The sequence below is a fragment of the Citrobacter sp. wls710 genome (genome assembly GCF_005281115.1).
Lineage (GTDB): Bacteria > Pseudomonadota > Gammaproteobacteria > Enterobacterales > Enterobacteriaceae > Citrobacter > Citrobacter werkmanii.
This window is the reverse complement of the sequence record NZ_SZXD01000040.1, coordinates 1-114,903: the sequence shown is the minus strand read 5'-3', so window position 1 is coordinate 114,903 and position 114,903 is coordinate 1. Positions and strand designations below refer to the sequence as shown.

Genomic DNA, 114,903 nt, shown 5'->3' with positions numbered 1-114,903 from the left:
AAGCGCAGGGCGTTGTCATTCAACTGGCTAATCGCCAGTTCCTGGATGAGAAAAGCGAGGGTGCGGTACATCAGGGGATTATTGCGCGCGTGAAGCCGGGTCGTCAGTATCAGGAGAACGATCTGCCGGATCTGATTGCCGCGCTCGATCAGCCGTTCTTTTTGATCCTTGATGGCGTCACCGATCCACATAACCTGGGGGCGTGCCTGCGTAGCGCAGATGCTGCCGGCGTACATGCTGTTATCGTACCGAAGGATCGCTCCGCACAGTTGAATGCGACGGCGAAAAAAGTGGCCTGTGGCGCGGCTGAAAGCGTACCGCTGATCCGCGTAACTAACCTGGCGCGCACGATGCGTATGCTGCAGGAAGAGAATATCTGGATTGTGGGCACCGCTGGTGAAGCCGACCATACTCTCTATCAGAGCAAAATGACCGGACGTATGGCGCTGGTCATGGGGGCTGAAGGCGAAGGTATGCGTCGTCTGACTCGTGAGCATTGTGACGAACTGATCAGTATCCCGATGGCAGGGAGCGTTTCGTCGCTAAACGTTTCAGTCGCGACCGGCATTTGCCTGTTTGAGGCCGTTCGCCAGCGCGGCTAATTCATTCTCTATATCTCTTAAGCCATCCCTCGGGATGGCTTTTTTGTGACCTGAATCCCAGGCACTCTCTTGTCTGGCTGGCCATACTTAATGGCGCAGCCGTTGAAGGAGGGAGACACAATGTACTGGCAAACGCATACCGTTTTTAACCAACCTGTACCGCTCAATAACAGTAACTTATACCTGTCTGATGGCGCCCTGTGTGAAGCGGTTATCCGCGAAGGGGCGGGCTGGGATAGCGATCTGTTGGCGAGTATTGGCCAGCAGTTAGGCACCGCGGAATCGCTTGAACTGGGTCGCCTGGCGAATGCTTTTCCACCCGAACTTTTGCGTTACGACCCGCAGGGGCAGCGACTGGACGATGTGCGTTTCCATCCTGCCTGGCATTTGCTGATGCAGGGACTGTGCGCTAACCGTGTACATAACCTTGCCTGGGAAGACGAAGCGCGGCAGGGAACATTTGTTGCCCGTGCGGCGCGTTTCATGCTGCATGCGCAGGTGGAAGCAGGCACTTTGTGTCCGGTGACCATGACCTTTGCCGCCACGCCGCTGTTACTGCAGATGCTACCTTCACAATTTCACGACTGGTTTACGCCGCTGCTAAGCGACCGCTATGACTCGCATTTACTGCCGGGTGGGCAAAAGCGTGGGCTGCTGATTGGCATGGGAATGACCGAGAAACAGGGTGGCTCAGATGTGCTGAGCAATACTACTCAGGCGGAACGCCTCGCAGACGGCTCGTATCGGTTGGTGGGACATAAGTGGTTTTTCTCCGTGCCGCAAAGTGATGCTCATTTGGTGCTGGCGCAGGCAAAGGGAGGATTATCCTGCTTTTTTGTACCGCGATTTTTACCCGATGGGCGGCGTAATGCCATCCGTCTTGAACGGCTTAAAGATAAGTTAGGCAATCGCTCCAATGCCAGCTGTGAGGTTGAGTTCCAGGATGCCATTGGCTGGCTGCTGGGTGATGAAGGGGAAGGTATACGCCATATCCTGAAAATGGGCGGGATGACGCGTTTTGACTGTGCGCTCGGCAGCCATAGCATGATGCGACGTGCCTTTTCCGTGGCGATTTATCATGCGCACCAACGACAGGTATTTGGCAAGCCATTGATTGAACAGCCGATGATGCGTCAGGTCTTAAGCCGAATGGCGCTCCAACTGGAAGGTCAGACCGCGCTACTGTTTCGGTTGGCACGGGCCTGGGACCGCCGCGCTGAGGCCAAAGAAGCGCTGTGGGCTCGGTTGTTCACGCCAGCGGCGAAATATTCTGTCTGCAAAAGTGGGATGCCGTTTGTCGCTGAGGCGATGGAAGTATTGGGTGGGATTGGCTACTGCGAGGAGAGTGAGTTGCCACGTCTGTACCGTGAGATGCCGGTAAACAGTATTTGGGAAGGCTCCGGCAACATTATGTGCCTTGATGTATTGCGGGTGCTGACAAAACAACCCGGTATCTACGATATGCTCAGCGAAGCCTTTGCAGAGGTCAAAGGGCAGGATCGTCATTACGATCGGATGGTTCGTCAATTGCAGCAACACCTGCGTAAACCCAGTGAAGAATTGGGCCGGGAGATTACGCAGCAGCTTTTCCTGCTCGGTTGCGGGGCGCAAATGTTGCGCTATGCCTCTCCGCCAGTGGCGCAGGCCTGGTGTCAGATGATGTTGGATACGCGTGGTGGACGACGATTGTCTGAACAGGTACAGAATGATCTGCTGCTACGGGCAACGGGAGGATTACGGTAATAATATGCCTGATGGCGACGCTGGCGCGTCTTATCATAATGCCTGGGTTAAAACAGGCCGGATAAGTTTACCCCATCCGGCAATCTGTTACGCATAGAGTATGGCCTGGACGCGCCAGTTATCGGGGTGCTGATCTTCATACATTTGAATGATCCGATACCATGAGGCGCCTTGTTCATCCGCTTTTAACGCAACGACGCGTTCTACATCCTGCGGATTTCCTGCAATGTTACTGACGGATATCAGCCCTATTTCGTTCAGGCCGGTAACACAGTCAGCACTGGCGAACTCGGCAGACTGCGCCGTAGTACCTACCAGTCCGGTAGAAAGCAGCAGTGAGGATAAGGCTAGTGATTGTTTCATCGTCAGCTCCATTATTCGTACCCCTACACACGGCAGGGCATTCCATCGCGATAATAAACCTCAAGCTTCCTGCTGTTGGTTTATTGTGCACAGGTAAACGCATAGGGGCGCAAAGCAATGTAAAGCTGACTAAATTTCAAGCCAATATTATTTACGATACAAAATCGCTTGTGAATACCATTGGCCTGTCACAATGGTCTCATCGACTAATAAGACCACATAATAATCAGCTTTTGCCGCGACGGCTTTGTCGCGGATTTCAGCCAGCGCATCATCCGGTGAGCCTCTTACCAGCGCGCTGACCGTCCCTATTCGCTGTAACCCATTACTCTGGTTACGGCGAATCTCCTGCGGGTGGTCGGCAACGGGCGGTGCGGGTTGCGGCGTTCCCTGTAGCACGCTACAGGCGCTTAAAAATAAAACCAGCAACAAAGAGGCAAACCGACGCATAACTCTATCTCGTTTCCTGATAGCCATAGTGTAGTGCCTTATTAATTTCCCTTTAGGGGAATGTTCCCGAATTGTTATCTCTCACGCGATTTTCGAATGAAAATGTTGCGAAAGCGTAACCCAGTTCTCAACATTATGAATCATTGTCGAACACATTCGCTTGCGTTAAGTATTGCTGCATGGCATACCAGAAAGAAAGAGGCGACAAATGATCGAAATTGAAACACGACAGTTGGCGGGTATCCCTGTTCTGCACGCCGTTCCGGCTGGCAAACGCGACTGTTCACTCCCCTGTATTATTTTTTATCACGGATTTACATCTTCCAGCCTGGTCTACAGCTATTTTGCCGTTGCTCTGGTTCAGGCCGGATTCCGGGTAGTGATGCCAGATGCGCCAGACCATGGTGCCCGCTTCAAGGGTGACGCACAGGGGCGGATATACCGCTTTTGGCACATATTGCAGCAAAACATGCAGGAGTTTTCGACGTTACGTGCGGCGCTGGTAGCAGAAAATTGGTTGTCAGATGAACGGCTTGCCGTAGGCGGGGCGTCAATGGGGGGAATGACGGCCCTGGGCATTATGGCCCGCTATCCCGAGGTTAAATGTGTAGCCAGCCTGATGGGTTCGGGCTACTTTACCCGGCTTGCGCAGACGCTTTTTCCGCCTTTATTGGTCCAGACGCCAGAACAGCAGGCTGAGTTTGATGCCCTCATCGCGCCGCTGGCCGAATGGGAAGTGACGCACCAGTTGCCACGCCTGGCCGACAGGCCGTTGCTGCTATGGCACGGGCAGGAAGATGATGTGGTACCGGCTGTTGAAACCTTCCGCTTACAGCAGGCGCTGATTCAGGCCGGTCTGGACAATAATTTGACCTGCCTGTGGGAAGCAGGCGTACGCCACCGCATTACGCCAGAAGCGCTGGCTGCGACGGTGACGTTTTTCCGCCAGCACCTTTAAACGCGCATAATGCTCACGCCCTGAGCTTCGAGCTGTTGCAGGATCTCAGGGTTCGCATTTTTGCCGGTAATCAGCATATCTATTTGATCGGCGCGGCTGAACAGCATCCCCGCGCGTTCACCGACCTTACTGCTATCGACCAATACCACCAGTTTGCCCACCACGTTAAGCATCTTCTGCTCCGCCATCGCGGTCAGCATATCGGTTTTATACAGTCCATCTGCGGTCAACCCTTTGCCGCTGGTGAACATCCAGTGCCCGGCATACAGGCTATTTTCACTACCTTGCGGGCTAAGCGTGATGGATTGGCTTTTGTTGTATTGCCCTCCCATGATGATCACGCTCTCATGCTCCTGGTCGATCAAATAGTTCGCCAGCGGCAGATAATTAGTGATGATCTGCACTGGCTTGCCGCACATTTCACGTCCGAGCAGGAAGGCGGTCGAGCCGCAGTTGATCACCACGCTTTCACCCGCATTCACCAGTTGGGATGCGGCCTTGGCAATACGAACTTTTTCATCGTGGTTCTGTGCCTGGTGCAGATTCATTGGCGTCCAGCGCGGGCGCTGCTGAGTGATGGCTTCTGCGCCGTTGCGAACTTTCTTGAGTTTGCCGCTTTCGTCGAGTTTGTTGATATCCCGGCGGGCTGTGGCGGGTGAAATACCCAGGCGCTCAATTACGTTCTCAACGGTAACAAAGCCCAACTGCGCCAGCATATCCAGCAATATTTGATGTCTTTGTGCTTCAGTCATGAGCTATTCCGATACAAATTGATTTGAAAAGATGATATTTGAAATAGCCTGGAAATACTAAAGTAAATGGGAAAAAATGCCGGGTTAGGCCCGGCATTTGGTGTGGATCACAAGAAGGATTTAAACGGTAGATCCGGTTCAATCGTGAAACAATCATCAAAGCCGCGTGGATAGTGGTATTCAAAGTTATCTTTATCCAGCGGCCAGGTGAATTTGCCACCGACCTGCCAGATAAATGGCTTAAAGCCATATTTCAGACGATCTTTTTTCATCTCCCACAATACGCGAATCTCCTGAGGGTCGGCCTGGAAATTTGACCAGATGTCATGATGGAAGGGGATGACGACTTTTGTATTCAACGCTTCCGCCATACGCAGCATGTCGGAGCTGGTCATCTTGTCGGTAATGCCACGCGGGTTTTCGCCATAGGATCCGAGCGCGACGTCGATCTGATGCTCGTTGCCGTGTTTTGCATAATAGTTGGAGTAGTGGGAGTCGCCGCTGTGATACAGCGTGCCGCCTGGCGTTTTGAACAGATAGTTAACGGCGCGCGCGTCCATGCCGTCCGGCAGCACGCCCGCCGCTTTCTGATCGGCGGGGAGAGTGATCAACGCGGTACGATCAAACGCATCAAGCGCGTGAATTTCAATATCTTTCACTTTAACCACATCGCCAGGTTTTACCACGATGCAGCGATCTTTCGGCACACCCCAGCCGACCCACAGATCCACACAGGTTTGTGGTCCAATAAACGGCACGTCGTCCGCGCAGTTCTGCATGACCGCAGCCGCGACATTTACGTCGATGTGATCGTTATGATCGTGCGTAGCCAGCACCGCATCGATCTGACGAATGGCAAACGGATCAAGCACAAACGGCGTGGTACGCAGGTTTGGCTGCAGTTTCTTCACGCCCGCCATGCGTTGCATCTGGTGACCGGTTTTCATCAGCGGATTACCGTGACTTTGTTTACCTGTTCCGCACCAGAAATCGACGCAGACGTTAGTCCCGCCTTCCGACTTTAGCCAAATTCCGGTACAGCCAAGCCACCACATAGCAAAGGTGCCAGGTGCGACCTGTTCCTGTTCGATCTCTTCATTCAGCCAGCTTCCCCACTCCGGGAATGTGCTCAGAATCCATGATTCGCGCGTGATGCTTTTTACTTTACTCATCGCATTTACCTTCATGTTGGTTCAAGTTGAATCAAATTATGATTTGTTTTGATTGATACTGACATCAATTTATCAAGAAGGCAATGCGTGGATTTTTCTGATTCCGTCGTAAAGCGTCTATAACTCACAACGTAACGGGATGCTTTGCAGGAATCTATTTCTGTATTTTATTGTTTTTATGAGTTTTATTTTTTGCTCTATGAATGCTCAATAAAACCCTGTCTCGGGTAAGAGATTTATTTGCGTACTCCATCACATTTAATCAAATTCAATCTTGTTGTGATTACTTTTGAAAATTAGAGTGGAGGCACAACATCCTGAGCATCTGTAATGAATGTTCAGCAACTTCGTCTACTGGAGATCGTTATGGAGATCCTCTACAACATCTTTACCGTCTTTTTTAATCAGGTCATGACCAACGCGCCGTTGCTGTTGGGTATTGTGACCTGCCTCGGCTACATCCTGTTGCGCAAAAGCGTCAGCGTTATTATCAAAGGCACGATCAAAACGATTATCGGTTTTATGCTGCTGCAGGCGGGATCGGGCATTCTGACCAGCACGTTTAAACCGGTAGTGGCGAAGATGTCCGAGGTTTACGGTATCAATGGTGCGATTTCCGATACCTATGCCTCCATGATGGCAACCATCGAACGAATGGGGGATGCCTACAGTTGGGTAGGGTATGCCGTATTGTTGGCGCTGGCGCTGAACATTTGTTACGTACTGCTACGGCGTATTACCGGCATTCGCACCATCATGCTCACCGGGCACATCATGTTCCAGCAGGCGGGCTTGATTGCGGTCTCTTTCTATATCTTCGGCTATTCCATGTGGACAACCATTATTTGCACGGCGGTGCTGGTGTCGCTCTACTGGGGGATTACCTCCAATATGATGTACAAGCCGACGCAGGAAGTGACCGACGGCTGCGGTTTTTCCATCGGCCACCAGCAGCAGTTCGCTTCATGGATTGCCTACAAGGTCGCGCCTTATCTGGGTAAAAAAGAGGAGAGCGTAGAAGATCTCAAACTGCCTGGCTGGCTGAATATCTTCCATGACAACATCGTTTCGACCGCGATTGTCATGACCATTTTCTTCGGTGCGATCCTGCTCTCTTTCGGCATTGATGTGGTTCAGGCGATGGCAGGGAAAACGCACTGGACGGTGTACATCCTGCAGACCGGTTTTTCGTTTGCCGTCGCGATCTTCATCATCACCCAGGGCGTACGTATGTTCGTCGCCGAACTTTCAGAAGCGTTCAACGGTATCTCGCAGCGTCTGATTCCCGGTGCGGTATTGGCGATTGACTGTGCGGCGATATACAGCTTTGCTCCCAACGCGGTGGTGTGGGGCTTCATGTGGGGCACCATCGGCCAACTGATTGCGGTCGGCATCCTCGTGGGCTGCGGTTCTTCCATCCTGATAATTCCCGGCTTTATCCCGATGTTTTTCTCTAATGCCACTATCGGCGTGTTTGCTAATCACTTTGGCGGCTGGCGCGCGGCGCTCAAGATTTGTCTGGTGATGGGGATGATTGAAATCTTTGGCTGCGTCTGGGCGGTAAAGCTCACCGGTATGAGCGCCTGGATGGGGATGGCGGACTGGTCAATTCTGGCGCCGCCGATGATGCAGGGCTTTGCCTCCATCGGCATCGTGTTTATGGCCGTCATTATTCTGATTGCACTGGCTTATATGTTTTTCGCAGGACGCACGTTGCGCGCTGAGGAAGACGCAGAAAAACAACTGGCAGAACACTCTGCTTAATAAGGAGTTCCGATTATGACCGTACGTATTCTGGCTGTGTGTGGCAATGGGCAGGGCAGTTCCATGATCATGAAGATGAAAGTGGACCAGTTTTTAACCCAGTCAAATATTGACCATACCGTGAACAGCTGCGCAGTGGGTGAGTACAAAAGTGAACTGAACGGCGCGGATATCATCATCGCCTCTACCCATATTGCCGGTGAAATTACCGTAACCGGCAATAAATATGTTGTTGGCGTACGCAACATGCTGTCGCCCGCCGATTTTGGCCCAAAACTGCTGGAAGTGATCAAAGCGCATTTCCCTCAGGACGTGAAGTAAGGACACGGCATATGAAATTACGTGATTCGCTGGCAGACAATAACGCCATCCTTCTACAGGCTGAGGCCAACACCTGGCAGGAAGCGGTAAAGCTGGGCGTCGATTTGCTGGTTAAGGCAGACGTGGTTGAACCGCGCTACTACCAGGCCATTCTTGATGGGGTAGAACAGTTCGGTCCGTACTTTGTGATTGCCCCAGGACTGGCGATGCCGCACGGTCGCCCGGAAGAAGGCGTGAAGAAGACCGGCTTTGCGCTGGTGACGCTGAAAACCCCGCTGGTGTTTAACCACGAAGATAACGACCCGGTGGACATTCTGATCACGATGGCGGCGGTCGACGCCAACACGCATCAGGAAGTTGGCATCATGCAGATCGTGAATCTGTTTGACGATGAAGCCAATTTCGACCGTTTACGTGCCTGCCGCACCGCGCAGGAAGTGCTGGATTTAATTGATAACGCCACTGCGGCGGCTGTTTAAAAGGATACCGAAATGTCATTACCTATGTTGCAGGTTGCGCTGGATAACCAATCAATGTCTTCTGCGTACGAAACGACGCGTCTGATCGCTGAAGAGGTCGATATTATTGAGGTGGGCACTATTCTTTGTGTTGCCGAGGGCGTACGTGCCGTACGTGACCTGAAGGCGCTCTACCCGCATAAAATTGTGCTGGCGGACGCCAAAATCGCCGATGCGGGTAAAATCCTCTCCCGCATGTGTTTCGAAGCTAACGCTGATTGGGTCACTGTCATCTGCTGTGCGGATATCAATACCACCAAAGGTGCGCTCGAGGTGGCGAAAGAATTTAACGGCGACGTACAGATTGAACTGACCGGTTACTGGACCTGGGAACAGGCTCAGGAGTGGCGTGATGCGGGTATCGGGCAGGTTGTATATCATCGTAGTCGTGATGCGCAGGCCGCAGGTGTGGCGTGGGGAGAAGCGGATATCAGTGCCATCAAACGCCTGTCTGATATGGGCTTTAAAGTCACCGTAACCGGCGGCCTGGCGTTGGAGGATCTGCCGCTGTTCCAGGGGATCCCGATTCACGTGTTTATAGCTGGTCGCAGTATTCGTGATGCCGCTTCTCCGGTTGAGGCTGCGCGTCAGTTCAAACGTTCCATCGCCCAGTTGTGGGGCTAAGGAGCGACTATGTTGTCGAAACAGGTCCCGCTCGGTATTTATGAAAAAGCGCTCCCCGGAGGGGAGTGCTGGCTGGATCGCTTGCGGCTGGCGAAAGAGTTAGGTTTTGACTTTGTCGAAATGTCGGTTGATGAAACCGACGCCCGCCTTGCGCGCCTTGACTGGAACCGCGAGCAGCGTCTGGCGCTGGTGACCGCCATCGCCGAAACGGGAGTACGCGTCCCTTCTATGTGCCTGAGCGCTCACCGCCGTTTCCCGCTGGGGAGCGAAGATGATGCGGTGCGCGATCAGGGACTGGCGATCATGCGGAAAGCCATTCAGTTTGCGCAGGATATTGGTATTCGCGTGATTCAACTGGCGGGTTATGACGTCTATTACCAGCAGGCCAATAACGAAACGCGTCGTCGATTTCGCGATGGGCTAAAAGAGAGCGTTGAGATGGCGAGTCGCGCGCAGGTGACGCTGGCGATGGAAATCATGGATTATCCGTTGATGAATTCGATCAGTAAGGCGCTGGGTTATGCCCACTATCTCAATAATCCGTGGTTCCAGCTGTATCCCGATATTGGCAATTTGTCAGCGTGGGATAACGATGTACAGATGGAGTTACAGGCTGGAATAGGCCATATCGTGGCTGTCCACGTGAAGGACACCAAACCCGGCGTGTTCAAAAATGTGCCGTTTGGTGAAGGCGTTGTCGATTTTGAACGTTGTTTTACGACTCTCAAACAGAGTGGGTATTGCGGGCCATACCTGATTGAGATGTGGAGTGAAACGACGGACGATCCGGCGCATGAGGTGGCGAAGGCGCGCGATTGGGTGAAAGCGCGGATGGCCAGCGCAGGTCTGGTGGAGGCGGTGTAATGCAAAAACTTAAACAGCAGGTTTTTGAAGCCAACATGGATCTGCCGCGTTATGGGCTGGTGACGTTTACCTGGGGTAACGTCAGCGCCATCGACCGCGAACGGGGGCTGGTGGTGATTAAGCCCAGCGGCGTCGACTATCAAACGATGCAGGTTGACGACATGGTGATCGTGGATTTGGATGGCAATGTGGTGGAAGGACGCTATCGTCCTTCTTCCGACACCGCCACTCATCTGGCGCTGTATCATCGCTATTCCTCTCTCGGCGGCGTGGTGCACACCCACTCAACCCACGCGACGGCGTGGGCGCAGGCAGGGCGGGCAATTCCGGCACTCGGCACGACGCATGCGGATTACTTCTTTGGTGATATCCCCTGCACGAGGGCATTAACTGAAGCAGAGGTTCAGGGCGAGTATGAGCTGAATACCGGCAAGGTGATTATCGAAACGCTGGGGAACGTGGAGCCTCTCCATACGCCCGGCGTGGTGGTGTATCAGCATGGCCCGTTTGCCTGGGGTAAAGATGCTCACGACGCGGTACACAACGCTGTGGTGATGGAAGAGGTCGCGAAAATGGCATGGATTGCGCGTGGCATTAATCCGGCCCTCAGCCCCATCGACAGTTATCTGATGAATAAACACTTCATGCGTAAGCACGGCCCAAACGCCTACTACGGGCAGAAGTAACGTCTTTGCCCCGGACAACGTGCATCTACGGATGTGCGTCACCGATCTGTTCGGGGCAATCTTCAGCGTTGCTGGTAAGCCGCTGGTGTAAATCGCATTCCTGCTAAAACTATCGCACAAATGACAGCACCAGCGTAAAACGTCGAGGCTGCGCCCATCGTTTCCCACAGAATGCCCGCGCCGGTACTGGCTAACAGTAGGGCGATGCCACTGATCAGATTAAACATACCGAAGGCTGTACCGCGTAGCTCTGCTGGCGCGGTATGCGCAATCATGGCAGCCAGCAACCCTTGCGTCATGCCCATATGAATCCCCCACAGTCCCACGCCTATCAGTAACGTGCTCCAGTGGTGACTCAGCGCCAGAGTGATATCCGCCGCGATCAGGACCAGCAGGCCCGCCTGTAACATGCGGGTGTGGTTCATGCTGTCAGACATTTTACCAAAAGGATAAGCCGACAGACTGTAGACCAGATTCATGGCGACCATCACCAGCGGAATGGCAAACAGCGGGATATCCATTTGATATGCGCGCAACACGAGAAACGCTTCGCTAAAGCGGGCGAGCGTAAAGAGCGCGCCCAGTCCCACGACCCACCAGTAGGCTGCACTCAACTTTTTCAGGTTTTCCCGTCGTAACGGATTGGTGCGTTTATCAGTGACGGGGGTTTTCGGTTCACTCAGGCCAAACCATAGCAGGGCGATAGATAGTACTCCAGGGATGACGGCAACCCAGAAGATAGTGCGAAAATCGTTGTTCCAGAGCAGCATTAGCCCGACGGCGAGCAGCGGTCCCAGAAATGCGCCAATGGTATCCAAAGACTGGCGCAGACCATAGGCGGCACCGCGGATCTCGGACGGGGTGACATCTGCGACTAACGCATCCCTGGGGGCGCCGCGAACACCTTTACCCACACGATCAATCATGCGAGCGCTGAATACCATGCCTGATGAGCCAGCCATCGCGAACAGGGGCTTACTCAGTGCCCCCAAACCATAACCGAGCATCGCCAGACCTTTGCGCTTTCCCAGATAATCACTGAGGACGCCGGAAAAAACCTTAATGATCAGCGCAGTGGCTTCAGCTAATCCTTCAATCAGGCCAATGATAATGACGCTGGCTCCCAGCGTGGTTGCCATAAACAACGGCAGTAGGCTATGGATCATTTCGGAGGAGACATCCATGAGCAGACTCACACCGCCCAGCACCCAAACGCCTTTTGGTATGCGATTCAGCGTCGCATAGCGTGCAAACATGGTTTCGCTCCAGAGAATCAGTTCGGTAATGCTTTATTTAATCAGTAAATGATGACCAGGATAAGATACAAAGAAAAATAATTCTCATTTACCTGATGCGCCAAAAAAAGCCCCCGGTGAAGGGGGCAAGTCAATCTGTGGCAATGTTCTCGTTGGTTATTTGCGGGTAGCTAGCGATAAATGTCTGCACTGGCGTGCATATTTCCGTTACTACCGGGCTCCCTGGTGAGGATCACGTGGTAGTATGTTGCGCCTTGCGCATCGGTCTCTTCATTCAGGGCCTGAGTGGCTTCACTTTCAGTGGCGAAGTTATGATTTATGTAAATAACGCCTAAGCTCTGCACATCATCCATATTCCTGGCCTGATGATTGTCAATTTTGATGGCTGCCGTTGCATTTGCACTGAGCAAAAGCACAGCCAGAAGGGTCAAAACACGGGCTCGCATATGTACCTCCTCGACTGCGGTCTCTGGTTGCCTCTCTCCTGTGAGTGATGAGCTTCTGATGTAATTTTAACCGCTACCGGCGCAGGCGTTAGCGACCATTTCTGATGCAGTTGTTCAAAAAATTACCGCATGCCCACCTTTTCTTTTATTTACAGGTAACTGATAGATACCGCTGCGTTAAAAAATACCTGTCTTTCGCGCACAAGCTCTTACCAAATAGTCAATTTAAACGGATGGATACCCTGTTTATAGTGAGCCGTATAATTAATATAACTTTATGATAATAAGGCAAAAACTTATGGATACTTCATTCATGGATTTCAGCTACTTCGTGATTATGTTTATGGTCGCGCTGGTGGCTGGCTTTATTAACGTGGTGTCGGGCGGCGGCGGGTTTCTCTCTATTGGCGCACTGTTAATTTCTGGTTTACCCCCGGCGAACGCGCTGGCAACCAATAAAATTCAGGCGCTGGGCAGTTCGCTGACCTCCGGTATTTACTTTTTACGCCGGGGACATATCAATGTGCAGGAGCACAAGTACGTCTTCCTGTCTGCTTTTATCGGCTCAGCGTTAGGCACGACGCTCATTCAGTTCATTGAACCGGAAGTGTTGAAAAAACTGCTTCCGGTACTGATTATCGCCGTCGCCATCTACTTTATTTCTGCTCCCAACCTCAGCGAACCAAAGAGAAAGCAGCAGGTATCCCTGTTTTTCTTTTCCCTGATCTGCGGCGGCTGCATAGGCTTTTATGATGGATTTCTTGGCGCTGGTGCTGGCTCCTTTTATACGCTCTGCTATATCCTGTTGTGGGGATACAGCATCGATAAGGCGCAAATTCACTCGAATTTTATTAACCTTGCATCGAACATCGCCTCGATTTTGTTCTTCATTTTCGGCGGCAAAATGATCTGGTCGCTGGGACTGGTGATGTTTGCCGGGCAGTCCCTCGGCGCGCGCCTTGGCGCAACGGTGGTACTGACGCGCGGGAAGAAAGTTATCCGGCCGATGATTGTCATTGTCTCTATTTGCATCAGCGTCAAGATGCTGCTGGATATGTATTAATCGCGGCATGGTAAATAATCGTACAAGCACCTTGAGTTTACCGGCTGACCCCAGTATTATGACGCGTCATTTTTCAGCCGACCTTTAACACGTTCCTTGCCTCCATGGGCCTCGGCTGACCCAGACAGGAGGCTGAATAATCCGTAAGGAGCAATTCGATGCGTCATTACGAAATCGTTTTTATGGTCCATCCTGACCAGAGCGAACAGGTTCCGGGTATGATCGAACGCTACACTGCTGCCATCACTGGTGCAGAAGGCACGATCCACCGTCTGGAAGACTGGGGCCGCCGTCAGCTGGCTTACCCGATCAACAAACTGCACAAAGCTCACTACGTTCTGATGAACGTTGAAGCGCCGCAGGAAGTGATCGATGAGCTGGAAACTACCTTCCGCTTCAACGATGCCGTTATCCGCAGCATGGTTATGCGTACTAAACACGCTGTTACCGAAGCATCTCCGATGGTTAAAGCGAAAGACGAGCGCCGTGAGCGTCGCGATGATTTCGCAAACGAAACCGCAGATGATGCTGAAGCTGGGGATTCTGAAGAGTAATTTCTGATGACCAACCGTCTGGCGTTGTCCGGCACTGTGTGCAGGGCCCCCCTTCGAAAGGTCAGTCCATCAGGAATTCCTCATTGCCAGTTCGTGCTTGAGCATCGTTCTGTGCAGGAGGAAGCCGGGTTTCACCGGCAGGCGTGGTGCCAAATGCCCGTTATTGTTAGCGGACACGAAAACCAGGCCATTACTCACAGTATAACGGTCGGTAGCGCAGTAACCGTTCAGGGGTTCATCTCTTGCCATAAGGCAAAGAACGGCCTGAGCAAAATGGTTCTGCATGCCGAGCAGATTGAATTGATAGATTCTGGAGACTAGCCATATGGCACGTTATTTCCGTCGTCGCAAGTTCTGCCGTTTCACCGCGGAAGGCGTTCAAGAGATCGACTATAAAGATATCGCTACGCTGAAAAACTACATCACCGAAAGCGGTAAGATTGTCCCAAGCCGTATCACCGGTACCCGTGCAAAATACCAGCGTCAGCTGGCTCGCGCTATCAAACGCGCTCGCTACCTGTCCCTGCTGCCGTACACTGATCGTCATCAGTAATCGGTCACGGTCCATTAATACGACTTTGAGAGGATAAGGTAATGCAAGTTATTCTGCTTGATAAAGTAGCAAACCTGGGTAGCCTGGGTGATCAGGTTAACGTTAAAGCGGGCTATGCTCGTAACTTCCTGGTACCACAGGGTAAAGCTGTTCCTGCTACCAAGAAAAACGTTGAATTTTTCGAAGCGCGTCGCGCTGAGCTGGAAGCTAAACTGGCTGACGTACTGTCCGCTGCTGAAGCTCGTGCTGAGAAAATCAACGCACTGGAAACCGTAACCATCGCGTCTAAAGCAGGCGACGAAGGTAAACTGTTCGGTTCCATCGGTACTCGCGACATCGCTGACGCTGTAACTGCAGCTGGCGTTGAAGTAGCTAAGAGCGAAGTTCGTCTGCCGAACGGCGTTCTGCGTACCACTGGCGAGCACGAAGTGAGCTTCCAGGTTCACAGCGAAGTGTTTGCTAAGCTGACTGTAAACGTAGTTGCAGAATAAGTTTTTATTCTGATAACCGCGTAAAAGCGCCGGCCCTGTGCCGGCGTTTTGCTTTTCTGTTCCCCGCTTTTCTCTCTGGCTATTCTTTGTCCTTTTCGGGATAATTACAAAAATAAAACATTATTTCAAAGTGGTGATGGAATGGAACCAACGCACCAACCTCTGTTTGCGCGTAAAAATGTTGTCTATCTGAGCGCGGCGTTCTGCTGCTTGCTGTGGGGAAGCGCCTATCCGGCGATCAAAAGCGGATATGAAATCTTCCAGATTGCCACGGATGACATCCCCTCGAAAATTGTCTTTGCCGGCTATCGCTTTCTGTTTGCGGGATTATTGCTGCTCCTGCTGGCGATGGCGCAACGTAAACCGATTGGCCGGTTAAGCCCGCGTCAATATGGTCAGCTCACGCTGTTGGGGCTGACGCAGACTTCGCTGCAATATATTTTCTTTTATATTGGCCTGGCGTTCACCACGGGGGTGAAAGGGTCCATCATGAACGCGACAGGCACGTTCTTCAGCGTGCTGCTGGCGCATTTTATCTATCAGAACGATAAACTCAGTTACAACAAGGCGCTGGGTTGTATCCTGGGCTTTCTCGGCGTGATGGTGGTGAACTTTAACAGCGGGCTGGATTTTAGCTTCAGCCTGTTAGGAGACGGCTCGGTGGTGATGGCAGCCTTTATTCTCTCCGCCGCTACGTTATACGGCAAACGCATTTCTCAAACGGTGGACCCGACGGTAATGACGGGGTATCAGCTGGGCGGTGGCGGTCTGGCGCTGGTGATCGGCGGTTACGCTTTTGGTGGCACCCTGACCGTACACGGCGCGTCTTCGTTGGCGATTCTGGGCTACCTGACGTTGCTCTCTTCGGTGGCATTTGCCTTGTGGAGTATCTTGCTCAAGCACAACCGCGTGGGGATGATTGCGCCGTTTAACTTCCTGATCCCGGTTTCAGGCGCGGTACTGTCGGCGGTTTTCCTCGGCGAAAATATTCTCGAATGGAAATATGCAGTAGCGTTGGTGCTGGTCTGTTCGGGGATCTGGTGGGTGAACAAGGTGAAACGCTAACGCTTCACCTTGCTGCCTGATGGCACTGCGCTTATCAGGTGTGCTGGCTATCGGGCGCGAATAAAACTGCCGTTAGGCTGGCGGGTAAACAGGACCTGCTGGCCATTACCCGTATCGATGGTTAACCCTGTCACTACGCCACTGGCATTCTGCCTGATCTGCACCATCTGTCCGTCTTTCAAATTGCTCAGCGGTTTTCCGGCACCTTCTACCTGCGCCATGGCGTACACATCGGTTGGCGGGAGATTATGGTCACGGAATACCTGGGCCAGCGTTTTACCCGAATCTACGCGGTAGGAACGCCACTGCTGGTCAATCCCGCTATCCGGCTGGAAAGGTTGTGTCTGGGATTGCTGGGCCTGCGGCTGTGCGTCTGGTTCCCCCTCCTGGATGGGTTCCGGCGCAACCGGCGCGACCTGGCCAGGATCGTTTTGCGGGGCGACCAGTTGTGCCTGAAGTTGAGCCTCTGTCGGCGGCTGTGACTGCGACTGCAAATCCAACTGGGCAGTACGCGTGACCACTGGCGCATCGCTGGTGTCGCTGGAAGGGAGCAGGAAACCGATCACCAGCACGATAGCAGCAGCAATAATGCCGCGGCGGTGCATCGGCGGCAGCGGGTCCATAATGCGAAAATTGTCCGGTGCATGCCAGATTTTCGCCAGGGTTGGTTTTAATTCAAAGCGCCCGGGCATGGCTTTCCTCCTGCTCCGCGTCTCGTTCCTCAGTCATAGAGTATAGATCGCTAACTCTATGATACTTGTTCGGGTACCCGCTTTCGTGACATTCATGCGGACAATAGTCATTGTTTCTTTTTCCTCGCGATTTGTCATCAGTTCCCGAGACAAAGTTTTACCGGATGCGGCATGGCTGATATGCTGCCCGCTACTTTACATCCGATGAAAGGAAATATGATGGCTACCCCGACTTTTGACACTATCGAAGCGCAAGCAAGCTACGGCATTGGTTTGCAGGTAGGACAGCAGCTGAGCGAATCCGGACTGGAAGGGCTGTTGCCTGAAGCGCTGGTAGCGGGTATCGCTGACGCGCTGGAAGGCAAGCATCCGGCAGTGCCTGTTGATGTTGTGCATCGCGCACTGCGTGAAATCCATGAACGTGCAGATGCAGTTCGTCGCGAGCGTTTCCAGGCTATGGCCGCTGATGGCGTTAAATATCTGGAAGAAAACCGTGAGAAAGAGGGTGTGAACAGCACTGAATCCGGTTTGCAGTTCCGTGTTCTGACCCAGGGCGAAGGTGCTATCCCGGCACGCACTGACCGTGTTCGCGTGCACTATACCGGTAAACTGATCGACGGTACCGTGTTTGACAGCTCTGTCGCACGTGGCGAACCGGCTGAATTCCCGGTTAACGGCGTAATTCCAGGCTGGATTGAAGCGCTGACTCTGATGCCGGTGGGTTCCAAATGGGAACTGACTATTCCTCAGGAACTGGCTTACGGCGAGCGTGGCGCTGGCGCGTCCATTCCTCCGTTCAGCACGCTGGTATTCGACGTTGAACTGCTTGAGATTCTGTAAGCAGTGACTTCTGTTCCCCCCGAGGCCGGGGGGAGCAAAGAAATAGCGTGAAAAGCTATAGTTACGCTGTTGTCGATATTTTATATTGCAAATGCTTCACCAGCGTGTATTTTTGTGAGCTGATTCGCGCTATCAGAGTGATATGACACTCACTTTAAACATTAAATTAACATTATATCTAAATCTTAGTATTCATCCCGCCAATTCTTACCTAATATCGATGAGTCCTGATAACAGGATCGTCGTATCATAGACACATTAAAGGCCGTAGAGCCTGAACAACACAGACAGGTACAGGAAGAAAAAACATGGTAGATCAGGTAAAAGTCGAAGCCGCAGAAGAGGCTTCGTCTGAACAGTCGCTACGGCGCAATCTCACAAACCGTCATATTCAACTTATTGCCATTGGCGGCGCTATCGGTACCGGCCTGTTTATGGGTTCCGGTAAAACCATTAGTCTCGCCGGACCGTCGATCATCTTTGTGTATATGATCATCGGTTTTATGCTGTTTTTCGTGATGCGCGCAATGGGAGAGTTGTTGCTCTCGAATCTGGAGTACAAATCCTTTAGTGATTTTGCCTCCGACCTGCTCGGGCCATGGGCCGGGTATTTTACCGGTTGGACTTACTGGTTCTGTTGGGTTGTTACCGGGATGGCAGACGTTGTCGCCATTACCGCGTATGCGCAATTCTGGTTCCCCGAACTCTCAGACTGGGTCGCCTCGCTGGCGGTGATCGTGCTACTGCTGAGCCTTAACCTCGCCACGGTAAAAATGTTCGGTGAGATGGAGTTCTGGTTCGCGATGATCAAAATTGTTGCCATTATCGGTCTGATTGTCGTTGGCCTGGTGATGGTACTGACGCACTTTCAGTCGCCAACCGGCGTTCAGGCATCGTTCACGCATCTGTGGAATGACGGTGGCTGGTTCCCGAAAGGGCTGAGCGGCTTCTTTGCCGGCTTCCAGATTGCGGTGTTCGCGTTTGTGGGCATTGAACTGGTGGGGACAACCGCTGCGGAAACCAAAGATCCGGAGAAATCTCTGCCGCGCGCCATTAACTCGATCCCGATCCGTATCATCATGTTCTACGTTTTCGCGCTGATTGTGATTATGTCCGTCACGCCGTGGAGCTCGGTGGTGCCATCCAAGAGCCCATTCGTTGAACTGTTTGTCCTGGTCGGTCTGCCCGCGGCGGCGAGCCTGATCAACTTTGTGGTGCTAACTTCTGCGGCCTCTTCTGCAAACAGCGGCGTGTTCTCTACCAGCCGTATGCTGTTTGGTCTGGCGCAGGAAGGCGTGGCGCCTAAAGCGTTTGCCAAGCTGTCTAAACGCGCGGCTTCTCCTGTATCTGCCTGTTGGGCGGTGTGGTGATGCTGTATGTGAATCCGAGCGTGATTGGCGCGTTCACCATGATCACCACCGTGTCGGCGATTCTGTTCATGTTCGTATGGACCATCATTCTTTGCTCGTACCTGGTGTACCGTAAGCAGCGTCCGCACCTGCATGAAAAATCAATCTACAAGATGCCGCTCGGTAAGCTGATGTGCTGGGTATGTATGGCGTTCTTTGTTTTCGTACTGGTACTGCTGACGCTGGAAGAAGATACCCGCCAGGCGCTGATCGTGACGCCGCTGTGGTTCATCGCGCTGGGTCTGGGCTGGTTGTTTATCGGTAAGAAACGTATGGCAGGCGTGCGTTAAGCGTAGCCATATCGGACACAAAAAAGGCCACATAAGCAGTGGCCGAATTCGGACTTCAGGAAGGCGCTCTCGGGCGCCTTTTTTTATTCACCAGCGAGGGCACGCGGGAACAACACATTATTTTCCAGACTGATGTGTTCCATCAGGTCGTCGATCATCTCGTTAATGCCGTTATACATGGCTTTCCAGGTGGTGCAGGCTTCTGGCGGCGGCGTCACGTTGTGGGTGATGTGTTTGATCACTTCGACCAGTTCACCGGCATCGTCATGCTCGCTTTCCATGACGCTGATTGGTCCCATCGCCTGGCTACCCATGCCCTGTTTAATCATCGGGAACAGGATCTGCTCTTCCTTCATCATGTGGCTGGACAGCTCTTCATGCAGCATGCTCAGGTTCTTCGCCAGACCGCGCGGTACGTTCGGTTTGTCTGCGTGAACGCGTTCAACTTTCGTGGCCTGCAGGATCAGTTCCGGCAGCTGTTCGCGATGTCTATCGTGATAACGCACGATGATATGGTCGATGATTTCAGCCAGCGCCACGGTACGCCAGTCTTTCTCCAGCGGCTGTTCAGCCAGCTGCGCGAGCTGCGCCTCAATAACGTCTAAATCCAGCTCTTTACGCGCGGCAGCGCGTGCCAGTGTTTGCTTACCGCCGCAGCAGTAATCCATATCGTATTTACGAAACAGGGCCGAAGCGCGAGGAATAGAGAGCGCCAGTTCACCTAAAGGTTGATCGCGATAAGACATTGCCGTTACCTCATTCTCAATAATATAAGATGTATTTTAAATGCATCTTATAAGGAAGGCTATAACCCTTTCGGGGTGGGGTGTTTTGTGATGAGCATCACAAAAATTTCTTATTTCGTTAAGGTGCTGAATCTTATTGGAAAGGAGAGATACGGCGAAAAAAGCTGCGCCAGAGAATTAAATAAGCGCACGCCGCTGCCGATAGTTAGACCTCAGACAATACCTGCATAATAAAAGGCAACAGATGTTCAAACGAATTAAAGTGATAACCTTACTTATCACCGTGCTACTCGCGCTGGGCGCGATGCAGCTCATCTCCGCAGGCGTCTTTATTGGCGCACTCAATAACGATAAACAGAACTTTAATGTCTCTCAGCTTTCCAGTCAGAACGTGGCTGAATTTACCGATGCGTGGATTAGCCTGAACCAGGCTCGCGTCACGCTCAACCGGGGTATGCTGCGTTTACAGGGAACGATGGCCAGCGAGATCAACGGCGGTCAGTTGAAAGAGCTGGTGAACACGGCGAATGGTCTGCTGGCCGAGTCGAAAGAGCATTACGATAAATACTACGCCCTGCCAGAAACGCCGGGGCTGGATGAGCGTCTGGCCGATCGACTGGAAGAACAGTACGGCATCTATTCTGCGACGCTGGCTAAAATGAACGCGTTGCTGGCTGAAGGTAAGCTGGAAGAGATGTTCAAGCAGAATGCTGAGCAAAAGCAGACGGCCATGCAGGAAGTGTATCGGGAATGGCGTGCCGCGCAAACGGCGCTGGCCACGGCCGGCGTGCAGGACAATGAGAGTGATTACCGCAAGATAATCTGGCTGTTGTCTGCCGTGATGTTGACTGTCGTCACTGTGATTGTCGCCAGTTGGCTGGCGATGCAGCGCGTGTTGCTCAAGCCGCTCCACGAAGTAATGGGACATATTCGCCACATCGCTGCGGGTGACCTGACGCATAGCATCAACGCCGATGGCAGCAATGAAATGGCGTTGCTGGCAAGTAATGTGCGTGACATGCAGCAGGCGCTGGCGAATACGGTCAGCGTGGTGCGTGACGGGGCTGACACTATCTACACCGGCGCGGGTGAAATTGCCGCAGGCAGTAACGATCTCTCTTCACGTACCGAGCAGCAGGCTGCCTCTCTGGAAGAGACCGCTGCCAGCATGGAACAACTCACCGCCACCGTGAAGCAGAACGCAGATAACGCGCGTCAGGCGACCAGTCTGGCAAAAAATGCCTCACAGACGGCGTTGAAAGGTGGAACCGTGGTTGATGGCGTGGTGCGTACAATGGACGAAATCGCCACCAGTTCCAGCAAAATCGCGCAAATTACCACTGTTATCGACGGTATTGCCTTCCAGACCAATATTCTGGCGCTGAACGCGGCGGTAGAAGCGGCGCGTGCGGGCGAACAGGGACGTGGTTTTGCCGTGGTCGCTGGCGAAGTTCGTACCCTGGCACAGCGTAGTGCTCAGGCGGCAAAAGAGATTAAGGCGCTGATTGATGACTCGGGTAATCGGGTCAACGCCGGTACGGCGCTGGTGCATGAAGCAGGCGAAACGATGGCGGAGATTGTCAGCGCCGTGACCCGCGTGACCGACATTATGGGCGAAATTGCCTCTGCTTCTGATGAACAGAGCCGGGGTATCGATCAGGTAGGCCAGGCCGTTGCCGAGATGGATCGCGTGACGCAGCAAAATGCTTCGCTGGTGGAGGAGTCCGCTTCCGCTGCCGCCGCGCTTGAAGAGCAGGCAGCACGACTGAACCAGACCGTGGCGGTGTTTAAAGTGTCGCGCCGGATGGCGGCGTAAACGCCTTATTCGGCCAGCATGAGAGCGTACAGTCCTTGTAGGCCTGATAAGCGCAGCGCCATCAGGCATCCCCCGAAACCGGCACTACCGCCGGTTTCTGCGGTTTTGACCGCACCGCTATCACCACGCCTATTACCAGCAGCGCAATACCGCTTAGCGTCAGCAGCGGCGGAAAAGCCTGGCGCAGCATAAAGGTATACAGCAGGCCAGCCAGCGTTTCGAAGACAATCAGCGGGCCGAGGATCACCGTCGGCAGCTTCTGGCTGGCGACGTTCCAGCACAGCGCGCCCACCCACGAACACAATACCGCAATGGCTATCATCAGGCCGATAAACACATCCGGACGCGGGCCGAAGGGCAGGGCGAAACCTGGCGTTTGCCCATGCAGCCACAGACATGCTGCAATGTACCCCAGCAGAGAAACGGGCAGCGTCACCAGCGCCTGAGCCGTCGCCCACATCATCGGATGCTTATCTGGATTCTCGCGCAGCCAGCGGGCATTACGCAGTGCATACCACGCCCAGCACACCACTGAGACAAGCGCCAACACGATACCAGAGCCATAACGCCAGCCGCTAAAATCGGGTAATCCCTGGTTCAGCTCCGAGATATTCACGCACAGCAGGCCAATAGCAATCAATATCAGCGCAGGTGACAGACGCCACCAGGATAATTTACCGTCACGCTTGCTATAGAGCAGGTTGGCGAAGACCGGGATCACCACCGGTAATGTACCAATAATCATCGTTGATACCGGCGCGCCGGTACGCTGGATGGCGCTGGCCAGGCAAACGTAATAAATCAGGTTACCCATCATTGTTAGCGCCAGCGCCGTTATCCAGTCTTTACGCGCCAACTGGCGCAGGCGCACACGCCCCAGCCAGGCAATCGGCAACGCTATCAGCCCCAGCGCCAGATATCGCCCCATCGACTGCAATACCGCCGGGTATTCCGGTACGATCAGCGGCCCGACAAAAATTAATCCCCACATCAGCCCGGCCAGCAGGGCATACAGCACGCCGCTAATCATTGTTAACATCCACATCATTAAACATTGCGTTGAGTGTAGGCAGGGAGAGTGCAGCCGTATTGTATGAGATTGCGCATTAGCGCGAATAAACCTGCTTCTGATAACGTACCGGCGTAATGCCGTAACGATGAGTAAATGCGCGGGTGAGATGCGACTGGTCGGTCAAACCGGTTGCGGCAGCGACCTCTGCGGCGGGCATTCCGTGAGTGAGAAAACCTTTGGCTCGCCACAGGCGAATGGCCATCAGCATTTGGTGCGGCGTAACGTGGAAATGAGATTTAAACTGGCGTTGAAAATGCCAGGGACTCAGTGAGGCAACCCGCGCCAGTTCGTCGAGCGTTATCGGGTGCATGTAATTATCATGCAGATACTCGCGTACCCGTTCAAAGCGATGCGCCCCTTCTGCAGATGTTGGCGCATGGCGGGCCAGCGGCTGGAAGGTGTCGATCAGATCGAGCAATAACCCTTTTTGCGTCAGCGCATCCTCTGTGTTCCACAGGCCGTGGATCAGCGAGCAGATCTGCCGCGAGCGCAGCGGATCGTGACGCGTTACGTCATGAAACCACCAGTGGCGGATCCCGGTGACCTCTTCCAGAAGATCGGGCTCAAGATAGATCATCCGATAGCGCCAGCCGTCGGCGGTTTCGGCTTCGCCGGTATGCAACTCATCGGGATTCATGGTGACGACAGAATGGGCGGGCGCGACGTACTGCGTACCGCGATAGCGAAAACGTTCGGCTCCGGCTTCTATCGCGCCAATGCCAAACGCTTCATGGGTATGTGGTTCAAAGGCGTAACGTGAGATGTGCGCATGATACAACTCAACGCCCGGCACCTGCGCCAGATGGCGAAAGCGGGCGCTGTCTTTTTCATCAATAAACTGCTCAGGTACACCTTGCACGTTTTCTCTCCCCACGCATCATCCTGTCATTATCAGAGAGGATGCGCGGGGATGCCACCATAATTAACTAATTTTTAACACTTACACGATGCCTTTGACGCTGTCAGTCAACGATGTGGTTGGGCGACCAATCAGTTTGCTCAACGTATGGCTGTCATCGAACAGACCGCCTTTAGAGGCGCCGACATCAGAATCAGCCAGCATATCCGCCAATTCGGCGGGCAGACCAAAGCCTTTCAGCGCCGCGGCAAAATCAGCTTCGCTCAGGTTCTGATACACCACTTTTTTACCGCTCTGTGTTGCCAGCTCGGCAGCCAACTGACTTAGGGTCCAGCCTGCATCGCCCGCCAGTTCGTAGGTTTTACCGGCGTGCCCCTCTTCACTGATGACGCGCGCGGCGGCAGCGGCATAGTCGGCACGGGTTGCCGAGGCGATTTTGCCTTCTCCCGCCGCCCCAATAAAGACGCCGTGTTCCAGTGCAGCTGGCGCGCTGGCGAGATAGTTTTCGGTGTACCAGCCGTTGCGCAGTAGCGCATAAGCGATACCGGATTCAGCCAGCATCTTCTCGGTGGCGACGTGTTCATCGGCCAGCCCCAGCGGGGAGGTGTCGGCGTGCAGCAGGCTGGTGTAGGCGATAAATTTCACGTGGGCAGCCTTTGCTGCGTTAATCACGTTGCGATGCTGTGGGGCACGTTGTCCCACTTCGCTGGAAGAGATCAGCAGCAGCTTGTCGATACCCTGTAAAGCAGTCGTAAAGGCGGCTTCATCGCTGTAATCCGCCTGGCGAACGGTAATGCCCTGCTGGCTAAGCGCCGTCGCTTTAGCGGGATTACGCACGATAGCCACAATCTGGCTGGCAGGAACGGTTTTCAGTAGCGATTCAATAACGTGTTGGCCCAGTTGGCCGGTGGCGCCGGTAATTGCGATCATGGGGTAACTCCTTGGTATTGGTCTTGTGTTTAATCACGCTAACACTTAAACTTACTTTTAGTAAGTACGTACAAAAAGGTTAGTATAAAAATGACAGCGTCGACCCTCTCCCAACAGTTACGCGACGGCAATTTGTTTGCCGAACAGTGTCCCTCCCGCGAGGTGTTAAAACACGTCACCAGCCGCTGGGGCGTATTAATTCTGGTGGCGCTGCGCGATGGTACGCACCGATTTAGCGATTTGCGCCGGAAGATGGGCGGCGTCAGCGAAAAGATGCTGGCGCAATCGCTTCAGGCGCTTGAGCAGGACGGGTTTATCAATCGAGTCTCTTATCCGGTGGTGCCGCCGCATGTGGAATATAGCCTGACGCCGTTGGGCGAGCAGGTGAGCGATAAAGTCGCCGCGCTGGCGGACTGGATAGAACTGAATTTGCCGCAGGTTTTGGCGCAGCGAGACGAGCGGGCTGCGTAGTTTTGTAGGCCGGATAAGACGCTGTTGCGTCGCATCCGGCACGAAAGTTACTTACTTAAATCCAGCTGATAAATCGCAAAGCCGATATCATCGGTAGCGACTTTTTTCAGCGGGTATTGCCCTTTCTCTTTGATAAACGCTGCGGCTTTCTCTGACGGTGACGTTTCAAAACGAATATCCAGTGGCGTATCACTGTGAATCGGCGCCAGACGCCAGTTGTTATCTGCCGCCGGGTGAATTTCACCGGCACGCTTCGTCTCAGCACCAATCCACGCGGCCAGCACCGAGCGGTTTTCATCCGGAGAAGCAAACGCGATGTGGCTGTCGCCGGTTCCGGCAAACTTACCGCCGTAGGCGCGGTAGTTGTTGGTCGCGACGAGGAAGGTGGCATTCGGATCGATTGGTTTGCCGTTAAAGGTCAGATTCTTAATACGTTCCGCTTTCGGGTTAATGGTCTGACATTCACCGTCGTAGCGGGCGGGTTGTGAAACATCAATCTGATAATTCACGCCGTCGATCACGTCAAAGTTATAAGTACGGAACCCATCCCAGTTGATCAGCGACTGCGGCTTGCTGCTGTGGATGTCAATTTGATTAAACTGCCCGGCGGAACATTCCAGCCACTCTTTCACCTCTTTTCCGCTGGCTTTCACGACCACCAGGGTGTTGGGGTAAAGATACAAATCAGCGGCGTTACGGAAGGTTAACTGGCCTTTTTCGACTTCGACAAAGCTGGCCGGATCGTTCTTGCGTCCACCGACCTTAAACGGCGCGGCCGCGGAAAGTACCGGCAATTTTGCCAGGTCCGGATCGCCCTGGATAAAGTGCTCCACATACGCTTTCTGGGCGTTATTCACCACCTGCACGGTCGGGTCATCCTGAACCAGAGCCAGATAGCTGTACATGTTGTCGGCGGATTTACCGATCGGTTTGCTGACAAACTCACGCGTGGCGTCGTGATCGGCTTTCAGGATCTCAACGATTTTTTTGTCTTCTGCTGCCAGTGATTTTTTCGCCGCGGCGTCATAAATGGGGCGTGCCTCTGCTTTCGCCTGGCTGACCTGCCATTTACCGCTATCGTTATTCAGTACCAAATCCACGACGCCCAGATGATCGCCCCACATGCCAGGCATCACCGCCGGCACGCCATTGAGCGTACCTTTTGTGATATCTGCACCTTTAATGTTGGCAAAATCTTTCCCCGGGAAGACGGCGTGAGCATGACCAAACATAATGGCATCCACGCCCGGTACTTCACTGAGATAATAAACGGAGTTTTCCGCCATCGTCTGATACGGGTCGGCAGAAAGCCCGGAGTGAGCAACCACCACCACGACATCAGCGCCTTTTTTCCGCATTTCCGGCACATACTTACGTGCGGTTTCGGTGATGTCATTTACCGTCACTTTGCCGCTGAGGTTGGCTTTATCCCAGGTCATAATCTGCGGTGGCACAAAGCCGATATAGCCAATCTTCAGCGTCTGCTTGTTACCTTCCTGGTCAATTACCTCAGTGTCTTTGATCATGTAAGGCGTAAACAGCGGCTTTTTGGTCTTCACGTCGATGATATTGGCGTTAACGTAAGGGAACTTCGCTCCGGCCAGCGCGTTGTGCAGATACTCCAGACCGTAGTTGAATTCATGATTGCCGAGGTTGCCCACCGCGTAATCCAGCGTGTTGAGCGCCTTATATACCGGGTGAGTTTCGCCCGCTTTCAGCCCTTTGGCCGCCATATAATCCCCGAGCGGGCTGCCCTGAATCAGATCGCCGTTATCAACCAGCACGCTGTTTTTGACTTCACCACGCGCGGCGTTGATCAGACTTGCCGTACGCACCAGGCCAAATTTTTCAGTCGGCGTATCTTTGTAATAATCGAAATCCATCATATTGCTATGTAAATCAGTGGTTTCCATTATACGCAGATCGACGGTCGCGGCATTCACGCTGGCTGCAATCAGCGTTGCCAGAAGCGTTGCACTAAACTTAATCATCAGGGGCATCCTTTTAAGATCTAAGCCACAAAAGAAAATGTATATAAATCTTCTTGCTTACAGAACTGTGAATCATGACATGAATATAGCGTTTAAAACCGCAGACGCTATCACAGTTGGCGGATCCCCTGACGATCGGGTATAAGTAAAACAACGAGTTAACACCACTGACAGAAACGAGGTGGAGAATGCTAGAACATGTATGCCAGCTTGCACGGAACGCGGGCGATGCCATTATGCAGGTCTACGATGGAATCAAACCGATGGAGATTACCAGCAAGCAGGATGATTCTCCGGTCACGGCGGCGGATATCGCTGCGCATACGGTGATCCTCGAAGGATTACAGACGCTGACGCCGGATATTCCGGTTCTGTCTGAAGAAGCCCCTCCTGGCTGGGATGTTCGCCAGCACTGGCAGCGCTACTGGCTGGTCGATCCGTTGGACGGCACCAAAGAGTTCATTAAACGTAACGGTGAATTTACCGTTAATATTGCGCTGATTGAGCAGGGAAAGCCGGTACTTGGCGTGGTTTACGCGCCAGTGATGAAGGTGATGTACAGCGCGGCAGAAGGCAAAGCGTGGAAAGAAGAGTGCGGTGTGCGCAAACAAATTCAGGTACGTGACGCGCGTCCACCGCTGGTGGTGATTAGCCGTTCGCATGCCGACAATGAGTTAAAAGAGTATCTGCAACAACTGGGCGAGCACCAGACTACGTCGATTGGCTCGTCGCTAAAATTCTGCCTGGTGGCGGAAGGACACGCGCAGCTGTATCCACGTTTTGGGCCAACTAACGTCTGGGATACCGCCGCTGGCCACGCCGTTGCCGCCGCAGCCGGAGCGCACGTTCACGACTGGCAGGGGAAACCTCTGGACTACACCCCACGTGAATCGTTCCTCAACCCCGGCTTCCGCGTCTCTATTTACTGAGCAATTTATGCAGCAGGGCAATCACCTGCTGCACCTCTTCCTGCGTTAATGCGCCATCTTTTGCCCACTGTACGCGTCCGTCCTTATCGAGTACCGCAATAGCTGAGCTTTCTTCATCCAGTTGCCAGGCTTTACGCGCAATGCCGTTGCTGTCGACGATAAATTGTGACCATGGGTAGAGCTTCTTATTGCTCTCCAGACTGCTGCGCACAAACATACCGGAGCCAGGAATGGCGTCATCCGTGTTGACGATAGTGGTGGTCTGGTATTTGTCGTGCGGCAGGTTCGCCGCTTTGATGGCTTCAATCAGGTTCGCGTTTTTCTCTTTGGCGGAGGTGCGTCCGGCAATGTGTTGCACAATGCGTACTTTGCCGGGCAGTTGCGCGCTATTCCAGCTTTTGTAGCTAAACTTATCGTTATCGAGAATCAGTTCGCCGCGATCGGCGATCCCCACCGGCGGTACGCGCTGGTCAGTCTCAAACTTATGGGCGGAGGCAATCATCGGCAGCAGCAGGCACGACAGCGCCAGCAGTTTTCGTAAGGTCATAGGTTTTCCTTCTTTCTTTATTTTGCAGGTGATCCGACCACTTGGGTCTGGAATTTAATCATATGTGCGATTGATGCTTTTTCCCGCAAGCGCGATGCCAGTTTGCGGACGGGCGCACAAATCCTGCGAAAATCGAAGGCTTATACTGAAGACAGCGAAGCGTTGAAAAGATAATTCTGAATAATTGTAACTGGAAGGTAAATAAACTTATACACGCTGGAAACATCAACGAGATAGTCTATAGTCATAGGGCATTAAAATTTGCGCCTGAGGATTGTCGGACCGATTGTGGTACCGCAAAGGCGTAATGCTCAGCAGGAGACAACAATGAAAATTTTCCAACGATACAACCCGCTGCAGGTGGCGAAGTACGTGAAGATCCTGTTTCGTGGACGGTTATATATCAAGGATGTAGGCGCTTTTGAATTTGATAAGGGTAAGATTCTTATCCCAAAAGTGAAGGACAAGCTGCATTTTTCCGTGATGTCCGAAGTTAACCGTCAGGTCTTGCGTCTGCAAACTGAGATGGCTTGATCAAAGTGCTATGCGGTAGTTAAAAAAACGGCTCCAGGACAGGAGCCGTTGATGTTTCTGCAAGGCGCTATGACGCCTTCGCCTCTTCCTTCGCATCCGGCAGTTTCGGTACCAGAACGGTAGGTTTACTGTCCAGACGCGTCACCAGCAGCTGATCGATCTTGTAGTTATCGATATCCACTACTTCAAATTTGTAGCCTGAATACTTCACCGAGTCGGTGCGTTTCGGGATTTTACGCAACATGAACATCATAAAGCCGCCGATGGTCTCATAGTTGCCGGACTGCGGGAATTCGTCGATATCCAGGACGCGCATGACGTCATCAATCGGCGTACCGCCGTCGACTAACCATGAGTTTTCATCACGCGCCACGATCTGCTCTTCCAGGCCCTGACCGACTAAATCGCCCATCAGCGTGGTCATCACATCGTTGAGCGTGATAATCCCCACCACCAATGCATACTCGTTCATGATGACGGCAAAATCTTCGCCTGCGGTTTTGAAGCTTTCCAGCGCTTCAGAGAGCGTCAGCGTATCCGGGACAATCAGCGTATTGCGGATCTGCACGCCGCTGTTCAGCGCCATACTCTGGTTGGCCAGCACGCGGTTGAGGAGATCCTTTGAATCGACATAGCCAATGATGTGATCGATATCTTCGTTACACACCAGAAATTTGGAGTGCGGATGTTCCGCCACTTTGTTCTTCAGGCTCTGCTCGTCTTCGTGAAGATCGAACCAGATAATATTCTCGCGCGAGGTCATAGAAGACGGTACGGTGCGGGATTCCAGTTCGAACACATTTTCAATCAGCTCATGTTCCTGCTTGCGCAGAACACCCGCCAGCGCACCGGCTTCGACCACGGCGTAAATGTCGTCTGACGTGATGTCATCTTTACGCACCATCGGAATTTTAAACAGGCGGAAAATGTTATTTGCCAGGCCGTTAAAGAACCACACCAATGGGCGGAAGACCAGCAGACAGAAGCGCATCGGGTTGATGATACGCAAAGCCACGGCTTCTGGCGCAATCATACCGATGCGTTTCGGGGTTAAATCCGCGAACAGGATGAACAGGCCCGTAACCAGTGAGAAGGACAGAATAAAACTTAACTGTTCGGACAGCTCTGGAGCGAAGTACTTTGAGAACAGGCTGTAAAACGCCGGGGAAAAGGCCGCATCACCAACGATACCGCCGAGAATGGCGACCGCGTTTAGGCCAATCTGCACCACGGTAAAAAACATGCCGGGGTTTTCCTGCATCTTCAAAACACGCTGTGCGTTCACATTGCCTTCATCGGCAAGCAGCTTAAGTTTGATTTTGCGTGATGCGGCAAGCGAGATCTCGGATATCGAGAAAAACGCACTCACGGCGATCAGGCAGAGAATGACTAAAATACTGTTTAACATATCTTATCCGACCGTTCGGGTCAGATCCTCGGAAGGGAGAAGTTGATAAATCCGTGTGAAATACACATTGAAAACCGGCTCGTGGAAGTGAGCCGGTAAATTCAGGAGCTAGTATAGCGTAAGGTACTGTAACGTCGCCAGAGGGGGAAATTTATCCTTGTGGTGGCAAACACACCCCAATCCCGCCAATTCCGCAGTAGCCGTAAGGATTTTTGTGCAGATATTGTTGGTGATCGTCTTCGGCATAATAGAACGGGGTTGCCGTACTGATTTCCGTTGTAATGGTGCGCTCGTCGCCAGCGGCGGTCATCGCCGCCTGAAAACGCTCAAGGCTGGCCTGTGCCGCGGCGGTTTGCTCTGGCGTTAAGGGATAAATAGCGGAACGATACTGCGTACCGTGGTCGTTCCCCTGACGCATACCTTGCGCCGGATCGTGATTTTCCCAGAACACCTGCAGCAGTTGCTCGTAGCTGATAACATGCGGGTCATAGACGACGCGCACCGCTTCGGCATGCCCGGTATCGCCAGAACAGACTTCCCGATAGGTCGGGTTAGGGGTATAGCCGCCGGTGTATCCGGCTGCGGTGCTGTACACGCCGGGTAATGACCAGAATAAACGCTCCACGCCCCAGAAACATCCCATGGCGAAAAGGGCGATTTCCATACCGTCGGGCACGTTGGTCATCGAATGTTGGTTAACCGCATGCAGCGTTGCCACTGGCATCGGGGTGTTGCGTCCAGGTAGCGCATCTGCTTGAGTAACGAGATGCTTTCTATCAAATAAACTCATGGCCGTTCTCCCGAAATCAGTCATTTGGGTTAAGGTTGTAACGAGACGCGTCTTTGCCCACAATAAACGGCATGAATACGTCTAGGGTTAAACATAAGAAATATTTGGGTTGTCGTCTGTTTTTCAACTCTTATTGTTGATTTTTTGTTAAGCCGAGGAACGGCATAGTATTTTTTTCCAGGGGTGGGAAAAAGGATATTCAGGAGAAAATGTGCCACATATCCGTCAGTTATGTTGGGTGGGATTACTGTGCTTAAGTGGCTCCGCCGCCGCCGCGAATGTTCGCTTACAGGTCGAAGGATTATCAGGACCGCTGGAGAAAAACGTCCGTGCGCAGTTGTCCACGATTCAAAGTGATGAAGTCACTCCAGACCGACGCTTTCGTGCGCGCGTTGATGATGCCATCCGCGAAGGGCTAAAAGCGCTGGGCTACTTTGAGCCGACCATCGATTTTGAGCTGCGCCCGCCACCGGCAAAAGGACGCCAGGTGCTGATTGCCAAAGTAACCCCCGGCGAGCCGGTGCTGATTGGCGGCACCGAAGTGATTTTGCGCGGTGGCGCGCGTACGGATAAAGATTATCTGGATCTGCTGAAAACGCGCCCGGCAATCGGCACCGTGTTGAATCAGGGTGATTATGACAACTTCAAAAAATCCCTCACCAGCGTGGCGCTGCGCAAAGGCTATTTCGACAGTGAATTTAATAAAAGCCAGCTTGGAATAGCGCTTGAGCGCCGTCAGGCGTTCTGGGATATCGATTACAACAGCGGTGAACGCTATCGCTTTGGGCATGTCACCTTTGAAGGCTCGCAAATTCGCGATGAGTACCTGCAAAACCTGGTGCCATTTAAAGAAGGTGAAGAGTACGAGTCGAAAGATCTGGGGGAACTTAACCGTCGTCTGTCGGCGACCGGATGGTTTAATTCTGTGGTTGTCGCGCCAGAATTTGATAAAGCCCGCAAAACCAAAGTGCTGCCGCTTAAAGGCGTGGTCTCGCCGCGAACCGAAAACACCATCGAAACCGGGGTTGGTTATTCAACTGACGTCGGGCCACGGGTAAAGACCTCGTGGAAAAAGCCGTGGATGAACTCCTATGGCCACAGCCTGACCACTAGCGCCAGTATCTCTGCGCCAGAGCAGGTCCTTGATTTTAGTTATAAAATGCCGCTGTTAAAGAACCCACTGGAGCAGTATTACCTGGTGCAGGGGGGCTTTAAGCGTACTGATTTAAACGACACCGAGCAGGACTCCACGACGCTTGCGGTTTCCCGTTACTGGGACCTTTCCAGCGGCTGGCAGCGCGCGATTAACCTGCGCTGGAGCCTCGACCACTTTACGCAGGGTAACGTCACCAATACCACCATGCTGCTCTATCCGGGCGTGATGATTAGCCGGACGCGTTCGCGCGGCGGTCTGATGCCCGTCTGGGGCGATTCTCAACGCTATTCCATTGATTATTCCAATACGGCCTGGGGTTCAGACGTTGATTTCTCCGTCTTCCAGGCGCAAAACGTCTGGATCCGTACGCTGTACGACAGGCATCGCTTTGTGATGCGCGGTAACCTCGGCTGGATTGAAACCGGGGACTTCGACAAAGTGCCACCGGATCTGCGTTTCTTCGCCGGGGGCGATCGCAGTATTCGCGGTTACAAATACAAATCTATTTCGCCCGAAGGCAGCGACGGTAAGCTGAAAGGGGCCTCGAAGCTGGCAACCGGCTCGCTGGAATACCAGTACAACGTGACCGGGAAATGGTGGGGCGCAATGTTTGTCGATAGCGGCGAAGCGGTCAGCGATATCCGCAAAAGCGATTTCAAAACCGGCGCCGGGGTCGGCGTACGCTGGCAATCGCCGGTCGGTCCCATCAAGCTCGACTTTGCCGTTCCTGTCGGCGACAAAGATGAACATGGTTTACAGTTTTACATCGGTCTGGGGCCTGAATTATGAGTTTATGGAAGAAAATAAGCCTCGGCGTGCTGATTTTTATCCTGCTGTTGTTAGGCACGGTGGCGTTTCTTGTCGGCACCACCTCGGGCCTGCACCTGATCTTCAAAGCAGCTAATCGCTGGGTTCCGGGGCTGGAAATTGGTCAGGTCACCGGCGGCTGGCGGGATTTATCGCTCAAAAATATTCGTTATGACCAGCCTGGCGTGGCGGTGAATGCTGGTGAAGTGCATCTGGCTGTCGGGCTGGAGTGTCTTTGGGATAGTAGCCTGTGCGTCAACGATCTGTCGCTGAAAAATATCAACGTGGCGATCGACAGCAAAAAGATGCCGCCTTCAGCACCGGTTGAGGAGGAGGATAGCGGCCCGCTTAACCTTTCCACACCTTATCCGATCACGCTTTCACGCGTGGCGCTGAATAACATCAATATCAAAATTGACGACACCACAGTTTCAGTGCTCGATTTTACCTCCGGCCTGAACTGGCAGGAAAAAACGCTGACCCTGAAGCCAACGTCATTACAGGGCCTGCTGATTGCCCTGCCTAAAGTGGCGGAAGTGGCGCAGGAAGAGGTCGTTGAACCGAAGATTCAAAACCCGCAGCCGGATGAAAAACCGCTCGGTGAAACGCTAAAAGATCTGTTCTCAAAGCCGGTGCTACCGGAAATGACCGATGTCCATCTGCCGCTCAACCTCAATATTGAGGAGTTTCGCGGCGAGCAACTGCGCGTGACCGGGGATACGGATTTAACGGTGCATAACATGCTGCTCAAAGTGAGCAGCATTGACGGCAACATGAAGCTCGACGCGCTGGATATCGACTCTAATCAGGGTACGGTAAACGCCAGCGGTACGGCGCAGCTCACCAACACATGGCCGGTGGATATTACCCTCAACAGCACGCTGAACGTCGATCCATTAAAAGGCGAAAAGGTGAAGCTGAAGGTCGGTGGCGCGCTGCGTGAACAGCTGGAAGTCGGCGTCAATCTGTCTGGCCCGGTTGATATGGACCTGCGCGCGCAAACGCGTCTGGCAGAAGCCGGATTACCGCTCAATCTGGAAGTGGTGAGTAAGCAGGTTTACTGGCCGTTTACCGGCGACAAGCAGTTCCAGGCCGATGACATTAAGCTCAAGCTGACCGGCAAAATGACCGACTATACGTTGTCGATGCGTACCGCGGTGAAAGGGCAGGATATTCCTCCGGCTACCATCACACTGGATGCCAAAGGCAACGAACAGCAGATCAATCTCGATAAACTGAGCATTGCGGCGCTGGAAGGGAAAACCGAGCTGAAAGCGCTGGTGGACTGGCAGCAGGCGATCAGTTGGCGCGGGGAGTTAACGCTGGACGGCATCGACACTGCGAAAACAATCCCGGACTGGCCGTCAAAGCTGAATGGTCTGGTGAAAACGCGCGGGAGTCTGTACGGCGGAAGCTGGCAGATGGAGATTCCTGAGCTGAAGCTGACCGGTAACGTGAAGCAGAACAAGGTTAATGTGAATGGCTCGCTGAAGGGGAACAGCTACCTGCAGTGGACGATCCCTGGCCTGCATCTGGAACTGGGACGCAACAGTGCGGACGTGAAAGGGGAACTGGGGGTCAAAGACCTTAATCTCGACGCGACGATTGATGCCCCAAGCCTGGATAACGCGCTGCCGGGATTAGGCGGTACGGCGAAAGGGTTGGTAAAAGTTCGCGGGACGGTAGAAGCGCCACAGCTGTTGGCGGACATCACCGCTCGCGGCCTGCGCTGGCAGGAGCTTTCCGTTGCTCAGGTTCGCGTCGAAGGCGACGTGAAATCGGCGGAGCAAATCGCCGGTAATCTCAACGTTCGCGTAGAACGGATTGTACAACCTGACGTGAATATCGGCCTGGTGACGCTTAACGCCAAAGGCAGTGAGAAGCAGCATGAGCTACAGTTGCGCATTCAGGGGGAGCCGGTCTCCGGACAGCTCTCCCTGGCAGGCAGCTTTGATCGCAAAGAGCAGCGCTGGAAAGGGGAATTAAGCAATACCCGTTTCCAGACACCGGTTGGTCCGTGGGCGCTCAATCGTGCTATCGCGTTGGATTACCGCAATCAGGAGCAAAAAATCAGCATTGGGCCGCACTGCTGGAACAACCCGAATGCGGAGCTATGCGTACCGCAAACCATTGATGCCGGTGCAGAAGGACGCGCGGTGGTGAATCTCAACCGTTTCGACCTGGCGATGCTGAAACCGTTTATGCCGGATACGACTCAGGCCAGCGGGGTGTTCACCGGCAAAGCCGATGTCAGTTGGGACACGACCAAAGAGGGGCTGCCGCAGGGGCAGGTCATGCTTTCCGGACGCAACGTGAAGGTCACGCAAAGCGTGAACGATGCGCCGCTGCCAGTGGCATTTGAAACGTTGAATCTGACCGCCGACCTGCACGACAACCGTGCCGAACTGGGCTGGCTGATTCGCCTGACCAATAACGGACAGTTTGACGGAAAGGTGCAGGTAACCGATCCACAAGGGCGCCGTAACCTGGGCGGCAACGTCAATATCCGCAACTTCAATCTGGCGATGGTGAACCCTATCTTCTCACGTGGTGAAAAGGCCGCGGGGACGATCAACGCCAACCTGCGTCTGGGCGGCGATGTGCAAAGCCCACAGCTGCTTGGACAATTGCAACTGAGCGGACTGGATATAGACGGTAACTTTATGCCGTTTGACATGCAGCCAAGCCAGTTAGCCGTTAACTTCACCGGAACACGCTCAACGTTGGCGGGTGTGGTGCGTACGCAGCAGGGGGAAATCAACCTGAGCGGCGACGCTGACTGGAGTCAGATCGACAACTGGCGGGCGCGCGTTGCGGCGAAAGGCAGTCGGGTGCGGATCACCGTGCCGCCGATGGTGCGTCTGGATGTCTCGCCGGATGTGGAATTTGAAGCGACACCGAGCCTGTTTACCCTGAACGGCAATGTCGATGTGCCGTGGGCGCGTATCGTGGTCCACGATCTGCCGGAAAGCGCGGTAGGGGTGTCCAGCGATATGGTGATGCTTAATAACGATCTCCAGCCTGAGAAACCGCAGACCGCCGGGATCCCGATCAACAGCAACCTGAACATCCACGTCGGTAATAACGTGCGTCTTGATGCCTTTGGTCTGAAAGCGCGGCTGACGGGCGATCTGAAGGTGGTGCAGGATAAACAGGGACTCGGGCTTAACGGACAGATTAATATCCCGAGCGGTCGCTTCCATGCCTATGGTCAGGATCTGATTGTGCGTAAGGGCGAGCTGTTATTCTCCGGTCCGCCGGATCAGCCGTTGCTCAATATTGAAGCGATTCGTAACCCGGATGCTACCGAAGATGACGTGATCGCCGGCGTTCGCGTCACGGGCACGGCTGATGAACCGAAAGCGGAGATCTTCTCCGACCCGGCGATGTCGCAGCAAATGGCGCTGTCCTACCTGCTTCGTGGGCAAGGACTGGATAGTGAACAGAGCGACAGCGCGGCGATGACTTCAATGCTTATTGGCCTGGGGGTTGCACAAAGTGGTCAGGTTGTGGGTAAAATCGGGGAGACATTTGGCGTAAGCAATCTGGCACTGGACACGCAAGGGGTGGGTGACTCATCTCAGGTCGTTGTCAGCGGATACGTACTGCCAGGTCTGCAGGTGAAATATGGTGTGGGTATATTTGACTCCTTAGCGACACTCACGCTACGTTATCGTCTGATGCCTAAGCTATATCTGGAAGCAGTGTCTGGCGTAGATCAGGCACTTGATTTGCTCTATCAGTTCGAGTTTTAGCAATGCGAATATTTGTCTACGGCAGTTTACGAACCAAACAAGGCAACAGCCACTGGATGACCAATGCCCTGTTGCTGGGAAATTTCAGTATCGACAACTACCAGTTGTACAGCCTGGGCCACTATCCAGGCGCCGTTCCGGGAAATGGAACAGTACACGGGGAAGTTTATCGTATTGATAACGCCACGCTGGCAGAGCTTGACGCTCTGCGTACCCGTGGTGGTGAATACGCACGCCAGCTAATTCAAACGCCGTACGGAAGTGCATGGATGTACGTGTACCAACGTCCGGTTGATGGCTTAACGCTGATTGAAAGCGGTAACTGGTTAGACAGAGACCAGTACTGATATGAACACGCCACCCTCGGGTGGCGTTGTTTTATGTGCCCGTTGCACTCGCATTTGGGCACAAAAAAGCCCCGACATGCGGGGCTAAGCATCATAAGTAAGAATTACTTCTTCGCGCGCTCGAAGGAAGCAACGATTTCAGCTTTAGCCGCTTCGGCGTTGTCCCAACCGTCAACTTTTACCCATTTGCCTGCTTCGAGATCCTTGTAATGCTCGAAGAAGTGGGTGATCTGCGCTTTCAGCAGTTCCGGCAGGTCGGACACATCTTTGATGTGATCGTATTCTTTGCTCAGCTTGGTGTGCGGTACCGCAACCAGTTTCGCATCTTCACCGGATTCGTCGGTCATTTTCAGAACGCCTACCGGACGGCAGCGGATCACTGAACCTGGCTCCAGCGGGTACGGAGTCGGGACCAGAACGTCAACCGGATCGCCATCCAGAGACAGGGTGTGGTTGATGTAACCGTAGTTGCACGGATAGAACATCGCGGTGGACATGAAGCGGTCAACGAACAGGGCGCCGCTCTCTTTGTCAACTTCGTATTTGATCGGATCTGCGTTGGCAGGGATCTCGATAACAACGTAGATATCTTCCGGCAGGTCTTTACCGGCAGGGACGTTGAGTAAGCTCATGTCTGTTTCCTTTAAATAAGCTATGGCAAACAAGTGGCGGGTATTATAGCCAACTCGCGCGGAATGTCTCCGCTTGTTTTCGCTTTATCTACTCCCATTTTCTTCTTTTTGCTCCTCTCTGGTGACAGAAAAATCCATATCTTCAGCCGCATTTTTCATAGTGATATGAAAGCGATTACAAACTTGTGATTAACGTTTTATTTACTTTTTTGAAGTGTGATGTAACGCAATCCGTTACATGCTCAATTGTCTATAGTTTTTTCGCGACGGTTTATTAACCAACAATAATCACCCTACGAGGACGCACTTATGTGGAAGCGCTTACTTATAGTCACAGCAGTTTCGGCAGCCATGTCGTCTATGGCAATAGCAGCCCCTTTAACCGTAGGATTTTCGCAGGTTGGCTCTGAATCCGGCTGGCGCGCCGCAGAAACCAACGTGGCGAAAAGCGAGGCCGAAAAACGCGGAATTACGCTGAAAATCGCTGACGGCCAGCAAAAGCAGGAAAACCAGATTAAAGCAGTCCGTTCATTTGTTGCCCAGGGCGTCGATGCCATCTTTATTGCGCCGGTCGTGGCAACAGGTTGGGAGCCGGTGTTAAAAGAGGCCAAAGATGCCGATATTCCGGTCTTTTTGCTTGATCGTTCCATCGATGTAAAAGACAAATCTCTCTATATGACTACCGTCACCGCCGATAACGTGCTGGAAGGCAAATTGATCGGCGACTGGCTAATTAAAGAGGTGAACGGCAAGCCGTGTAACGTCGTTGAGTTACAAGGGACCGTTGGTGCCAGCGTGGCGATCGATCGTAAGAAAGGGTTCGCTGAAGCCATCGCTAACGCGCCAAACATCAAAATTATCCGCTCTCAGTCCGGCGATTTCACCCGCAGTAAAGGGAAAGAAGTGATGGAGAGCTTTATCAAAGCGGAAAACAACGGCAAGAACATCTGCATGGTTTACGCCCACAACGATGACATGGCGATCGGCGCTATTCAGGCGATCAAAGAGGCTGGCCTGAAACCAGGCAAAGACATTCTGACGGGTTCTATTGACGGCGTACCGGATATCTACAAAGCGATGATTGATGGTGAAGCCAATGCCAGCGTCGAGCTGACGCCGAATATGGCAGGCCCGGCATTTGACGCGCTGGAGAAATTCAAAAAAGACGGCACGATGCCTGAGAAGCTGACCATTACCAAATCGATCCTCTATCTGCCGGATACCGCGAAAGAAGAGCTAGAGAAGAAGAAAAACATGGGCTACTAAGCCTTCATTAAACTGCCGAAGGCGCTGCGTTTGCCCGGCCTACATTAAGCTCTTTTGTAGGCCGGATAAGCGTAGCGCCATCCGGCGTGATGCAGGGGGAACCATGACCACCGACCACTATCAGGAAATCCTCCGCACAGAGGGCTTAAGCAAATTCTTTCCCGGCGTCAAAGCGCTGGATAACGTGGATTTCAGCCTGCGACGCGGCGAGATCATGGCATTGCTCGGCGAAAACGGGGCGGGGAAATCGACGCTGATCAAAGCGTTGACCGGTGTTTATCATGCCGATCGCGGCACGATTTGGCTCGAAGGCCAACCAGTCTCCCCCAAAAATACTGCCCATGCCCAGCAACTGGGGATTGGCACCGTGTACCAGGAAGTGAACCTGCTGCCCAATATGTCGGTAGCGGATAATTTGTTTATTGGCCGCGAACCGCGACGCTTTGGCCTGTTGCAGCGTAAACAGATGGAAAAGCGCGCGACGGAGCTGATGGCGTCGTACGGTTTTTCTCTTGATGTGCGCGAGCCTCTGAACCGCTTTTCCGTGGCAATGCAGCAGATCGTCGCCATTTGCCGGGCGATCGATCTCTCTGCGAAGGTGCTGATCCTCGATGAACCTACCGCCAGCCTCGATACCCAGGAAGTTGAAATGCTGTTCGGCCTGATGCGGCATCTGCGCGATCGCGGCGTCAGTCTGATCTTCGTCACCCATTTCCTCGATCAGGTTTATCAGGTCAGCGATCGCATCACCGTCCTGCGTAACGGTGGCTTTGTGGGCTGTCGTAAAACTCGCGAGCTGCCACAGATCGAACTGGTCAAAATGATGCTGGGTCGCGAACTGGATACCCATGCGCTACAACGTGCGGGCCGCACGTTGCTGAGCGATAAACCGGTGGCGGCGTTTAGCGGCTTTGGCAAGAAAGGCACTATCGCCCCGTTCGATCTGCAGGTGCGTCCAGGTGAGATCGTCGGTCTCGCCGGGCTGCTGGGATCCGGGCGGACGGAAACCGCGGAAGTGATCTTTGGCATTAAACCCGCCGACAGCGGCAGCGCACTGATCAAAGGTAAACCGCAGACCTTGCGATCGCCGCATCAGGCTTCGTGCCTGGGGATCGGTTTTTGCCCGGAGGATCGCAAAACGGATGGCATAATCGCCGCCGCCTCGGTACGCGAAAACATCATTCTGGCGTTGCAGGCGCAGCGCGGCTGGTTGCGCCCAATTCCCCGTAAAGAACAAAACGAGATTGCCGAGCGCTTTATTCGCCAGCTTGGTATTCGCACCCCTAACGCTGAACAGCCGATCGAATTTCTCTCCGGCGGCAATCAGCAAAAAGTCTTGTTGTCGCGCTGGTTACTGACCAAACCGCAGTTTCTGATCCTCGATGAACCCACGCGCGGGATCGATGTCGGCGCGCATGCCGAGATCATCCGCCTGATCGAAACGTTGTGCGCCGATGGTTTGGCCCTGCTGGTTATCTCATCGGAACTGGAAGAACTGGTGGGCTATGCCGATCGGGTCATTATTATGCGCGATCGCAAACAGGTGGCCGAGATCCCACTGGCTGAATTGTCCGTCCCGGCGATCATGAACGCCATTGCGGCCTAAGGAGACTATGGTGATGCCTCAATCTCTCCCTCAATCCAATCCGCCTAAACGACGGTTTCATTGGCCCAAGGGGATGCCACAGCTGGTAGCGTTGTTGCTGGTACTGCTGGTGGACAGTCTGGTTGCGCCGCACTTCTATCAGGTGATTTTGCAGGATGGTCGGCTGTTCGGTAGCCCGATTGATATTCTCAACCGCGCTGCACCCGTGGCGCTGTTGGCGATTGGTATGACGCTGGTGATTGCCACTGGTGGCATTGATCTTTCCGTTGGCGCCGTGATGGCCATTGCCGGGGCGACGACCGCTGCGATGACGGTGGCCGGGCACAGCCTGCCGGTGGTGCTGCTTGCCGCCTTAGGCTCTGGCATTCTGGCGGGATTGTGGAACGGAATTCTGGTGGCCATCCTCAAGATCCAACCCTTCGTCGCCACGTTGATCCTGATGGTCGCCGGGCGCGGAGTGGCGCAGTTGATCACCTCCGGGCAGATCGTCACCTTCAACTCACCTGAGCTTTCCTGGCTTGGCAGCGGCTCGCTGTTACTGTTCCCCACGCCGGTGATTATTGCGCTACTGACGCTGGTGGTGTTCTGGCTGCTGACACGTAAAACGGCGCTGGGCATGTTTATTGAAGCGGTGGGTATCAACATTCGTGCGGCGAAAAACGCCGGGGTCAACACCCGCATTATTGTGATGCTCACCTATGTGCTGAGCGGCCTGTGTGCCGCTATCGCCGGGATCATTGTTACCGCGGATATTCGCGGCGCGGATGCGAATAACGCCGGATTATGGCTGGAGCTGGACGCTATTCTCGCGGTTGTTATCGGCGGCGGCTCGCTGATGGGCGGGCGTTTTAACCTGCTGCTGTCGGTGATCGGCGCGTTAATTATTCAGGGGATGAACACCGGGATTTTACTGTCGGGCTTCCAGCCGGAACTGAATCAGGTGGTCAAAGCCGTCGTGGTGTTGTGTGTGCTGGTTGTACAGTCACAACGCTTTATCAGCCTGATAAAAGGAGTGCGTGGTCATGATAAAACGTAATTTACCGCTGATGATCACCCTCGGCGTGTTTGTGCTGGGCTACCTCTACTGTCTGACGCAATTTCCGGCTTTTGCTTCCACCCGGGTGATTTGCAATATCCTGACCGATAACGCTTTTTTAGGAATTATTGCCGTCGGCATGACCTTCGTGATCCTCTCTGGCGGGATCGACCTTTCCGTTGGCTCGGTAATCGCCTTTACCGGCGTATTTCTGGCCAAGGCGATTGGCTACTGGGGGATTTCTCCGTTACTGGCGTTCCCGCTGATTTTGCTGATGGGCTGCGCGTTTGGCGCGTTTATGGGATTGCTGATTGATGCGCTGAAGATCCCGGCGTTTATCATTACCCTGGCGGGAATGTTCTTTTTGCGCGGCGTTAGCTATCTGGTTTCTGAAGAGTCGATCCCAATTAACCATCCGGTTTATGACATGCTCTCCAGCCTGGCATGGAAAATCCCCGGCGGCGGCCGTCTGAGCGCGATGGGATTGCTGATGCTGGCAGTGGTGGTGATTGGCATCTTTCTGGCGCATCGTACGCGGTTCGGTAATCAGGTTTATGCGATTGGCGGCAACGCCACCTCTGCTAACCTGATGGGGATCTCCACCCGCAGCACCACCATCCGTATTTATATGTTGTCTACCGGTTTGGCTACGCTGGCTGGCATTGTCTTTTCAATTTACACCCAGGCCGGTTATGCGCTGGCGGGCGTCGGTGTCGAGCTGGATGCGATTGCCTCAGTCGTGATTGGCGGTACGCTGTTGAGCGGCGGAGTGGGTACGGTTTTAGGCGCCTTGTTTGGCGTGGCTATTCAGGGGCTGATCCAGACCTATATTAATTTTGACGGCACATTAAGTTCCTGGTGGACCAAGATCGCGATTGGTATTTTATTGTTTATTTTTATTGCCTTACAACGCGGTCTCACGGTGCTTTGGGAAAATCGTCAAAGCTCGCCGGTCACCCGCGTAAGCACGGCGACAACACCAAAGTAACATCATGATTTTTCACAAGACATTTAAATAGCTAAACTTTTTCCGGTTGTAGTCGATAGGTTCTGTACAGGTCTGTTTTAACCCTACAACCGGAAATATAACAATGCCAAAATCCCTTTCAATTCGATCAAGTTTGTTGGTGTTATTGTCTCTGCTGGCGTTTCTTCTTTTGCTGACCGGCGGAATGGGGCTATACGCCTCTACCCGCATTATTACTTCATTGATTTATCACGGTATTATGAGTGCAGCGATGCTGGCGGCCATCGCATTGCTGGCGGTTATTTGGTTTATGCTGCGAAATAAGTTTTTCAAACCGCTGGATAACATTGTTGAACAGCTGGAACGTCTGGCGACAGGCGATTTGTCGCCAGTTAGCGCGCTGTCGGCCAGCGCCGAATTTAACCGCCTCAACGCGGCAATGGATGACATGCGCCATGCGCTGGGCGACTCGGTGCAACGCGTGCGTGACGCCAGCTCGCAAATTGATATCGGTAGCCGTGAACTGACGGCCGGAAATCAGCATCTGGCGCAGCGCACTGAATCGACAGCCACGTCGCTGGAACAAACCGCCGCCAGCATGGAGGAGTTAACGGCAACCGTGAAACAGAATGCGGACAACGCCGAACAGGCGCACCAGTTGGCAAAATCGGTATCGGATACCGCCGATCGCGGCAGCGAGATGGTGTGCTATGTGATCGAGAAAATGCGCGATATTGCCGGCAGTTCCAGCCGCATTGCCGACATTCTTAGCGTGATTGACGGCATTGCATTTCAGACCAATATTCTGGCGCTCAATGCCTCCGTTGAAGCGGCGCGGGCCGGTGAGCAAGGACGGGGTTTTGCGGTTGTCGCAGGTGAAGTACGTAATCTGGCCAGCCGCAGCGCCGAAGCGGCAAAAGAGATCCGCGCGTTAATCAGCGATTCGCACACCCACGTCGGTGAAGGCAGCGAACTGGCGCAGCAGGCGGGTGAAACCATGGATGAAATTGCCACTGAAGTGATGCGCATGACTAAGCTGATGCGTGAAATCGCCAGCGCGTCCCAGGAACAGAGTCGCGGCATAGAGCAGGTGAATATCGCGGTGATGCAGATGGATGAAACGGCGCAGCAAAATGCGGCACTGGTACAGCAGTCTTCAGCGGCTACCCGCTCGTTGGAAGAGCAGTCACATGCGCTGCTGGAGGCGATGGCGGCGTTTAAGCTACAGACAGTGTAACCGAACGTAGGCCTGATAAGGCGAAGCCGCCATCAGTCAATGAATTGCCGGATGGCAACGCTGCGCGTTTTATCCGGCCTACGTCCGTACGATCAAGACAATTACGCGTCCGGGAACTCGCGGATAAAGCGTTCTACATCTTCGACCATATGGTCGTTGCCCACGAAGAAGGAGCGGCGTTGGTGCAGGCTTTCCGGAATGATATCCAGAATACGCTCTTTACCATCGCTGGCTTTGCCGCCCGCCTGCTCAGCCAGGAAGGCCATCGGGTTGCATTCGTACAGCAGACGCAGCTTGCCTTGCGGGTGGCTGGCGGTGCTTGGGTACAGGTAGATCCCGCCCTTCAACAGGTTACGGTGGAAGTCCGCAACCAGAGAGCCAATGTAGCGCGAGGTGTACGGGCGCTGGGTTGACTTATCTTCTTCCTGACAGAATTTAATGTACTTCTTCACGCCATTCGGGAATTTGATGTAGTTGCCTTCGTTAATGGAGTACGTGCTGCCTTTCGCCGGGAAGCGCATACGTTCCTGGCTGAGGCAGAATACGCCCAGAGAAGGATCGTAGGTAAAAGCGTGTACGCCACAGCCGGTGGTATATACCAGCATGGTGGAAGAACCATAAACAACGTAGCCCGCAGCAACCTGCTTGTTGCCCGGCTGCAGGAAATCCTCTTCCGTAACCGGTGTGCCGACTGGGGTTACGCGGCGATAAATAGAGAAAATCGTACCGACAGAGACGTTAACATCGATGTTGGATGAGCCATCCAGCGGATCCATTAGCACAACATATTTTGCGTGTTCGCAGCCTTCGAAGACGACGATTTCATCTTCTTCTTCCGAGGCAATGCCCGCCACAATGTCGCGCGCCTTCAGTGCAGCTTTCAGTTTTTCGTTCGCGAACAGATCGAGTTTCTGCTGAACCTCTCCCTGCACGTTCTCAGCACCGCTGGCACCCAGGATATCGACCAGACCGGCCTTGTTGATATCGCGGTGGATGATCTTGGCGCCCAGCTTTATTGCCGACAACAAAGCAGTGAGTTCACCGGTAGCATGAGAAAACTCGTGCTGCTTTTCGACAATAAATTCACCTAACGTTTTCATAACACTTTCCCTGCAATTTATGTGGAGTAAAGCGACCGCAACAATATTAACAAATATTTCCATTGTTGCGCTTAGGTGAATCGCGCCAGCAAACTACGGAATATCCTGAAATGCGTTTCTCACTTGCCGGACATGTGCGTAAAATGGCCCCCAGATTAAAAAAGGATAGTGACGTATGCGCATTCATATTTTGGGAATTTGTGGCACTTTCATGGGCGGTCTGGCGATGCTCGCGCGCTCGCTTGGTCATGAAGTAACCGGTTCGGACGCCAATGTGTATCCGCCGATGAGTACCTTACTTGAGAAGCAAGGCATTGATTTGATTCAGGGGTACGATGCCAGCCAGCTCGACCCGCAGCCGGACCTGGTGATCATTGGCAACGCCATGACCCGTGGTAATCCCTGCGTGGAAGCGGTGCTTGAGAAGAACATTCCGTACATGTCTGGCCCGCAGTGGCTGCATGACTTTGTCTTGCGCGATCGCTGGGTACTGGCGGTTGCGGGGACGCACGGCAAAACCACCACTGCCGGAATGGCGACCTGGATCCTTGAAGCCTGCGGCTATAAGCCAGGCTTTGTGATCGGTGGCGTTCCGGGCAACTTTGAGGTTTCTGCGCGTCTGGGCGAAAGCGACTTCTTCGTGATTGAGGCGGATGAGTACGACTGCGCCTTCTTCGATAAGCGTTCTAAATTCGTGCATTACTGCCCGCGCACGCTGATCCTCAACAATCTTGAGTTCGATCACGCGGACATCTTTGACGATCTGAAAGCTATTCAGAAACAGTTCCATCACCTGGTGCGTATCGTGCCGGGCCAGGGACGCATCATCTACCCGGAAAACGACATCAATCTGAAACAGACGATGGCGATGGGCTGCTGGAGCGAACAAGAGCTGGTGGGCGAACAAGGCCACTGGCAGGCGAAAAAACTCACTACCGATGCCTCCGAGTGGGAAGTGTGGCTGGACGGTGAAAACGTTGGCGTAGTGAAGTGGGGGCTGGTTGGCGAACATAACATGCACAACGGTCTGATGGCGATTGCGGCTGCCCGTCATGTTGGCGTAGTGCCTGCCGACGCGGCGAATGCGCTGGGCTCATTCATCAACGCCCGTCGTCGTCTTGAACTGCGCGGCGAAGCGAACGGCGTGACGGTGTATGACGATTTTGCTCATCACCCGACGGCGATTCTGGCAACGCTTGCTGCACTGCGCGGTAAAGTGGGCGGCACTGCGCGCATTATCGCGGTCCTGGAACCTCGCTCGAACACCATGAAAATGGGCCTGTGCAAAGATGACCTGGCGCCATCGTTAGGTCGTGCGGACGAAGTGTTCCTGCTGCAACCGCCGCACATTCCGTGGCAGGTAGCAGAAGTCGCTGAAGCCTGCGTACAGCCTGCGCACTGGAGCGGCGATGTGGATGCGCTGGCAGATATGGTGGTGAAAACCGCACAGCCAGGCGATCACATCCTGGTGATGAGCAACGGCGGGTTTGGCGGCATTCATCAGAAACTGCTGGATGGCCTGGCGAAGAAAGCTCAGGCAGAAGAAGAGTAAAAAAATGCCCGGTGGCGCTATGCTTACCGGGCCTACGATGCGTTGTAGGCCGGATAAGGTGTTTGTACCGCCATCCGGCACTTTCGGCAGACGAAGAGGTTACGCCTCGTTTTCCGCCAGTTCACGCAGGTACTGGAAAATCTGACGCGCTGATTTCGGCGGCTTGTTGCCCGCTTTTTCTTTCCTGGCGTTACGCACCAGCGAACGCAGTTGCTGACGATCGGCATCAGGCCACAGGTTCATCACTTCTTCGATGGCTTCATCGCTACCGTCAACCATACGGTCACGCAGTTGCTCCAGCTTATGGAAGACAACGACCTGCTGGTTGTGGCGGTTTTTCAGCTTGTCCAGCGCCTGACGGATAGGATCAACATCGCGCTGGCGCAACATTTTGCCAATCAGCTGCAGCTGGCGGCGGCGACCTTCCATCTTAATGCGCTGGGCCAGCTCAATGGCGGCACGTAAATCCGCGTCGAGCGGGATTTTATCCAGCGCGTTTTTCCCCAGTTCTACCAGTTCCACACCCAGGCGTTTTAACTCCTCGGCGTCACGTTTTATTTCACTTTTACTGACCCAGATAATTTCATCGTCTTCGTCTTCGATGTCATCACCGGGAACGTCGTCGAGCCAGTCTTCGGGCTGCTTAGTCATGTCAGGCTCCTTAAAAAAAGAGGCTAATGTTACCAGTTAAGATGCGCACTGAAAAACGGTTCTCTGTTAGACTTCAGAGAAACTCTCTCTACATTATGGCATTTGCGATGAAAGTAATCTCACAAGTTGAAGCGCAGCGTAAGATTCTGGAAGAAGCGGTCTCGACGGCTCTGGAATTAGCGTCAGGTAAGTCGGATGGCGCGGAAGTCGCTGTTAGCAAGACCACGGGTATTAGCGTCAGCACCCGTTATGGTGAAGTGGAGAACGTAGAATTCAATAGCGATGGCGCGCTGGGGATTACGGTTTATCACCAGAACCGTAAGGGCAGCGCATCCTCCACCGATTTAAGTCCGCAGGCGATTGCCCGTACCGTCCAGGCCGCGCTGGACATTGCACGCTACACTTCGCCGGATCCGTGCGCGGGCGTGGCAGATAAAGAACTGCTGGCCTTTGATGCGCCCGATTTGGACCTGTTCCACCCCGCGGACGTTTCCCCTGATGAAGCCATCGAACTGGCTGCTCGTGCTGAACAAGCGGCGCTGCAGGCTGATAAGCGTATCACCAATACCGAAGGCGGCAGTTTTAACAGCCACTATGGCATCAAAGTGTTTGGCAACAGCCATGGCATGCTGCAGGGCTACTGCTCCACGCGTCATTCCCTTTCCAGCTGTGTGATCGCGGAAGAAAATGGCGATATGGAGCGTGATTACGCTTACACCATTGGCCGGGCGATGGGCGATCTGCAAACGCCGGAATGGGTAGGGGCAGACTGCGCGCGCCGTACCTTATCTCGCCTGTCTCCGCGTAAGCTTTCCACCATGAAAGCGCCGGTCATTTTCGCCAATGAAGTGGCGACCGGACTGTTCGGACACCTGGTCGGCGCGATTGCTGGTGGCTCCGTATATCGCAAATCCACCTTCCTGCTGGACTCGCTGGGCAAACAAATTCTGCCGGAATGGTTGACCATTGAAGAGCATCCACATCTCCTGAAAGGGCTGGCCTCCTCGCCATTTGACAGCGAAGGCGTACGCACAGAGCGCCGTGACATTATTAAAGACGGCATTTTGACCCAGTGGCTGCTGACCAACTACTCTGCCCGTAAGCTGGGGCTGAAGAGCACCGGTCATGCGGGCGGGATTCACAACTGGCGTATTCCTGGACAAGGTCTAAGCTTCGAGCAGATGCTCAAAGAGATGGGCACGGGCCTGGTGGTGACTGAGCTGATGGGGCAGGGCGTAAGCGGCATTACCGGCGATTACTCGCGTGGCGCGGCGGGCTTCTGGGTCGAAAACGGCGAAATTCAGTACCCGGTGAGTGAAATTACCATCGCCGGCAACTTAAAAGAGATGTGGCGTAATATCGTCACCGTCGGCAACGATATTGAAACGCGCAGTAATATTCAGTGTGGTTCAGTCCTGTTGCCGGAGATGAAGATCGCCGGGCAATAATACCCGTCATACTTCAAGCTGTGGCGTGAATTATTGAGGGTATCTGGCGTTTGTTTATTTTTGAATAATAAAAAAGGAAGTGAGCAATGCGTAAACACCTGTTAGCGATCGTCGCAGCTTCAACGCTGGTTCTTGGTTCTTCTGCGTTTGCAGCCGATCTTGAAGACGATATGGGGATCCTCAACGACAACCTGAAAATCGTCGAAAAAACGGATAATGCGACTGAGCTGAAAGACGCTTTAACCAAAATGCGTGCAGCCGCGCTGGACGCGCAAAAGGGAACGCCGCCGAAGCTGGAAAACAAATCCCCGGACAGCCCGGAGATGAAGGATTTCCGCCACGGCTTTGACACGCTGATCGGTCAGATCGACGGCGCGTTGAAGCTGGCGAACGAAGGTAAAGTCAAAGAGGCGAAAGCCGTTGCGGAAGACCTGAAAAAAACACGCAACGAAAACCACAAGAAGTTCCGTTAATCTGCTCTATCCGGCCTGCATAATCGTAGGCCGGATAAGACGCCAAAGGCTATCCCCGTCACATTTTTTCAACTTTAGAGTTAGGGAAATCATTCGCCGAACCGGCTGTTTTCTGCTCATCTCTTGCGATACCCGTCACAATTTCTCGCCACTAAAGCGCAAATATCGCCTTTTCTGCGGCATAGATCACTATCGCTGCGCCTCTTTCCACTTCGAAGTGGAAAACAACTCGCTACAAACTTTTAACCCCCACCGCTAATTTACCCTCAGAGCCATTAGTGGGGTAAGACGAGTGAATAACGGAGCTGTAATGAATGACATGGGGGAATCGGTTGAACTGGCCGACCGCATGCTGGCGCAGGTGTATGCCTTGCTGCGTGAACGCCACATTATTCCCAACGCCGTACAGGAACAGATGCTGACGTCGCATGTTCGCGCCATGGCGCACCGCTCGGTAACGGGTGAACCCTTACCAGAAGTCGATGCCAGCTTGTTCGATGAAATATCTGCCGAATCAATGGCGCTTGCCCGCGACGTGGTCGCTGAGTTTGGCAATCTTCCTGAGGAAGAGGCCTGGCTGCTGTCGGTGCACTTCGAAGTCGCGAAAGACAACCTGTAAGGAGCAAAAGATGGAACAAATTACCGTAGTGATTGGCGATCGTCTGGGTAAAGGCCAGAAAGTGGCGGCAGGCGTTGAGAAAGCGGGTGGCCGAGCGGTCGTGGTGCCGGGTGTGGCGGCAGATATGAAGCTGGGCGATGTGATGAAAGCGGAAAACGCCACCTTTGGCATCTCGTTTTGCGGCAGCGGCGGGGCGGGCGCGATTACCGCGCAAACCAAATATGGCTACAAGGCGAAATATGGTATGCGCTCGGTCGATGAAGGGGTAACCGCCATCAATGAAGGCTGCAACGTGCTGGGGTTCGGTTTTATGGACAAAGAAGAACTCGGTGAGCGCCTGGTACAGGCGTGGCAAAAGAAATACGGCGCTTAAGCATGAAAGAGCAATTCACCACCACGGTGAGAGTCACGGGCAAGGGGGAGGCCAAAGCGCGCGCCTTTGCCGATGCTCTGAACCACGTTCAGGCTGCGGTGATGAAAGCGTCCCCGCATATCTTACTGCGTATTGAGCCACAGGATGTGCAGGTTGTTCAAGCGCGTGAAACGGTGCGCAAAGAGGCGTTTTTGTTCCTCTTCCTGCGCCGGGAAAGACGCACCTTCAGCGTGGAGCTGGACGTGACCGTCAACGTGACTGCCATCAATCTCGACAAGGTGGATTTCGTTACGCAACGCTGATTCTTTATTAAAAGGCATAATTATGTTCCTGATAATATTAATAAAATCGCTCATCATCGGCGGCCTGGTTGGCGTCGGTGTCGGCGCTGGGGCTGCACGCATGTTTCATGCGCCGACCACTCAAGGGATGGGCGCGTTTCGTACTCTGGGAGAACTGAATTCCTGTGAAGGGGATCCGGCTTCTCACTTCTCGTTCGGCCTGGGCTTTTTCTTTAACGCCTGGGCTTCTTCCGTTGCCGCAGGGGCGTTCACGCAGGACGTCGACCATCGCATTATCCCCAACTGGGGGGCCGCCGCGCTGATGATCAAAAATCGCAACGTTGGTGAAACGCTGCACGATCCTAAGCGCATGGCGATCGCCTGCGGTGTTATCGGCATGATTGTCGTGACCTTCCTGAACCTCACCGCGTCATCCGTACCGGAAGCGCTACAGGTTACTGCCGTTAAGGTGCTGGTGCCCGCGGCAAACCTGCTGGTCAACACCGTGATGCCAGTGATCTTCTGGCTGGCGGCGATCGACGCCGGTAAGAAATCCGGCTTCTGGGCTACCGTTTTTGGCGGCGCGGCGCAGTTAATTATGGGCAACGCCGTCCCGGGTCTGGTGCTTGGCATTTTGATCGGCAAAGGTGTTGAAGAGAGCGGCTGGAACCACGTGACGAAAGTGATGATGGTGGCTATCGTCGCGCTGTTCGTCCTGAGCGGCTTCTTCCGCGGCTTCGATATGAAGATGATCGAATCCTTCCATCTGACCGTGCCTGACTGGTTGGAACTTATCCACAACTCGCTCAGCGGTAAATAACGGAGGCCATCATGGAACAGAATAAAGGTTTTTGGTTCGCCGACTGGTCGTTCCCGATCTTCGTTGGTCTGCTCTCATCCGGCGTGTTTGCCGGAACGCACATGTACTACCTGTACGGTATCGGCGCATTCAACGAAGTGGCGTTCGTGGCGATGTTGAAAGCGGGAATGGACACCGGCTCCTACGGGGCGGTAGCGGCATTTGGCGCCAGCTTCCTGTTTGCCCGCATCATTGAAGGTTCGCTGGTGGGGATTCTGGATATCGGCGGGGCGATCCAGACCGGGGTCGGGTTAGGCGTTCCGGCGCTGCTGCTGGGCGCGGGCATTATCTTCCCGGTCGCCAACTTCGCTGCCTCGTTGGTCACCGGCCTGGTGATTGGTCTGGCGATTGGCTACATCATCATTCTGGCGCGTAAGTTCACCATCAATCAGAGCGACTCAACCTACGGAGCGGACGTGATGATGGGGGCCGGTAACGCTTCTGGCCGCTTCCTCGGTCCCTTGATTATCCTCAGTGCGATGACGGCCTCCATTCCGATTGGCGTCGGTTCACTGCTGGGTGCGCTGCTGTTTTATATCTGGCAAAAACCGATCACCGGCGGGGCGATTCTCGGCGCGATGATCCTCGGTTCCATCTTCCCGATTGCCATTAGCTAACGGTTGATTTGTAGGCCGGATAAAGCGGTTACGCCGCCATCCGGCAAAGGAGAGAACGATGTTTGACTTACTCCTGCGCCATGCGCGTCTGGTCGATGACACGCTGACTAATATTGCCCTTCAGGGTGGCAAAATCGCGGCGTTGGGTGACGTTGATGGTCCGGCGCTGAAAACCATTGACCTGCGCGGCGAATGTTACGTTAGCGCGGGTTGGATTGATTCTCACGTTCACTGCTACCCGAAATCGCCGATTTACCATGACGAACCGGACAGTGTGGGTGTTGCCACTGGCGTTACCACCGTGGTGGATGCCGGTAGCACAGGCGCTGATGATATTGACGATTTTTACACGCTGACTCGTGACGCGGCCACCGAGGTTTATGCGCTGCTGAATGTTTCACGCGTTGGGCTTATTGCCCAAAACGAGCTGGCTAACATGGCCAATATTGACGCCGATGCGGTGCGGCAGGCGGTGAAACGTCACCCGGACTTTATCGTCGGCCTGAAGGCGCGCATGAGCAGCAGCGTGGTAGGGGTTAACGGCATCACGCCGCTGGAGCGCGCCAAAGCGATGCAGGCGCAGAACGGTGGCCTGCCGCTGATGGTGCACATCGGCAACAACCCGCCGGATCTGGATGAGATCGCCGAACGCCTCACCGCGGGCGACATTATTACCCACTGCTACAACGGTAAGCCGAACCGCATTCTGACGCCGCAAGGTGAGCTGCGGGCGTCAGTGACGCGGGCGATTTCACGCGGGGTGCGTCTGGATGTTGGGCATGGCACCGCCAGCCTGAGCTTTGCAGTGGCGAAACGCGCCATCAGCCTGGGCATTTTGCCGCACACCATCAGCTCCGATATTTACTGTCGTAACCGTATCAGCGGCCCGGTGTATTCCCTGGCGAATGTGATGTCGAAATTCCTCGCCATTGGCATGTCGCTTCCGCAGGTCATTGAATGCGTTACCGCCCATGCTGCCGATGGTCTGCGCCTGAAACAGAAGGGGCGACTGCAGGTCGGTCTGGATGCCGATTTAACCCTCTTTACGCTGAAACGCCAGCCAACCGTGCTGGTAGATGCAGAAAACGACAGCCTGCAGGCTGAACAACTGCTGGTGCCGCTTGCCGCAATACGTGCGGGCAAGGGCTATATGACCGAACAAGGGAGCGCGGAACATGCCTTCGATTTTTGAGAAATACAAATTAAAACAGGTGATTAACACATCAGGTCGCATGACGGCGCTCGGCGTCTCTACGCCGCGACCAGAAGTGGTTGAGGCCGCAATGGCCGGGATGAATCAATACTTTGAGATGAAAGACCTGGTGAATAAAACCGGTGACTACATCGCGAAATTGTTGGAAGTGGAAGGGGCAACCGTCGTTTCCTGTGCCTCGGCAGGGATCGCCCAGTCGGTCGCGGCTGTGCTGGTTAAAGACAGCGACTGGCTGCTGGAGAACCTGCACGTCACGCCCATCGACAACAACGAAATCGTGTTGCCCAGAGGCCACAACGTCAACTTTGGCGCGCCGGTGGGCACCATGGTAGCGCTTGGCGGCGGCAAGGTCGTAGAAGCCGGTTATGCCAACGAATGTTCCGCAGCGCAGTTAGCGGCAGCCATCACACCGCGCACCGCGGCCATTCTGTATATCAAATCTCATCACTGCGTACAGAAAAGTATGCTCAGCGTGGAGCAGGCTGCGGTGGTGGCGCGCACGCATAATCTACCGCTGATTGTGGACGCGGCGGCGGAAGAAGATTTGCAGTGCTACTACCGCGTGGGCGCAGATCTCGTTATCTATAGCGGTGCGAAGGCAATTGAAGGGCCAACCAGCGGTCTGGTGATCGGTAAAACTCAATACGTTGAGTGGGTAAAACGTCAAACGGCGGGTATTGGCCGGGCAATGAAAGTGGGTAAAGAGGGAATACTTGGCCTGACCTGCGCTATTGAACTGTACCTCAACGCGCAGAAAGAGAGCGGTGCGGAAATGGTCGAGAAAATGACGCCGTTTATTAATAACTTGAATCAGCTTCACGGCGTAAGCGCCCGCGTGGTGTGGGACAGTGCAGGGCGCGACATCGCGCGTACGGAAATTAAGTTTGACGAAGCGGTAACCGGGATCGCCACTGGCGAACTGGTCGACGCGCTGAAGCAAGGGGAGTACGCGATTTACTTCCGTGGTTACAAAGCCAACGAAGGCATTATCGAAGCCGATGTGCGCAGCGTCGATCGCGCGCAGCTGGAGATTGTGGCCCGTCGAATTGGTGAAGTGATTTCGCAGGAGAAAAAAGCATGAAACTGATCCCTAACTTTTATCGCGACCGCGTCTGCCTGAACGTACTGGCAGGCTCCAAAGAAAATGCCCAGGAGATTTACGCGGCGGCGGAAGGGCACGTGCTGGTTGGCGTATTGTCAAAAAATTACCCGGATGTCGCAAGCGCGGTAACGGATATGCGTGAATACGCGGCGCTTATCGACAATGCGCTCTCCGTGGGGCTGGGGGCGGGCGATCCTAACCAGTCGGCGATGGTCAGTGAAATTTCCCGTCAGGTGCAGCCCCAGCATGTCAATCAGGTCTTTACCGGCGTGGCGACCAGTCGTGCGCTGCTGGGCCAGCAGGACACGGTGGTCAACGGTCTGGTTTCGCCAACCGGTACGCCGGGGCTGGTAAAGATTTCCACCGGTCCGCTAAGCAGCAAAGCACCGGACGGCATTGTGCCGGTAGAAACCGCCATTGCGCTGCTCAAAGATATGGGCGGCAGCTCAATTAAATACTTCCCGATGGGCGGCCTGCAATGCCGTGACGAATACATCGCGGTCGCCCAGGCCTGCGCGCGTCATGACTTCTGGCTGGAGCCAACGGGCGGGATCGATCTGGATAATTTCAGTGAAATCCTGCAGATCGCCCTCGATGCCGGAGTGAGCAAAATCATTCCTCACATCTATAGTTCGATTATTGATAAGGTGAGTGGTAACACCCGTCCGGACGACGTACGCCAACTGATGGCGATGACCCGGGCCTGCGTAGGCTAATTGACTGATGAGGAAACTGACGTGCGATTCCCCAACCAACGTTTAGCGCAGCTATTTGGCATGTTGCAAAACGAAGCGCTTCCACAGGACGAGCTGGCGCAGCGGTTGTCGGTTTCCACACGCACCGTACGGGCGGACATCACCGCGCTAAACGCGCTGCTCACCCAGTACGGCGCGCAATTTGTCCTCAGCCGTGGGAACGGTTATCAACTCAAGATTGACGACCCGGCAAGCTATCACACCCTGCAAACGCAGCGGCCCGACACGTTGCTGCGTATCCCACGCACCAGCCAGGAACGGGTTCACTGGCTGATAGCTCGCTTTCTGACGTCGGCCTTTTCGCTGAAGCTGGAAGATTTGGCTGATGAATGGTTTATCAGCCGCGCGACGCTGCAAAACGATATGGCTGAGGTGCGCGAGCATCTGCAACGTTATCACCTGACGCTGGAAACGCGCCCCCGTCATGGCATGAAGCTGTTCGGCAGCGAGATGGCGATCCGCGCCTGTTTGACCGATCTGCTGTGGATGCTGGCACAGCAGGATCCTCAGCACCCATTGGTGACGGAAGAAGCATTGAACGCTGGGATCCCTGAGCAACTGCAACCCGTTTTGCAGGACATTTTTTCCCGTTTCCATATCCGCCTGACCGATGAGGGCGAGCTGTTTTTGCGCTTGTACTGCGCGGTGGCAGTACGGCGGATTAGCGAAGGGTATCCGCTACCGGAATTTGCCGCAGAGGAAGCCGATCAATCTGTATGTCTGGCCACGCGGGAAATCGCGGCGGTATTGCATCGGTTGGCGGATAAACCGCTCTCCATTTCTGAAGAGAACTGGCTGCAGGTGCATATTGCCGCCCGTCAGGTTCAGGAGATCGCCCCCAGTGCTATTAATGCGGATGATGATGAAGCGTTGGTCAATTACATCCTGCGTTTTATCAATAGCCAGTACAACTACAACCTGTTGAATGACAAACAGTTACATGCCGACCTGCTGACGCATATTAAAACGATGATCACCCGGGTGCGCTACCAGATAATGATCCCTAATCCGCTGCTGGAAAATATTAAACAGCACTATCCGATGGCATGGGATATGACGCTGGCCGCCGTCTCGGGATGGGGCAAATATACGCCGTACACCATCAGTGAAAATGAGATTGGTTTCCTCGTCCTGCATATCGGTGTTGGGCTGGAGCGTAGTTACAACATTGGTTATCAAAGGCAACCGAAAGTTCTGCTGGTATGCGATGCCGGAAATGCGATGGCGCGGATGATTGAAGCGGTGCTGGCGCGTAAATATCCGCAGATAGAAATCGTCGATACCGTGACGCTGCGCGACTACGAACAGCGGGAAAGCATCAGCGAAGACTTCGTGATTTCGACCGCGCGAATCGGAGAAAAAGATAAGCCTGTGGTGATGATTGCGCCGTTCCCTACCGATTATCAACTGGAGCAGATTGGCAAACTGGTGCTGGTCGACAGAACCCGTCCGTGGATGCTGAATAAATTTTTCGATGCCACCCATTTCCGCGTTATCGATGGCCCAATGGATCAACAAACGTTGTTCAATACATTATGCCGTCAGTTGCAGGATGAAGGCTTTGTCGATGCGGAGTTTCTTGATTCGGTTGTCGAGCGTGAGGCCATCGTCAGCACTATGCTGGGTGACGGCATCGCCCTGCCGCACTCCCTCGGTCTGTTGGCAAAGAAAACGGTGGTCTACACCATCCTCGCCCCGCAGGGAATTGCCTGGGGCGATGAAACGGCGCACGTGATCTTCCTGCTCGCCATCAGCAAAAGCGAATACGAAGAAGCGATGGCTATCTACGATATTTTCGTCACTTTCCTGCGCGAACGCGCCATGACGCGGCTCTGCGCGTGCCGGAATTTCACCGAGTTCAAAACGGTCGCGATGGAGTGCGTGAGTCGCTTTTAAAGGCGGAAAACAGAATATTAACCGCCTGGAGATCAACGCAAATGATGCACGACCTGGTTGCTGCTACCGCGCCAGATGAGCGCCGGGTCTTTCAGGTCCTGCACAAATTTACCATCGACCAGCACGTTGATGAGATCGACCACCTGCATTTGCGCGGCGTTGAGTTCATCAAGCTTGTAGCCGGTCCACACCCAGATATCTTTCCCGGGACACTCAGCGTGAATACGCTGTACCAGTTGCAGAATATCCGGCACGTTTTGCGGATGCAGCGGATCGCCGCCCGACAGCGAAATTCCCTGACGGTGAATACGCGTGTCGTTCAGATCGGCAATGATCTTATCTTCCATCTCTTTGGTAAACGGTTCGCCGGAATTGAGCCGCCAGGTGCTTTTGTTATAGCAACCGGGGCATTCGTGCACGCACCCGGAGACAAACAGGGTGCAGCGGGTTCCGGGGCCATTGACGATATCGACGGCATAGTATTGATGGTAGCGCATAGCGGGTGTCCAGAAAGCATGTAGGCCGGATAAGGTGCTTGCACCGCATCCGGCAACATTGTGATGCCTGATGACGACGCGATTGCGTCTTATCAGGCCTACGGCCTTTGCAAACGGATATTAACCGATCTGCCCATTGCCTAAATGCTTAACGCGGCGCTTCACTTCTTCCTGTTTGCCGGCGTTAAACGGACGTGCGTCCGGGCTGCCTAAATAACCGCACACGCGACGGGTGACCGACACGCGCGCGGCGTCGTGGTTACCACATTTCGGGCAGGTGAAGCCTTTGCTGGTGCACTCGAACTCACCGGTAAAGCCGCACTCGTAGCACTCATCGATTGGCGTGTTGGTTCCGTAATACGGCACGTGCTGATAGCTGTAATCCCAAACATCTTCCAGCGCTTTCAGGTTGTGCTGAATATTCGGGTATTCGCCGTAGCAAATGAAGCCCCCGCTCGCCAGCGGCGGATATGGCGCTTCGAAATCGATCTTATCGTACGGGTTCACCTTCTTCTCCACGTCGAGGTGGAAGCTGTTGGTATAGTAACCTTTGTCGGTTACGCCCGGCACCACGCCAAACTCGGCGGTATCCAGACGGCAGAAGCGGTCACACAGGTTTTCACTCGGCGTGCTGTACAGGCTAAAGCCGTAGCCAGTCTCATCTTTCCATTGATCGACCGCCTGACGCAGACGTTCCACAATGGCGATACCTTTGGCGCGCAGCTGCTCGCTGTCATACACATGCTTGTCGCCAAACAGCGCGTTGATGGTTTCGTGAATACCGATGTAGCCCAGAGAGATAGATGCGCGACCGTTTTTAAAGATTTCAGACACGTCATCGTCCGCTTTCAGACGCACGCCGCAGGCACCTTCCATATACAGAATGGGTGCAACGCGGGCTTTTACGCCTTCCAGACGCGCGATACGGGTCATCAGTGCTTTACGCGCCAGCACCAGACGGTCGTCGAGCAGTTTCCAGAAGGTGGCTTCATCGCCATGGGCTTCCAGCGCGATACGCGGCAGATTGAGGCTGATAACGCCGAGGTTGTTGCGACCATCGTGAACCTGTTCACCGTTCTCGTTTTCCCACACGCCGAGGAAGCTGCGGCAGCCCATTGGTGTTTTGAACGAACCAGTGACTTTGACCACCTGATCGTAGTTCAGGATGTCCGGATACATACGCTTGCTCGCGCACTCCAGCGCCAGCTGCTTGATATCGTAGTTCGGATCGCCAAACTTGTGGTTCAGACCATCGCGAATCGCGAACACCAGTTTCGGGAACACCGCGGTTTTACGGTTTTTACCCAGGCCAGCAATGCGGTTACGCAGAATAGACTGCTGAATCAAACGCGATTCCCAACTGGTTCCCAGGCCAAAACCAAAGGTGACGAACGGCGTCTGACCGTTGGCGGTATGCAGGGTGTTCACTTCATATTCGAGGGACTGGAATGCGTCGTAGCACTCTTTCTCGGTACGGGAATGGGCATAACCGTCGGCGTCCGGGATCTGCCATTCTTCAGCGGTTTTACGATGTTTATTAAAGCTCTCGGTCACGAACGGCGCGAGAACCTCGTCAATACGGTTAATGGTGGTACCGCCATAAATATGGCTGGCAACCTGCGCGATGATTTGCGCGGTCACGGCGGTCGCGGTAGAGATGGATTTTGGCGGTTCAATCTCCGCGTTACCCATCTTAAAGCCCTGCGTCAGCATACCTTTCAGGTCGATCAGCATGCAGTTAAACATCGGGAAGAACGGCGAGTAGTCGAGATCGTGATAGTGAATATCACCACGCTCGTGCGCCTGAACGACATCACGCGGCAGCAGGTGCTGGCGCGCATAGTGTTTGGCGACGATACCGGCCAGCAGGTCGCGCTGGGTCGGGATCACTTTACTGTCTTTGTTGGCGTTTTCATTCAGCAGAGCAGAGTTGGTTTGCTCAACCAGACCACGAATTTCCTGGTTCAGACGGCCACGTTTTTCACGCTGGATATCACGGTCGTGGCGATATTCGATGTACGCACGGGCGAGTTGTTTGTACGGGCCAGACATCAGCTGGTTTTCTACCGCTGTCTGGATCTCGTTGATATCGACCTGGCTGCGCTCATTCATCAGGCTACTAACGACTTCTGCGACGGTGGCACAGTAATCTGCGTCATCGACTCCCGCTGCTTTAGCTGCACGCAGAATGGCTTCTTTGATGCGCTCTGATTTAAACGGCACTTTACAGCCATCTCGTTTCATCACATGCGGTGTCATGATCACTCCATATTTATAAGAACAGGTTATCCACAGAGGTTGGGGAAGCGGCCATGGCTTTATTCATCTCTATTGCCAATGACTTCCCGCAATCCTGACCCACGTTATCCACAATTCCACCGTGAAGCGGTGCATTGTAGTTGTAGCAATTATAGGCGATTAATACAACATATTGGGTCGGCGTGCATTTTAAGTTCTATATGTAGTGATTTGCATCAAGGATGTTTACGATTTTTTTGATGTAGCGCAAAGTAAAAATCGGAGCGTACAGATGACGGGCGCTACAGCCGATTGTAAATTACCCTTGGAAAATTCTGATTATTTATTCAGCAAAAACAGGAAGGTAAAGCTGGGCAGGTATCACACTGCCCAGTAAGGGTTATGATGATAACGACTGCATCCAATGGATACCCGCGTTAATGAAGGCCGCAAGGGCAACCAGACCCAGAATAAGAGGGACAAGGCGCTGACCTTTCACGCGACGTTCTGGCGCTTCCTGAGCAGGGGCAGTGCTGGGTGAGAGCAGCGTTAACACCTGTTCTACGGACGTGGCATTAAGAATGGCGTTTCGCATCTCATCCTCAACCAGCGACGAGGTAAGCTGGGTCAGCAATTGCATATGCGTGGTGCCGGCTTCATTTGGCGGAATCGCAAGCAGGAACACCAACCGTACAGGTTCAGGCCCTTCAAGACCCGGCCACAATATCGGCTCGGGAAAGAGGGCGACACAAAACGATGCCTTTACGACAGAGTCACATTTTCCATGAGGGACGGCCAGCTCTTCGCCCAGTGCCGTTGGTCCTTCCTTTTCTCGGCGGAGAACGCTGTCAATAAAATCCTCGTTATTAGTAATCAGTCCGCATTCAAACAGTGCCGAAGACATATGCCGAATAACTGCATCGGGAGAAGTGTGCGGTGGATCGATAAAAATTAATTCAGAGCGAGTAAGTGCCGACAGTTCCATATTATTCCTCCGGTTGCGTCGCGGTACGGATCCATACTGTTTGCCAGCCGGTTAGCAGGCAAGCGCCGTTAAAGGGTGTCCCCATCAGAAGATCTGTTCCTTCGGTGGGCAAAGAAAGTGGTTGTGTGATTGCAGTGAGATTGACAACACAGTACAGGGTTTCTCCCCCCATCTGGCGTTTGACACCAAACAGTGCGTCTGGCAGTTCAAGGACTTGCTGAGACGATGATGGTGAGAAAGCGGGATGCTGTTTACGTACCCGAAGTAATCTCGACAGCGCAGCATAGATCTTCGCTTGTCGGGATTCAGGGGTGACTAATGCCTGATGCGTGGCGGCGAAATCCAGCTTTTCACGGTTAATGCGACGATTTAGCCCTGATGTATTAAGCCCGTGCAGATCGTTTTCACTACCAAGAAGACTGTGGTAGTAAATTGCAGGTACGCCCCGCAGCATAAAGAGGATGGCGTGAGCGGCGGCGAACCTGGCGACCTGTCTGTCAGTAGCCTCCCCCGGTTCGCTTAATGCACTCAGGAAGTTTATATTCATTTCATAAGGTGACTGGCTGCCGTCAGGATTGGTACGCCAGGAAATACGCCCTTGCTTGCGTTCTACTTCATTGACCAGAAACGTTTTTTCTTCCGTAGAGAGGATATTTTCAACGGGTCTCAATCCAATGCCGTCGTGGCTGGCGAGAAAATTGAAAAAGGTGGTGTTGTCTGGAAACGTTTCCTGTTCCAGGCTTTGCGCCCACTGACGTAGCCAACGCGCATTGCCGCGCAGGAAAGCGTGTAACGTCAGAGGGGGTAACGGGAACTGATACACCATGTGAGCCTCATCCCCTGAACCCAGATAGCTGATATTTTCCTGATGTGGCACATTGGTTTCGGTAATCAACAGGCAGTCAGGCCAGTTCTCTTCCAGAATCGCTCGCCAGAGTTTTATGATCAGATGGGTCTGCGGCAGGTGAATACAGCTGCTGTTGCTTTCCTTCCACAGGAAGCCTACGGCATCGAGTCGAATCGCCTGGGCGCCGCGTGAGGCATACTCCAGCATAATATCAATGCTTTCCAATAAAACGTCAGATTCACGAAAATTGAGATCGATCTGATCGGCGCTGAATGTCGTCCAGATGTGTGACGTTTCCCCTGTCGATCGCTTGAAGGGGGTAAGCAACGGCAGCGTCCGTGGGCGGGTTACCAGATGATAATCCTCATCCGGATCGGCGTTGATAAAGTAGTTCTGGTAGCGAGGCTCGCCGCGAAGATAGCCCTGAAACCAACGGCTTTGCTGTGAAATATGGTTAATCACAAAATCGAACATCAAATTAAAATCGCCAGCCAGTGCCGCAATATCTGACCATTGCCCAAGATTGGGATCAATCTGCCGGTAATCCACCACGCTGAAACCATCATCGGAGGACCAGGGGAACATAGGTAACAGATGGATATCGCTGATCGTCCCTTTTAACCACAGTTTTGCAAACTGGTGGAGAATCGACAGAGGATTTTCCCCTTGCGCGCAGATGCTATCACCATAGGCGATCATCCAGATGCGGCTCTGATCTAACGGTACTGCCGTTTGTGTTTTGGGTTTCCAGTATTGGATAAGTTGCTCAATTTTTGCCGCGATTGCCTGATGATCAGCTTGCGGATAGAGCTGCGCCAGCGTCTCGCGGATAAATGTTTCACGCGGGGAATTATTCATACTTTTACGTGACGCTCCGGTTGTGGGAGAAGGAAATCGCAGGTGGCGAACGGTGCAATTTCATGGCAGTGTTCAACGGGTTCTTCCAGATAGTTAATCTGTGACATCTCTTGCAGAAATGGCGGAAGCTCAACCGGATGCTCTCCGGCATTGAAAACACGTAGGATCGTGCCTTTTACCGTCTGGGCGTGGGGGAGCGCCGAAAGAATGAGCGGCTCTGGAAGCGACAGCAGGCTGAAGGTTTCTGGAAGTGAACGCGGTGTAAAATTGAGCGTGAAGCGTTCCAGGCGGTTATCCAGTGTGTTCAATTTCTGATTCTGCCAATTGAATGGCTGGCGTAGCACTCGGGTTTCCAGGCGACGTAATGTCAAATGGTCGGCGCGTTCGGCGAGAGACAACGTCAGGCTAAAATGCAGAGGCTTGTGTAACTGAGCTTCTGGCGTGTAAATGACAGTGTTATTGATTCCGGAAGCGCGCCCAGGACGCCAGGCCAGATCGTCACGCCCTAAAACGCCTGTCGATTTGAAGAGCGTCAGCGCAAGCTGCGAGGTCCCGTTTTGCAGGATCTGAAATTCCTTCATGCCCAGGCTGTTAACGATCAGCGCCTTGTTGTTTTCCGCAATGGCAATAATTCCCTCACTGGTTTCAATATCGACGGGCTTCTCGCGATAATGTTGCCGCCAGTCAGCGGGGGCATCGGCCACGGGTCGGTGAATAATGCCGAAAGGCTGTGAGGCTATTGATTCACGGGTGTGAATATCGCTGTTGATCAGCAGACGCAGACGGTGGTCGCAAACCTTGTTTTCCACATGAGCATCAATGAAAAGTTGGGCTTCACCTTGGCGTAGCTCGCATACAATCTGTACCGGACAATCTTGTGTTGCACGTTGGCTTAATGAAGAAGGCAGACTGAGAGTGATTCCTAGCGTTAAACGCTCGACATGCTGACTTTTTTCACAAGCGAGGAACGAAAAATTATTGAACTGGTTGGGGATATCGCCCTCCAGTGGCGAAAAATCATAACTGTCGCCAGCATCTGCACAGTCTTCAAACGCTAGCAGATCAGCAATTACCCTACCGCTGCGTTTATCCTCAAACGTCAGCGTTCCACCACCCAGGGTTAGCCGATAATGCTCATTCTCAATATGGCTTTCAGCACAAGAGCGGAGCGTAGAGACTGCGTGCTCACTCTCGCGAACGGCAATATTGATGTAACCCAGCGCGGGCAACTGTGCTACGTCGATGGCGACTTGCGAGCGGTAATAAGGCGCAAGCTCAACTTCTTTTTCACCCTGCGGCGTAACCTGAATCATGCGTCCGCCGGGGAGTTCCGTTTGTTCTATCATGCTAAATGAGAGAGGCTGCTCATCAATGAAGAGCTTCAGGGAGGGCGTGCGGCTGTACAGTGTGGCGTTGATGATCCCGGACCAGGACGTAGCGCCGGGGTTTACCACAACGAGATCGTTCTCCTGGCTACTGGCCATCGCCAACTCTTTCATCACCAGATTCCACAGGCTATGGCTGAGTTGTTCGGTCTGTTCCAGGCGGTGAAGAATGTCCCGATTAGTCGCATCACTGTTGCATCCGCCTATGGAGTCATGGGCATGATTGCGTAACAGGTTTTTCCAGATTTGATCAACCCACTGGAGGTTGACATCAATGCCATGCTGGCGAGCCAGCGCGATCGTTGGCTCCAGTTTACCCAGTAAAAATTGCTCGACATCGTAATTTTTCTTTTTAATGTCGTAGCGGACGGAGCCGATGGTTTTGTGGATCCGGGTATAGCGCGGTGACTTCAACTCTCCTTGCCAGCAGGTAAATCCTTTGGCTTGCTGACGAAGCGTATCGATATACGTTTCCAGCGATGAGAGCAGGAACCGATCACCTTCTGATGATTTTTTACTGACTGTCTGCAGAATTTTCGGCAAGTTGGGATCGATGTTGACCTGATCGCCGCCGCAGGGCAGGAGCAGGTCATTCAGGCCAGAACGTTGACGGATGAGATTAACCATCGGAAAGATTTTTTCTTGCAGGTGCGCATCGTCTGGCTGAATGTTTTTGGCCGCGCCATAGCCGAACGGCATTACGCAGGCAATCACTTCCGAGCCTGACGGCGCACGCCAGATAAACTGGCTCTGCTCAGCCTGAGTATCATGATTAATGCCCCGCCAGAAAACGATGTTATCCAGGTTGCATCCGCGGAGCAGTGTAGGGAGTTGGCTGTTATGACCAAATGTATCGGGCAGATAGCCCACCATCATAGCATGACCCAGTTTTCGCGCAGAAAGAATGCCGTATTTCAGGTTGCGGATAATCGATTCGCCGTGAACGTTGAAAGTATCCGTTTGGGTATACCAGGGGCCTATAAAAAGCCGTTTGTGTTTGACGAGTTTTTTCAGACGGTTAGCATACTGCGGATTGACGGCCAGAAAATCCTCAACAACAGCGGTTTGTCCATCGAAATGGTAACAGGTGTAATCGGGGTGAATTTCTAAAGTGTCGATAACATCGGCAAAGTTTCGCGATGCCAGAATATTGCTGTCCTGTAGGGTGAAATACCACTCTTGATCCCAGTGCGTGTGCGCGATGACATGGATATGACTCATTTTACTTTCCTGAATTTGTTGCCAGTTTCGGGCTGAAGAAAAGCACGCCTAACGCGCACACCAGAGAGCCTGCGAAAACACTGATTAGATAACCCGTAACGTTGGTGGCAAGCGGCCATCCCCAAACGGCAGGCAGCGGTAAAGATTGTTTGACACCTAACGTTGTGGCAATGAGTGCGCCTGCCATTGCCCCGACCATAAATACCGGGATCAGACGGGGATTCTTCAGAATAAATGGGATCGCGCCTTCAGAAATCCCAATGAAACCCAGTAGCAGTGAAGTGCTACCGATAGTTTTTTCTTCGCTGTTAAATACGTTAGGAAGGCCGAAGCGGTTATTGAGCAATGCAGCAATGCCGACGCCGATTGAAGGGATGACAATGGCCAGCTCTCTGGCGGTTAAATCGAAGGTCTCACTCACGCCGTTAAGTCCCAGAGCCACTGAACCCGCCGCTTTGTTAATCGGCCCGCCGAGGTCAAAAGCAGTACCTGCTGCAATCATCAGCGAGTAAAAATTGCGTCCAGAGTCGCCAGCAGAGGTAAAAAAGGTCACCATCGCCTGGTTTAGTGCGCCAAAAATTGGGTTAATCAGGTACTGCATGACAATCACCAGCGTGATACCGGTGCATATAGGCACAATCAGCATGGTTTTTATAGTGGTAATTTGCGGACGTACTTTTATCGTATCGTTGAGCCACTGCACCAGATGACCGACAAAAAAGCCGATTGCGATAGCGCCAAAAAATCCCGAGGGCATAAAACCTTCGAGATCAAAAAAGCGCTTATAGACTTCGTCAGACATAATACCGCCGATAAGGCCAGGTATTAACGCCGGTTTTCCAGCGATAGAAAAGGCGAGATACATGGCGAATACCGGGTACATAAACTTGATGACCATAAAGCCCAGTTTATCCAGCACCTCAAACGGTGTTCCGTTGATGGGAATGAATTGCCCGGTTATTTTCGCTACCGCCATGAGTAATCCACCGAGCACCACGACAGGCAACATATAGCTAATTGCCGCCATAATATGTCCGATAAAGATCTGCCAGGCGGAACGGCGTTCTTCTGGTTCGTCATTGGCGGTAGTCGTATCTTTATCCAAAGCCAGCGCCCGATGAATAGAGTGGTCGGTATTCTTGATTAGTTCCTGCGTACGTATTTTGAGATGAGGTACGTTCTCAAAACGTTCGGCATCCTGGACAGGGACATCAACCGCCAGGATGATAGCATCAGCACTGGCGATATCTTGACGGGAGAGCTTATTTTTAACTCCGTCGCTTCCTTGTGTTTCGACCTTAACGTTAAAGCCGTTTTCTTTTCCCCAGGCGACAATTTTGTTGGCCGCCATAAATGTATGCGCAATACCTGTAGGGCATGCTGTTACTGCAACTATTTTTTGTGGTGTCATTGTCAAATCTCTGAAAATAGAACTACAGGAATTATAAAGAGAAATAAAAAGTCCAATAAACGTTTGGTGATACTTATTGCGTATGGGGATACCTGAAACATGATAGTGTGATTCACATTGCAGTGTCTGGTATAAGATACGGGTATGATCAATCTATCTTTAGTTAAAGAGTGCTGTTTTATGAATTCTTTTCAAGGTAATGAAAGGTTAATATTTGAATATATACAGTGTCATGCACATGAAATCTCTGGTATTTCCGCCAAAGTGATTGCTACCGAGACGTTCACCACCACCACGTCCGTGAATCGAGTGTGTAAAAAAATGGGGTATCAAAGCTATACCGAATTGCGGTATCAGTTTTCACGAGACAGACGTGTCGCGGAGCCGGTGAAATTTAGCATAGGAAACGAAAAAGAAGAGCTGATAATACAACTATGTAACCAATTGATTAATTCAAGTCATATATTTTTATATTCACGCGGGGCATCGCTGACCAGTTTGAATTATCTTTCTCGTTTTCTTTCGCTGGCGAGTTTGCCCCATTTAATTCTCAATGACATTCACCAGCTCACACGGGTTTCCCAAGGAACGCTGGTGCTCATCAGTAAATCAGGTGAAACTGCCTCGTTAGTTGAAATGGCAAGAAATGCGTTGCGTAAAGGGCTAAAAATAATTGCGATTACCAAGAGAGGATCAACATTAGCGACGCTGGCAACACTGTGCTGGCCTCTGGACATTGATATTGATGCGATTTCTTTATACCAACGGGAAGGCCAGCTTGAACTGCTTACTGTGGTTGACCGCATCGGTTGCTATTTGCTGCAACACGATGCGGCGTGAAACATCAGAGCTGCTTAACAATCCCCAGACGCACGGCGTAATCATTTTCATGATCCCCGTGGTCATTGATGTAGGTTTTATCAAGAGATACTAACTCAACATACGGGGTCCAGCCATCGTCCAGTTTATAATTGAACGCCACGGTATGCTCCCAGTATGTATCATCACCTGTTCCCTGGTCGACACCATCCTGCCAGCGGAAACGAGGATTATAAGACATACCAAAATTACCAATATTATAGGCAAACCAGAGATCGAACTGGTGTGACTCGCGGCGAGTGTAACCGCTACCGTCTAATTTTCTGTCACTGTGGGAGTCGTTTATTGTGTTATAGCGATAGCGCGCTGAGAGATTAAGTCCATTATCAAAAGATTTCCAACCCTGAATAAAAGGTCGATAGTGCGTGTTGCTGGAAGTAAATACAGTAACTAAACCTGGTGCAATTGCATAACCATTACCTAAGTCAAAACGCCAGCGAGTTTCTATTTCTTGAGCTGCTTCAGTCACACCTTTATCATCGGGATCGTTTCTATCGGTATCGCCAAAAAACGTGTCATTGTGATTTTGTGCAGCCTCAACGGAAAAATAAAAACCGTTGTCAGCCTGATGCATAACTTTAATTCTTGAGTCATTTGCTTCAGAGTTTGTGTTATGACCAAAGCGTAAATCAACTGCAGTATTCCCACACCATCCTTGGCTGCTAATCAGTAATGCTGAAATAGTACATGTTCTAATAAGATTTTTCATAATATCCTGCCGGGTAATATAATAAGAGGCAGGTGTATTTTTATTTTATTCCCCAGAGCTTGTAAATTTTATCATGGTACATTTCAGGTATCGCTATACATCCCATACGAACTGCGTAATTGAAGATACGAATAACGACGCTTATCCGTATCTTTGCGCCATTATTTTTGCACCCACCAGACGGCTTCAAAAGGACGCAGCGTCATGTCAACGGGTTGGCTGGCGACCTCGGCATAGTTGTGCATAAGCACTTGCCAGTTTCCGTCGGTATGAGTCGGTTGCCAGTTCTGGAAGGTATTGCTCAGGTTGGCAATGACCAGCAGCCGCTGTCCTTGCCATTCACGCTGATAACACCATACGTGTGGGCTGTCTGGGAACAGATCCTGGTAGTCGCCCCAGGTAATAACCGGCTCCGTTTTGCGCAAGGCGATCAGCTTCTGATAGGTGTAAAACACGGAATCGGCGTCATCAAGCGCGGCCGCCACGTTAATATCCGTCACATTGTCGCACAGTGCGATCCACGGCTCGCCCTGGGTAAATCCGGCATGTTTGCTGCCGTCCCATTGCATCGGCGTGCGGCTGTTATCGCGGGATTTACTGGCGAGGATTGCCAGCAACTCTTCGGCATCGCGTCCCTGGCCGTTCAGTTCCGCGAACATGTTAAGGCTTTCTACGTCGCGGTAATCGGTAATCTGGCGGAAGTGCGGGTTGGTCATGCCAATCTCTTCCCCCTGGTAGATATAGGGCGTGCCCTGCATGCCGTGCAGCACCATCGCCAGCATTTTGGCGGCTGGCACACGGTATTTCCCTTCCTCGCCAAAACGCGACACGATGCGCGGCTGGTCGTGGTTACACCAGAAAAGCGCGTTCCATGCCTGATTGTGCATCCCTTGCTGCCAGTGGCGGAACAGAGTTTTGAGCGCCACGTAGTCCGGTTTGGCTAACGTCCATTTTTCACCGTTGGGATAATCCACCTTCAGGTGGTGGAAGTTAAAGGTCATCGACAGTTCGCTGCCGTCCAGCGCGGCGTATTGCTGGCAGTTTTCCAGCGTGGTGGAAGACATTTCGCCGACCGTCATCAGGTTACGTGGCGTAAAGACGTCGCGGTTCATCTCGCGTAAAAACTCATGCGCGCGCGGACCATCGGTATAAAAACGGCGGCCATCGCCGTCGGGATCGTTCGGGAAGTCCTGATCTTTGGAGATAAGATTGACTACATCGAGGCGCAGGCCGTCCACGCCGCGAGCGGCCCAGAACTCGCAGACTTTTTTCAGCTCGGCGCGTACCGCCGGGTTTTCCCAGTTCAGGTCGGCCTGCTCCGGGGCAAAGAGATGCAGATAATACTGCTCGCTTTCGGCGTGCCAGCCCCAGGCGCTGCCGCCAAATTTTGACTGCCAGTTGTTCGGCGGGGTGGTCGGTTCGCCGTCACGCCAGAAATAAAACTGACGATACGGGCTGTCTTTATCCAGCGCCTCACGAAACCAGGAATGCTGGGTTGAGGTGTGGTTAAACACCATATCCAGAATAATGCGTATGCCGCGCGCTTTCGCCGCTGCTACCAGTTCGTCAAAGTCTGCAAGCGTGCCGTAAGCCGGATCGACAGACATGTAGTCGGCGACGTCGTAGCCGTTATCAACCTGCGGCGAAATGTAGAAGGGTGTCAACCAGATGGCATCAACGCCCAGTTTTTGCAGATAGTCGAGACGCTGCGTTACGCCGCGTAAATCACCCGTGCCGCTGCCGGTGGTGTCCTGAAAGCTCTTGGGGTACACCTGATAGATAACGCCGTTTTGCCACCAGTGTGGAATATTCATTGCTGTTTCCTGGAGATACGATGGGGCGCAACTGCGCCCCGAAGAAAAGTTAAACAATCTGTAATGTGCCCTGACGGTATTTACGCTGGTAGACGAATGAGGTCAGTACCATCGGGATAACAATCGCGATGACCATCGCCATGCCAAATACCTGCCAGTAAGTTGGCTGAATGGAGAGGATTCCCGGCAGGCCGCCGACGCCAATGCCGTTCGCCATCACGCCGTTCAGGCCGCACAGCAGACCGGCGAGACCGGAGCCGATCATCGCGCACAGCATCGGGAAGCGGTATTTCAGGTTGATGCCGTACATCGCCGGTTCCGTTACCCCGAGATAAGCCGAGATCGCCGCAGGTACTGATATTTCGCGTTCATTGTGTTTGCGGCTGGAGATAATGATGCCGACCACCGCGGAAGCCTGAGCGATGTTTGACAGCGCAATCAGCGGCCATACCGGCGTACCGCCCATGCTCTGGATCATCTGCATGTCGATAGCCAGCGTGGTCTGGTGTACGCCGGTGATCACCAGCGGCGCATACAGGAAGCCGAACAGCGCCGCGCCAATCGGCGCAAAGCTGCCGGTCATCAGATGACGAACCGCGAACGCCACGCCGTCGCCGATCATGCGGCCAAACGGACCGATAAAGGCGTGCGCAAGGAACACCGCGAGGATCAGCGAGCACACCGGGACGATCACCAGATACAGATAATCCGGGACGATGCGTTTCAGGCGCGTTTCAATAAACCCGAGCGCCAGACCGGCCAGCAGGGCCGGAATAACCTGCGCCTGGTAGCCCACTTTCTCAATGCTGAACAGGCCGAAGTTCCACACTTCCGGCACCTGTTGACCGAGCAGATAGGCGTTCATCAGCTGCGGCGAAACCAGGGTCACACCCAGCACAATACCGAGGATCGGCGTGCCGCCCATTTTCTTCACTGCTGACCAGCAGATCCCGACAGGCAGATAGAAGAAGATCGCTTCGCCAATCAGCCACAGGAAATCGTAGAGGGTTTTCAGCGACGGATGCATCTGCGCCAGCGTCTGCCCGTTACTCATTGGCAGATCGCCGATTACATTACGAAAACCTAAGATCAAGCCGCCGCTAATCAGCGCAGGCAGCAGAGGGAAGAAGATCTCTGCAAAATGGGAAATCAGCTGTTCATGCCACTTCATATTCTGCCGCGCGGCTTTTTTCGCCTGCTCTTTGTCGGCACTGGCCTGGCCGGTGGTCGCCAGCAGTGCTTTGTAGTAATCGCCCACCTCGGTGCCAATCACTACCTGAAACTGCCCGGCGTTGGTGAAGCAGCCTTTGACCATCGGCAACTGCTCGATCTCTTTCGGCCTGGCATTCGCAGGCTGATTCAGTACAAAACGCAGGCGAGTGATGCAGTGACTCACCGTAGCGATATTGTCGCGCCCGCCTACCAGCTCAATCAGCCGGTCGATGTCTGCTTGTTTTACTTTGCTCATTATTAAGCCCTGTTGTTGACCTGCCGCCAGAGTATCTCTTCGATGAATATTTAAAAATGGGAACGTTCCCGAAACGCAGCGAAGATCACAAATTAGCGCTCAGAAAGCGATCAGGCGAGGGTGGAGGGAATAACGATTTGTCGCAGTTCGCTACGGCCGTTGATCTGCTCGATCAGCTGTGAGGCCGCTTGTCGTCCGGCCTCAGCGTAGCCTGGATCGACGGTGATAATTTCCGGATGGAGGAATTTCATCAGCGGTGTGCTGCCCACACTCGCCAACTGCAGATTTTCAATCCGCTGCTCCTGCAGATATTTGCTGACCCCAAGGGCAAGGGTATCCGTCGCACAGACTAAGGCGGTGGTTTCCGGGGTGATGACACTGGCGGCCTGCTCATAACCCTGCTTCATGGCCAGACCCGGCAGTGCGGCAACCGGATGCAGTTTGTGTTTCTTACAGAATGCCAGGTAGGCTTCATGACGGCGCTTACCAGTGGTCACGTCGCTATGGGGAACACCAAGAAAGCTAATATGGCGGTGGTCGCGATCGTATAAACGCTGCATCAGGTTATGAATAGCACCCTCATCGTCATAGCAGACGGAGGCAAAGCCTTTGGCATCTCTGGCCAGCAGTACCAGAGAATCCTGCCAGGAAGTGAGCATCGTTTCGGTAATGCCGGTAAAACCAAACAGCACCACACCGTCAATATTGCGGCGTCTGAGCATGCCCAGATGTTCTTCGACCAGTTCAGGCGAGAACTGGCTTTCCATCATGATCGGATCGTAACCCTGCTCATAAAAAGCGGGCAGCATGGTCTGCACAGCGAGATTTTCTGAAAGAGAATCCAGGCGCGTAACGATAATCGCCACCACCTTGTCGCTTTGCCCACGCATGGCGCGTGCGGAGCGGGAAGGGGAAAAACCGTGCTGATTCATCACCGCTTCGACGCGTTCACGAGTACGTTCGCTGACGCCGCTTTCGTTGTTGAGAACGCGGGAAACCGTGGATTTCCCCACACCGCTTAAGCGGGCGATGTCTTTAATGGTCAGCCGATTTTGCATCCTGTTTTCCCGTGTCGCGTGTGAAGTTATGCCAAAAGAGAATAACTTTACTCAAGCACAGTGCAATGGGCAAAGTCTGGTATACGTTTGGTTTAGTTTCTATGGTTTATCATACCGCCATAATTGCCACAAACCTTATGGTTTTCTGCGTATAATCCGCAGCGCTTATCTTTCACTTACCGGAGGCTATATGGATCCCGATCCCACCCCTCTCCCGAGACGGAGAAACAAAACTTTCCGGTAAGCCTGTCTTTCACTGTCTTACCGGATGCGTAAGACAGTGACGTTCTGACGTCCCTGTTGTGATTTGAAAATTGCCATCAGGCAAGGCTTTGCCACGCCTGAAGGATTTACTGCGCCCGTTAAGACTGGCGCAGGGGGACTGCCTATGTTCAAAAATATGACTCGCCAGCTGTTTGCCCGGCTTAACCGCCATTTACCGCATCGTCTGGTACATCGCGATCCGTTGCCCAATGCGCAAACCGTTGCCAGCACGCCGATCCCGCCCTCACTGAGCGAACATTGCCTGAAAATGGCGCTGATGGACGAAGCCGCGCTGTGGAAAACGTTTGGCGCGCACCCGGAAGGATTAAACGCTACAGAGGTCGAGAACGCTCGTGAAATCCATGGCGAAAACCAGTTGCCGGCGCAGAAGCCGTCGCCGTGGTGGGTGCATCTGTGGGTCTGCTACCGCAATCCGTTTAATATTCTGCTGACCATTCTTGGCGCCATTTCCTATGCCACTGAGGATCTGTTTGCTGCTGGCGTCATCGCGCTGATGGTCGCCATCTCGACGCTGCTGAATTTTGTGCAGGAGGCGCGTTCCACCAAAGCAGCAGACGCGCTGAAAGCGATGGTCAGCAACACCGCCACGGTGCTGCGTGTGATCAACGAAAAAGGGGAGAACGGTTGGGTTGAACTGCCGATCGACCAGTTGGTACCCGGTGACGTTATTAAGCTCGCGGCAGGGGATATGATCCCGGCGGATTTACGTATCGTCCAGGCGCGCGATCTGTTTGTGGCGCAGGCTTCGCTGACCGGTGAATCGCTACCCGTGGAGAAGGTCGCAACCAGCCGCGACCCGCAGCAAAGCAACCCGCTGGAGTGCGATACCCTGTGCTTTATGGGCACCAACGTGGTGAGCGGTACAGCGCAGGCTATCGTGATTGCGACCGGAGCCAATACCTGGTTCGGGCAACTGGCGGGCCGCGTCAGCGAGCAGGAAAGCGAGCAGAATGCCTTCCAGAAAGGGATCAGCCGCGTCAGCATGTTGCTGATCCGCTTTATGCTGGTGATGGCGCCCATTGTGCTCATCATTAACGGCTATACCAAAGGCGACTGGTGGGAGGCGGCGCTGTTTGCGCTGTCTGTTGCGGTGGGGCTGACCCCGGAAATGCTGCCGATGATCGTCACCTCGACGCTGGCGCGCGGGGCGGTGAAGCTGTCTAAACAAAAGGTCATCGTCAAGCACCTTGATGCCATCCAGAACTTTGGCGCGATGGATATCCTGTGCACCGATAAAACCGGGACCCTGACCCAGGATAAAATTGTGCTGGAGAATCATACTGATATTTCCGGCAAACCCAGCGAGCACGTTCTGCATTCTGCGTGGCTGAACAGCCATTACCAGACCGGGCTGAAGAATCTGCTGGATACGGCGGTGCTGGAAGGCGTGGATGAAGAATCTGCCCGCCAGCTCTCTACCCGCTGGCAAAAAATCGATGAGATCCCGTTTGATTTCGAACGTCGCCGCATGTCGGTGGTGGTTGCTGAAGAAACTGATGTACATCAGCTGGTGTGCAAAGGCGCGTTGCAGGAGATCCTCAGCGTCTGCACCCAGGTGCGCCACAACGGCGAGATTGTCCCCCTGGATGAGGGCATGCTACGTCGGGTAAAACGCGTCACGGATACGCTGAACCGTCAGGGGCTGCGCGTAGTGGCGGTGGCCACCAAGTACCTGCCCGCGCGTGAAGGTGATTACCAGCGTATTGATGAGTCGGATTTGATCCTCGAAGGCTATATCGCGTTCCTCGATCCGCCGAAAGAGACCACCGCTCCGGCGCTGAAAGCGCTGAAAGCCAGCGGTATTACGGTGAAAATTCTCACCGGTGATAGCGAGCTGGTGGCGGCAAAAGTGTGCCATGAAGTGGGGCTGGATGCGGGCGATGTGGTGATTGGCAGCAGCATTGAAGGGTTAAGCGATGACGAACTGGCAAAACTGGCCCAGCGCACCACGCTGTTTGCCCGCCTGACGCCGATGCACAAAGAGCGCATTGTTACGCTGCTCAAGCGTGAAGGCCACGTGGTTGGCTTTATGGGCGATGGCATCAATGACGCTCCTGCGCTGCGCGCGGCGGACATCGGTATCTCTGTTGATGGCGCGGTCGATATTGCGCGTGAAGCGGCAGATATTATCCTGCTGGAAAAGAGCCTGATGGTGCTGGAAGAAGGGGTGATCGAAGGACGCCGTACCTTTTCTAACATGTTGAAGTACATCAAAATGACCGCCAGTTCTAACTTCGGTAACGTGTTTAGCGTACTGGTGGCGAGCGCCTTTTTGCCGTTCCTGCCGATGTTGCCGTTGCACTTACTGATCCAGAACCTGCTGTACGATGTATCCCAGGTGGCGATTCCGTTTGATAACGTCGACGAAGAGCAGATCAAAAAACCACAGCGCTGGAATCCTGCTGAACTGGGCCGCTTTATGATCTTCTTTGGGCCGATCAGCTCGATCTTTGACATTCTGACCTTTTGCCTGATGTGGTTTGTTTTCCATGCCAATACGCCAGAGCATCAGACATTGTTCCAGTCGGGCTGGTTTGTGGTGGGCCTGCTGTCGCAAACGCTGATTGTGCATATGATCCGTACCCGTCGCGTGCCGTTCATCCAAAGTCGCGCCGCATGGCCGCTGATGCTAATGACGCTGGTCGTGATGGTGGTGGGTATTGCATTACCGTTCTCGCCGCTGGCCAGCTATCTGCAATTGCAGGCGCTGCCGCTGAGCTACTTCCCGTGGCTGATTGCGATTCTGGCGGGCTACATGACATTGACCCAATTAGTGAAAGGTTTTTATAGCCGTCGCTACGGTTGGCAGTAAACATCAAACTTCTCAGCAGGATGGTGTAAATACCATCCTGCATTTCTCTTTTTCATTCGAAAGATATTCCCACGAAATATTAGTGTTTTATTTTTATTGAAATACTAGCGGAGGGAATTAGTATCAAATCGCCTTCCTTGCGTTGTTTTTTTATCAAGAAAACGATCTGCGTTGCAAAAATGAAACACTGTGCTAAAAATTATTAGCATCTGCGATTTTTTGTGAACACAGTCATCGAAATAAATTGTTACACCAGCTAGTCTGCACAGGTAACGTCGTTAAGAAAGTTTCTCGCTGCTCGTTTTAATTCCGGCAGTCATTTGCTCTGCAAGCTATTCCTGTTAATGGATATTATGAACTTCTGGAGAAGGACAAATGAAACTGACAAAAAAACTGTTAAGTCTGTGTATTGGCGCGTCCGTATTACTGGCGAGTTATGCAACGCTGGCACAAACTTTTCGCGCCGCGGATGTGCATCCGGCTGATTACCCGAACGTTGTCGCAGTGAAACATATGGGGGAGAAACTCAGCGCTGCGACCGATGGCCGTCTGGAGATTAAAACATTTCCAGGTGGCGTGTTAGGTGATGAAAAACAGATGATTGAGCAGGCGCAATTAGGCGCTATCGATATTATTCGCGTCTCAATGACGCCTGTTGCCGCCATTCTTCCTGAAATTAACGTGTTTACCCTGCCGTATATCTTTCGCGATGAAGACCATCTGCATAAGGTCCTTGACGGCATGATCGGTCAAGAGATTGGTGACCGTCTGACGGCTAATACGAAATCGCGGTTGGTATTTCTTGGTTGGATGGATGCCGGGACGCGCAACCTGATTACCAAAAATCCGGTGGTGAAACCGGAAGATTTACACGGTATGAAAATCCGCGTTCAAGGGAGTCCGATAGCGCTGGATACCCTAAAAGCGATGGGAGCTAACGCCATCGTGATGGGCGTCAGCGAAGTGTTTAGCGGTATGCAAACCGGCGTTATTGATGGCACAGAGAATAACCCGCCAACATTTGTTGCGCACAACTATTTACCGGTCGTTAAAAACTATACCTGGAGCAAACACTTTATTATTCCTGAGCTTTTTCTGTTCTCCAAAGCCAAATGGGATAAATTGAAAAAAGAAGACCAGGAACTCATTATTAAGCTCGCCAAAGAAGCGCAGATAGAACAACGCAAACTTTGGCAAGAATATAATGCGAAATCTTTGGAGACCATGAAAGCCAATGGCGTTCAGTTCCACGATATTGATACTGAATATTTCTATAAAGCCACGCAGTCAGTGCGGGATAATTACGGTAAAGACCACCAGGATTTGATCAAACGTATTCAGGATGTGAAGTAATTCATCAGGCGGAGGGAAGCAATCCTCTGCCTGAGTCTTTTGATTAATTCGAGGTGATAATTATGGGTGAATGCTATTCATCGGTAATGGATTTTCTTTATCGGGTCTCTATGTGGATTGCCGGTGTCGCATTATTGGTTATGGTCGCTATTATCCCCATTGGCATATTTGCACGCTATGTCCTGAACAATGCCCTGTCATGGCCTGAACCGGTCGCCATTCTTTGTATGGTGACGTTCACCTTTATTGGCGCGGCGGTGAGCTATCGCGCAGGTTCACATATCGCGGTGAGCATGGTCATTGACCGTCTGGGGGAGTCCGCCCGTCGTTACTGCTCGATTGTCGCAGATATCATGTTGGTGGCGATCAGCCTGTTTATTCTCTGGTATGGAACCAATCTGTGTCTTGAGCTGTGGGATCAGCCCGTAGCGGAATTCCCGCTTTTAAGCGCCGGGCAAAACTATCTGCCGTTGCCGATTGGCTCCGCTATCACGCTGTTGTTTATCGCAGAAAAGATATTTCGCGGCCCGCAGTATCAACGTCCCGTTGTCATGCTGGGTTCAACCAGCTAGTTACCGCCCCCATTTTATTAAGGAAAGCAGATGGATGCATTTATTCTCGTCTTTACGCTTGGCATTATGTTGGCGATTGGGGTACCGGTAGCGTACGCGGTTGGCATTAGCGCCATCATTGGAGCCTGGTATATTGATATTCCGCTGGAAGCAGTAATGATCCAACTGACCAGCGGAGTAAACAAGTTTTCGCTACTGGCGATCCCATTCTTTATTCTGGCCGGGGCAATCATGGCAGAAGGGGGAATCGCGCGCCGCCTGGTGAATTTTGCCTATATTTTCGTTGGCTTTATCCGCGGTGGGCTGTCGCTGGTAAACATCGTCGCCTCGACCTTTTTTGGCGCAATTTCAGGATCGTCGGTGGCCGATACCGCTTCTATCGGTTCAGTGATGATCCCGGAGATGGACAAAAAAGGCTACCCGCGCGATTTTGCCGCGGCAGTAACCGCCAGCGGCTCGGTGCAGGCGATCCTCACGCCGCCCAGCCATAACTCGGTTATCTACTCGCTGGCAACGGGCGGGACGGTGTCGATTGCCGCGCTGTTCATCGCCGGGATCCTGCCGGGCCTGTTGCTGAGCTTTAGCCTGATGGTGATGTGCGTGGCTTTTGCCCATAAACGCGGTTATCCAAAAGGGGAGCGCGTACCGTTTCGCCAGGCGCTGAAGATTTTCGTCGATACGCTGTGGGGATTAATGACGGTGGTGATCATCATGGGCGGGATCCTGTCAGGTATCTTTACCGCCACGGAATCCGCGGCGATTGCCTGTCTTTGGGCCTTCTTTGTCACCATGTTTATCTATCGTGACTATAAATGGTCTGAGCTGCCGAAGCTGATGTTCCGCACGGTGAAGACGGTCACTATCGTCATGATCCTGATAGGTTTTGCCGCCGCGTTTGGGGCCGTCATGACTTATATGCAGTTGCCGATGCGGATTACCGAAGCCTTCACCAGCATCTCGGATAACAAATATGTCATCCTGATGTGCATTAACATCATGCTGCTGCTGATCGGTACGCTGATGGACATGGCACCGCTGATCCTGATCCTGACGCCGGTGCTACTACCGGTGACCAACGCGCTCGGCATTGATCCGGTCCATTTTGGCATGATCATGCTGGTGAACTTAGGGATCGGTCTGATTACGCCGCCGGTGGGGTCGGTGCTGTTTGTGGCCAGTGCGGTGAGTAAGCAGAAAATCGAGCAGGTGGTGAAGGCGATGCTGCCATTCTACCTGGTGCTGTTCCTGGTGCTGATGCTGGTGACGTACATTCCGGCGATTTCGCTATTCCTGCCGAAACTGTTTGGCGTGATGTGATAAATGCCCGGGAGCGCTCGCGCTTACCGGGCCTGTAAACTACGCTTGCGTAGGCCGGATTACGCGAAGCCGCCATCCGGCACAAGCAGATTTAGCGACGAACTGCGATCGCTTCAATCTCGATTTTCACGTCTTTCGGCAGACGGGCAACTTCCACGCAAGAACGCGCCGGGAAGGTCGCGTTGTGCTCAGTGAAGAACGCTTCGTAGGTGGCGTTGACGGTAGCGAAATCGTTCAGGTCTTTCACGAAGACGGTCGTTTTTACGATGTCGCCCACTTTCAGACCTGCTGCTTCAACGATAGCTTTTACGTTTTCCAGCGACTGACGCGCCTGAGCGGACACGTCTTCCGCTACGGCGCCGGTTTTCGGATCGACCGGGATCTGACCGGAAGTGATTACCATGCTACCCAGGTCAACACCCTGTACGTATGGGCCGATTGCTGCTGGTGCATTTTCCGTCGCGATAGTCTTGCTCATGATTTCTCCTGAATTACAGCGGTAATAGAATGTTCCCGCTCATTATAGGGAGCCGGGATCTCATAACCAACCCAAATTAGTTGGCCAGCACCACATAATGCGAAAACTCTTTTTCACAGTATTTGCATTTGAGTGCGATGTCATCAGCACGCTTTTTCACTGCAAAACTGGAAGAAACCGGCTCAGCATGACTGATACAGTTGCTGTTCGGGCACACCAGCACGTTGTCGATGCGCTCTGGCAGACTCGGACGTGATTTACCCACAACATCGTAATCGTCAATGCGGTTCACCGTTGCCTGCGGGGCATACAGAGAGAGCTGGTTAACCTGCTCGTCGGTCAGGAAGGTATTTTCAATTTTAATCAAGTCTTTACGACCCATCTCACCGGACGGCAGGTTCAGACCGATGGTGATTCGCTGGTCGGTTTCTGTCAGCTTGAACAGCGTCAGCAATTTAAAACCAACCTGTGCGGGAATATGGTCAATCACGGTGCCACGTTTGATGGCTTCAACCTGCAGTTTGTTATCGTGTGTCATCTCTTTTTCTCCCTTACAGTGCCAGTTCGCTATTCAGTACCAGTGCCAGTAACGCCTGGCGGGCGAAGATGCCGTTGCCAGCCTGCTGGAAATACCAGGCGTGCGGCGTCTTATCGACGTCGGTGGTGATTTCATCAATACGCGGCAGCGGATGTAGTACCTTCATGTTGGCTCTGGCGCCGTTCAGGTCGCTGGCGCGCAGGACAAACTGTGCTTTCACGTTGGCGTATTCGGATGGGTCCAGACGCTCTTTTTGTACGCGGGTCATATAGAGGATATCGACCTCCGCCATTACCTCTTCGATAGTGCCATGCAGGCTCCAGGCGATGCCCTTTTCAGTCAGCATATCCAGAATGTATTGCGGCATGGCCAGCGCATCCGGGGCAATGAAGTAGAAGCGGTTGCCTTCAAATTTCGCCAGCGCCTGAGTTAAGGAGTGGACAGTGCGGCCATATTTCAGATCACCCACCATGGCGATTTGCAGATTGTCCAGGCGGCCCTGTGTTTCCTGGATGGTAAACAGATCCAGCAGCGTTTGGGTTGGATGCTGGTTAGAGCCGTCGCCCGCGTTAAGAACCGGAACGTTACCAGAGAATTCTGTTGCCAGACGCGCGGCGCCTTCCTGCGGATGACGCATGACGATGGCGTCGACATAGGTGCTGATGACGGAAATGGTGTCAGCCAGCGTTTCGCCTTTTTTGCCCAGAGACGTGTTGCTGCTGTCAGAGAAACCTACCACGCTGGCGCCCAGACGGTGCATAGAAGTTTCAAAGGATAGACGGGTGCGGGTGGACGCCTCAAAGAAACAGCTGGCGATGACCTTATGCTTTAACAGCTCCGGCTGTGGGTTCGCTTTTAATTTCGCCGCCGTTGCGAGGACCAGATTGAGGTCATCGCGGCTGAGGTCGTTTATGGAAATGATGTGTTTTTGATAGAGCGGGTTAGCCATGTTTATCTCCTGACGCCTGGGCAAAAAAAAAGCCCCTCAATTGAGGGGCTCGGAATGGGTGATCAACGGAAAGAAAAACGGCAGGCCAGCGTCCTTTTTCAGACGCGGTAAGACAAAATGTCGTACACACTGAACCATACATCCTCCCGGCAAATTGTCCGCGATTATACTCAGCTACGTTATGGGATCAAGCGAAAAATGCACGATTTATTCATCGCAAACGGTTCTTCTGAATTTTAATTCATTTTAAAGAGATAATTAATCTGCTTGTGAACCAGGCCCGTTCGCTGCACGACGCGCGGCGCGACCCAGACGATACTGCTACCGGCAATGACGCCCAGAACTTCCGGCAAGGCGTGATAATCGAGGATTCTGGCAACCGCGCGACCATATCCTGCTGCGGTGTGAATGAGGATAAACTCGCTATTGTGTTCTATGCTGACCACCATTTCAGCGATCGATCGCGCGGCATCTGGAGCGGGTCGTGACTGAGGATTCACAGAATAAATTTTTTGCCCTTTTGTGTTTCTTATTTTTATGGCCCCGAGCAACTTCAGCAAACGAGACACCGTCGACTGACTAATACTGGTAAAGCCGTGGCTTTGCAGGTCGCGACGCAGCGCTTCCTGAGACAGGTAGCTTTTTTCGCTAATCAGGCGCTGACACATCGCCAGCTGTTTTTGCTCTTTGGCAGAGTAATCATCGAATTCCTTCATAAAATCACCTTATATTTCTTATCTGTATCAATGCGATGGCGAAATTCACCACATTTGCAGTATCAATAACGGCTCAAACGGGCGGTTGTGCAGAAAAACGAGAGAACGATCAAAAAAGCCGCCGATATCCGACGGCTAAAAGGGTTACAGCATCGCGCCGATACTCAGGACGACCATGTTCAGTAACGTCAAAATGAGCAGTAACGGAGCGACCCATTTCAGGTAACGCACATAGGGAACGCGCGCGATGGCCAGCCCACCCATCACAACCGCAGATGTGGGTGTAATCAGATTCACAATGCCGGAAGCGGATTGATACGCGGTGACGACCAGATCCCTCTGTACATGCGCGAAGTCGGCCAGCGGGGCCATAATGGGCATGGTGAGGACCGCCAGCCCAGAGGACGATGGGACCAGGAAGGAGAGCAAAACTTCCAGCCAATAGGTCACATTGATGAAAATGGTGGTGGAAAGGCCGGAGACTAAATTTTCAGCGCTGTGCAGAATGGTGTGAGTGATCATGCCGTTATCCATCACCACGACGATGCCGCGCGCAATACCGATAATCAGCGCCACGCCAAGCAGATCCCGCGCACCGTCAATGAACGTACTGGTAAATGCCTCTTCACTCATGCGGGCGATTACGCCGACGATAATCGCAGCAGCCAGAAAAACACCGGATATTTCTGCCATCCACCACCCGAGTACCGCTACTCCATAGATCATTACCGCAAAGGCGGCGGCGAAAATCAGCAGGATCCATTTCCGCGTTGCCGTGAATTCCAGATTGGTATTGGCGCGACTACCGAGAAAATGGGCGCGGTTTTCCTCCATTTTATCCGCCACGATAGACAGCTCAGGATGGCTGCGAACTTTCCGGGCATAGCGCATGACCCACACCACACAGATCACATAGCCGATGACCAGCAGCAGAATGCGCATCAGCATTCCCTGAGTGAAGGGGATCCCGGCAGCATTGGCAGCGATAACCGTTGCGAAAGGGTTAATTGTCGAACCGAGTGTGCCGATACCTGCGCCGAGCAAAACGGTCGCAGCAGCAACCAGTGGATCAAAGCGGGCCGCCATCATCACCGGGACGAGCAGCGTGTAAAAAGGAAGCGATTCTTCCGCCATCCCGTAAATCGTACCTCCGGCGGCGAAAAGTCCCATCAGGATGGGGATCATCCACTCTTCTTTGCCGTTAAGCCTGACCGTCACGCGTTCGATACCGGCGTCGATGGCCCCCGTTTTGTTTACTACGCCGAGAAACCCGCCGATGATCAGGACAAACAGCGCCACATCAATGGCGCCAGCGGTGTAGGTCTCGTGATTATAAAGACCGTCAATCGGTGCCAGCAGTACAGCGGTAATACCTTGGGGATGCGCCTCGGTGGGGGCATAAGTCCCGGCAACCGGCACTTCTTTGCCCAGGGTCGCATTCATCGCCATCTGATATTTCCCTGCCGGGACAATCCAGGTCATAACAGCGACGAGTGCAATAAGAATAAACAGGATGGTATACGCGCTGGGAAATTTGAATTTGCCCATGATGTTCTCCGGATAACTCGGGCATATGCCGTCAGGCGACATATGCCCGCAGGGGTTAGTCGCCGAGTGTCGCTACCATGACCGCTTTAATGGTATGCATCCGGTTTTCTGCTTCGTCGAAGACGATGGAGTGTGCTGACTCGAACACCTCCTCCGTGACCTCAAGCCCTTTCAGGCCGTAAGCCGCTTCGATTTCACGTCCAACTTTGGTGTGTTCGTTATGGAAGGCGGGCAGACAGTGCATAAATTTCACATTGGGGTTGCCGGTTGCGTTGATGACTCGCTGGTTAATCTGATAAGGCGTCATCAGGCTTACGCGTTCTGCCCATGCCTCTTTGGGTTCGCCCATGGAGACCCAGACATCGGTATAGAGGAAATCCACGTCGTAAACGCCTTCCTCAACGTCCTCCGTGAGCGTAATGCGCGCGCCCGTCACGCCGGCGATCTCACGGCATTCGGTAACCAGTTTTTCATCCGGCCAGAAGGATTTAGGGGCGACGAGGCGGATGTCCATCCCCATTTTCGCCGCGCCAACCATCAGCGAATTACCCATGTTATTGCGGGCGTCACCGAGGTAGGCGAAGCTCAGTTCAGGTAAGGTTTTGCCCGGCGCGTGTTCCAGCATGGTCATCAGATCCGCGAGGATCTGCGTAGGGTGAAATTCGTTGGTCAGCCCGTTCCATACCGGAACACCGGCGAACTGCCCCAGTTCTTCTACGATCTCCTGGCCATATCCGCGATATTCGATGCCGTCGTACATACGGCCTAACACGCGGGCGGTATCTTTCATCGATTCTTTGTGACCAATCTGTGAGCCGCTTGGGCCGAGGTAGGTCACCTGTGCGCCCTGATCAAAAGCGCCAACTTCAAAGGCGCAGCGGGTGCGGGTTGAGGTTTTTTCGAAGATTAGCGCGATATTTTTACCGACCAGCGTCTGTCTTTCGCGTCCGGCCTTTTTCGCCGTTTTTAATTCGATAGCCAGATCGATCAGGTACTGGATCTCTGCCGGGGTGTAGTCGAGCAGTTTAAGAAAATTGCGATTTTTTAAGTTAACAGTCATCAGAATGTCCTTATGTAGGCCGGATAAGGCGCAGGCGCCATCCGGCAAAATGGGTCACGCGTCGTAAGCAATGGTTTCGGGCCGAATCAATGTGCCTTTCTCTCCCGAGAGAATGGCCGGACCGTCGGCCAACGAGCCGATGCCTGCTATCCCATGGCATTGAGAGACAAAATTCGCGCAGGCGGTAACTTTTGGACCCATAGAACCGGCGTCGAACTGCATCTCGCCGAGTATCTCGGGGGTGACCTGAGCCAGAGGGCGCTGGGTGGGTTTGCCCCAGTCGAGGTACACCGCGTCGGCATCGGTCAGGATGAGCAACGCATCAGCATGAAGCTGGCTGGCGAGCAGGGCGGCGGAGAGATCTTTGTCGATCACGGCTTCAATACCGTGGTAGCCATCGGCCTTTTCCACGACCGGCACACCGCCGCCGCCGTTGCAAATGACCAGATGATCGCGGACGATCAACGCCTGGATCGCGTCACTTTCAACAATGCGTTTGGGCTGCGGAGAGGGCACAACGCGACGGAACGCTTTACCATCGGCTTTGAAAACCCAGCCTTTTTCCACCTGCAATGCATTGGCCTGGGTTTGGTCGTAAATGGGGCCGATATATTTGGTGGGATTGCTGAAGGCCGGATCGTGGGCATCGACTTCAACTTGAGTCAGCAGGACGCTAATTTCTCGCTGTGGAAGCTGGTTTTTCAGCGCCTGTTGCAACATATAGCCAATCATTCCCTGACTTTCCGCGCCGAGAATGTCGAGCGGATAGGGGGTGACGCTGGCGTAAGCGCTATTTTGCAACGCCAGCAGTCCAACCTGTGGGCCATTGCCGTGTACCAGAATCACACGCCACTGTTGCGTAAGCCGGGCGATGGTTTTTGCCGCCAGCTCAATATTCTTACGTTGGATGTCTGCTTCCAGCGGCTCGCCGCGTTTGAGCAGCGCGTTGCCGCCCAGAGCCACAACCAGGGTCGGTTTATTTTCCATGACGTCTCCTTAAATACCGTCGCGTTCCAGCGGGCAGCTCATGCAGCGCGCGCCGCCGCGTCCGCGTCCAAGTTCGTCGCCAGGAATGGGTAAAACGGTGATACCGGCTTTGTCGTATTTCTCGTTGGTCCAGATATTGCGCTCGTAACCCACAACCACACCGGGACGTAGCGTCAGGACGTTGTTGGCGTCATTCCACTGTTCACGTTCGGCTTCGAAGGCGTCACCGCCGGTGGTAATCAGGCGAATTTGATCGAGCCCCAGCGCTTTTTCCAGGGCATGAACCAGCGTACTTTCCTGCGTCCGTTTCAGGCCGCCGCGCCCGTCCGGCGTCAGAGTCCAGCACTGCACGTCCGGGCGCACCACTTCCGGGTAGACAGAGAAGGTATCGATATCGATGTGGGTCATCACGGTGTCGAGATGCATACAGGAACGATGCTTAGGCAGTTCGACCGCGATGACGCGCTCTGCCTGGCGATGCTTGAAGAGTGACTGGGCAAGGAACTCGATTCCCTGTGGCGTGGTGCGCTCAGACATGCCAATAAGTACCGCACCGCGACCAATGACCAGCACATCGCCACCTTCTAATGTGGCGTGGTCATAATTAATATTTTCATCACCGAAGTATTTAATAAACTCACCATCGGCGAATTGCGGGTGCCAACGGTAAATCGCCCGCAGATTATTAGTTTCTCGTTGCCGGGCGGTTTTAGCCATCGGATTAATCGACACGCCGTTATATATCCAGCAGGAGGTGTCACGCGTAAATAAATGGTTGGGCAATGGCTTCATAATAAAATCATTAATATCATGAGTATCAACCACCATATTTTTGATTGACGCTGGGATTTCGCCATAGGTCAGCCCGCCGCTTAAATGCCGTGCCAGTTCCCGGTGCTGCATGTCCGCAAGCCAGGCGCGGACATCGGCGGCGAAAGTGGGGCCAAGGCGATAATCAGAAATTTGCGTATCCAGCAGCCAGCTTTTAGCGTCTGGAATATCCAGAGTTTGTGTCAATAAATCAGTGAGTAACAGAACCTCGATTCCCTCCTGACGCAGCGTGTTGGCGAAAATGTCGTGCTCTTCACCTGCACGTTCTACCGAAAGCACATCATCAAAAAGCAGCTCCTGACAGTTGGATGGCGTCAGCCTTTTTAAGCTGAGATTAGGGCGATGCAGCATCACGCTACGTAATTGACCGATTTCAGAACCGACATAATGCTTTTCCATCATTATTCCTTTAATACGATTTTAAAAAATAAAGAGGAGATGGCTGCAAATGCAATTTATTGCAGTCATGATTTTTCAGCTGATTTCAGAATCTATATTTAGATCTTATTTAATACGGAAACGTGATTTGTTTCACAGTCGGTTCGATATTTGAATTTGCTTTCCTAATATATGAGATGGCTCTGAGATTTTAAAAAATAATAAATACGATAACTGAATTGCTACGCATGAATATGTCTTGTTATTTATCTATGTTAATTTTATGTACGTTTTTCAAAACATATGAATTTGCTAGTTAATTGATTTTTATGTGTTTTTTATTATGTGGTGAATGTTTATGCGATTCTGTGATTCTATTATTTGTATAGGGAAATGTATTGCCAAATAAATATGGCGGTGAACAAAGAGAGCGAAGCAGGTGCGAATTGTGATCGATAGCTGGTTTTTATCATAAAACTTTCAAAAACAGTAGCTTATTCACCAAGAGAAAAATAAGGGGGCGAGAGTTATGCAGTGTTTATGCATAACCTGATGCGTGAGATTAACAACTATATAACATCATCAGCGATAAACATGCGTTGCCGCAAAATATCGGTAATTAGGAGTGGTATGGCAGGCCTTTTTTACGTATAACAACGAAAATGAAACGATGTTTTAATTAAGGGGTTTGAGATGATTGTCGGCAATATTCACAACCTGGATGCCTGGCTGCCGGAAGAGCTGCGTCAGGCGATTGAGCACATTAAAACGCATGTCACGGATGCGACGGAAAAGGGTAAGCACGACATCGATGGTGATCGCCTGTTTTATCTGATTGCCGAAGATATGACGGAGCCGTTTGCACAGCGCCGTGCCGAATATCATGCCCGCTATCTGGATATTCAGATCCTGCTCAAAGGGCAGGAAGGCATGGCCTTTAGTACGCAGCCTGCGGGCGCGCCGGAAACTGACTGGCTGGCGGATAAAGATATTGCCTTCCTGCCGGAAGGGGCACAGGAGAAAACGGTGGTGCTGAACGAGGGTGACTTTGTGGTGTTCTATCCGGGGGAAGTGCATAAACCGCTGTGCGCAGTCGGCGCTCCGGCGCTGGTACGCAAAGCGGTGGTTAAGCTGTTGGTTGAGTGATGGACCGTAGGCCTGATAAGCGCAGCGCCATCAGGCACAACGGGGCAGATTGCCGGATAAGATGCTTAGCATCGCCATCCGGCAAATCAATCATGCAACGTTATTTTTTGGAAAGCGTCGCCACCATTACCGCTTTAATAGTGTGCATCCGGTTTTCCGCCTGATCAAATACGATGCTGGCGGGTGACTCAAAGACTTCGTCGGTCACTTCCATCCCGCCGTGCAAACCGTACTGTTGCGCCATTTGTTTGCCAAGCGTGGTTTGATCATCATGGAACGCGGGCAGGCAGTGCAGAAATTTCACCTGCGGATTGCCGGTGAGCGCCATCATCGCGCTGTTTACCTGATATTTGCGCAGCAGCGCAATACGCTCGGCCCACTTCTCTTTCGCTTCGCCCATTGACACCCATACGTCGGTGTAGATGAAGTCTGCACCTTTTACGCCCGTGGCGATATCTTCGGTCAGCGTAATATTGCCACCGTTTTTCTGTGCCAGCGCTTTGCATTCTGCCACCAGACTCTCTTCCGGCCAGCAGGCCTGCGGTGCAACCAGACGCAGATCTAACCCGGTTAACGCGGCGGCTTCCAGCATTGAATTGCCCATATTGTTACGGGCATCGCCGGTATAGACCAGCGTCATCTCATTAAATGCTTTACCCGGCAGGTGTTCCTGCATAGTTAACAGATCCGCCAGTAACTGGGTGGGATGAAACTCGTTAGTTAATCCATTCCACACCGGCACACCGGCATATTCCGCCAGCGTTTCCACCACTTCCTGACCGTGACCCCGATACTGAATACCGTCGTACATACGGCCAAGCACGCGGGCAGTATCTTTAATCGACTCTTTATGTCCAATCTGGCTGCCGCTTGGCCCGAGATATGTCACACGAGCGCCCTGATCGTATGCGGCAACTTCGAAAGAGCAACGAGTACGAGTCGAGTCTTTTTCGAAGATGAGCGCGATATTTTTACCGGTGAGTTGAGCCACCTCTGTGCCGTTTTTCTTATCTGCCTTGAGCTGTGCGGCGAGCTTGAGCAGTGACGTGAGTTCAGCAGAGGTGAAATCGAGCAATTTCAAAAAGTGCTTCTGATAAAACGTAGACATGGTTTCCTCACATGGCTTAAGCCATTTATTGAATTAAAATTCAATTTATATGGATGTTTATTCATTTGCAACCTTGTTTAACAAATCTTTCCTGGAAAGGTGGAGGCAATGACAGCGGTATGTGACAATAAGAGTATCGGCAGGACATTATGAGGAACGAGCCATGGCAAACCCGGAACTACTGGAAGAGCAGCGTGAAGAAACACGCTTGATTATTGAAGAGTTACTCGAAGATGGCAGCGATCCAGACGCGCTGTACACCATTGAGCATCACCTTTCCGCGGACGACTTTGAAACCCTGGAAAAAGCGGCAGTAGAAGCCTTCAAGCTGGGTTATGAAGTGACCGAGCCGGAAGAGCTGGAAGTGGAAGAAGGCGACACGGTTATTTGCTGTGACATCCTCAGCGAATGCGCCCTGAATGCCGAGCTGATTGACGCGCAGGTTGAGCAACTGATGAACCTGGCTGAAAAATTTGAAGTGGAATACGACGGTTGGGGCACTTATTTTGAAGACCCGAACGGCGAAGAAGGTGAAGACGGCGACGATGAAGACCTCGTCGACGAAGATGATGACGGCGTGCGTCACTAAGTCATCTGCTGACCTGCGGTAGCACAGGCTGCCGCAGGCCAAGGACAACGTATGGATTACCCGCAAATACTCTCCCCGATCCACAACTTCCTGAAATGCAAAACGCCCCAGGCCTGGCTTGATAAAGCGCGAGACCCGGCGAATCTGCCGCTGTTATTGACCGATCACCTCGTCTGCGAACTGAAAGCGGCGCAAACGGCAATGCTGCTGGTGCGTAAGTATGTCGCGGATAAACAGGGATCGCAGGCGCTGTTGGACTGGCTGAAACCCTATGAAGCGTTTGCTTTCAGAGAAGGGGATGAGCCGGATTTTATCGCGCTGAATAAACAGATAAGCAAAAGCGTCATGCCGCAGACCGACGACCCGTGGGGACGAAAGCTTATCGACAGCATGGTGTTGCTGATTAAAGAAGAGCTACATCACTTCTCGCAGGTACGCGAGGCGATGATGAGCCGCAATATTCCTTACATCAAAATTACCGCCAGCCGTTACGCCAAAGGCATGCTCAAAGAGGTACGCACCCACGAGCCGCTGACGCTGATCGACAAGCTGATTTGCGGGGCGTATATCGAAGCCCGCTCCTGTGAACGTTTTGCCGCGCTGGCACCGTATCTGGAGGCTGATTTGCAGGCGTTTTATCTGTCGCTGCTGCGATCCGAGGCGCGGCACTATCAGGATTATCTGGCGCTGGCGCAGCAGGTTTCTGCTGATGATATCAGCGACCGGGTGCGATTTTTTGGCGAAGTCGAAGCCGCGCTGATTACCTCTCCTGACGACGAGTTCCGCTTTCACAGCGGCGTACCGGCTTGATTCTTTCCGTGACGTGCGGTGTTCAATCATCGCGCGTATTACCTCTTCCCCCATTTCCGCTAGCAAAATCTGGTGGCTGGAAATCGCTCGCCGCTGCCGTAATAATCAAAACACACGAAGGGGGAAATATATCCCCTTACCAGAGATTGTTTTGCATAAGGATGGTTAATGAACTGGGCACACGTATGGTTAGCGGGATATATCGGGGTGGTGATTGCCATCGTCGTTGGCATGTTTCGTAAAAAAGGCTGGCTGGGCAAGATCTCAGGCGCGGTGGTCTTTGTGGTGGCGATTATTGCGTGGAATCTGTTTGATGTGCACTACCTGATCCCACGTGAAAACCCGGATTATGGTCTGACCGAAGAGCAGCAGTTTGAAAAGGCGATGCTCTCTAATCCGGCGTTTCAGGTGATTAAGGAACAGGAGCCCGCGCTGACACAAAAAATTATCAGCCAGGCAGCGCAGATGAAGAAAGCGGGGAGCAGCGAACAGCAGGTTATCGACGCGATACAGCCGCAGATTCTTCAGTTGCAGATGGCACGATTGCAGCAAGCTCCTGATGCCAATGTCATTGAATATATGAAAATTAATCTTGAGCAGATCGCCGCCGTGGCCAAAATAGGTGATGACGAATGCTTCCGCTTCCTGTTTCCGGCAGTAAAAGGGGGGATTAACCCGGCACGTCTGATTCCGCATGAGATCATGAACCGTCGTATGGCGAGTGATATGAGTATGATGCGTGCTGCCTATGGTCCGAACAAACATACGGTCACGGCAGAAGAGAAACAGCTGGCGTTGCAGGATCTGCAAGCAATAAGTCCTGGACTAGTACAGCGCTATGGACCGGATATTCAAATCATGGCCGATCCGACTAAAGCTGTCGGCAAAGAGAAGATTGCCTGTGAGATAGTGCAGGATCTCTGGTCACAGGTGTTGAAGCTGCCGACCGCGCGTTCGGCCGGCGTGATTCGTCTGATGCTTTCAGCTGAGATGCAGTAAGGTTGCCATAGCCCCTCAGCGTAAGGTCAGAGGGGCTTTAACATCCGTACTTCACAATCCACGTGCCCGGTGCAGCCCAGCGCTTCGCTGATATGCTCAAAGCCTAAATGTTCATACAGGCGAATAGCCTCGGTCAGAAACGCGGTCGTTTCCAGATAGCACTGCTTGAAACCCTGCTCACGGGCGTGATCCAGCGCCATCAGCGCCAGCTTTTTCGCCAGCCCCTGGCCGCGTACGCTCGACAGGAAATACATCTTCTGCAGCTCGCAAATGTCCGGCTCGCTACAGCCTAACGGCGCGACGCCGCCGCCGCCCACCACCTGACCATTCTGCTCAACGACCCAATAGGCCGCGCCCGGCTGGCTGTAAACCTGGAACAGCTCATCCAGATTAGGGTCGGCGACGGTATAGCCTTTATCAGCGGTAAGCCCGTATTCGGCGGAAACCTGGCGAATAACGCGGGCGATGGCGGCGTTATCGTCGGCGGTAAGACGACGCAGCGTCGCAAAGGCAGGGGTAGTGACACTCATAGCGAACTCATGACATAAATGTGGAACATATGCAGTTAATACCACTGCGGTGAGGGGAAGCGCAAGCGAGGATAATTCAATAAAAAGCCTCTGAGCGAGGACGCCAGAGGCTTTTTAATCGTCAGTAGTGTCGGATGCGCTACGCTTATCCGACCTACGGGATCGATGATTACAGCGCGGCGATGACCGCCTGCTGCTCAATCAGCTTCGCTTTCGCTTCTGCGTAACCGTCCAACTTCTCACGCTCTTTGGCGATCACCGCTTCCGGTGCGCGAGCGACGAAACCTTCGTTGGAGAGTTTGCCTTCGATACGGGCAATCTCACCTTCGATTTTCGCCACTTCTTTCGCCAGACGCGCCAGCTCATCTTCTTTGTTGATGAGGCCAGCCATCGGGATCAGCAGTTCAGCTCCGTCGATGATTTTGGTCACGGAAACCGGACCTTTGTCATCGGCAGGCAGCACGGTGATGCTTTCCAGACGCGCCAGGTTCAGCAGGAAGCTGCGGTTGTCGTTCACACGACGCATCGCGTCAGCGCTGCAACCACGCAGCAGCAGCTCCAGCGGTTTACCCGGGGCGATGTTCATTTCCGCACGAATGTTACGCACGGCAACGATCGCCTGCTTCAGCCATTCGGTATCGGCCAACGCGGCTTCATCAACCTGCGCGGCGTTATATTCCGGGAACGGCTGCAGCATAATGGTATCGGCGGTAATACCGCAAATGACCTTCACGCGCTGCCAGATGGTTTCAGTGATGAACGGGATGATTGGGTGCGCCAGGCGCAGCAGACCTTCCAGCACGGTGACCAGCGTATTGCGGGTGCCGCGCAGTTCAGATTCGGAACCCCCGGTCATTACCGGCTTGGTCAGCTCCAGATACCAGTCGCAGAACTGGTTCCAGGTGAACTCGTACAGGATGCCCGCAGCGATATCGAAGCGGAAGTTATCCAGCGCTTCGCGGTACGCTTTCACGGTCTGGTTGAATTCCGCCAGGATCCAGCGGTCCGCCAACGACAGCGTCATTTCACCGCCGTTGAAGCCGCAATCCTGATCTTCAGTGTTCATCAGCACGAAGCGGCTGGCGTTCCACAGCTTGTTACAGAAATTACGGTAACCTTCCAGACGCTTCATATCCCAGTTGATATCGCGGCCGGTCGAAGCCAGCGCCGCCAGGGTAAAGCGCAGGGCGTCGGTGCCGTGCGGCTCGATACCGTTCGGGAACTGCTTCTCGGTACGCTTGGCAATCTTCTCAGCCAGCTGCGGCTGCATCATGTTGCCGGTACGTTTTTCCAGCAGCTCCGGCAGGGAGATGCCGTCGACCATATCCAGCGGGTCAATAACGTTACCCTTGGACTTGGACATCTTCTGGCCTTCGTCGTCGCGAATCAGACCGGTCATGTAGACGGTATGGAACGGAACCTGCGGCTTGCCGTTTTCATCTTTGATGAAGTGCATGGTCATCATGATCATGCGGGCAATCCAGAAGAAGATGATGTCGAAGCCGGAAACCATCACGCTGGTTGGGTGGAACTGACGCAGGGCGTCGGTATTTTCCGGCCAGCCGAGGGTGGAGAAGGTCCACAGCGCGGAGGAGAACCAGGTATCGAGAACGTCTTCGTCCTGACGAAGCGCAACGTCGGCGCCGAGGTTGTTTTCCTGACGCACTTCGTCTTCTGTACGGCCAACGTAGACGTTGCCGTCGTTGTCGTACCATGCCGGGATACGGTGACCCCACCACAGCTGACGGGAGATACACCAGTCCTGAATATCGCGCATCCAGGAGAAGTACATGTTTTCGTACTGCTTCGGCACGAACTGAATGCTACCGTTTTCAACGGCTTCAACCGCTGGTTTCGCCAGCACGTCAGCACGCACGTACCACTGGTCGGTCAGCATCGGTTCGATAACCACGCCGCCACGGTCGCCGTAAGGGACGGTCAGATCGTGCGGTTTAATTTCTTCCAGCAGGCCCAGCGCGTCAACGGCTGCGACGATCGCCTTACGGGCAGCAAAACGTTCCAGCTTCTGGAACTCTGCCGGGATCGCGTTGGAGTAAACGTCAGACTCTTCGCCTTTGGTGTCGTACACTTCCGCAGTTTCGCGGATGTCGCCGTCAAAGGTCAGAATATTGATCATCGGTAGGGCGTGACGTTTCCCGACTTCGTAGTCGTTAAAATCGTGTGCCGGAGTGATCTTCACGCAGCCGGTGCCTTTTTCCATATCGGCGTGTTCGTCGCCAACGATTGGAATACGGCGGTCAACCAGCGGCAGAATAACGAATTTGCCGATCAGATCTTTATAACGCGGATCTTCCGGGTTCACGGCCACGCCAGTATCGCCGAGAATGGTTTCCGGACGGGTAGTGGCGACGACCAGATAATCTTTACCATCTGCGGTTTTCGCGCCGTCGGCCAGCGGATAGCGGATGTGCCACATTGAGCCTTTGGACTCGCGGTTTTCCACTTCCAGGTCAGAGATGGCGGTGCGCAGTTTCGGGTCCCAGTTCACCAGGCGCTTGCCGCGGTAAATTAGGTCTTCTTTGTACAGGCGAACGAAGACTTCTTTCACGGCATTGGAAAGACCTTCGTCCATGGTGAAGCGCTCGCGCTCCCAGTCAACGGAGTTGCCGAGACGGCGCATCTGACGGGTAATGGTGCCGCCGGATTCCGCTTTCCACTGCCAGATTTTGTCGATGAACGCATCGCGACCGTAGTCGTGACGAGTTTTACCTTCTTCAGCGGCAATCTTACGCTCAACCACCATCTGGGTAGCGATACCCGCGTGGTCGGTACCGGCCTGCCACAGAGTGTTTTTGCCCTGCATGCGCTGGTAGCGAATCATGGTGTCCATGATGGTTTGCTGGAAAGCATGACCCATATGCAAACTGCCGGTGACGTTCGGCGGCGGGATCATGATGCAGAAGGACTCTTTGCTTTCATCGCCGTTAGGTTTGAAATAGCCCTGCTTTTCCCAGTGCTCGTAAAGCGGCTGTTCGATATCTTGTGGGTTATATGTCTTTTCCATTATTTCCAGGTTGCCGTATTCAGGTTAAAACCAGCCACGCGGTAAGCTTTGTAGCGATCGCGTGCCGATTGTTTCAAAGAATCTTCGTAAGGGACGAAGTCTATCACTTCTGTGAAAGCGGTGGCAAAATCTGCAAAGCCAACGCGCAAACTGATGAGCAGGTCGCGCGGGCTGCTGTTGCGTTTTTCCGGCCAGGCAATCTCTACCGGTGCGCCGCCTCTGGGACCTTCACCCGCCAGATTATGCGGCACGAAGCTTTCTGCCGGTCTTGCCCACAGGGCTTCATCAAGGCGAAAGGCCTGCTTTTCGTTTTCGCAGGCGATCAGCACGCGCTTGCCAGCACGCCAACGTTCTGCGGCAATTTCACACACCAGTTGCTCGACGGCGCTTAAGCCATCAACGGTAGTGTCATTATCCAGAAGATAGAACGTCGCATTCTTCATATATGGGGCTTCTTGTGGTGAATTTAAATGCGTTGCCATGATGCACCCCGTAGGCCTGATAAGGCGCATTAGCGCCGTCATCAGGCATTTTGCCGGATGGCGCGGCGCTTATCCGGCCTACGGGGTAATCTCAAACTTACTCGTCGCCGTTAAATCCGGCGCGATTAAGCAGGAACTGCGACAGCAGCGCTACCGGACGACCAGTGGCACCTTTGGCTTTACCGGAACGCCATGCGGTACCCGCGATGTCCAGGTGCGCCCAGTTATATTTACGGGTAAAGCGCGACAGGAAGCAGCCCGCGGTGATAGCACCACCAGGACGGCCGCCTATGTTAGCCATATCCGCAAAGTTGGACTCCAGTTGTTCCTGGAATTCATCACCCAACGGCAGACGCCACGCGCGGTCGCCCGCCTGCTCAGACGCGCCAATAAGCTCGTGCGCCAGCGGATTGTGGTTCGACATCAGGCCGGTGATGTGATGGCCCAAGGCAATCACGCACGCGCCAGTCAGCGTTGCCACGTCAATGACCGCTTCCGGTTCAAAACGCTCGACGTAGGTTAACACGTCGCACAGCACCAGACGGCCTTCTGCATCGGTGTTCAGCACTTCAACGGTTTGACCAGACATGGTCGTCAGCACATCGCCCGGGCGATACGCGCGACCACCCGGCATGTTTTCACAGCCCGCCAGTACGCCGACGACGTTGATTGGCAACTGTAGCTCTGCCACCATGCGCATCACGCCATACACAGCTGCCGCGCCGCACATATCGTATTTCATCTCATCCATGCCTTCGGCAGGTTTGATGGAGATACCGCCGGAGTCAAAGGTTAACCCTTTACCCACCAACACGATCGGGCGTACGTCTTCGGATTCGACACCTTTATACTCAATCACCGACATCAGCGACTCGTTTTGCGAACCATTGCCGACCGCAAGATAGGAGTGCATGCCCAGCTCTTTCATCTGCTGCTCACCTATGACGCGGGTGACAACATTTTTGCTATAGCTATCAGCCAACTGACGTGCCTGTGAGGCCAGGTAGGCGGCGTTACAGATATTCGGCGGCATGTTGCCGAGATCTTTTGCCGCTTTGATCCCGGCGGCAATCGCCAGGCCGTGCTGAATGGCACGTTCACCGCTGGTCAATTCGCGGCGGGTCGGTACGTTAAAGACCATTTTACGCAGCGGACGACGTGGTTCGCTTTTGTTAGTCTTCAACTGATCAAAGCTGTACAGCGTTTCCTGTGCCGTCTCAACGGCTTGACGTACTTTCCAGTAGTTATTGCGACCTTTAACGTGTAGCTCAGTCAGGAAGCAGACGGCTTCCATTGAGCCTGTATCATTCAGGGTATTTATAGTTTTCTGAATGACCTGCTTATACTGACGTTCATCAAGCTCACGCTCTTTACCACAACCGATGAGGAGAATTCGCTCAGACAGGACGTTAGGAACATGGTGCAGCAACAGGGTTTGACCTGGTTTGCCTTCCAGTTCGCCACGACGCAGCAGTGCGCTGATGTACCCATCGCTGATCTTGTCGAGCTGCTCTGCAATCGGAGAGAGGCGGCGTGGTTCAAAGACGCCCACGACGATGCAGGCACTCCGCTGTTTCTCCGGGCTACCGCTTTTTACACTGAACTCCATGCACTACGCTCCTGAATCTTAAAGACAACGGCGGTGGCTACGGATAGAATTGCAAGCTTTCGTAACTCATTCCCGCTGTTGCGGTGACTTCGTGTTAATCTTAACGTTATTACGGCATTGGCACGTCAGAACAATTTCTGAGAGGTGGATCCGTTGAGTATAATGATCTTAGCGACGATTTCGACGACTCAAGAGAATAAATGACGTTGAAGCCATGAAACAAGCTAAATTCCGGCAAAAGACGGGTTTTTACGGGCGTATTTAAAGTGATAATCATAAGATATCTGGTTCGGGAAACGCTCAAAAGCCAACTTGCGATCCTATTCATCCTGCTTTTGATCTTCTTTTGTCAAAAGTTAGTCAGGATCCTTGGTGCGGCGGTTGACGGTGATATCCCGGCGAATCTGGTGCTCTCGCTGCTGGGGCTGGGCGTGCCAGAAATGGCGCAACTTATCTTGCCCTTAAGCCTGTTCCTCGGGCTGCTGATGACGCTGGGCAAACTGTATACCGAAAGTGAAATTACGGTCATGCACGCCTGTGGGCTGAGCAAGGCTGTGCTCGTGAAAGCGGCGATGGTGCTGGCGTTGTTTACCAGTATTATTGCGGCGGTTAACGTGATGTGGGCCGGACCATGGTCCTCCAGGCATCAGGACGAAGTGCTGGCGGAAGCGAAAGCTAACCCCGGCATGGCCGCGCTTGCTCAGGGGCAATTCCAGCAGGCGACTAACGGCGGTTCGGTGCTGTTTATCGAAAGCGTTGACGGCAGCAACTTCAAAGATGTGTTCCTCGCGCAAATCCGCCCGAAAGGTAATGCCCGTCCTTCGGTGGTGGTGGCTGATTCCGGACATCTTACCCAGATGCGCGATGGCTCCCAGGTCGTGACGCTGAACCAGGGTACGCGCTTTGAAGGGACCGCGCTGCTGCGTGATTTCCGCATCACTGACTTCCAGGATTATCAGGCGATTATTGGCCATCAGGCCGTGGCGCTGGATCCAAACGATACCGACCAGATGGATATGCGTACGCTGTGGACGACCGACAACGATCGTGCCCGCGCGGAGCTGACCTGGCGTATCACATTAGTATTCACTGTATTTATGATGGCGCTGATGGTCGTACCGCTGAGCGTGGTGAACCCACGTCAGGGGCGCGTACTGTCGATGCTGCCCGCAATGCTGCTCTATTTGCTGTTCTTCCTGGTCCAGACATCGCTGAAGTCGAATGGCGGCAAAGGTAAGCTGGATCCGGTGTTCTGGATGTGGGCGGTTAACCTGGCGTATCTGGCGCTGGCGATTGTACTTAACCTTTGGGATACGGTGCCGATGCGCCGCTTGCGTGCCCGTTTTATGCGTAAAGGAGCGGTATAATGCAGCCCTTTGGTGTACTTGACCGCTATATCGGTAAAACCATTTTCACCACCATCATGATGACGTTGTTCATGCTGGTGTCGCTCTCCGGGATCATCAAGTTTGTCGACCAGCTGAAAAAAGCCGGGCAGGGGAGCTACGATGCGATGGGCGCCGGGCTGTATACCCTGCTCAGCGCACCAAAAGATATCCAGATTTTCTTCCCGATGGCGGCGCTGCTCGGCGCGTTGTTGGGGCTGGGCATGTTGGCTCAGCGCAGTGAACTGGTGGTGATGCAGGCTTCCGGCTTTACCCGTATGCAGGTGGCGCTGTCGGTGATGAAAACCGCGATTCCGCTGGTGCTGTTGACGATGGCCATCGGTGAGTGGGTGGCGCCGCAGGGCGAACAGATGGCGCGTAACTACCGTGCGCAGCAGATGTACGGTGGCTCGCTGCTCTCTACCCAGCAGGGTCTGTGGGCGAAAGATGGTGACAGCTTTGTCTACATCGAGCGGGTGAAAGGCGACGCCGAATTAGGCGGGATTAGCATCTACTCCTTTAACGATAAGCGTCGTTTGCAGTCCGTTCGCTATGCTGCGAGCGCGACGTTTGACCCGGAGCAGAAGGTCTGGCGTCTGTCGCAGGTGGATGAATCTAACCTGACCAATCCAAAGCAAATCACCGGTTCGCAGATGGTTAGCGGGACCTGGAAAACCAACCTTACGCCGGACAAGCTCGGCGTCGTCGCGCTGGACCCTGATGCGCTCTCGATTAGCGGTTTGCATAACTACGTGAAGTACCTGAAGTCGAGCGGCCAGGACGCCGGACGCTACCAGCTCAATATGTGGAGCAAAGTCTTCCAGCCGCTATCAGTGGCGGTCATGATGCTGATGGCGCTGTCGTTTATCTTTGGCCCGCTGCGTAGCGTCCCGATGGGCGTGCGCGTGGTGACAGGGATTAGCTTCGGTTTTGTGTTCTATGTGCTGGACCAAATCTTTGGCCCATTAACGCTGGTGTACGGCATTCCGCCGATTATCGGCGCGTTGCTGCCAAGCGCCAGCTTCTTCCTGATAAGCCTGTGGCTGATGCTGCGTAAGTCATAATATCCGCCCCTCCCGTAGTGCGGGAGGGGCAGTTTCACTGCTAGCGTTTTCTCCCGCCCATTAAACTCCCCAACATGCCGCGGATTATCTGATTGGTGACCTGTCGCGCCGCGCTTTTCGCCGCGCTCTGTACTACGCCATCGCGCTTACCGCCGCGTGGACCGGTGCTGCCAAACAGAATATCTTTCAACCCCCCGAGAATACCGCCATCCACGTCGATCGCTTTACCGTTGGCGGGAGGCGTATTTTGCTGCTCGGTGCTGGCCTGTACGCCTTGCTGTAAACGCTCATAGGCGGACTCACGGTCGACCTCTTCCTCATATTTTCCGTACAACGAGGAGTGATTAATCAGCCCGTTGCGCTCGTCGTCGGTTACCGGCCCCATGCGCGAGCACGGCGCAATCACCATCGCCCTTTCCACCACCGACGGGCTACCTTTGGCATCGAGGAAGGAAATTAGCGCTTCGCCGGTGCCCAGCTCCTGAATGGCTTTTTCAGTGTCAAAGGCTGGGTTGGCGCGCATAGTTTGCGCCGCGGTTTTCACCGCTTTCTGATCTTTCGGCGTGAAGGCGCGCAGGGCATGTTGCACGCGGTTCCCCAACTGGCCGAGTACGTTGTCCGGAATATCGGACGGGTTTTGCGAAACGAACCACACGCCGACCCCTTTCGAGCGGATCAGGCGGATCACCTGTTCAATTTTATCCAGCAGCACCTGCGGAGCGTCGTTGAACAGCAGGTGGGCTTCATCGAAGAAGAACACCAGCTTCGGTTTTTCCAGATCGCCGGCTTCCGGTAATTGTTCATACAGCTCGGAGAGCATCCACAACAGGCTGGCGGCGTACAGTTTGGGCATCTGGTACAGCTTTTCGGCGCTGAGGATGTTGATCATCCCTTTACCGCTGGCATCGGTACGCATCCAGTCTTTGATATCCAGCATCGGCTCGCCAAAGAAGTGCGCCGCTCCCTGTTGTTCCAGTGACAACAGTCCGCGCTGGATAGCGCCCACCGAGGCGCTGCTGATGTTGCCGTACTGGTTCTGGAACGATTTAGCGTTATCGCCGATGTACTGCGTAATGGCCCGCAGATCTTTGAAATCCAGCAGCAACAGACCCTGGTCATCGGCAATGCGGAAGATAATATCCAGCACGCCGGACTGCACATCGTTGAGATTCAGCAGACGCGCCAGCAGCAGCGGCCCGAGGTCAGAGACCGTGGCCCGCACCGGGTGGCCTTTTTCGCCGAAGATATCCCACACCGTGACCGGATTAGCATGCGGTTGCCAGTCGGTAATGCCGATGTTTTTCAGGCGGGCGAGCAGCTTTTCAGAGGCTTGTCCTTCCTGCGCTACGCCGGTTAAGTCACCTTTTACGTCAGCCATAAATACCGGCACGCCAATCTCAGACAGCGATTCGGCCAGTTTCTGTAGCGTGACGGTTTTACCGGTCCCGGTCGCGCCGGTAATCAGCCCGTGACGGTTGGCCATGCCTTGGAGTAAAAACAGTTCGGTGTCCGGCGTGCGGGCGATTAGCAGGGGTGCGCTCATTGAGATTTCCTCCATTTATCCTGCCTGGAGTATAGGCAACCGTGACGCACTCTTCACCGCTAAATTGCGGAGATTGCGAGGAGAATTCCAAAGTGGCGGGAATAGCCGGGAGGTTTACTCCCCCCGGCAGAGATAATCAGAAGTCGGCTTTCAGCACCACGCGGTAGCGGGCCTTGCCGTCGCGCACGTGCTGGATAGCTTCGTTAATTTTCGACATTGGGTACAGTTCGGTGGTCGGCGATACCTTGCTGCGCCCGGCGAACTTCATCAGCTTGCGCAGTTCGAACGGCGTACCTGTCGCCGAACCAGAGATGCTGCGATCGCCGGCTATCAAAGTGAACGCCGGCACCGGCAGCGGCTTCAGCACCGCGCCGACGGTATGGAAGTTACCGCCGTAGGCCAGCGCTTCAAAATAGGGCTGCCAGTCGAGGTCGACGTTAACCGTGTTAATGATGAGATCGAACTGGCCTGCCAGCGCTTTTAGCGCATCCGGATCGCGGCTGTTGACCACCTTATCCGCTCCCATCGCCAGCACCTCCTGCTCTTTCGCCGGATTAGAGCTGAACGCGGTCACCTCGCAGCCCATCGCGTGTAACAGCTTAATGGCGATATGCCCCAGGCCGCCGATGCCGATCACCCCGACGCGGCTGGTGGCAGTGATGTGGTGCATCAGTAGCGGTTTGAACACCGTGATACCGCCGCACAGCAATGGGCCAGCTGCCGCTAGATCGATGCTCTCCGGCAGCGGGATCACCCACTGCCAGTCGGCCCGCAGCTTCTCGGCAAAGCCACCGCGATTGAGAATCGTGGGAACGGAACCTTGCAGGCAGTTAATCTGATTACCGCTGATACAGGCGTCGCAATGCCCGCAACTGCGTGCCGTCCAGCCAACGCCGACGCGCTGGCCAACTTTCAGACCCTTATTCTGCGCCGCGCTGCCGAGCGCCGCCACGCGACCAATCACCTCATGCCCGGCAACCAGCGGATACTGAGAGAACCCCCATTCGTTGTCGATCATCGACAAATCGGAATGGCAGATACCGCAGTAATCGACCTGTACCTCGACATCTTCCGGCTTAAGCTCGCCCGCATCATATTCATAGAGTTCGAGTTCGCTGCCCGCCGATTTTGCGGCGTAGCTTTTTATCATCGACATCGTGTTTCCCTCAGTGTGGTGTTGAACTGGAAGTGTAGAGCATGGGGAAACCGGACGCTTCGCAGAAGGGGGGATTAAGGAGGTGGCAAACTGTGATGATGGTTACAGCTAAGAAAGGTAATGCTGAAATTTTCAACACTTAGCGAGCCAGACGCACGCTGGCGCTTGCATGGTGGCGCATGACAGGTATAATCCACAACGTTTTCCGCATCCCTTCCGTGCCGGAGTGGCGAAATCGGTAGACGCAGTTGATTCAAAATCAACCGTAGAAATACGTGCCGGTTCGAGTCCGGCCTTCGGCACCATCGGAACATCAATAGACGTCAACGGACGTCTTTTTTTGTGCCTGAAATCCAGTATCCGCAAGGCTTTCCTCGCTTTTTCACTCAACCTAAGTCAACCTGATTCAATCTACATCAACTTACTGATGCGGGTACAACTGCGGGTATATCGCGGTTCGATAATGTTTGTACCCACACAGAATCCTTGAAAGGATATTCATCATGGCTCTGAGTGATGTGAAGGTTCGTTCGGCTAAGCCTGAAGCAAAAGCCTATAAACTTACTGACGGCGACGGTATGGTTTTGCGGGTTCATCCTAATGGCTCCAAATACTGGCGGCTACGTTATCGCTCCGGTGGTAAAGAGAAGATGCTGGCGCTGGGGAAATACCCTGAGGTTTCGCTGGCGGATGCCAGGGCGCGCCGGGATGAAGCCCGTAAGCTGTTAGCTAATGGCGTCGATCCCAGTGAGAACAAGAAAGCCGTTAAGGTAGAGCTGAAGCAAGAGGCGATAACGTTTGAAGTTGTCGCCAGAGACTGGCACGCCAGCAATCAGAAGTGGTCTGCATCGCACAGCGCTCGTGTCTTGAAAAGTCTCGAAGATAATCTCTTTGCTGCCATTGGTAAGCGGAACATTGCGGAACTGAAGACGCGGGATCTGCTCGTACCCATCAAAGCTGTGGAGTCATCCGGGCGTCTTGAAGTCGCTGCTCGTTTGCAGCAGCGTACTACCGCGATTATGCGCTTTGCTGTGCAGAGTGGGTTAATCGACTACAACCCCGCTCAAGAGATTGCCGGTGCGGTTGCTACGGCGAAAAGACAGCATCGTGCGGCACTGGAGCTTAACTGTATACCTGAATTACTTCATCGCATTGATCACTATTCTGGTAGGCCGCTAACTCGATGGGCGACAGAACTCACTTTGCTGATCTTTATTCGGTCCAGTGAGCTGCGTTTTGCTCGTTGGTTAGAGATCGATTTCGAAGCGTCTATATGGACTATCCCACCGGAGCGGGAGCCTATTCCCTGAGTGAAGCATTCCCATAGAGGCTCAAAAATGCGTACAACGCATCTAGTGCCTCTTTCAACGCAAGCCCTTGCAATTTTAAAGCAGATAAAACAGTTTAGTGGGGCTCATGACCTGATATTTATTGGTGATCACGATTCGCACAAGCCCATGAGTGAGAATACGGTAAATAGTGCGCTACGGGTCATGGGGTATGATACAAAAGTTGAGGTCTGTGGTCATGGCTTCCGAACAATGGCCTGTAGTTCATTGATCGAATCAGGTTTGTGGTCTCGTGATGCTGTTGAACGTCAAATGAGCCACATGGAGTGTAATTCAGTGCGCGCCGCATAATCCATTGTTATTGCTATACGTATTAGCGGGATACCTAAATGAACATCCACGCCTTTTCGATTATGGTCGGAAATCTACGAACCTCTGCACAGTTTACTGGAACTTTTTTGGCCACAGCGTTCACAGTACCGACCTGATATGCCGTTCTGGCAATTACACAATGCCGAGCTTTACTCAACAGCAAGGAGTAGTCAACAACCGCCAGTGAGGGAACTGACCAAATACCACGTTGCAGGCAGTTTTGATGAACAGCACTACGCCTTGGTAACCGTCAATAAAAAACTCATCAATACTCTAGTGCAACAGATGTACCCGAAGCGCAACGCTTTCTTGACCAAGTTTTGGTATTAATTGATGGCGCAGAGGCTGAAGCGAATGAGGCAGACCATAACCTGCAGTCGGGAGTTGAACGCCTGACGACAAGAAATGAGCTAGAGCAGTAACCACGGGGACTGACAGCGTGTCAGAACCTGAGTCAAAAGTGATCCACATCCAATGCCTGAAATCAGATCTAGGGGTTAATCTGCTCTCCTGATTCAGTAGAGCTTATGGTCACTTTTGAGACAGTTATGGAAATTAAAATCCTGCACAAGCAGGGGATGAGTAGCCGGGCGATTGCCAGAAAACTGGGGATCTCCTGCAATACCGTTAAACGTTATTTGCAGGCAAAATCTGAGCCGCCAAAATATTGCAGTTGCTACAGTCAGAGTATTACAAGCATGGAGCTGCGGAATGGCCGACGGCGCTTGAAGGAAGATAGAGAAGGCTTAAAGATAGTAGGCATTGAGTCATGCGAAACTGCAACTTGGATAATGCGTGCCACAGCGGCCCGATTTTGGCAGTATCTTTAGGATATTCAGTATATTCAGGGTGGCATAGCCTTACGCCTTTATGCCTTTTAGCTCTCTAGCCCTGCAAAGCCTTCCCCCTTACCATATTAGCTAGGGGATTCTTCGAACTTCTCAAACGGTTGAAAAGGATGCTGAGGGGCAGCCAGCTTTTTCTTTAGTTGCTCTCAAAACTCATGTACTATATATAACATAACATATAGTACATGGGTGTTAATGTGGCAAAAGGTGAATCAGGACGCATAGTCCTAGAAGTCGAGCCAGAACTAAAAAAAGCTCTCTACTCAGTTCTTGCAATGGAACAAAAAACTCTTAAAGACTGGTTTGTTGATAAGGCTCAAAAACATATATGCGAGAAAAAATCCGAGCTAATAGAGAGATTTTCGAAGGTAGACAATGAAATTTAAAGCAGATCAAACCTCACAAAAACTTAGAGGTGGCTATTACACCCCACAAAACCTAGCTGATTATGTAACTAAATGGGTATTAAGTAAGAATCCTAAAACCATACTTGAGCCGAGTTGTGGTGATGGTGTGTTTATTCAGGCTATGGCTAATAATGGTTATGACTCTAACATTGAGTTATCTTGCTTTGAATTGTTCGACACAGAAGCATCTAAGGCTCTCGATCGCTGTAAACTGAACAATTTTTCTAATGCAACGATTACAGAGGGAGATTTTCTAGTCTGGGCTAATGAATGTCTTAAGAAAAATGAGCAGATATTTGATGGAGTTTTAGGTAATCCTCCATTCATCCGTTATCAGTTCCTTGAAAGAAATTTCCAAGAACAAGCTCAGTTGGTCTTCGAACATCTAGACCTAAAATTTACAAAGCACACTAATGCTTGGGTTCCATTCCTACTTTCTTCATTAGCCCTTCTCAAACACGGTGGAAGAATAGGGATGGTCATACCATCTGAGATTAGTCATGTAATGCACGCTCAATCATTGAGAAGCTACTTAGGTCACGTTTGCTCTAAGATTGTCATCATTGACCCTAAAGAGATTTGGTTTGAAGACACATTACAGGGGGCCGTTATTCTCCTGGCAGAGAAAAAGCAATATCCAGATGAAGCATCGCAAGGTATAGGTATTGTTAGTGTTAGTGGTTTTGAATTCCTTCAAGAAGATCCAAACGTTCTATTTAATGATACGGCAGGAATAAATGGTGAAACAGTTGAAGGTAAATGGACTAAAGCAACACTTGATATTGACGAGCTTCAGCTAATTAAACGAGTAATTGCTCATCCAGATGTTCGTAAATTTAAAGATATAGCTAAAGTCGATGTAGGTATTGTGACGGGTGCTAACAATTATTTTCTTGTTGATAATGAAACAGTTAAGTCATATAAGTTAGAACGTTTTGCTCACCCTATGTTTGGCAGGAGCCAACATTGCCCCGGCATTATTTATGATGAGAAGCAGCACGTTGAAAACCAGGAAAATGGTTTACCAACCAATTTCTTATACATAGATGAAGAGTTTCAAGATCTTTCTAAAAGTGTCAAAAATTACATAGAGCTAGGTGAAGCGAAGGAATATCACAAGCGTTATAAGTGCCGTATACGTAAGCCTTGGTTCAAGGTCCCATCTGTATATAGTACAGAGATTGGAATGTTAAAGCGTTGCCACGATGCACCACGCTTAATTCATAACAAAGTTAGAGCATATACCACTGATACTGCATATAGAGTTTCTACAACAGTTACTAGTGCTGAGAACTTAGTGTGTAGTTTTTTGAACCCTATAACGGTCATTACAGCCGAACTCGAGGGACGCTTTTACGGCGGTGGCGTTCTTGAACTTGTTCCATCCGAGATAGAAAAACTATATATCCCTATCGTTGAAGGATTAGAACATAACGTTGAAGAACTCAACCTATTGATTAAAGATGGTCAAATAGAGAGGGTAATTCGACAACAAGGTTCACTAATCTTAGACAAGCTTGGTTTTACTCAAGAAGAAAATGAAAAACTTATAGAAATATGGAAAAAGCTTAGAGATAGAAGGCTACGTAAGTAGCGTTTAAAAAGTATGGGGCTCGCAATAAAATCAATGCAGCTAAAAGCTGCATTGATTTTATCTGGTAAACTTATAGGTTTTTGTATAGGTCTTCTACTGTCGGAATCTCGGAATCTAAATCTCCCAAGTCAAAAAGATTCTTAATCAAATCATCCATTTGGATTTTTTCTTGTTCAAATTGCCTTTCGAATATGATTTTATCTCTATCACCTGATTTGTGAGTTTGGCTATACAATTTATTCAAGGACTGTTGCTTTAAACTGATCTTATCATGTATTTCTTTCTGTTTTGGATCATCAAAATCAATAGTAGGAATAGGCATTCTCGTTTGAACCTTTGTCCCACGAGCAACAAATCCACCTCTAAAAATCTCACCATATATTGAAGCAAACCACTCAAGATACTTTGATGTAAGGATTGCTTGGATATAATAGATAGAGTATCTAACGTCATTAGGGACGTTGATAATGCTATAACCCGCAGTGCCGCCAGAAGAAACAAAAGTTCTATGATTATCAATGCTGTACTTATACCCATTAGATAGAACACCGACAATCAGCTTTTGATCAACATCGCAGTTCTCTAATGCTTGGCTACGTCCATATCTGTACCATTCATTAGGTCCAGTTGGATCAGGCTTAATAGAGCGTTTCTTATCATTCAAATGGACTTTTACAACGTGCAGGAACTCAAACAACTTAGGATATTGACGTTTTAGTTCATCGTATTCAATAAACTGGATTCTTTCGCCCATTTTTTTGTATGGATAAACAACAAATGAATTAGGTTCAACGTCTTTATAAGTATAGAAACTATCATCACCCGAACGATTTGTTTCGAAGTAAGGGCGAGTCAATTCTTTTTCAATGTGGTATTCAACTCCATCATATTCAAAATAAATAAAACCATTTTCAGATTTGATTTCTTTATGAATATAGTATTTATTTGCGCTTGTCTGAATACCATTTGCAACATTACTTTTTCCTACAATGTTGCCTAGCTGTTCAGATTTTGAAAACATTAGTTTCAAAATGTCATTTGTTTTCTGTTCTAGAACCCAAGTGTCAGAATCAAGAGAGCTAGTTTGATATGTATTTGATAATAGAGACTTATCTTCACGAGTTAACCATTTCTTGAAGTCTTTTACTTCATAAAAAGAAAAGTTATCGTGATTTGCTTTATTTAAAAATAACAAACAAGTGTAAGTTGTTTTATTCTTGAATACTTGATGAGATCCAAAGGAAATAAATTTAGACAAATATTTGTTTTCTGATAAAAACTTGCGAAGTTTTTTCCCTGCACCTACTTTTATGAACTTGGACGGAAGAATATAGCCTAAATAGCCGTGTTCTTTAAGAACTTGCATTGAACGCTCAATAAATAAAAAGTACTTATCGAATTGCTTAAAAGCAGATTTATATTTCCTCTTGTAAATATCTAATTCCTTTGGCGTTAACTGATTCATATGCTCAGTTGCCATATAAGGAGGGTTTCCAACGATCACATCAAATTGGTGGTTAGGCAAATCAAATGGATTAACTGAAACAATATCTTCTTGTTTAACTTTGTCTCCACTATCTATCAAGCTATTCCCGAATAGGATGTTCATATCCAGTGCAGGCAAAATAGGTGTACCTTTACCAATGGTTTCTTTAGTTTCGCCTTCGAGAAGCTTTAGCAATAAACCAAAGGTACAAGCTTTTGTTGCGTTATAGTCTTTATCAATACCATATATACATTTACATAGAATTTCTTTTTTTACTTCGAATTTAAGTTTGTATGTATGTTCAGATAATTGTTGAAGTTTAGATTTGTCATTTTGTATATAATAATCAACAAGGATATCTTGGATGAATTGGAATACCTCAATAATAAAAGCACCTGAGCCACAAGCAATATCAGCAAATTTTGAATTCAATATCTCAATATCTGACTTGCCTTTGCAATATTCTACGACAGTATTTCTAATGATTTCTTTTACAATGTGAGTTGGAGTAGTAACAACGTCTCTATCGATATGTTCCTCTTTCGGTTGAAGCTTAACGTTTCCGAATTCATCCACACGAACTTTCTCACTCAGGAATATTTCATATATATTACCTAAAATATCAGAAGAGAAAACAGAGAAAGAGTATGTGCTTTGTGGGAAGTATAATTGTTCTATGATGCTCCAAATGCAAGAGTTAGCATTGCTTAATAACTCATCAATATATTCTAGCGAGAATAATCCTGAATTATATTTTTTGTCTGAGGATTTTAATTTTTTGACTAAAGATTGAAAGTCCTTATCTTGTGCAAAGTGATAAAGAGTTTCGTATTCTTCCAAGTCTCTGTCTTCACAGACACGAAGGAAAACAATACTGTTAATATAATTTTGCACAAGATCGTTTAATTTTTCTTCTGGAAGTTCGTCTTTGATCTGCAAAAATTCATTCGCAAGAAGTAAACGCCAATCATTAATTTGTTTGAGGAATAGATCATCAACGCTAAATCTCAGTATCTTATTTTCAATTTCTGACCATTCATTGTCAAAATGACCAGTGTAAACACTTTCGCGACCGATAAGGTTATTAATTTCATCAAACTTATCTACGAGTTCAGTGAAATGATACAACTTGATTCTAGAGTTTGCTACTGAATCAGTTTCTTTAACCTGATTAGAACAGTCATAAATTGCCGTATACTCGAAGTTCGATAACACAGAAATTTTCAATTTGGCTGTGAACCCGTATCGTCTAACTTGTAAAGCAGGCTCTATAGTAGTTGATACATCAACACTAGGTTTTTTGGCTTCAAGGAAAAATTTACGCTCAGAGAAGAGTCTAAACGTGTAGTCCGGCTTTTTAGTATTTTCGCCTGCTCGGGCTTTTAAACCTTCCTCTACAAGCACTTCGCGTTCGTTTGTGGGTTTTCCTGCTGCGTTCGTTATGTCCCAACCGAGAATAAGGAATAGTTGATCTAAAAAATCCGTTCTTAGTTGAGTTTCGTTGTATCTGGTAGAACGATAATAATCAATATCGTTTTTGTATTTATCAATTAGTCTTTGTAGCTGAGCTTTTTTATTCATCAATTTCTCACAACGATATTTATCAAAAAGTAGATTTCTAATGATTGTAATTCTTGTGCCGAAGTATTGTTAGTTAAGTTATCCTTAAAAACAGTTCCATTCTTTACGTCTCTTGTTGTGCTGCTCAGATTCCGCTGTCACTATTTTTACCTCAAAAACCACCGAAACACTACCAATAGGTGGCTTTTCGATGATGACCAAGGAAAGTGTGGTAGAGCAAGTGTTACCGGCGAGATAACGGGGTTCCGGAGCGTGCACACAACGACGATTGCAGGCGAAATCACTGACGCCAGATCTGCTCTTTTAGTATGTCTTCTCAGTCAGGTGATCGCCGCTCCCGAACCACATCCCGGGTGCTCTGCTTCTGGTACTGCGTCGTTTCGCCCGGTGACACGAAGCCCGGTACATTGCACCAGGCATCCAGCTCAACTGGTCCAGATCAGGAACATCGAAATACGCCTCTATGACATATAACATCACGTTATATTCCGGCATGTCGGGAGCATGAGTCTGGGTCAGAAGAGATCTCGTCTCGAAGTGGCGGTCATCAGATCGCGCAGGGCGTCTAAGCAAAAGGAACGGTTTACAGCGGCCAGCGAGGGTTTGACCATTGAGTAATACCGGGCAATGCACCCGGCTTACAGAGAGGATAAAGAAGATGACAACCACGATTAAATTAAGGTGGCGGTACATCGAGCCGCCGCCAATGACTGGCGCACTCGCTCACCTGAAACAGTGGATACCGGAGAGCCTGAGCTTGAAGCTGAATTTCGTAAGCTGCTGGGGCTAATGCGCCGCAACGGTATCAGTGACGAACGCGTTAATGCGATGGCTGATGAGCTTTATGTTCTGGTTTGCCAACGCCAGCGAGAAGAATACGAAGACTGCAAGAGAGCTGCATCTGACAATGGAGACTTTGAATCATGGTTACACGGACAGACCAGCTACTAAGAAAAGCTATGCGGGGCTATCTGGAACACCTTGGCAACATGCCGCTGGCAGAACGGATTACAAATGCTGCTGTATTCGAAGATGTGTATCGCTTCCTGTTGAATGGTTCCGGGCGGCTGGAGCTGCGCCTTGCGTCTGCCGTGCTGGATCACTGCCACCGAACCGGGCGCGTGCGCGCTGTGGTGCATCGTTCTGCTAACGCTGCTGAGGGAGGCCGCTACGTTGGACGGACGTGTGGTGTTAGCGCTACGAATTTAAGGACTATGATTGGCAGCTATCGCAAGCAATACACTGATATTGGCGTGTTATATCCATAACAGCGGGGTAATAAACCCCGCCGAAATAGTAGTGTAACCACTCATACAGGAATGTTGTAGTAATGACAAATTGCATTAGTTAGTAGAACTGGTGCAGCAGACGCTGCAATATTTAGCGTTCCCGCATATGCTTTACCAATCATATTTACAACCCACTTCCCAAGGCTATCACTGAAATTGTCCGGGGTAGTTGGGGCTGGTGATTCTTGTATAGCTTGATGAAGGCTCTTAATATCTTCATCATTAGCGCCCCAATCCTTGAGCTGCTTTTCAAGCGAGTTGAAGTCTCCAGCGTTGACAGTATTATTTTGTGAAATGTCCCCGTTACCAGAGCCGATAACGCCGGCGTTGTTTACGTTGCCATGAATGTTGGTCACGTTATGGACAGTCATTGGTGCTACCTCTTTTTCTCTTAGTGAAAACTGTAACCCTTCGCCTAAAATACCCTTTGACTCTAAATCTAAAGACCAGTCGAGAATTTTATTCCTGACGGTAGTTATTACATGTTCTAAGATTCCCGGACTAATAACCCACACGATTTCTGTTTTTTGACCGATGCCTTCATACAACGTATCCGCCATCCAATCCGGTAAAGGAAGAAAAGGGGTTTCTCCTTTATTATTCATCTTCTTAACGGATGATATTGATTCTGTAATATGAAACGTTGATACCATTGCATTTAATTCCGCGTCGTTGAAGTTGACCACAAGCGGAACCCAGCTTTGGTGTTGGGGACTATATGCTTTTAACTGCGATTGACCTTTCCTGTATTCAGGAACCGTATCAAAGCTGGGATAGCCATTTAATTCGAGCTGTATCCACTCGGTCAAATCGCTGAGGCCGAGCTTCACTGAAATCATTTTGGCCTTCATGAGTACAGATAAAATATCGGAGTCGGGATCGCATGCTAGTGCTTGAAGTTCAAGAACTGGTGAGTTAGCCATATCAAGACCTTAGTATTGTTTTGATAAGGTATCTTACCCGCATCGAACCATGCAGTCTAAGGTTCGCAGGCTAAACTCACCCATGAGTTAGATGTTTATTCCTTCATGCTGGATGAGTTCGACATACTTACCGATCTCTACAGGGGAAGCTGCATTTTTCGAGTAAGTTTTGAAGCTCTCTATACTCCCGCGCTCATGACCGACGAGCAGGGCAATACGATCCTCTGGTACTTGAGCACGGTCGAGCTGTTGCACAAACGCATGGCGGAGTGAATGAAACACTTTTCTCTCTGCGGCAGGTTCGCCAAGAGCTTTGCGCTTCGCTCGTGTGAACTGCTGGGTGTGCCACGTTTAACGCTTTCCGTCTGCCCGGTCTGTGATTGAGGCGTGATAGAACAGAAAACCGCTATGTGTGGTCTTGAGCAACGACTTCACGAGAGGGATTATCTTGCTGTGTACAGGGACGATTCGCGCCGCGATCTTAGTCTTCCCCTCGGTGATCTCAAAACACAATATACCCTCGATAGTTTTAATGCTGCTTTCACGTAGCGTACATATCTCATTGATCCGCATACCGCTGTATGCACCAATAGCCGTTACCGCCTTCATCTCGTCATCAAGCAAGGCATACACCTTTGCCAGCGCTCCCGGTGCGAAGACTTTATAGCTGACCTTGCTGCTTTTTGCTTCGAGCGCATGGCCGCGCCAAGGATTGTCCTGTGGTACATCGTGATAGCGATTGCGTGCCAGATCCCATATCTGCGCCAGTGCGCTTATATAGTTTTGGATAGTTTGGGGCGCTCGCTCAGTTTTAAGCTTATCTAACCAGCCTGTAACTATGGTTCGGTTAATATCCCGTAACTGAATATCTTTCTTTTTCAGGTGGGTTAACAGCACCTCTACGGCTTTGTTGGTCTTGGATAACGTGGTTAGCTTTCTCTTCTCGCTGTATTGGAGAAGATACAGATCGCGCATTTTAAGTAGGGAAGGGCAAGCCTGAACCGATGCACCAAACGATGCTGGGACTTCCTTGGCGTACACACTGACACGGCGTAGCCCATCAATGATTTGTTCGACGGATGAGCCACCTTGCGGCTTAAGCAGATTCCGTAAGCGAGTCCATTCCAGAGCAATAGCATCTCGAAACAATCGCGCTTGGCGTATGTCTCGTGTTCCTGTGCTTTTCATAAAATAGCGCTTCCCTTGGAACAGGTGACGCATATAGCTGGGAATAGCTATCCGCACGAGGTAATTCCCGCAGGGATCTAAAACTAGATAACGCTCTCTCTTGAAACTCATACAAACCCCGGTTATGTTGTCGGGGCTTTATCATGGCTAAACAGTCTGTGAAATGTGCCGGGGTTATGAGTTTTAATCTAGCTAGTTCAACGAGTTAACGATGATTTTTGAAGCAAGCTAAGCCGCCTAAACCCGTGCCGGTTCGAGTCCGGCCTTCACCCTCTAAATACCTCTTTCCTGTGCCACTCCACAAACCCATCTTTTGGATAATTCTCGCGCATCATCGGCAGCGCTATCGATTTACCGTCGAAATCCCAGAACAGTCTGCCCACCATGCTGCTGCCATTCACTGCGGGTGACACCTGAACCCGCATACTCTCATCCAGCCCAATCGAACCTTTATCAAAGGCTTTATGGTGGATTGCACACAACGCCAGGCCGTTTGAAATCTCGCACGGGCCGCCGTGCTGTTTCCATTTGATATGGGCGGCTTCCAGGGCGACTGAGGTGCTATCGTGGCGCATATTGAAGCCACAAATGGCGCATTCATAGTTATAGGCACGCAGAACCTGCTGGCGGAACAATGGGTCCCGCTGTTTGCGGATTTGCAGGATATCAAATCCCAGTTCATCCGCGATCTCTTCCTGAATGCTTTCGGTGAAGTGCGCCTCGAGGATCTGCTGGGCCAGGGCGTTGATGAGGTTGTTGCTCTTTTTCAGCAGGGCAAAATGTTGTTCATCAAAGCCACCGGCAACGTTATGCGTCACCAGTTCTCCGGCAGAGGGCTGTTTGCTGCTGCCGGATGTTGAACAATGCTCGGCGTTTTGTAGCTCCCAGAACCCATCTCCCTGTAAGCGCCAGAAGGGCATATCCGGGCGGTACTGCGCGCGTTGTGGTCCAAATCGTTCCAGCAGGCTATGCAACGGGTCGCGAACTTCCGTACCGTAGTCAAACAGGCGACCGTGACCCTGCTGATAACCCGCCAGCACATGAAGCAGCAGCAGGGGCTTGTGCGGCGCGCGCTGCTCGCCTTTACGCCAGATGGTGATGTCGGCAATTGCCTGTTGCAGGGTTTTACTGGAACTCATTGATTTCATTATCAGGTAAATAATTGCGATGATGCTCGCAAAATATCACCTGATCAAGGGGGGATGAGACCGATACACTATCTTCGGTATTATTCATCGTACTTATTCATTATCTTTCACACGCCTGAATATCCCCATGCTCCAGAAAACAACGCCTGTAGGAATCTGGCCAAAAATGCGATCTAACTCACTGAAGCAAATAGCAAACTCTGAAACAACACCAATTTGTACACTTTGCTTTACACTTTTAGTGATGTGAATCACAAATAGTAACCCGCGAAGTGATCCGACTCTCACAAAATGGGGTGTACTCATTCACCAATACAAAATGAGAACAGCCTGGAAAGTAAAGTTTTCAGTATTTCTGGTCGCAGATAACGCTCAACAGCGAACGACAAAAACAACACGCAAAAAAACTTGTTGAATATGAATAGTTAAAAAAATGACGTGTGATTTGCATCACTCACATTTACAGCTTTTTGAATTATTGCCAGTGATTAATGTTGCTCGGACTATTTCCATAATCAATTAAATCTTGCATAGTGCCTGCACATTATTTCACCCCCTGACGCAGGAGGCGAATAGTTATATTTCATCAGACTTTATTGATGAACCAGGTATGCTTTACTTCACATTAATACGTACATGACCACTGTTACTGGAGAAACGTGATTTGCATCACTCACATTTACAGCTTTTTGAATTATTGCCAGTGATTAATGTTGCTCGGACTATTTCCATAATCAATTAAATCTTGCATAGTGCCTGCACATTATTTCACCCCCTGACGCAGGAGGCGAATAGTTATATTTCATCAGACTTTATTGATG

105 protein-coding genes, 1 tRNA gene and 6 pseudogenes (1 of these 112 only partly in view) are annotated in these 114,903 nt (G+C 52.2%); 63 read left to right on the top strand and 49 right to left on the bottom strand.

Annotation, left to right across the window (positions count from 1 at the left end; all coding sequences use genetic code 11):
- Window positions 1-602 carry the 3' portion of a 23S rRNA (guanosine(2251)-2'-O)-methyltransferase RlmB gene (rlmB, locus tag FDX14_RS19805; RefSeq protein WP_038636534.1) on the top strand. The gene continues 130 nt to the left of window position 1, outside the view, so the window shows 602 of its 732 coding nt (coding positions 131-732); its start codon lies off the left edge, out of view; its stop codon occupies window positions 600-602.
- Window positions 603-722: 120 nt separating this feature from the next.
- Complete coding sequence (locus FDX14_RS19800) at window positions 723-2,345, top strand: isovaleryl-CoA dehydrogenase (protein WP_137350100.1); 1,623 nt, start codon at window positions 723-725, stop codon at window positions 2,343-2,345.
- Window positions 2,346-2,432: 87 nt separating this feature from the next.
- Here FDX14_RS19800 and yjfN read toward each other — a convergent pair whose 3' ends face one another.
- The gene (gene yjfN, locus FDX14_RS19795) at window positions 2,433-2,708 is read right to left on the bottom strand and encodes a DUF1471 family protease activator YjfN (protein ID WP_077223936.1); all 276 of its coding nucleotides are present in this window, start codon (window positions 2,706-2,708) and stop codon (window positions 2,433-2,435) included.
- Window positions 2,709-2,855: 147 nt separating this feature from the next.
- Window positions 2,856-3,185, bottom strand: a complete 330-nt coding sequence (gene bsmA, locus FDX14_RS19790; protein ID WP_038636544.1) for a biofilm peroxide resistance protein BsmA — start codon at window positions 3,183-3,185, stop codon at window positions 2,856-2,858.
- 181 nt (window positions 3,186-3,366) lie between these two features.
- Between bsmA and yjfP the strand changes: the two genes are divergently transcribed.
- Complete coding sequence (gene yjfP, locus FDX14_RS19785; protein ID WP_061382732.1) at window positions 3,367-4,116, top strand: esterase; 750 nt, start codon at window positions 3,367-3,369, stop codon at window positions 4,114-4,116.
- On the opposite strand, the gene ulaR is transcribed toward yjfP, so the two are convergent.
- The gene (gene ulaR, locus FDX14_RS19780; protein ID WP_042312798.1) at window positions 4,113-4,868 is read right to left on the bottom strand and encodes an HTH-type transcriptional regulator UlaR; all 756 of its coding nucleotides are present in this window, start codon (window positions 4,866-4,868) and stop codon (window positions 4,113-4,115) included. The two genes, yjfP and ulaR, sit on opposite strands and share 4 nt — an antisense overlap.
- 107 nt (window positions 4,869-4,975) lie before the next feature.
- Window positions 4,976-6,040: an L-ascorbate 6-phosphate lactonase gene (gene ulaG / locus FDX14_RS19775; protein ID WP_038636551.1), complete on the bottom strand. Its 1,065-nt coding sequence runs from the start codon at window positions 6,038-6,040 to the stop codon at window positions 4,976-4,978.
- 366 nt (window positions 6,041-6,406) lie between these two features.
- On the opposite strand from ulaG, the gene ulaA reads away from it, so the two are divergent.
- Genes ulaA through FDX14_RS19745 form a run of 6 tightly spaced genes read left to right on the top strand, consistent with a single transcriptional unit; the run spans window position 6,407 to window position 10,817 of the window.
- Complete coding sequence (gene ulaA, locus FDX14_RS19770; RefSeq protein WP_040232971.1) at window positions 6,407-7,804, top strand: PTS ascorbate transporter subunit IIC; 1,398 nt, start codon at window positions 6,407-6,409, stop codon at window positions 7,802-7,804.
- Window positions 7,805-7,819: 15 nt separating this feature from the next.
- On the top strand, window positions 7,820-8,125 hold the full coding sequence (ulaB, locus tag FDX14_RS19765) for a PTS ascorbate transporter subunit IIB (RefSeq protein ID WP_001577590.1): 306 nt from the start codon (window positions 7,820-7,822) through the stop codon (window positions 8,123-8,125).
- 11 nt (window positions 8,126-8,136) lie between these two features.
- On the top strand, window positions 8,137-8,604 hold the full coding sequence (gene ulaC, locus FDX14_RS19760; RefSeq protein ID WP_038636563.1) for a PTS ascorbate transporter subunit IIA: 468 nt from the start codon (window positions 8,137-8,139) through the stop codon (window positions 8,602-8,604).
- 12 nt (window positions 8,605-8,616) lie between these two features.
- Entirely contained in the window at window positions 8,617-9,267 is a 651-nt protein-coding gene (gene ulaD / locus FDX14_RS19755; RefSeq protein WP_032940270.1) for a 3-keto-L-gulonate-6-phosphate decarboxylase UlaD, read from the top strand.
- 9 nt (window positions 9,268-9,276) lie between these two features.
- Window positions 9,277-10,131 carry an L-ribulose-5-phosphate 3-epimerase gene (locus tag FDX14_RS19750; protein ID WP_137350099.1) on the top strand — a complete coding sequence of 285 codons (855 nt, stop codon included), beginning with the start codon at window positions 9,277-9,279 and terminating at the stop codon, window positions 10,129-10,131.
- Window positions 10,131-10,817, top strand: coding sequence for an L-ribulose-5-phosphate 4-epimerase (locus FDX14_RS19745; protein ID WP_061382735.1), 687 nt, complete (start codon window positions 10,131-10,133; stop codon window positions 10,815-10,817). Before FDX14_RS19750 ends, FDX14_RS19745 begins: the two co-directional genes overlap by 1 nt.
- A 62-nt stretch (window positions 10,818-10,879) precedes the next feature.
- On the opposite strand, the gene FDX14_RS19740 is transcribed toward FDX14_RS19745, so the two are convergent.
- The gene (locus tag FDX14_RS19740; protein ID WP_137350098.1) at window positions 10,880-12,073 is read right to left on the bottom strand and encodes an MFS transporter; all 1,194 of its coding nucleotides are present in this window, start codon (window positions 12,071-12,073) and stop codon (window positions 10,880-10,882) included.
- A 170-nt stretch (window positions 12,074-12,243) separates the two neighbouring features.
- Complete coding sequence (gene yjfY / locus FDX14_RS19735; RefSeq protein WP_003025668.1) at window positions 12,244-12,519, bottom strand: DUF1471 family protein YjfY; 276 nt, start codon at window positions 12,517-12,519, stop codon at window positions 12,244-12,246.
- 298 nt (window positions 12,520-12,817) lie between these two features.
- On the opposite strand from yjfY, the gene FDX14_RS19730 reads away from it, so the two are divergent.
- The 6 genes from FDX14_RS19730 (at window position 12,818) to FDX14_RS19705 (ending at window position 16,245) form a co-directional block, all read left to right on the top strand.
- On the top strand, window positions 12,818-13,582 hold the full coding sequence (locus tag FDX14_RS19730) for a TSUP family transporter (protein WP_042312783.1): 765 nt from the start codon (window positions 12,818-12,820) through the stop codon (window positions 13,580-13,582).
- 158 nt (window positions 13,583-13,740) lie between these two features.
- The gene (gene rpsF / locus FDX14_RS19725) at window positions 13,741-14,136 is read left to right on the top strand and encodes a 30S ribosomal protein S6 (RefSeq protein ID WP_003025672.1); all 396 of its coding nucleotides are present in this window, start codon (window positions 13,741-13,743) and stop codon (window positions 14,134-14,136) included.
- Between the two features lie 6 nt (window positions 14,137-14,142).
- Window positions 14,143-14,457 (top strand): primosomal replication protein N, encoded by a 315-nt coding sequence (gene priB, locus FDX14_RS19720; RefSeq protein WP_006686338.1) that lies wholly within the window; start codon window positions 14,143-14,145, stop codon window positions 14,455-14,457.
- Between the two features lie 4 nt (window positions 14,458-14,461).
- The gene (rpsR, locus tag FDX14_RS19715; RefSeq protein ID WP_000135199.1) at window positions 14,462-14,689 is read left to right on the top strand and encodes a 30S ribosomal protein S18; all 228 of its coding nucleotides are present in this window, start codon (window positions 14,462-14,464) and stop codon (window positions 14,687-14,689) included.
- A gap of 41 nt (window positions 14,690-14,730) precedes the next feature.
- The gene (rplI, locus tag FDX14_RS19710) at window positions 14,731-15,180 is read left to right on the top strand and encodes a 50S ribosomal protein L9 (protein ID WP_003025676.1); all 450 of its coding nucleotides are present in this window, start codon (window positions 14,731-14,733) and stop codon (window positions 15,178-15,180) included.
- Window positions 15,181-15,321: 141 nt separating this feature from the next.
- A complete protein-coding gene (locus tag FDX14_RS19705) occupies window positions 15,322-16,245 on the top strand; it encodes a DMT family transporter (protein WP_137350097.1) in 924 nt (307 codons plus the stop codon).
- Window positions 16,246-16,292: 47 nt separating this feature from the next.
- On the opposite strand, the gene FDX14_RS19700 is transcribed toward FDX14_RS19705, so the two are convergent.
- Window positions 16,293-16,937: an OapA family protein gene (locus tag FDX14_RS19700; RefSeq protein WP_042312778.1), complete on the bottom strand. Its 645-nt coding sequence runs from the start codon at window positions 16,935-16,937 to the stop codon at window positions 16,293-16,295.
- Between the two features lie 219 nt (window positions 16,938-17,156).
- Between FDX14_RS19700 and bamJ the strand changes: the two genes are divergently transcribed.
- Window positions 17,157-17,777: a BamJ family beta-barrel-assembly machinery protein gene (gene bamJ, locus FDX14_RS19695; protein ID WP_038642968.1), complete on the top strand. Its 621-nt coding sequence runs from the start codon at window positions 17,157-17,159 to the stop codon at window positions 17,775-17,777.
- 308 nt (window positions 17,778-18,085) lie between these two features.
- A pseudogene (gene cycA, locus FDX14_RS19690) lies at window positions 18,086-19,476 on the top strand (D-serine/D-alanine/glycine transporter).
- 83 nt (window positions 19,477-19,559) lie between these two features.
- Here the strand turns inward: cycA and ytfE are convergent.
- A complete protein-coding gene (gene ytfE / locus FDX14_RS19685; protein ID WP_079225626.1) occupies window positions 19,560-20,222 on the bottom strand; it encodes an iron-sulfur cluster repair protein YtfE in 663 nt (220 codons plus the stop codon).
- Between the two features lie 244 nt (window positions 20,223-20,466).
- Here ytfE and FDX14_RS19680 point away from each other — a divergent pair, with 244 nt between their 5' ends.
- Window positions 20,467-22,038, top strand: a complete 1,572-nt coding sequence (locus tag FDX14_RS19680) for a methyl-accepting chemotaxis protein (protein WP_137350096.1) — start codon at window positions 20,467-20,469, stop codon at window positions 22,036-22,038.
- Between the two features lie 61 nt (window positions 22,039-22,099).
- Here FDX14_RS19680 and FDX14_RS19675 read toward each other — a convergent pair whose 3' ends face one another.
- From FDX14_RS19675 to FDX14_RS19665, 3 genes are all read right to left on the bottom strand, one after another.
- The gene (locus FDX14_RS19675; RefSeq protein WP_137350112.1) at window positions 22,100-23,068 is read right to left on the bottom strand and encodes a DMT family transporter; all 969 of its coding nucleotides are present in this window, start codon (window positions 23,066-23,068) and stop codon (window positions 22,100-22,102) included.
- A 76-nt stretch (window positions 23,069-23,144) separates the two neighbouring features.
- Window positions 23,145-23,969, bottom strand: a complete 825-nt coding sequence (locus FDX14_RS19670) for an AraC family transcriptional regulator (protein ID WP_137350095.1) — start codon at window positions 23,967-23,969, stop codon at window positions 23,145-23,147.
- An 81-nt stretch (window positions 23,970-24,050) separates the two neighbouring features.
- Entirely contained in the window at window positions 24,051-24,899 is an 849-nt protein-coding gene (locus FDX14_RS19665) for an SDR family oxidoreductase (protein ID WP_137350094.1), read from the bottom strand.
- 90 nt (window positions 24,900-24,989) lie between these two features.
- Between FDX14_RS19665 and FDX14_RS19660 the strand changes: the two genes are divergently transcribed.
- Window positions 24,990-25,370 carry a winged helix-turn-helix transcriptional regulator gene (locus tag FDX14_RS19660; protein ID WP_042312871.1) on the top strand — a complete coding sequence of 127 codons (381 nt, stop codon included), beginning with the start codon at window positions 24,990-24,992 and terminating at the stop codon, window positions 25,368-25,370.
- A 47-nt stretch (window positions 25,371-25,417) separates the two neighbouring features.
- Here FDX14_RS19660 and FDX14_RS19655 read toward each other — a convergent pair whose 3' ends face one another.
- Window positions 25,418-27,361, bottom strand: coding sequence for a bifunctional 2',3'-cyclic-nucleotide 2'-phosphodiesterase/3'-nucleotidase (locus FDX14_RS19655; RefSeq protein ID WP_137350093.1), 1,944 nt, complete (start codon window positions 27,359-27,361; stop codon window positions 25,418-25,420).
- A gap of 188 nt (window positions 27,362-27,549) precedes the next feature.
- On the opposite strand from FDX14_RS19655, the gene cysQ reads away from it, so the two are divergent.
- Window positions 27,550-28,290: a 3'(2'),5'-bisphosphate nucleotidase CysQ gene (gene cysQ, locus FDX14_RS19650; protein WP_137350092.1), complete on the top strand. Its 741-nt coding sequence runs from the start codon at window positions 27,550-27,552 to the stop codon at window positions 28,288-28,290.
- Here cysQ and FDX14_RS19645 read toward each other — a convergent pair.
- The gene (locus FDX14_RS19645) at window positions 28,280-28,837 is read right to left on the bottom strand and encodes a YtfJ family protein (protein WP_061382743.1); all 558 of its coding nucleotides are present in this window, start codon (window positions 28,835-28,837) and stop codon (window positions 28,280-28,282) included. The two genes, cysQ and FDX14_RS19645, sit on opposite strands and share 11 nt — an antisense overlap.
- Before the next feature lie 327 nt (window positions 28,838-29,164).
- On the opposite strand from FDX14_RS19645, the gene FDX14_RS19640 reads away from it, so the two are divergent.
- Window positions 29,165-29,371 (top strand): DUF1107 domain-containing protein, encoded by a 207-nt coding sequence (locus FDX14_RS19640; RefSeq protein WP_003025710.1) that lies wholly within the window; start codon window positions 29,165-29,167, stop codon window positions 29,369-29,371.
- A 67-nt stretch (window positions 29,372-29,438) separates the two neighbouring features.
- Here the strand turns inward: FDX14_RS19640 and paeA are convergent, their stop codons facing one another.
- Both paeA and msrA read right to left on the bottom strand, forming a co-directional pair.
- Entirely contained in the window at window positions 29,439-30,779 is a 1,341-nt protein-coding gene (gene paeA / locus FDX14_RS19635) for a polyamine export protein PaeA (RefSeq protein WP_003025713.1), read from the bottom strand.
- Between the two features lie 151 nt (window positions 30,780-30,930).
- Entirely contained in the window at window positions 30,931-31,569 is a 639-nt protein-coding gene (msrA, locus tag FDX14_RS19630) for a peptide-methionine (S)-S-oxide reductase MsrA (protein ID WP_042312762.1), read from the bottom strand.
- A 211-nt stretch (window positions 31,570-31,780) separates the two neighbouring features.
- Here msrA and tamA point away from each other — a divergent pair, with 211 nt between their 5' ends.
- Genes tamA through FDX14_RS19615 form a run of 3 tightly spaced genes read left to right on the top strand, consistent with a single transcriptional unit; the run spans window position 31,781 to window position 37,634 of the window.
- On the top strand, window positions 31,781-33,514 hold the full coding sequence (gene tamA, locus FDX14_RS19625) for an autotransporter assembly complex protein TamA (RefSeq protein WP_042312760.1): 1,734 nt from the start codon (window positions 31,781-31,783) through the stop codon (window positions 33,512-33,514).
- Window positions 33,511-37,287: an autotransporter assembly complex protein TamB gene (gene tamB, locus FDX14_RS19620; protein WP_137350091.1), complete on the top strand. Its 3,777-nt coding sequence runs from the start codon at window positions 33,511-33,513 to the stop codon at window positions 37,285-37,287. The genes tamA and tamB overlap by 4 nt, the downstream gene beginning before the upstream one ends.
- 2 nt (window positions 37,288-37,289) lie before the next feature.
- Complete coding sequence (locus FDX14_RS19615; RefSeq protein WP_003025723.1) at window positions 37,290-37,634, top strand: gamma-glutamylcyclotransferase family protein; 345 nt, start codon at window positions 37,290-37,292, stop codon at window positions 37,632-37,634.
- 104 nt (window positions 37,635-37,738) lie between these two features.
- Here the strand turns inward: FDX14_RS19615 and ppa are convergent, their stop codons facing one another.
- Window positions 37,739-38,266, bottom strand: a complete 528-nt coding sequence (gene ppa / locus FDX14_RS19610; protein ID WP_038636623.1) for an inorganic diphosphatase — start codon at window positions 38,264-38,266, stop codon at window positions 37,739-37,741.
- A 309-nt stretch (window positions 38,267-38,575) separates the two neighbouring features.
- Here ppa and ytfQ point away from each other — a divergent pair, with 309 nt between their 5' ends.
- The 5 genes from ytfQ (at window position 38,576) to FDX14_RS19585 (ending at window position 44,378) form a co-directional block, all read left to right on the top strand.
- The gene (ytfQ, locus tag FDX14_RS19605) at window positions 38,576-39,532 is read left to right on the top strand and encodes a galactofuranose ABC transporter substrate-binding protein YtfQ (RefSeq protein WP_042312755.1); all 957 of its coding nucleotides are present in this window, start codon (window positions 38,576-38,578) and stop codon (window positions 39,530-39,532) included.
- Window positions 39,533-39,635: 103 nt separating this feature from the next.
- Window positions 39,636-41,138, top strand: a complete 1,503-nt coding sequence (ytfR, locus tag FDX14_RS19600; RefSeq protein ID WP_137350090.1) for a galactofuranose ABC transporter, ATP-binding protein YtfR — start codon at window positions 39,636-39,638, stop codon at window positions 41,136-41,138.
- Between the two features lie 13 nt (window positions 41,139-41,151).
- Window positions 41,152-42,174 (top strand): galactofuranose ABC transporter, ATP-binding protein YtfT, encoded by a 1,023-nt coding sequence (gene ytfT / locus FDX14_RS19595; protein WP_042312868.1) that lies wholly within the window; start codon window positions 41,152-41,154, stop codon window positions 42,172-42,174.
- Window positions 42,161-43,162, top strand: a complete 1,002-nt coding sequence (gene yjfF / locus FDX14_RS19590; RefSeq protein ID WP_079225618.1) for a galactofuranose ABC transporter, permease protein YjfF — start codon at window positions 42,161-42,163, stop codon at window positions 43,160-43,162. Before ytfT ends, yjfF begins: the two co-directional genes overlap by 14 nt.
- A 103-nt stretch (window positions 43,163-43,265) precedes the next feature.
- Window positions 43,266-44,378: a methyl-accepting chemotaxis protein gene (locus FDX14_RS19585; RefSeq protein WP_137350089.1), complete on the top strand. Its 1,113-nt coding sequence runs from the start codon at window positions 43,266-43,268 to the stop codon at window positions 44,376-44,378.
- A gap of 101 nt (window positions 44,379-44,479) precedes the next feature.
- On the opposite strand, the gene fbp is transcribed toward FDX14_RS19585, so the two are convergent.
- On the bottom strand, window positions 44,480-45,478 hold the full coding sequence (fbp, locus tag FDX14_RS19580) for a class 1 fructose-bisphosphatase (RefSeq protein WP_042312748.1): 999 nt from the start codon (window positions 45,476-45,478) through the stop codon (window positions 44,480-44,482).
- Between the two features lie 175 nt (window positions 45,479-45,653).
- Between fbp and mpl the strand changes: the two genes are divergently transcribed.
- Window positions 45,654-47,030, top strand: coding sequence for a UDP-N-acetylmuramate:L-alanyl-gamma-D-glutamyl-meso-diaminopimelate ligase (gene mpl / locus FDX14_RS19575; protein ID WP_016151460.1), 1,377 nt, complete (start codon window positions 45,654-45,656; stop codon window positions 47,028-47,030).
- A 99-nt stretch (window positions 47,031-47,129) separates the two neighbouring features.
- On the opposite strand, the gene yjgA is transcribed toward mpl, so the two are convergent.
- Entirely contained in the window at window positions 47,130-47,681 is a 552-nt protein-coding gene (yjgA, locus tag FDX14_RS19570; RefSeq protein WP_038636638.1) for a ribosome biogenesis factor YjgA, read from the bottom strand.
- 95 nt (window positions 47,682-47,776) lie between these two features.
- Between yjgA and pmbA the strand changes: the two genes are divergently transcribed.
- The 11 genes from pmbA (at window position 47,777) to FDX14_RS19515 (ending at window position 57,317) form a co-directional block, all read left to right on the top strand.
- Window positions 47,777-49,129, top strand: a complete 1,353-nt coding sequence (gene pmbA / locus FDX14_RS19565) for a metalloprotease PmbA (protein WP_038636641.1) — start codon at window positions 47,777-47,779, stop codon at window positions 49,127-49,129.
- Window positions 49,130-49,215: 86 nt separating this feature from the next.
- Entirely contained in the window at window positions 49,216-49,602 is a 387-nt protein-coding gene (gene cybC / locus FDX14_RS19560; protein WP_061382747.1) for a cytochrome b562, read from the top strand.
- A gap of 310 nt (window positions 49,603-49,912) precedes the next feature.
- Window positions 49,913-50,221, top strand: a complete 309-nt coding sequence (locus FDX14_RS19555; protein WP_016151467.1) for a PRD domain-containing protein — start codon at window positions 49,913-49,915, stop codon at window positions 50,219-50,221.
- A 10-nt stretch (window positions 50,222-50,231) separates the two neighbouring features.
- Complete coding sequence (locus tag FDX14_RS19550; protein ID WP_008786042.1) at window positions 50,232-50,594, top strand: SFCGS family glycine-rich protein; 363 nt, start codon at window positions 50,232-50,234, stop codon at window positions 50,592-50,594.
- A 2-nt stretch (window positions 50,595-50,596) separates the two neighbouring features.
- The gene (locus FDX14_RS19545) at window positions 50,597-50,896 is read left to right on the top strand and encodes a DUF4312 family protein (protein ID WP_038636649.1); all 300 of its coding nucleotides are present in this window, start codon (window positions 50,597-50,599) and stop codon (window positions 50,894-50,896) included.
- Window positions 50,897-50,918: 22 nt separating this feature from the next.
- Window positions 50,919-51,695 (top strand): DUF4311 domain-containing protein, encoded by a 777-nt coding sequence (locus tag FDX14_RS19540; RefSeq protein ID WP_006686375.1) that lies wholly within the window; start codon window positions 50,919-50,921, stop codon window positions 51,693-51,695.
- A gap of 11 nt (window positions 51,696-51,706) precedes the next feature.
- Window positions 51,707-52,351 carry a DUF4310 family protein gene (locus tag FDX14_RS19535; protein ID WP_038636652.1) on the top strand — a complete coding sequence of 215 codons (645 nt, stop codon included), beginning with the start codon at window positions 51,707-51,709 and terminating at the stop codon, window positions 52,349-52,351.
- A gap of 58 nt (window positions 52,352-52,409) precedes the next feature.
- Window positions 52,410-53,543 carry an amidohydrolase/deacetylase family metallohydrolase gene (locus FDX14_RS19530; RefSeq protein WP_137350088.1) on the top strand — a complete coding sequence of 378 codons (1,134 nt, stop codon included), beginning with the start codon at window positions 52,410-52,412 and terminating at the stop codon, window positions 53,541-53,543.
- The gene (locus tag FDX14_RS19525; RefSeq protein ID WP_061382749.1) at window positions 53,527-54,645 is read left to right on the top strand and encodes a DgaE family pyridoxal phosphate-dependent ammonia lyase; all 1,119 of its coding nucleotides are present in this window, start codon (window positions 53,527-53,529) and stop codon (window positions 54,643-54,645) included. Before FDX14_RS19530 ends, FDX14_RS19525 begins: the two co-directional genes overlap by 17 nt.
- Complete coding sequence (gene dagF / locus FDX14_RS19520) at window positions 54,642-55,382, top strand: 2-dehydro-3-deoxy-phosphogluconate aldolase (RefSeq protein WP_137350087.1); 741 nt, start codon at window positions 54,642-54,644, stop codon at window positions 55,380-55,382. The genes FDX14_RS19525 and dagF overlap by 4 nt, the downstream gene beginning before the upstream one ends.
- Before the next feature lie 21 nt (window positions 55,383-55,403).
- Window positions 55,404-57,317, top strand: coding sequence for a BglG family transcription antiterminator (locus tag FDX14_RS19515; RefSeq protein ID WP_061382750.1), 1,914 nt, complete (start codon window positions 55,404-55,406; stop codon window positions 57,315-57,317).
- A gap of 32 nt (window positions 57,318-57,349) precedes the next feature.
- Here the strand turns inward: FDX14_RS19515 and nrdG are convergent, their stop codons facing one another.
- The 6 genes from nrdG to FDX14_RS19485 form a co-directional block, all read right to left on the bottom strand.
- On the bottom strand, window positions 57,350-57,814 hold the full coding sequence (gene nrdG / locus FDX14_RS19510) for an anaerobic ribonucleoside-triphosphate reductase-activating protein (protein ID WP_137350086.1): 465 nt from the start codon (window positions 57,812-57,814) through the stop codon (window positions 57,350-57,352).
- A 120-nt stretch (window positions 57,815-57,934) separates the two neighbouring features.
- Window positions 57,935-60,073 carry an anaerobic ribonucleoside-triphosphate reductase gene (nrdD, locus tag FDX14_RS19505; protein WP_038636715.1) on the bottom strand — a complete coding sequence of 713 codons (2,139 nt, stop codon included), beginning with the start codon at window positions 60,071-60,073 and terminating at the stop codon, window positions 57,935-57,937.
- 379 nt (window positions 60,074-60,452) lie between these two features.
- Complete coding sequence (locus FDX14_RS19500) at window positions 60,453-61,037, bottom strand: fructose PTS transporter subunit IIA (RefSeq protein ID WP_042312726.1); 585 nt, start codon at window positions 61,035-61,037, stop codon at window positions 60,453-60,455.
- A 1-nt stretch (window position 61,038) separates the two neighbouring features.
- Window positions 61,039-62,742 (bottom strand): sugar phosphorylase, encoded by a 1,704-nt coding sequence (locus FDX14_RS19495; protein WP_042312723.1) that lies wholly within the window; start codon window positions 62,740-62,742, stop codon window positions 61,039-61,041.
- Entirely contained in the window at window positions 62,739-65,348 is a 2,610-nt protein-coding gene (locus FDX14_RS19490) for a glycoside hydrolase family 38 N-terminal domain-containing protein (protein WP_137350085.1), read from the bottom strand. Before FDX14_RS19490 ends, FDX14_RS19495 begins: the two co-directional genes overlap by 4 nt.
- 1 nt (window position 65,349) lies before the next feature.
- Complete coding sequence (locus FDX14_RS19485) at window positions 65,350-66,759, bottom strand: PTS fructose transporter subunit IIC (RefSeq protein WP_072014804.1); 1,410 nt, start codon at window positions 66,757-66,759, stop codon at window positions 65,350-65,352.
- A gap of 180 nt (window positions 66,760-66,939) precedes the next feature.
- Between FDX14_RS19485 and FDX14_RS19480 the strand changes: the two genes are divergently transcribed.
- Window positions 66,940-67,599: a MurR/RpiR family transcriptional regulator gene (locus tag FDX14_RS19480; protein WP_042312717.1), complete on the top strand. Its 660-nt coding sequence runs from the start codon at window positions 66,940-66,942 to the stop codon at window positions 67,597-67,599.
- 4 nt (window positions 67,600-67,603) lie between these two features.
- Here FDX14_RS19480 and FDX14_RS19475 read toward each other — a convergent pair whose 3' ends face one another.
- The 4 genes from FDX14_RS19475 to treR all read right to left on the bottom strand — a co-directional run bounded on the left by FDX14_RS19475 (window position 67,604) and on the right by treR (window position 72,687).
- On the bottom strand, window positions 67,604-68,347 hold the full coding sequence (locus tag FDX14_RS19475) for an oligogalacturonate-specific porin KdgM family protein (RefSeq protein WP_061382756.1): 744 nt from the start codon (window positions 68,345-68,347) through the stop codon (window positions 67,604-67,606).
- Between the two features lie 161 nt (window positions 68,348-68,508).
- Entirely contained in the window at window positions 68,509-70,161 is a 1,653-nt protein-coding gene (gene treC, locus FDX14_RS19470) for an alpha,alpha-phosphotrehalase (protein WP_061382757.1), read from the bottom strand.
- Between the two features lie 49 nt (window positions 70,162-70,210).
- Entirely contained in the window at window positions 70,211-71,629 is a 1,419-nt protein-coding gene (gene treB, locus FDX14_RS19465; protein WP_042312710.1) for a PTS trehalose transporter subunit IIBC, read from the bottom strand.
- Window positions 71,630-71,739: 110 nt separating this feature from the next.
- Complete coding sequence (gene treR / locus FDX14_RS19460; RefSeq protein WP_042312708.1) at window positions 71,740-72,687, bottom strand: trehalose operon repressor TreR; 948 nt, start codon at window positions 72,685-72,687, stop codon at window positions 71,740-71,742.
- Window positions 72,688-72,877: 190 nt separating this feature from the next.
- Here treR and mgtL point away from each other — a divergent pair, with 190 nt between their 5' ends.
- The 5 genes from mgtL to FDX14_RS19435 all read left to right on the top strand — a co-directional run bounded on the left by mgtL (window position 72,878) and on the right by FDX14_RS19435 (window position 79,026).
- Complete coding sequence (mgtL, locus tag FDX14_RS25330; RefSeq protein ID WP_137350111.1) at window positions 72,878-72,931, top strand: mgtA regulatory leader peptide MgtL; 54 nt, start codon at window positions 72,878-72,880, stop codon at window positions 72,929-72,931.
- 144 nt (window positions 72,932-73,075) lie between these two features.
- A complete protein-coding gene (mgtA, locus tag FDX14_RS19450; protein ID WP_137350084.1) occupies window positions 73,076-75,784 on the top strand; it encodes a magnesium-translocating P-type ATPase in 2,709 nt (902 codons plus the stop codon).
- A 375-nt stretch (window positions 75,785-76,159) separates the two neighbouring features.
- A complete protein-coding gene (locus tag FDX14_RS19445) occupies window positions 76,160-77,137 on the top strand; it encodes a TRAP transporter substrate-binding protein (protein WP_137350083.1) in 978 nt (325 codons plus the stop codon).
- 62 nt (window positions 77,138-77,199) lie between these two features.
- Window positions 77,200-77,709 carry a TRAP transporter small permease gene (locus FDX14_RS19440; RefSeq protein WP_079225607.1) on the top strand — a complete coding sequence of 170 codons (510 nt, stop codon included), beginning with the start codon at window positions 77,200-77,202 and terminating at the stop codon, window positions 77,707-77,709.
- A gap of 30 nt (window positions 77,710-77,739) precedes the next feature.
- Window positions 77,740-79,026, top strand: a complete 1,287-nt coding sequence (locus FDX14_RS19435) for a TRAP transporter large permease (protein ID WP_003839607.1) — start codon at window positions 77,740-77,742, stop codon at window positions 79,024-79,026.
- A gap of 91 nt (window positions 79,027-79,117) precedes the next feature.
- Here the strand turns inward: FDX14_RS19435 and ridA are convergent, their stop codons facing one another.
- The 4 genes from ridA to pyrL all read right to left on the bottom strand — a co-directional run bounded on the left by ridA (window position 79,118) and on the right by pyrL (window position 81,129).
- Complete coding sequence (gene ridA / locus FDX14_RS19430) at window positions 79,118-79,504, bottom strand: 2-iminobutanoate/2-iminopropanoate deaminase (protein WP_000047544.1); 387 nt, start codon at window positions 79,502-79,504, stop codon at window positions 79,118-79,120.
- Window positions 79,505-79,580: 76 nt separating this feature from the next.
- A complete protein-coding gene (gene pyrI / locus FDX14_RS19425; RefSeq protein WP_003025816.1) occupies window positions 79,581-80,042 on the bottom strand; it encodes an aspartate carbamoyltransferase regulatory subunit in 462 nt (153 codons plus the stop codon).
- Between the two features lie 13 nt (window positions 80,043-80,055).
- Window positions 80,056-80,991 carry an aspartate carbamoyltransferase gene (gene pyrB / locus FDX14_RS19420; protein ID WP_038636743.1) on the bottom strand — a complete coding sequence of 312 codons (936 nt, stop codon included), beginning with the start codon at window positions 80,989-80,991 and terminating at the stop codon, window positions 80,056-80,058.
- 36 nt (window positions 80,992-81,027) lie between these two features.
- A complete protein-coding gene (gene pyrL, locus FDX14_RS19410; RefSeq protein WP_003025819.1) occupies window positions 81,028-81,129 on the bottom strand; it encodes a pyr operon leader peptide in 102 nt (33 codons plus the stop codon).
- Here pyrL and FDX14_RS19405 point away from each other — a divergent pair.
- Complete coding sequence (locus FDX14_RS19405) at window positions 81,109-81,231, top strand: hypothetical protein (protein WP_087857458.1); 123 nt, start codon at window positions 81,109-81,111, stop codon at window positions 81,229-81,231. The genes pyrL and FDX14_RS19405 overlap by 21 nt on opposite strands.
- Here FDX14_RS19405 and FDX14_RS19400 read toward each other — a convergent pair.
- From FDX14_RS19400 to arcA, 5 genes are all read right to left on the bottom strand, one after another.
- Window positions 81,228-81,707: an arginine repressor gene (locus tag FDX14_RS19400; protein WP_042312701.1), complete on the bottom strand. Its 480-nt coding sequence runs from the start codon at window positions 81,705-81,707 to the stop codon at window positions 81,228-81,230. The two genes, FDX14_RS19405 and FDX14_RS19400, sit on opposite strands and share 4 nt — an antisense overlap.
- Before the next feature lie 144 nt (window positions 81,708-81,851).
- Window positions 81,852-83,255 (bottom strand): YfcC family protein, encoded by a 1,404-nt coding sequence (locus FDX14_RS19395; protein WP_042312700.1) that lies wholly within the window; start codon window positions 83,253-83,255, stop codon window positions 81,852-81,854.
- A gap of 55 nt (window positions 83,256-83,310) precedes the next feature.
- A complete protein-coding gene (argF, locus tag FDX14_RS19390) occupies window positions 83,311-84,315 on the bottom strand; it encodes an ornithine carbamoyltransferase (protein WP_137350082.1) in 1,005 nt (334 codons plus the stop codon).
- 54 nt (window positions 84,316-84,369) lie between these two features.
- Window positions 84,370-85,302: a carbamate kinase gene (gene arcC / locus FDX14_RS19385; protein WP_137350081.1), complete on the bottom strand. Its 933-nt coding sequence runs from the start codon at window positions 85,300-85,302 to the stop codon at window positions 84,370-84,372.
- A 9-nt stretch (window positions 85,303-85,311) separates the two neighbouring features.
- A complete protein-coding gene (arcA, locus tag FDX14_RS19380; RefSeq protein ID WP_038636756.1) occupies window positions 85,312-86,532 on the bottom strand; it encodes an arginine deiminase in 1,221 nt (406 codons plus the stop codon).
- 672 nt (window positions 86,533-87,204) lie between these two features.
- Here arcA and FDX14_RS19375 point away from each other — a divergent pair.
- Entirely contained in the window at window positions 87,205-87,657 is a 453-nt protein-coding gene (locus tag FDX14_RS19375; RefSeq protein WP_137350080.1) for a YhcH/YjgK/YiaL family protein, read from the top strand.
- Window positions 87,658-87,757: 100 nt separating this feature from the next.
- Here the strand turns inward: FDX14_RS19375 and argF (FDX14_RS19370) are convergent, their stop codons facing one another.
- Both argF (FDX14_RS19370) and argL read right to left on the bottom strand, forming a co-directional pair.
- The gene (argF, locus tag FDX14_RS19370) at window positions 87,758-88,765 is read right to left on the bottom strand and encodes an ornithine carbamoyltransferase (RefSeq protein ID WP_137350079.1); all 1,008 of its coding nucleotides are present in this window, start codon (window positions 88,763-88,765) and stop codon (window positions 87,758-87,760) included.
- Window positions 88,735-88,830 (bottom strand): putative translational regulatory protein ArgL, encoded by a 96-nt coding sequence (gene argL, locus FDX14_RS25780; protein WP_371414783.1) that lies wholly within the window; start codon window positions 88,828-88,830, stop codon window positions 88,735-88,737. The genes argF (FDX14_RS19370) and argL overlap by 31 nt, the downstream gene beginning before the upstream one ends.
- Window positions 88,831-88,928: 98 nt before the next feature.
- Here argL and rraB point away from each other — a divergent pair, with 98 nt between their 5' ends.
- The 3 genes from rraB to FDX14_RS19355 all read left to right on the top strand — a co-directional run bounded on the left by rraB (window position 88,929) and on the right by FDX14_RS19355 (window position 91,163).
- A complete protein-coding gene (rraB, locus tag FDX14_RS19365) occupies window positions 88,929-89,354 on the top strand; it encodes a ribonuclease E inhibitor RraB (RefSeq protein WP_042312689.1) in 426 nt (141 codons plus the stop codon).
- A 51-nt stretch (window positions 89,355-89,405) separates the two neighbouring features.
- Complete coding sequence (gene miaE / locus FDX14_RS19360) at window positions 89,406-90,164, top strand: tRNA isopentenyl-2-thiomethyl-A-37 hydroxylase MiaE (protein ID WP_042312687.1); 759 nt, start codon at window positions 89,406-89,408, stop codon at window positions 90,162-90,164.
- Between the two features lie 168 nt (window positions 90,165-90,332).
- On the top strand, window positions 90,333-91,163 hold the full coding sequence (locus tag FDX14_RS19355; protein ID WP_137350078.1) for a topoisomerase II: 831 nt from the start codon (window positions 90,333-90,335) through the stop codon (window positions 91,161-91,163).
- A gap of 26 nt (window positions 91,164-91,189) precedes the next feature.
- Here FDX14_RS19355 and FDX14_RS19350 read toward each other — a convergent pair whose 3' ends face one another.
- The 4 genes from FDX14_RS19350 to pepA all read right to left on the bottom strand — a co-directional run bounded on the left by FDX14_RS19350 (window position 91,190) and on the right by pepA (window position 96,809).
- A complete protein-coding gene (locus FDX14_RS19350; protein ID WP_042312683.1) occupies window positions 91,190-91,693 on the bottom strand; it encodes a GNAT family N-acetyltransferase in 504 nt (167 codons plus the stop codon).
- Between the two features lie 169 nt (window positions 91,694-91,862).
- On the bottom strand, window positions 91,863-94,718 hold the full coding sequence (locus tag FDX14_RS19345) for a valine--tRNA ligase (protein ID WP_061382764.1): 2,856 nt from the start codon (window positions 94,716-94,718) through the stop codon (window positions 91,863-91,865).
- Window positions 94,718-95,161 (bottom strand): DNA polymerase III subunit chi, encoded by a 444-nt coding sequence (gene holC, locus FDX14_RS19340; protein WP_042312678.1) that lies wholly within the window; start codon window positions 95,159-95,161, stop codon window positions 94,718-94,720. Before holC ends, FDX14_RS19345 begins: the two co-directional genes overlap by 1 nt.
- A 136-nt stretch (window positions 95,162-95,297) precedes the next feature.
- Window positions 95,298-96,809, bottom strand: coding sequence for a leucyl aminopeptidase (gene pepA, locus FDX14_RS19335; protein ID WP_038636783.1), 1,512 nt, complete (start codon window positions 96,807-96,809; stop codon window positions 95,298-95,300).
- 153 nt (window positions 96,810-96,962) lie between these two features.
- On the opposite strand from pepA, the gene FDX14_RS25325 reads away from it, so the two are divergent.
- The 3 genes from FDX14_RS25325 to lptG all read left to right on the top strand — a co-directional run bounded on the left by FDX14_RS25325 (window position 96,963) and on the right by lptG (window position 99,258).
- Entirely contained in the window at window positions 96,963-97,013 is a 51-nt protein-coding gene (locus tag FDX14_RS25325; protein WP_212723231.1) for a hypothetical protein, read from the top strand.
- Window positions 97,014-97,075: 62 nt separating this feature from the next.
- Window positions 97,076-98,176, top strand: coding sequence for an LPS export ABC transporter permease LptF (lptF, locus tag FDX14_RS19330; protein WP_042312675.1), 1,101 nt, complete (start codon window positions 97,076-97,078; stop codon window positions 98,174-98,176).
- Entirely contained in the window at window positions 98,176-99,258 is a 1,083-nt protein-coding gene (lptG, locus tag FDX14_RS19325) for an LPS export ABC transporter permease LptG (protein ID WP_042312673.1), read from the top strand. The genes lptF and lptG overlap by 1 nt, the downstream gene beginning before the upstream one ends.
- A gap of 40 nt (window positions 99,259-99,298) precedes the next feature.
- Here lptG and FDX14_RS19320 read toward each other — a convergent pair whose 3' ends face one another.
- Together FDX14_RS19320 and ahr are read right to left on the bottom strand one after the other, a co-directional pair.
- On the bottom strand, window positions 99,299-100,801 hold the full coding sequence (locus FDX14_RS19320) for a helicase HerA-like C-terminal domain-containing protein (protein ID WP_137350076.1): 1,503 nt from the start codon (window positions 100,799-100,801) through the stop codon (window positions 99,299-99,301).
- Between the two features lie 136 nt (window positions 100,802-100,937).
- Entirely contained in the window at window positions 100,938-101,957 is a 1,020-nt protein-coding gene (ahr, locus tag FDX14_RS19315) for an NADPH-dependent aldehyde reductase Ahr (protein ID WP_137350075.1), read from the bottom strand.
- A 220-nt stretch (window positions 101,958-102,177) separates the two neighbouring features.
- Here ahr and FDX14_RS19310 point away from each other — a divergent pair.
- The 6 genes and pseudogenes from FDX14_RS19310 (at window position 102,178) to FDX14_RS19290 (ending at window position 106,467) form a co-directional block, all read left to right on the top strand.
- Window positions 102,178-102,262, top strand: a tRNA-Leu gene (locus FDX14_RS19310).
- 198 nt (window positions 102,263-102,460) lie between these two features.
- Window positions 102,461-103,594, top strand: a pseudogene (locus tag FDX14_RS19305) (tyrosine-type recombinase/integrase); the annotation flags it as partial.
- A pseudogene (locus FDX14_RS25515) lies at window positions 103,581-103,906 on the top strand (phosphorothioated DNA-binding restriction endonuclease family protein); the annotation flags it as partial. The pseudogenes FDX14_RS19305 and FDX14_RS25515, both read left to right, overlap by 14 nt.
- Before the next feature lie 239 nt (window positions 103,907-104,145).
- Window positions 104,146-104,286 (top strand): annotated as a pseudogene (locus FDX14_RS25320) (helix-turn-helix domain-containing protein); the annotation flags it as partial.
- Between the two features lie 377 nt (window positions 104,287-104,663).
- On the top strand, window positions 104,664-104,852 hold the full coding sequence (locus FDX14_RS19295; RefSeq protein WP_071836778.1) for a hypothetical protein: 189 nt from the start codon (window positions 104,664-104,666) through the stop codon (window positions 104,850-104,852).
- A complete protein-coding gene (locus FDX14_RS19290; protein ID WP_137350074.1) occupies window positions 104,842-106,467 on the top strand; it encodes an N-6 DNA methylase in 1,626 nt (541 codons plus the stop codon). Before FDX14_RS19295 ends, FDX14_RS19290 begins: the two co-directional genes overlap by 11 nt.
- A 70-nt stretch (window positions 106,468-106,537) precedes the next feature.
- On the opposite strand, the gene FDX14_RS19285 is transcribed toward FDX14_RS19290, so the two are convergent.
- Entirely contained in the window at window positions 106,538-109,534 is a 2,997-nt protein-coding gene (locus FDX14_RS19285) for an Eco57I restriction-modification methylase domain-containing protein (RefSeq protein ID WP_137350073.1), read from the bottom strand.
- Between the two features lie 658 nt (window positions 109,535-110,192).
- Here FDX14_RS19285 and FDX14_RS19280 point away from each other — a divergent pair.
- Window positions 110,193-110,485: pseudogene (locus tag FDX14_RS19280) on the top strand (hypothetical protein).
- On the top strand, window positions 110,458-110,802 hold the full coding sequence (locus tag FDX14_RS19275; protein ID WP_137350072.1) for a hypothetical protein: 345 nt from the start codon (window positions 110,458-110,460) through the stop codon (window positions 110,800-110,802). Before FDX14_RS19280 ends, FDX14_RS19275 begins: the two are co-directional and overlap by 28 nt.
- A gap of 41 nt (window positions 110,803-110,843) precedes the next feature.
- Here FDX14_RS19275 and FDX14_RS19270 read toward each other — a convergent pair whose 3' ends face one another.
- The 3 genes and pseudogenes from FDX14_RS19270 to FDX14_RS19260 all read right to left on the bottom strand — a co-directional run bounded on the left by FDX14_RS19270 (window position 110,844) and on the right by FDX14_RS19260 (window position 114,073).
- A complete protein-coding gene (locus FDX14_RS19270; protein WP_137350071.1) occupies window positions 110,844-111,746 on the bottom strand; it encodes an AbiTii domain-containing protein in 903 nt (300 codons plus the stop codon).
- An 87-nt stretch (window positions 111,747-111,833) separates the two neighbouring features.
- A pseudogene (locus FDX14_RS19265) lies at window positions 111,834-113,045 on the bottom strand (site-specific integrase).
- Between the two features lie 155 nt (window positions 113,046-113,200).
- A complete protein-coding gene (locus tag FDX14_RS19260; RefSeq protein WP_137350070.1) occupies window positions 113,201-114,073 on the bottom strand; it encodes a phosphorothioated DNA-binding restriction endonuclease in 873 nt (290 codons plus the stop codon).
- Window positions 114,074-114,903 lie beyond the last annotated feature (830 nt).

Excerpts from the sequence above, each read along its gene's own strand:
- FDX14_RS19800 (WP_137350100.1), top strand. The coding sequence starts at position 723 with ATGTACTGGCAAACGCATACCGTTTTTAACCAACCTGTACCGCTCAAT.
- yjfN (WP_077223936.1), bottom strand. The coding sequence starts at position 2,708 with ATGAAACAATCACTAGCCTTATCCTCACTGCTGCTTTCTACCGGACTG.
- bsmA (WP_038636544.1), bottom strand. The coding sequence starts at position 3,185 with ATGGCTATCAGGAAACGAGATAGAGTTATGCGTCGGTTTGCCTCTTTG.
- yjfP (WP_061382732.1), top strand. The coding sequence starts at position 3,367 with ATGATCGAAATTGAAACACGACAGTTGGCGGGTATCCCTGTTCTGCAC.
- ulaR (WP_042312798.1), bottom strand. The coding sequence starts at position 4,868 with ATGACTGAAGCACAAAGACATCAAATATTGCTGGATATGCTGGCGCAG.
- ulaG (WP_038636551.1), bottom strand. The coding sequence starts at position 6,040 with ATGAGTAAAGTAAAAAGCATCACGCGCGAATCATGGATTCTGAGCACA.
- ulaA (WP_040232971.1), top strand. The coding sequence starts at position 6,407 with ATGGAGATCCTCTACAACATCTTTACCGTCTTTTTTAATCAGGTCATG.
- ulaB (WP_001577590.1), top strand. The coding sequence starts at position 7,820 with ATGACCGTACGTATTCTGGCTGTGTGTGGCAATGGGCAGGGCAGTTCC.
- ulaC (WP_038636563.1), top strand. The coding sequence starts at position 8,137 with ATGAAATTACGTGATTCGCTGGCAGACAATAACGCCATCCTTCTACAG.
- ulaD (WP_032940270.1), top strand. The coding sequence starts at position 8,617 with ATGTCATTACCTATGTTGCAGGTTGCGCTGGATAACCAATCAATGTCT.
- FDX14_RS19750 (WP_137350099.1), top strand. The coding sequence starts at position 9,277 with ATGTTGTCGAAACAGGTCCCGCTCGGTATTTATGAAAAAGCGCTCCCC.
- FDX14_RS19745 (WP_061382735.1), top strand. The coding sequence starts at position 10,131 with ATGCAAAAACTTAAACAGCAGGTTTTTGAAGCCAACATGGATCTGCCG.
- FDX14_RS19740 (WP_137350098.1), bottom strand. The coding sequence starts at position 12,073 with ATGTTTGCACGCTATGCGACGCTGAATCGCATACCAAAAGGCGTTTGG.
- yjfY (WP_003025668.1), bottom strand. The coding sequence starts at position 12,519 with ATGCGAGCCCGTGTTTTGACCCTTCTGGCTGTGCTTTTGCTCAGTGCA.
- FDX14_RS19730 (WP_042312783.1), top strand. The coding sequence starts at position 12,818 with ATGGATACTTCATTCATGGATTTCAGCTACTTCGTGATTATGTTTATG.
- rpsF (WP_003025672.1), top strand. The coding sequence starts at position 13,741 with ATGCGTCATTACGAAATCGTTTTTATGGTCCATCCTGACCAGAGCGAA.
- priB (WP_006686338.1), top strand. The coding sequence starts at position 14,143 with ATGACCAACCGTCTGGCGTTGTCCGGCACTGTGTGCAGGGCCCCCCTT.
- rpsR (WP_000135199.1), top strand. The coding sequence starts at position 14,462 with ATGGCACGTTATTTCCGTCGTCGCAAGTTCTGCCGTTTCACCGCGGAA.
- rplI (WP_003025676.1), top strand. The coding sequence starts at position 14,731 with ATGCAAGTTATTCTGCTTGATAAAGTAGCAAACCTGGGTAGCCTGGGT.
- FDX14_RS19705 (WP_137350097.1), top strand. The coding sequence starts at position 15,322 with ATGGAACCAACGCACCAACCTCTGTTTGCGCGTAAAAATGTTGTCTAT.
- FDX14_RS19700 (WP_042312778.1), bottom strand. The coding sequence starts at position 16,937 with ATGCCCGGGCGCTTTGAATTAAAACCAACCCTGGCGAAAATCTGGCAT.
- bamJ (WP_038642968.1), top strand. The coding sequence starts at position 17,157 with ATGGCTACCCCGACTTTTGACACTATCGAAGCGCAAGCAAGCTACGGC.
- ytfE (WP_079225626.1), bottom strand. The coding sequence starts at position 20,222 with ATGTCTTATCGCGATCAACCTTTAGGTGAACTGGCGCTCTCTATTCCT.
- FDX14_RS19680 (WP_137350096.1), top strand. The coding sequence starts at position 20,467 with ATGTTCAAACGAATTAAAGTGATAACCTTACTTATCACCGTGCTACTC.
- FDX14_RS19675 (WP_137350112.1), bottom strand. The coding sequence starts at position 23,068 with ATGATTAGCGGCGTGCTGTATGCCCTGCTGGCCGGGCTGATGTGGGGA.
- FDX14_RS19665 (WP_137350094.1), bottom strand. The coding sequence starts at position 24,899 with ATGATCGCAATTACCGGCGCCACCGGCCAACTGGGCCAACACGTTATT.
- FDX14_RS19660 (WP_042312871.1), top strand. The coding sequence starts at position 24,990 with ATGACAGCGTCGACCCTCTCCCAACAGTTACGCGACGGCAATTTGTTT.
- FDX14_RS19655 (WP_137350093.1), bottom strand. The coding sequence starts at position 27,361 with ATGATTAAGTTTAGTGCAACGCTTCTGGCAACGCTGATTGCAGCCAGC.
- cysQ (WP_137350092.1), top strand. The coding sequence starts at position 27,550 with ATGCTAGAACATGTATGCCAGCTTGCACGGAACGCGGGCGATGCCATT.
- FDX14_RS19645 (WP_061382743.1), bottom strand. The coding sequence starts at position 28,837 with ATGACCTTACGAAAACTGCTGGCGCTGTCGTGCCTGCTGCTGCCGATG.
- FDX14_RS19640 (WP_003025710.1), top strand. The coding sequence starts at position 29,165 with ATGAAAATTTTCCAACGATACAACCCGCTGCAGGTGGCGAAGTACGTG.
- paeA (WP_003025713.1), bottom strand. The coding sequence starts at position 30,779 with ATGTTAAACAGTATTTTAGTCATTCTCTGCCTGATCGCCGTGAGTGCG.
- msrA (WP_042312762.1), bottom strand. The coding sequence starts at position 31,569 with ATGAGTTTATTTGATAGAAAGCATCTCGTTACTCAAGCAGATGCGCTA.
- tamB (WP_137350091.1), top strand. The coding sequence starts at position 33,511 with ATGAGTTTATGGAAGAAAATAAGCCTCGGCGTGCTGATTTTTATCCTG.
- FDX14_RS19615 (WP_003025723.1), top strand. The coding sequence starts at position 37,290 with ATGCGAATATTTGTCTACGGCAGTTTACGAACCAAACAAGGCAACAGC.
- ppa (WP_038636623.1), bottom strand. The coding sequence starts at position 38,266 with ATGAGCTTACTCAACGTCCCTGCCGGTAAAGACCTGCCGGAAGATATC.
- ytfQ (WP_042312755.1), top strand. The coding sequence starts at position 38,576 with ATGTGGAAGCGCTTACTTATAGTCACAGCAGTTTCGGCAGCCATGTCG.
- ytfR (WP_137350090.1), top strand. The coding sequence starts at position 39,636 with ATGACCACCGACCACTATCAGGAAATCCTCCGCACAGAGGGCTTAAGC.
- ytfT (WP_042312868.1), top strand. The coding sequence starts at position 41,152 with ATGCCTCAATCTCTCCCTCAATCCAATCCGCCTAAACGACGGTTTCAT.
- yjfF (WP_079225618.1), top strand. The coding sequence starts at position 42,161 with ATGATAAAACGTAATTTACCGCTGATGATCACCCTCGGCGTGTTTGTG.
- FDX14_RS19585 (WP_137350089.1), top strand. The coding sequence starts at position 43,266 with ATGCCAAAATCCCTTTCAATTCGATCAAGTTTGTTGGTGTTATTGTCT.
- fbp (WP_042312748.1), bottom strand. The coding sequence starts at position 45,478 with ATGAAAACGTTAGGTGAATTTATTGTCGAAAAGCAGCACGAGTTTTCT.
- mpl (WP_016151460.1), top strand. The coding sequence starts at position 45,654 with ATGCGCATTCATATTTTGGGAATTTGTGGCACTTTCATGGGCGGTCTG.
- yjgA (WP_038636638.1), bottom strand. The coding sequence starts at position 47,681 with ATGACTAAGCAGCCCGAAGACTGGCTCGACGACGTTCCCGGTGATGAC.
- pmbA (WP_038636641.1), top strand. The coding sequence starts at position 47,777 with ATGGCATTTGCGATGAAAGTAATCTCACAAGTTGAAGCGCAGCGTAAG.
- cybC (WP_061382747.1), top strand. The coding sequence starts at position 49,216 with ATGCGTAAACACCTGTTAGCGATCGTCGCAGCTTCAACGCTGGTTCTT.
- FDX14_RS19555 (WP_016151467.1), top strand. The coding sequence starts at position 49,913 with ATGAATGACATGGGGGAATCGGTTGAACTGGCCGACCGCATGCTGGCG.
- FDX14_RS19550 (WP_008786042.1), top strand. The coding sequence starts at position 50,232 with ATGGAACAAATTACCGTAGTGATTGGCGATCGTCTGGGTAAAGGCCAG.
- FDX14_RS19545 (WP_038636649.1), top strand. The coding sequence starts at position 50,597 with ATGAAAGAGCAATTCACCACCACGGTGAGAGTCACGGGCAAGGGGGAG.
- FDX14_RS19540 (WP_006686375.1), top strand. The coding sequence starts at position 50,919 with ATGTTCCTGATAATATTAATAAAATCGCTCATCATCGGCGGCCTGGTT.
- FDX14_RS19535 (WP_038636652.1), top strand. The coding sequence starts at position 51,707 with ATGGAACAGAATAAAGGTTTTTGGTTCGCCGACTGGTCGTTCCCGATC.
- FDX14_RS19530 (WP_137350088.1), top strand. The coding sequence starts at position 52,410 with ATGTTTGACTTACTCCTGCGCCATGCGCGTCTGGTCGATGACACGCTG.
- FDX14_RS19525 (WP_061382749.1), top strand. The coding sequence starts at position 53,527 with ATGCCTTCGATTTTTGAGAAATACAAATTAAAACAGGTGATTAACACA.
- dagF (WP_137350087.1), top strand. The coding sequence starts at position 54,642 with ATGAAACTGATCCCTAACTTTTATCGCGACCGCGTCTGCCTGAACGTA.
- nrdG (WP_137350086.1), bottom strand. The coding sequence starts at position 57,814 with ATGCGCTACCATCAATACTATGCCGTCGATATCGTCAATGGCCCCGGA.
- nrdD (WP_038636715.1), bottom strand. The coding sequence starts at position 60,073 with ATGACACCGCATGTGATGAAACGAGATGGCTGTAAAGTGCCGTTTAAA.
- FDX14_RS19500 (WP_042312726.1), bottom strand. The coding sequence starts at position 61,037 with ATGGAACTGTCGGCACTTACTCGCTCTGAATTAATTTTTATCGATCCA.
- FDX14_RS19495 (WP_042312723.1), bottom strand. The coding sequence starts at position 62,742 with ATGAATAATTCCCCGCGTGAAACATTTATCCGCGAGACGCTGGCGCAG.
- FDX14_RS19490 (WP_137350085.1), bottom strand. The coding sequence starts at position 65,348 with ATGAGTCATATCCATGTCATCGCGCACACGCACTGGGATCAAGAGTGG.
- FDX14_RS19485 (WP_072014804.1), bottom strand. The coding sequence starts at position 66,759 with ATGACACCACAAAAAATAGTTGCAGTAACAGCATGCCCTACAGGTATT.
- FDX14_RS19480 (WP_042312717.1), top strand. The coding sequence starts at position 66,940 with ATGAATTCTTTTCAAGGTAATGAAAGGTTAATATTTGAATATATACAG.
- FDX14_RS19475 (WP_061382756.1), bottom strand. The coding sequence starts at position 68,347 with ATGAAAAATCTTATTAGAACATGTACTATTTCAGCATTACTGATTAGC.
- treC (WP_061382757.1), bottom strand. The coding sequence starts at position 70,161 with ATGAATATTCCACACTGGTGGCAAAACGGCGTTATCTATCAGGTGTAC.
- treB (WP_042312710.1), bottom strand. The coding sequence starts at position 71,629 with ATGAGCAAAGTAAAACAAGCAGACATCGACCGGCTGATTGAGCTGGTA.
- treR (WP_042312708.1), bottom strand. The coding sequence starts at position 72,687 with ATGCAAAATCGGCTGACCATTAAAGACATCGCCCGCTTAAGCGGTGTG.
- mgtA (WP_137350084.1), top strand. The coding sequence starts at position 73,076 with ATGTTCAAAAATATGACTCGCCAGCTGTTTGCCCGGCTTAACCGCCAT.
- FDX14_RS19445 (WP_137350083.1), top strand. The coding sequence starts at position 76,160 with ATGAAACTGACAAAAAAACTGTTAAGTCTGTGTATTGGCGCGTCCGTA.
- FDX14_RS19440 (WP_079225607.1), top strand. The coding sequence starts at position 77,200 with ATGGGTGAATGCTATTCATCGGTAATGGATTTTCTTTATCGGGTCTCT.
- FDX14_RS19435 (WP_003839607.1), top strand. The coding sequence starts at position 77,740 with ATGGATGCATTTATTCTCGTCTTTACGCTTGGCATTATGTTGGCGATT.
- ridA (WP_000047544.1), bottom strand. The coding sequence starts at position 79,504 with ATGAGCAAGACTATCGCGACGGAAAATGCACCAGCAGCAATCGGCCCA.
- pyrI (WP_003025816.1), bottom strand. The coding sequence starts at position 80,042 with ATGACACACGATAACAAACTGCAGGTTGAAGCCATCAAACGTGGCACC.
- pyrB (WP_038636743.1), bottom strand. The coding sequence starts at position 80,991 with ATGGCTAACCCGCTCTATCAAAAACACATCATTTCCATAAACGACCTC.
- FDX14_RS19405 (WP_087857458.1), top strand. The coding sequence starts at position 81,109 with ATGTCGTACACACTGAACCATACATCCTCCCGGCAAATTGTCCGCGAT.
- pyrL (WP_003025819.1), bottom strand. The coding sequence starts at position 81,129 with ATGGTTCAGTGTGTACGACATTTTGTCTTACCGCGTCTGAAAAAGGAC.
- FDX14_RS19400 (WP_042312701.1), bottom strand. The coding sequence starts at position 81,707 with ATGAAGGAATTCGATGATTACTCTGCCAAAGAGCAAAAACAGCTGGCG.
- FDX14_RS19395 (WP_042312700.1), bottom strand. The coding sequence starts at position 83,255 with ATGGGCAAATTCAAATTTCCCAGCGCGTATACCATCCTGTTTATTCTT.
- argF (WP_137350082.1), bottom strand. The coding sequence starts at position 84,315 with ATGACTGTTAACTTAAAAAATCGCAATTTTCTTAAACTGCTCGACTAC.
- arcC (WP_137350081.1), bottom strand. The coding sequence starts at position 85,302 with ATGGAAAATAAACCGACCCTGGTTGTGGCTCTGGGCGGCAACGCGCTG.
- arcA (WP_038636756.1), bottom strand. The coding sequence starts at position 86,532 with ATGGAAAAGCATTATGTCGGTTCTGAAATCGGTCAATTACGTAGCGTG.
- FDX14_RS19375 (WP_137350080.1), top strand. The coding sequence starts at position 87,205 with ATGATTGTCGGCAATATTCACAACCTGGATGCCTGGCTGCCGGAAGAG.
- argF (WP_137350079.1), bottom strand. The coding sequence starts at position 88,765 with ATGTCTACGTTTTATCAGAAGCACTTTTTGAAATTGCTCGATTTCACC.
- argL (WP_371414783.1), bottom strand. The coding sequence starts at position 88,830 with ATGAATAAACATCCATATAAATTGAATTTTAATTCAATAAATGGCTTA.
- rraB (WP_042312689.1), top strand. The coding sequence starts at position 88,929 with ATGGCAAACCCGGAACTACTGGAAGAGCAGCGTGAAGAAACACGCTTG.
- miaE (WP_042312687.1), top strand. The coding sequence starts at position 89,406 with ATGGATTACCCGCAAATACTCTCCCCGATCCACAACTTCCTGAAATGC.
- FDX14_RS19355 (WP_137350078.1), top strand. The coding sequence starts at position 90,333 with ATGAACTGGGCACACGTATGGTTAGCGGGATATATCGGGGTGGTGATT.
- FDX14_RS19350 (WP_042312683.1), bottom strand. The coding sequence starts at position 91,693 with ATGAGTGTCACTACCCCTGCCTTTGCGACGCTGCGTCGTCTTACCGCC.
- FDX14_RS19345 (WP_061382764.1), bottom strand. The coding sequence starts at position 94,718 with ATGGAAAAGACATATAACCCACAAGATATCGAACAGCCGCTTTACGAG.
- holC (WP_042312678.1), bottom strand. The coding sequence starts at position 95,161 with ATGAAGAATGCGACGTTCTATCTTCTGGATAATGACACTACCGTTGAT.
- pepA (WP_038636783.1), bottom strand. The coding sequence starts at position 96,809 with ATGGAGTTCAGTGTAAAAAGCGGTAGCCCGGAGAAACAGCGGAGTGCC.
- lptG (WP_042312673.1), top strand. The coding sequence starts at position 98,176 with ATGCAGCCCTTTGGTGTACTTGACCGCTATATCGGTAAAACCATTTTC.
- FDX14_RS19320 (WP_137350076.1), bottom strand. The coding sequence starts at position 100,801 with ATGAGCGCACCCCTGCTAATCGCCCGCACGCCGGACACCGAACTGTTT.
- ahr (WP_137350075.1), bottom strand. The coding sequence starts at position 101,957 with ATGTCGATGATAAAAAGCTACGCCGCAAAATCGGCGGGCAGCGAACTC.
- FDX14_RS19290 (WP_137350074.1), top strand. The coding sequence starts at position 104,842 with ATGAAATTTAAAGCAGATCAAACCTCACAAAAACTTAGAGGTGGCTAT.
- FDX14_RS19285 (WP_137350073.1), bottom strand. The coding sequence starts at position 109,534 with ATGAATAAAAAAGCTCAGCTACAAAGACTAATTGATAAATACAAAAAC.
- FDX14_RS19275 (WP_137350072.1), top strand. The coding sequence starts at position 110,458 with ATGGTTACACGGACAGACCAGCTACTAAGAAAAGCTATGCGGGGCTAT.
- FDX14_RS19270 (WP_137350071.1), bottom strand. The coding sequence starts at position 111,746 with ATGGCTAACTCACCAGTTCTTGAACTTCAAGCACTAGCATGCGATCCC.
- FDX14_RS19260 (WP_137350070.1), bottom strand. The coding sequence starts at position 114,073 with ATGAGTTCCAGTAAAACCCTGCAACAGGCAATTGCCGACATCACCATC.